This window comes from Rhizobium beringeri, assembly GCF_004306515.1.
Lineage (GTDB): Bacteria > Pseudomonadota > Alphaproteobacteria > Rhizobiales > Rhizobiaceae > Rhizobium > Rhizobium beringeri.
In genome coordinates, this window is sequence record NZ_SILG01000001.1 from 110,256 (window position 1) to 222,365 (window position 112,110).

The window sequence follows — 112,110 nt, forward strand, 5'->3', positions numbered from 1 at the left end:
GGCAAATCGACCATGGCCGACAATCTGGCGGAAGCGCTGAAAGCCAGGGGCGAAAGTGCCGAAGTCCTGCCGATGGATGGCTTCCACATGGACAACGCCATCCTGATCGAACGCGGCCTGCTGGCGCGCAAGGGCATCCCCGAGACCTTCGATGTCCGCGGTTTCCTCGATATCATCCGTGCCGTTAGGCTGGCCGATCAGGAGGTTCTGGTGCCGGTCTTCGACCGCTCGCGTGAACTCGCCATCGCGTCGGCCCGTCCCGTTTCCCCCGATCATCGCTTCATCATCGTCGAGGGCAATTATCTGCTCTTTTCGCTGGGGAAATGGGCCGAGCTCGAAGGCGTCTTCGACTTTTCGATCATGCTGGCGCCGCCGATCGAGGTACTCGAGGAGCGGCTCTGGGCGCGCTGGCGCGGCTATAACCTCACCGAAGAGGCCGCCAACGCCAAGGTCTACGGCAACGACCTGCCGAACGGCCGGCTGATCCTCGATAACCGCCGCCCGGCCGATGTGACGCTGGAGATCGCGCTGGCGTAATGCCCTGGTTCCGGGATAACGACATGCATGAAAAAAGAGCTAAAGCGGGTCGCATGAATCAATTTCTATGCGGCCGGCTTTAGTGTTATCGAGACGGCAGACGCATCGCTTCGGAGGCCTGCCATGCAATCGATCACCATCCGCCGTCCTGATGACTGGCACCTGCATCTGCGCGACGGCGCCATGCTGGAGGGCGTGATCGCCGATACGAGCCGCACCTTCGCCCGCGCCATCATCATGCCCAATCTCGTGCCGCCGGTCGTCACCACCGCCGACGCCAAGGCCTATCGCGAGCGTATCCTCAAGGTCTTGCCGGACGGCCATCGCTTCCAGCCGCTGATGACGCTTTATCTGACCGAACATACCAGCCCCGATGACGTGGAGGAGGGTAAGTACAGCGGTCTCATCACCGCCGTGAAGCTTTATCCCGCCGGCGCCACGACCAATTCGCATGGCGGCGTGCGCGACATGGAAAAGGCGATGCCGGTGTTGGAGCGTATGGCAAAGATCGGCCTGCCGCTCTGCGTCCATGGCGAGGTGACGACGCCGGAGGTCGATATCTTCGATCGCGAGGCGGTCTTCATCGAGACCGTGCTCGATCCGCTGCGGCGGCGCCTGCCGGAGCTGAAGGTGACGATGGAGCACGTGACGACATCGGATGGCGTCGATTACATCAAGGCGGCCAAAGGCAATCTCGCCGGCTCGATCACCACCCACCATCTGATCATCAACCGCAACGCCATCCTCGTCGGCGGCATCCGCCCGCATTATTACTGCCTGCCGGTCGCCAAGCGTGAAAACCACCGGCTGGCCTTGCGCGCAGCTGCCGTCAGCGGTGACGCCCGCTTCTTCCTCGGCACGGATTCCGCCCCGCATGTCGATCCGCTGAAGGAATGCGGCTGCGGCTGCGCCGGCATCTATACCTCGGTCAATACGATGAGCTGCCTCGCCCATGTCTTCGAACAGGAAAGCGCCCTGGAGCGGCTCGAAGCCTTCGTGTCGCTGAACGGGCCGGCCTGGTACGGGCTGCAGCCGAACGAGGAGCGCATCACCCTGTCAAGGCAGGCCGAGCCGGTCGTCTTTCCCGCGAGGATTGAAACCGGCGCCGGTCCGGTGACGGTGTTCGATCCGATGTTTCCCCTGCATTGGCAGGTGGTGCAGCAGGCGTAAGCTTTCAGAATTCAATTTTAAATAGAATATTCATCTTAAAGTTCGGCGCGACGTTAAACGCGTAACATTTGCATTGTGCAGTGCATCATTTGTTAACGGATGCATAAGACATTCCTCGTCGCGGAGCCCATAAGCTACCAACATCATCCGGCGCGATACTAGCTGCGGAGACTGAAAAGCATGACGCTTGACTACAACTCCCTCTTGTTGGCGCTCGGCGTCTCCGCGGCATGCTTGGCCGTCACGCTGATGGGCGGTTGGATTGTCCGCCGGGCGGAAACAGTGCTGCTCACCGCCACCGTCGGCCTGGTCCTCGTCGTCAGCGGCATTTTCGTCTACAGCGCCTATGTGAACAGGCCGGAGACATGGCTGGGCGTCGCCAATTTCGTGCTGTTTCATGCCGGTTTTGCCACCATCTGGGGCGCCGGCAAACAATTCCTCACCGGCCGCCTGTCCATCCCGGCCATCGCGATCCGGGCGCTTGCCGCGATGGTCTTCTCCATCGTGCCGATGCTATCGGGATATGACGGCCTGGCCTTCATCGCCGACAACCTCGCCATCGCCCTTTTGCTCTTTGCCACCGCCCGGCAATATTGGCTCGCCCGCGCCGAAGCACCCGCGCCGCTCCTCGGCATTACCGCGCTCTATACGCTGACGGCGATCTCCTTCGTCCTCTGCGCCGCCGTGCTGATCTCCGACGGCAAGCTGGTGCTCGGCAAGGCGCCCAGCAACTGGGCGGAAGATCTCAGCCTCGCCGTCTGCATCGCCGGCATGACCGGGATCGGTGCGCTGTCGCTGGCGCTGCATCAATGGCGGCTCGCTGCCCGCCACCGTCTCGATGCGATCACCGATCCGCTGACCGGCCTGCTCAACCGCCGCGCCCTGTTCGACGCGTACGGCATGCGCCCGATGGGCACGACCACCGCCGTCATCGTCTTCGACATCGACCATTTCAAATCCGTCAACGACCGCTTCGGCCATGCCGCCGGCGACCGCGTGCTCAAGGTCTTCGCCGGCGAACTCGCGGCCAGCTGCCGCACCGGCGACACCGCCGCCCGGCTCGGCGGCGAGGAATTTGCGCTGGTGCTGAAGGAGATCATGCCCGGCCGGGCGGAACTCACGGCCGAGCGCATCCGCCGGGCTTTCGAGGCGCGCGAGATCCATATCGATGACGAGGTGCTGACATGCACGGTCAGCGTCGGCGTCGCGCCCGGCCGCTCGAAGCCGCAGGATTTCGACGCCATGCTGAGCGCCGCCGACAAGGCGCTTTATGTCGCCAAGCGCGCCGGCCGCAACCGGGTCGAGCTTGCCGGCCACCTGCAGGCCGTTCCCGTCGAGGCAGCGCGCACCGCGTCTTGATCGCCGAGCGATCCTCTCATACTATCGCCGTCGGCCGGATGCGGCCAGCCGCCCCGCGACGCTCGAGTTTGATGTTCTGGCGTTATGGTGAATGCATCCAGACAACATCCTTCACATCCTTGCCGTTTGGCGATCGATGGCGAACGGGTCAGCAGACGCGGGCACTGATCTTCCTGTTTGCCGTCAACGGAAGGATGACATCATGCGCGATTTTCGCGATGCCAAGCTCATGGCAAAGACATTGCGGCAGGCCCTGGCCGACCGCGACATTTCGCTCACCCACAGCGAAACGCTCGAAATCGTAGCCCGGCAGTTCGGGCTCGATCAATGGAATATCCTCTCGGCCAAGATTGAGGAGGCCGCCGCCTCCCGCTCGGTCGTCGGCATCGAGCCGCCGATGCCGATCTTCCGCATCTTCTCGGTCGAAAAGGCCATGGAATTCTATTGCGGCTTTCTGGGCTTCCATCTCGATTGGGAGCACCGCTTCGGCGAAAATTTTCCGCTCTATTGCCAGGTCTCTCGTGACGGCATGGCGCTGCACCTGAGCGAACATTCCGGCGACGCCAGCCCCGGCGCCAAGGCCTTCGTTCGCGTCGCCAATGTCCGGGCCTATCACGCCGAACTTGCCGGCAAGGATTACCGATACATGAAGCCCGGAGTCGAGGAAGCGCCGTGGGGGCTGGAGATGACCGTCACCGACCCCTTCAGCAACCGCATCGCCTTTTGCGAGCAGGCATAGTCTACAGTACCGCGCCGGCATCGGAATGCGGGTCGATGCTATAGGGATAGACCGGATAATCGGCCCCGATGGCATCTCGAACGCGCTCAGACCAGGCGACGAAGGCGGGATAGGCTGCGAGAGAAAACCCGCAATCCTCGACCCGGTGGCTATAGGCGTAAACGGCGATATCCGCGATCGTCAGCTGCTGGCCGACAAGAAACAGGTTGTCGCTGAGGCCGCGATCGATGGCGGCAAGCGCGCGGGCTGCGGCTTCGCGCTTGCCCGCGACCATGCTCTGGTTACGCTCCAGCCGTCCCGTCAACGTCCAGAAGCGCAGCGAGCCGATGACCGGCTCGACATGATATTGTTCGAAAAACAGCCATTGCATGACCTTGGCGCGCCGATAGTGATCTGACGGCAGGAAGCGCGTGCCCTCGGAGAGGAAAGTGAGGATCGCATTGGATTCGGCGATCGCACGCCCGTCGTCGAGTTCGAGAACCGGGATGGCGCCCACCGGATTGAGTTTCAGAAACGCCTCGGCGCGGCTCTCGCCCTCGAAGATCGAGACGATACGGCTGCGATAGGGCATGTCGAGCAGGCCGAGCAAAACCCTGACCTTCCAGCCATTTTGCGACGGCAGATAATCGTGAAGTGTGAACATGACGGTCCTTTCGCTGCAATCGGCTCAACGTCGCATGCCGCCTCGAAACCAACCACCCGATTCCTGCCTGTGACGAGCACAGGAATGAGGGTGGGTGAGCGCCTATCTGATGGAGCACCCCACGCGCCATCTGCTGCACCGGCGACGAATTTGGCTGGCGAGATTTCCTCGTTATAGGATGCGACCTTTCCGCAGAGTTTTGCTCGCGGCAATGTCTGCAGGGAGGAACAAAATGAAATACGTTTCAGTCTTGATTTTAACGCTTCTGTCGATTTTTTTCGGATGGTTATTCTATGAAAGGTACTGGAAATTTCGAGATTGCATATCTCAAGCATTATCCAGTTGCCTCACTCCTGACGGTGACAATCTCACGCAAGGCGGCTCTCTGTGGGCTGGTCTGGCAGGGTTGCTCTTGTTGCTTGCTCTGATCTCAGCTTGGCGCGTTTTCCGAAGCCGGGATGCTGGCAAATAGCTGGGATAGGCTGCTCCTCCGCTTGCTTCTCAGACGATCATCAGCGCCCGCACGAAGGCGACCGAGGTCAGCAGCGAGGCGATCGTCCTCACATGGTTCCACCATGTCCAGTCCCTGACATAGCTGGTCCAGAGCTGAACCGCTTCCGGCCCGTTGCCGGCGACCTTCGCCAGCGCATCGTTCATCGGCACGTTGAAGACGATGGTCGAGACGAAGGAGGCGAAGACGTAGAGGGCTGCCCCGGCCAGCATCAGAAAAGATGCCCCGCCGCGCCAGTCGATCAGGGCAAGCACGGCGATGACGATGCAGAGGATCGCTGTCGGCACGAAGAGGCCCATGAAGGGCGAGCGGACGATTGTCACGTTGATCGAGTTCATCGCCGCGATGCCTTGCTCTGCCGGAATCCGCGAGAAGGCGGTCATGATGAAAGTCGAGAAGGCGAAGAAGATGCCGGCGACAAGGCCGCTGCCGATCGCCGCAGCGACGAGGGAAAGGATGAGAATGATCTGCATGGTCAGGCGCTCCATATTCCGGTTGCCGCGGTCCGGCGGGCATATTCGCTGAAATCGGTGGCGGGGCGGCCAAGAATTTCGGCGACACCGCCCATCACGTTGGAATTTCGCCCATCGAGTACCTGGCCGAAGAGCTCCTCCAGAAGATCGATCAGACCCTGCGGCAGGCCGGCATCCGCAAGCCCGCGGGTGAAATCCGCCATCGACACCTGCTGATATTCGATCGGCCGCCCAGCGGCCGCGGCGATTTCGCCGACCGCCTGGCGGAAGGTCAGCGCCCGAGGGCCGGTCAACTCGTAGGTCTGGTTGCGGTGGCGCGGATCGGTCAGGGCGGCGGCGGCGACATCGGCGATGTCGTCGGCATCGATGAAAGGTTCGCCGATCTCGCCCGCCGGCAATTGCAGCCTGCCGCCAATGATCTGCTCGACAAAGGCGCCCTCGCTGAAGTTCTGGCAGAACCAGGAGGCGCGCAGGATGGTGGTGTCAATGCCGGACGTCGTCAGCGCTGCCTCGCTGCGCTGCGCGCTCTCTTCGCCGCGGCCGGAGAGCAGCACGATATGCTCAAGGCCGCAGTCCACCGCGACCTTGGCGAGTGCTTCGATCGCCTCTGCCGCCCAGGCGACGGCAAGGTCCGGCTGGAAGGCGACATAGGCGCTCGATGCGCCCTCAAGCGCGGCGCGCCAGGTCGACCTGTCCTCCCAGTCGAAGGGACGTGCGCTGGAGCGCGATGCCGCGCGAACGGTGAGGCCGCGCGCTTCCAGACGCTTGATGATGCGGCCGCCGGTCTTTCCCGATCCGCCGACGAGGACGATTTCGGAATCCTGCATGTCAAAACTCCTTCCAAATTTTGCAAACAAGAGAAACTCTCTCATTTGCAAAATGAGATAATCTCTCTTATTTTGTTTGTCAACGTGGAAAAGGAGAGAGCATGTCGGAACAGCCGGTCGCAACGCGCAGGCGCCAGCAGGAATCTACCGGCCAGCTGCGCCGCATCCCCAGCCAGCAGCGCGGCCGCGACCGCTTCGAAAAGATCCTCGTGGTTGCCTCGCAACTGATCGAAAGCCATGGCAGCGACGGCTTGAAGATGAGCGAGATCGTCGAAAAGGCCGGTCTTTCCTTCGGCGCCCTCTACCAATATTTCCCCGACAAGACCTCGATCATCCGCACATTGGCCGAGCGCTTCAACGAAGAGGGCAGGCGGTGCGTCGAAGAGGAATTGGCGAAGGTGACCGACGCTGCGGCCCTGCAGGGCGCGCTCGCCAATATCGCCGATGAATATTACGCCTTCTTCCGCCGCGAGCCTGTCATGCGCGACATCTGGCATGCGACCCATACCGACAAGCTGCTGCAGCAGGTCGATGCCGAGGACATGGAATTTCATGCCCAGGCATTTCTCACCGTGCTTGTCCGTCTATGGCCGGATCGCGACCGCAAGGAGCTGCTGGCGATCGCGCGGCTGACAATGCAGCTGCTTGCCGCTGGCGTGCGTTATGCCGTTTCGCTCGATGCGGAGGAGGGCGCCCAGGCGATCGCCCTGTTCAAGAAGATGCAGATCGCCGATATCGGCCGTCTGCTGCGATAATGAGCGCGCCTTTCGTCTGGAAACGTCGGGCTCTTGCTGCTATTCCCGCAAGGATCCAAGCCGAAGGAGAGCCGCATGATCCAGACCACATTTCCCGATCGCGCCGTGATGGCCGAATTGCTGGCCAAGATGCTCTGGGAGATCAAGGCGGTGCATTTTAATGCCGCCCAGCCCTATAAACTCTCCTCCGGCATGGCGAGCCCGGTCTATATCGATTGCCGCAAGCTGCTCTCCTTCCCGCGCATCCGCTCGACGGTGATGGATTTCGCCGCCAGCACCCTGCTGCGCGATGCCGGTTTCGAGCAGTTCGATTGCATCGCCGGCGGCGAGACCGCCGGCATTCCCTTCGCCGCCCTGCTGGCCGACCGCCTCGGCCTGCCGATGATCTATGTCCGCAAGCAGCCGAAGGGCCATGGCCGCAATGCCCAGATCGAAGGCAACATGCCGGAAGGGTCGCGCGTGCTCGTCATCGAAGACCTGACGACAGCAGGCGGCAGCATGTTCAAGTTCATCGATGCGGTCCGTACCGCCGGCGGTATCGTCGATCACGGCATCGCGCTGTTTTTCTACGGCATCTTCGGCGAACAGCGCTTTGCTGACGGCAAGGTCAGGCTGCATCACATCGCGACCTGGCGTAATGTTCTCGCCGTCGCCAAGGAGCAGAAGCTCTTTGACGACAAGACGCTGTCGGAAGTCGAGGCCTTCCTCGATGCGCCGCTGGCCTGGTCGGGAAGGAATGGTGGGGTTAGTGAGCTTTCGCTCTAGCTATTGACAAAAGCTCGCTTAATCGGTTGATGAACATATCAGTGCTGTTGGGAGGAATACGATGATTTTGTGCTGCGGCGAAGCCTTGATCGACATGCTGCCGAGGGACACGACCCTCGGGGAAAAGGGCTTTGCGCCCTATGCCGGCGGCGCGATCTTCAACACCGCAATCGCGCTCGGCCGCCTCGGCATCCCCACCGCCTTCTTCACCGGCATTGCCGATGACATGATGGGCGAAATCCTGCTCGAGACGCTGAAGGCCAGCAATGTCGATTACAGCCCGTGCGCCATCACGCCACGTCCGTCGACCATTGCCTTCGTCAAGCTGGTCAACGGCCAGGCGACCTATGCCTTCTACGACGAGGGTACGGCCGGCCGGATGATCACCACGGCCGACCTGCCGGATCTCGGCGACGATTGCGAGGCCTTGCATTTCGGCGCAATCAGCCTGATCCCCAGCCCCTGCGGCGAAACCTATGAAGCCCTGCTCGACCGCGAAGCCGCTCGCCGCGTCATCTCGCTCGATCCGAATATTCGTCCGGGTTTCATCAAGGACAAGCCGTCGCATATGGCCCGCATCAAGCGCATGGCCGGCAAGTCCGACATCGTCAAATTCTCCGACGAAGACCTCGAATGGTTCGGCTTGCAGGGAGACCATGATGCGCTCGCCGCCCATTGGCTGAACCACGGCGCCAAACTCGTCGTCATCACCAAGGGCGCGGAAGGTGCTTCCGGTTATACCAGGGAGCGCAAAGTCACGGTCCCGAGCCAACGCGTCACCGTCGTCGACACGGTCGGCGCCGGCGACACTTTCGATGCCGGCATCCTGGCTTCCTTGAAGATGGACAATCTGCTGACCAAGCCTCAGGTCGCCTCGCTCGACGAAAAGGCACTCCACAACGCCCTGACCCTCGGCGCCAAAGCCGCCTCCGTCACCGTCTCCCGCGCCGGCGCCAATCCGCCCTGGGCACGTGAGATTGGGCTTTAAGGCTTAAGCCGCAACCTCTCGATTCCCTCTTCTCCCCAGCGGGGAGAAGGTGCCCGTAGGGCGGATGAGGGGGCCGGCGAAGCCAGTCTTCTGCGGCGTTTGCCGTTGGTTTGGCAGCATAGGATATGAGGTGAAGGGTGTGCCGTGAGGCCCCCTCATCCGCCTGCCGGCACCTTCTCCCCGAGGGGAGAAGAGGACATGCCGCGCTCTCTCCATTCCTCACTCACCTCTCGTGGGGCTCGTCCCCTCGCCCCGTTTAAGGGGGTCCATAGGACGGGTCGAGACGAGTGGCTCGACCCCGGTGGGGTTAGGGTGAGGGGCAACCCAATCCTGGGCAGACCCTTCAATACTTACTTCGCAAGCTTCGCCAGCGCAGCAACCAGGCCCTGCGTCGATGAATCATGCGATGCCGCACTCTCTTTGCCTTCGACGACCGGCAGCAGGCCCGTCGCCAGTTCCTTGCCGAGCTCGACGCCCCACTGGTCGAAGGAGTTGATGCGGAAGAGCACGCCTTCGACGAAGACGCGGTGTTCGTAGAGCGCGATCAGGCGGCCGAGCGCGTAAGGCGTCAGCTTGTCGTAGACGAAGGTGATCGACGGCCGGTTGCCGGTGAAGACGCGGTGCGGCGCGATGAAATCGGCCTTTTTGTCGTCCATGCCTTTGTCGGTCAGCTGCTTCTTGGCTTCTTCGAAGGTGCGTCCCTTCATCAGCGCTTCCGACTGGGCAAGCACGTTGGAGATCAGCAGCTGGTGCTGGTGGCGCAGCTCCGGCTCGAAGGCGTTGGCGGCGATCATGAATTCGGCCGGGATGATGCTCGTGCCCTGATGGATGAGCTGATAGAAGGCGTGCTGGCCGTTGGTACCGGGCTCGCCCCAGACGACAGGGCCGGAATTGCCCTCGACCGGCGTGCCGTCGATGGTGACACCCTTGCCGTTCGATTCCATGTCGAGCTGCTGCAGGTAGGCCGGGAAGCGCGACAGGCGCTGGTCGTAAGGCAGGATGGCGCGTGTGGGGTAACCGAGCACATTGCGGTGGTAGAAGCCGATCAGGCCGAGCAGCATCGGCAGGTTTTCGGTAATCGGCGCCTTACGGAAATGATTGTCGACGGCATGGGCGCCGTCGAGAAATTTGCCGAAATTCTCCGGCCCGACGGCGATCATCAGCGGCAGGCCGATCGCCGACCAGATCGAGTAACGGCCGCCGACCCAGTCCCAGAAGCCGAAGACGCGGGCACTGTCGATGCCGAAGGCGGCGACCTTGTCGAGCGCTGTCGAGACGGCGGCGAAATGGTGCTGCACGGCCGCTTCGCCGAGCGCCTTGGCGATGAAATTACGCGCCGTCTGGGCATTGGTCATCGTCTCGACGGTGGTGAAGGTCTTCGAGGCGACGATGAACAGCGTCGTTTCCGGCTGCACCAGCTTCAGGATGTCGGCGATATGGGCGCCGTCGATATTGGAGACGAAATGCGCGCGCGGGCCGTCATGGAAGGGGGCAAGCGCCAGCGTCGCCATGACAGGGCCGAGATCCGAGCCGCCGATGCCGATATTGACGACATCGGTGATCGCCTTGCCGGTCGCACCCTTCAGCGTGCCGGAGCGGACGTCGTCGGCAAACTTGCCCATGGCGGCAAGCACGGAATTGACGTCGGGCATGACGTCCTTGCCGTCGACCAGAACCGGCGTGTTGGAGCGGTTGCGCAGCGCGGTGTGCAGAACGGCGCGGTCCTCGGTGAAATTGATCGCCTTGCCGGAGAACATTTCCTCGCGCTTCTTCTCGACGCCGCCGTCTTCGGCGAGCTTCACCAAGAGCTTGAGGATGTCGTCATTCACTGCCGTCTTGGAAAAATCCATCAGCAGGTCGTCAAGCGAGACGGAAAAGCGCGAAAAGCGCTGCGAATCGGCGGCGAAGGCGGCACGGATATCGGTCGCCTTGGTGGCATCAGCGGTGCTTTTCAGCTGTTCGACGATGGCGTTCATGGGAGGCTCCTTTGGAGGCGGAAAGGTTGCGGAAACTATTCGCTTTATCACTCGCAAATCAAGTTCAGCCACCTGCCGAAATAGAAAAAAGCCACCCGCGGCAAGCGGATGGCCCTTAGAGCCTTCCTGGTCAGCTTCAATCTGACCAGGAAGGCTCTAATTCATCAGATCGTCAAATTCAGCCGCGCAGGTCCTTGCGCAGGATCTTGCCGACCGGCGACTTCGGCAGCTCGGTGCGGAACTCGATGAAGCGCGGCCGCTTGTAGTTGGTGAGGTTGGCGATGCAGTGGGCTTTTACCTCCGCTTCCGTCAGGTTCGGATCCTTCCTGACGACGAAGAGTTTTACCGCCTCGCCAGAATGCCCGTCCGGCACGCCGATGGCTGCGGCCTCGAGGATGCCGGCATGCATGGCGGCGACTTCCTCGATCTCGTTCGGATAGACGTTGAAGCCCGAGACGAGGATCATGTCCTTCTTGCGGTCGACGATCTTGGTGTAGCCGCGGTCGTCCATGAAGCCCATGTCGCCCGAGCGGAAGTAGCCGTCATCGGTCATCACTCGCGCCGTCTCCTCCGGCTTCTGCCAGTAGCCCGCCATCACCTGCGGCCCGCGGATGCAGATCTCGCCGACGTCGCCGAGCGGCAGCGAATTGCCCGCCTCGTCGCGGATGTCGAGTTCGGTGGAGGGAAGCGGCAGACCGATCGTGCCGGTGAACTCAGCCGAATCGAAGCGGTTGGCGGTGGCAACGGGCGATGTCTCGGAAAGGCCATAGCCCTCCGTCACGGCTGTGCCTGTCATCTTCAGCCAGCGATCAGCGACCGGGCGCTGCACAGCCATACCGCCGCCGAGCGACATGATCAGCGAGGAGAAGTCGAGCTTGGCGAAATCGGCATTGTTCATCAGCGCATTGAACAGCGTGTTGAGGCCGGGGAAGATATGGACCTTCGACTTTTCGAATTCCTTGACGAGACCGGGAATGTCGCGCGGATTGGCGATCAGGATATTGTGGGCGCCGAGCGACATGCCCATCAGCGAATTCACCGTCAGCGCGAAGATGTGGTAGAGCGGCAGGGCGCAGAGGAAATTCAGCACCTCCGGCTCTTTCTTGCGCTCGAAGGCCGATCGAAGCCAGAGCGACAGCTGCACCTTGTTGGCGAGCAGGTTCTGATGCGTTAGCACCGCGCCCTTGGCAACGCCCGTCGTGCCGCCGGTATATTGCAGGAAGGCGATGTCGCTGCCCGCCAGCGTGACCGGCTGGAGCTTTTTTCCCGCACCTTCGCGGAGCACCTGGCCGAAGCTCTTGTGCTGAGGGATCGACCAGGAGGGAACGAGCTTCTTCACCTTGCGCACGACGAAATTGACGATCAGCCCCTTCGGCCCGAGCATTTCCCCGAGCGAGGTGACGACGACATGGCGAAGGTCCGTCTTGTTGAGAACCTGCTCCACCGTGCGGGCGAAATTCTCCAGCACGAAGATCGCCTTGGCGCCGGAATCCTTCAACTGGTGTTCGAGTTCGCGCGGTGTATAGAGCGGGTTGACGTTCACCACCACCAGGCCGGCGCGCAGGATGGCATAGGTGGCAATCGGGTTCTGCAGCACGTTCGGCATCATCACGGCGACGCGGTCGCCCTTCTGAAGGCCGGTGCTCTGCAGCCAGGCGGCGACCTTGCGCGTCTGGCTTTCCAGTTCGCGGTAGCGCATCCCCCTGCCTATGCTGGAAAAGGCGATTCGGTCGGCGTAACGGGCGCAGGATTTTTCCAGCAGTTCGGCAAGTGAGGCATATTCCAGCGGCGGAATCTCTGCCGGAACGATATCGGGATAGGCGGCAAGCCAGGGCTTGTCCGGCCTGGCGCCATTTGGATGGACGGAAATGCTGTTCATCTGTCTCTCTCCCCTGCGGCCGCCGCGCCGACATCATTCGGCAGATAACCGGAAAGATCCTCCATCTTCCAGTCCGGCAGCTTATGCCATTGCCTGAATGGTTCAAGCCGAATGAAGCTATACTAACCTTGACGTAAACGTCAACATTCCGCCAGCGCGCGATCATGGAAAGGATGGGGAACTTTGAGTCCGCCATGACGTTGATCTTGCATACTCACCATGAGGAAACACCAAAAGGAGGTGCACAATGTTGAACCAGGATACTGACGCCACCCGCCGTGACCCGAATGTCAAGAGCACGCACTCGCTGATCGCCAGCGACCGCGTCGAAGGCACCCGTGTCTACGGGGCCGATGGCAGGCATATCGGCTCGATCGAACGCCTGATCATCGGAAAGCTCGACGGCCGTGTTGCCTATGCCGTGCTGAGCTTCGGTGGCTTCCTGGGCATCGGTCACGACCACTATCCGCTTCCCTGGGAAAAGCTGAACTACGACACCCAGCTGGATGGCTATCGCATCGACCTGACCAAGGAGCAGATCGAAGGCGCCCCGAGCTATTCGGACGATGACGACACCTGGTACAACGACAATGGCCGCCGGGTCTATGATTACTACGGCGTGCCGCCCTACTGGATGTAACGTCGTCCGATAGGCCGAGCTGGAAGGGCCCCGCGGCATGCGGGGCCTTTTTAGTGTTTGACAACAAGATCGTTGGCCGATCGCAGCACGGTGCCGACGACAATATCGTCTGCCACGATCGCCTTTGCCGTCTTGACCGCAAACACATGGCCCTCGCCGGGCAGCAGCGTCACCAGCATCGAATCGACAACGGCATCCGGATCCAGCCGATCGGCCATCAGGCAAAGATTCTTGAGGAAGTTTTGCGCCGTCACCTTGACCTCATATCCACCGTCGATCCCGACGACATCGACCGTCAGCTGCGGCGCCGGCAGAGCAAGCTCGATATCCTCGACGAAATAGTGGAAGGCGCGCCGGTCGAGCATCTCCACGACGATGAGCTCGTTCTTCGGTAAGTCGGGAGTGACGATATCCTTGGGCAGCGGAAACTCCTTTGCCTCGAAACGGTCGCAGAGCAGCCGCCAGAATTCGAATTCGGCAAGCACGGTGCCGTTGAGCGTCACGCGTTTGCCGCTGATCTTCGCCCGCCAGAACAGCGTCCGTTCATTGACGGCCACCGCCGCAAGCCCGCCGCCGCGCGGCTGGATCGTCAGCAGGCGCGGATCATAGGCTGCCTTCAGCGCATACCAGAGCGGCTTGCGGCGCCCGGCCGAATCAAGCGCTGCCCATGAGGTCACCGGCCAGCAATCGTTGAACTGCCAGACCACCGCACCCTTACAGACATTCCGATGCGAGCGCATGTGTTCGACGCCGAAGCGGATGGCGCGCGCCTGGTTGAGCTGGGTGGCGAAGTGCCAGTCGTCCATTGTCCGCGGCTCCGGCAGATGGCCGGACAGGCCGCGGATCAGCTTGTCATTGCCCTGCGTTGCCTTCTGATGGTGGAAGACGCCGTTCGATTGCGGCGTCAGCGGCGCGTCGTGCACGCTTTCTTCGATCGTTGCCCAGGCCGGCGGCGCCTGCCAGCCGAATTCGGAGCAGAAGCGCGGGATATAATTGCGATAGACCTCGTAGCCGACATCGTTCCACACGTCCCAGATATGTTTGCAGCCATGTGCGTCGGCATTGGGTTCGATTTCCATCGAGCCGGAATAGGGACTGCCGGGATAATAGGGCCGGTCCGGATCGAGCTCGACGCAGAGTTTCGGCAGCAGGTCGAGATAATAACCGAGGCCCCAGCTTTCTCCCGCCTTGATGATCGGCCGCCAGCCCCATTCGTCGAAACCCCAGATGTTCTCGTTATTGCCGTTCCAGAGTACCAGCGAGGCATGCGGCATCAGCCGCACGACATTGTCGCGCACCTCCGCCTCGACCTCGCTTCTGAGCGGCTCCTCCTCCGGATAGGCGGCGCAGGCAAAGAGGAAATCCTGCCAGACCAGCATGCCGGCGCGGTCGCAGGCCTCATAGAATTCGTCGGCTTCGAAGATGCCGCCGCCCCAGACGCGCAACATGTGGATATTGGCGGCCTTTGCCTCTTCGATCCGAGCGGCGTAGCGCTCGGCCGTCACCCGCGGGGGAAAACAATCGTCCGGAATCCAGTTCGCCCCGCAGATGAAGAGCGGTACGTCGTTGATGACGAAAGTAAAGGCCGAGCCATGTTCGTCGGCCGAGGTGTCGAGCCGCAGCGAGCGGAACCCGAGTTCCCGCTCATGAGCGTCGAGCAGATCGACGCTCCCATCGCCGATCAGCCGGAGCGTCATCGGATAGAGCGGCTGCGCGCCGAGATGGTGCGGCCACCAGAGCTGCGGCGAGGGGAGAGCAAGCTCGAAGGAAACCTCGTCTTCGCCGTCGGCGATCGCCACCGTCTTGGTCACGCCGCCGATTGCGGCGATGAGCCTCAACGGCGTCGTGCCGCCATGCCGCGCCAGCCTGGCACGCACTTTTACCAGCCCGTCGCCGCCGGCAAGTGTCGCCGACACCCGCGTTTCGGCAAGCCGCGCCCGATCCCAGCTTTCCAGCCGGACGGGCTTCCAGACGCCCGCCGTCACCAGCGTCGGCCCCCAGTCCCAGCCGAAATTGCAGGCCATCTTGCGCATCAGATTGCCCGGCCCCGGATAGTTGTTGGGACGGTAGCCGTAATGCTTTTCCATCTCCGCACCATAGGCGTAAGCCGAGCGGAAGGTGACGGTGAGTTCGTTCTGGCCAGCCTTCAGCAGCCGGGAAACATCGAAACGATAGGTGCGGTGCATGTTGAAGGTGCGGCCGATCTCTTCCCCGTTGAGGGATATCACCGCGATCGTATCGAGCCCGTCGAAGACCAGTTCCTGCACCCTGCCATCATCAGGCATCGCCTCGAAGCTGCAGCGATAGGTCCAGTCTGTTTTGCCGATCCAGTCACTGCTGATCTCGTTGACGTCGATATAGGGATCGGGGATCAGCCGGTTGGCGATCAGGTCGAGATGCACGCAGCCCGGCACCGTTGCGGGGATGGCGGCAGGCAGGCCGGGCCTTGCTGTATCGTTACAGGAGAGCGTCCAGCCGGAATTGAGCTCGGTCTTCTCGATCATGGGCGGGCTCCTAGTTCATGCCGCTCGAAGCTGTGGGATTATCGGGAGATTGGATGTGTGCCGCCGCAATCCGGCTCGGCACAATGCGTCAGAGAAACCGGCCGTGGCGCTGCAGCACCTCGATCTTGTAGCCATCGGGATCGCTGATGAAGAAGAACAGGCCGAAGAGCTTGCCGTCGCGGTTGAGCTCTATCAGTTCACCCGGATTGAGCCCGAGCTTCGACAGCCGCTCTCGCTCGACCGCCACCTCCTCGACCGAGGCGGCAAGATGGCCATAGGCATTGCCGAGGTCATAGGGCGCGGTCCGGCCCTTGTTGACGGTCAGTTCCAGCTCGAAGCCGGTCTCGGCATTGCTCATATAGATCAGCGTGAAGGTTTCGAAATCGACGCGGTCGGCGACCGAAAGGCCGAAGGCCCTCTCGTAGAATTCGACGGAGCGCGCCTCATCGAGAACGCGGATCATGGAGTGGATCATCTTCGCCAATTCTGCCTCCCTTTCTCATCCATCACGGCAGTCTTGGTACCCGTCCTCCTACGCCGCGCGCAAGCCGATTCTTCGGGTGATCGCCGCTTCGACGAGGCCCATGGCGTCATAGATCAGCACCGCCATCAGGCCGACGATCAGGCCGCCCTGCAGGATGAAGGCGGTATTGTCGGAGATCAGCCCGGCGATAATGACCTCGCCGAGGCCCTTTGCCGCAACCGTCGAGCCGATCGTCGCCGTGCCGATATTGATCACGGTCGCAACCTTCAGCCCTTCGAGGATCAGCGGCAGGGCAAGCGGCAGCTCGACCCGCAGCAGCCGCTGCGTGCCGTTCATGCCCATGCCGTCGGCGGCATCGAGCACCTGCGGCGAAACCTGCTTCAAGCCGGCGACGGTGTTTTCGAAGATCGGCAGCAGCCCGTAGAGAAAGAGCGCGATCAGCGTCGGCATGGCGCCGAAGCCGGTTGCGGGAACGGCCAGCGCCAGCACCGCGACCGGCGGAAAGGTCTGCCCGGCATTGGCGATGGCGCGCGACAGCGGCAGGAAGTCAGCCCCGCTTTCCCGCGTCACGAAGATGCCGCCGACAACGGCAAGCACGGCGCTGCAGACAATCGAGCCGATCACTAGCTGCAGGTGCCCGGCAGCCAGCGAGGCAAGACTGTTCTGCGTATAGACGGCAGGCGCATTGTTGTTGGTCAGCGGCGTGAGCAGGAAGGAGAGCCACTCCGTCCTGAACAGCAGGATCAGGAGCAGGGCGAGCGCCGCCAGGCGGAAGAGATTGGCGACGAAGAGCTTCATGCCTTGCGGCCCAGTTCGAGAAGCCGCGTCATCGAGATCGATCCCACAGGCGCCTTTTCGCCGTCCTGCACGGCCGCCTCGTCGACCCCCTGCCAGATCATCTCGGCCAGCGCATCACGCAGGCTGAGCGACTGCGGCAGGGCATAGGCGAGGCCATTCTTGGCCGGCTCCATGCTCTCCTTCAGCGGCAGCAGCGACATCAGCTTCAAGGCCCGGTCGGACGTCCCGGTCAATTGCTGGACGAAGGGATCGGCGGGTTCGGTGAGGATCTTTTCCGGCGTCGAGCATTGCAGCAACCTGCCCTGGCTCATCACCGCGATCTGGTTGCCGAGATGGAAGGCCTCGTCCATGTCGTGTGTGACGAGGATGACAGTCGTGCCGAACTGCTTCTGGATCGCCAACAGGTCGTCCTGCGCCTTGCCGCGGATGACGGGATCAAGCGCGCCGAAGGGTTCGTCCATCAACAGCAGCTCCGGCTCGGCGGCCAGCGCCCGGGCGACACCGACGCGCTGCTGCTGGCCGCCGGAGAGCTGGTGCGGATATTTGTCGGCAAAGGTTGCCGGATCGAGGTTGAAGAGCCCGAGCAGTTCCTCGACGCGTTTGGCGATACGGGCGGAATCCCAATCGAGGAGCTGCGGCACCGTGGCGATATTCTGCGCCACGGTCCGGTGCGGAAACAGGCCGTGTCCCTGGATGGCATAGCCGATCTTGCGGCGAAGCTCCGTCACTGGAACGTCCATCACATTCTGTCCGCCGACGAAGATCTCGCCTTCGGTGATCGGCACCAGCCGGTTGATCATCCGCATCAGCGTCGATTTGCCCGAGCCCGACGTGCCGACGATGACGGTGATCTCACCCTTCTCGACGCTCATCGAGACGTTGTCGACGACGGTGGCCGTGCCATAGCGCTTGGTGACGTTCCTGATCTCGATCATGGTCATGCGGCGGATCCCCGGATGCTGTCGATGACCGCATCGAGGATGACGGCCGATGAGAAGGCGAAGAAGACGGTCGGCACGGCGCCGAGCAGGACGAGGTCCATGGCCGTCTGGCCGAGCCCCTGGAAGATGAAAATGCCGAAGCCGCCGCCGCCGATCAGCGCGGCGATCGTCACCATGCCGATCGCTTGCACCAGCACGATGCGGATACCGGTGAGGATAACCGGGAAGGCGAGCGGCATGTCGATGCCGGTCAGAATCTGTAAGCGCGTCAGCCCCATGCCGGCCGCAGCATCGCGCACCGAGGGGTCGACGCCCTGAAGGCCGACGACGGTGTTGGCGACGATCGGCAGCAGCGAATAGAGCACCAGCGCAATCAAGGCAGGCGCCGTGCCGATGCCGCGGATGCCGATAGCGGCGGCGAGCGGCACATGGGTGGCGAGATAGCCGAGCGGCAGCATCAACAGGCCGAAGAGTGCCAAGCTCGGGATCGTCTGGATGAGGCTGAGCCCCTGCAGCACGATGGCGCGCAGCTTCGGCACCCAGAAGCAGAGGATGCCGAGCGGCAGGCCGAGAACAATGGCGATGGCAAGCGAGCCGAACGCCAGCAGCAGATGCGAGATCGCTTCGGTCTCGAACTGCGGGGCCCGCGTCGAGAATTCCTTCATGATCGAAAGGCTGTCGAGCAGGCCGGAGGAGAGCGAGATGAAGAGCAGCGCCGTATAGGCTGCAAGGGCTGCGACCCGCATCCAGGGCGCCAGCCGGATCTTCACCAGCGCATCTGATATCACCAGCCCGATCACGGCAAACAGCACCCAGAAGCCGCCGCCGGGCGTCATGCGCGCCACCGTGCTGCCGGGGGGCGTTGCCGCCGTCGAGACGAGGCCGATCGCAACGATCAGCGCCGCAAGGCAGAGTGTGGCGATGACAAGCCGCGCTATCGCATTGGTGAGGAACAGCGTGGCGAAGGCGGTGAGAAGGAGAAGCACGGTCAGGATGACGACGGAAGGCTGGGGAAGAAGCTGCATCAGCAGCATCGGCTTGCCGGCGGCGATGCGGTTCGCCTTCACGTAGATGAAGGGCATCAGTGCAGTCGCCGCGATGCCGCCGGCCACCAGCACCACGCCGAGCCGGTCCAGCCTGCGGACCGCTAAGGTTTCTTCCATTAAATCAACCCTGTCTGGCCAACATCAGCCCAACCCTATCAGCAAAGGGGGCTCCGCCCGCAATCGGGCGGAGCGAGCGATGACTACTTCAGGAAGCCTTTTTCCTTGAGATAGGCTTCGGCGACGGATTTTGCCGGCTCGCCGTCGACCTGGATCTTGGCGTTGAGCTTGCGCAACTCGTCGGCGGTCAGGCTCTTGAAGATCGGCGAGAGCACTTCCTCGATCTTCGGATTGGCCTTCAACACCTCTTCGCGGATGATCGGCGTCGGGGCATAGACCTGCTGGACGTTCTTGTCGTCTTCGAGAACGGTGAGTTCAGCCGCTTCGATGGCGCCGTCGGTGCCGTAGACCATGGCGGTGTTGACGCCGTTCGTCTGGTCGGCGGCCGCCTTGATCGTCGCCGCCGTGTCGCCGCCGGAGAGAACGACCATCTGGTCGGGCTTCAGCTGGAAGCCGTAGGTCGTCTGGAAGGCGGGAAGTGCACCGGCCGAATTGACGAATTCGGCGGAGGCTGCAAGCTTGGCGGCACCGCCGCCGGCAACCCATTTGCCGAAGTCCGTGAGGCTCTTCAGCTTGTTCGGGCCGGCAACATCGCTGCGCACGGCGAGGGCCCAGGTGTTATTAGCAGGCGACGGCGTCAGCCAGACGATCTTGTTGGCGTCGTAATCGAGCTTCTTTGCTAGCTCATAGCCTTGTTCGATGTTCTTCCAGGCGGCGTCATCGGCCTTGTTGAAGAAGAAGCCGGCATTGCCGGTATATTCGGGATAGATGTCGATTTCGCCGGCGGTGATCGCCTTGCGCACGACGGGTGTTGCGCCAAGCGCGATGCGGTCCTGCGTCTTGATGCCGTTGGCTTCGAGAGCGAGCGCAATGACGTTGCCGAGCAGCGTGCCTTCCGTGTCGATCTTCGACGAGACGACGACGTCGGCGGCATGGGCCGCGCCCGCCGCGAAGGCAGAGAGCGAAACGGCAAGTGCGAGTTTCTTCAGCATGGAATATCCCCTTGTTAAACACCGTTGACCTACAGCGCCGCACTTTCAGACGTGCAAGGACGCTGTAGCACTTTGAATTGCTGCATAATTTATCCCGAAATCGGTTCCGATTTCAGGAATTATGCAGTTGCCCAAGCCCTTGGCGGGAGGCTTGCGCGCAGGAAAATCCGCCGGCGAGGGCGACGAGGCCGCCATCATGCCGGAATTGCGTGCGTCATGGAAATAGCGTTCATGCCCGAAAAATCGATGCAAGCCCCCTCCAGTATTTGCGGTCGCGGCACGATTATGGCGGCGAATGCACCTCCGCGCGCGGAAACGCATTCCCTTTTCCAGGGCCGGCGCGATTTGTTTTTGTCCCCTTGCGTGTTTCCACGATGCTCCGGTGCTCTGTTGCGGATTCCCGCCGCCCGGATTTTTTCTGTGATCGAACGATAGCCCGCCTCTCCGGAGGCAGGGATATCTTTTTTCATGAACACATCATATCGTCCGGTTTTTCCAGCGCTTTCCGGAGGTGGCCGTTTGCATCTTGGTGCCCTGTTCATCGCAAGCCATGTCCTGACCTCCGGTTCGGTCCGCGAGACCGCGCGGCGCTTCCAGCTGTCGCCCTCCACCGTCTCGACGGCAATCCATAATCTCGAGATCGAACTGGCGATGAAGCTGACGGAACGCGCTTCCGGCGAGCTCGCGACGCTGATTGCGAGCGGCAGGGTGCTGGAAGGCCTGGAGCCGATCATGGCTGCGATCGCTGAGCTCGGCCAATGGGCCAGTCATGACGGCGCCGCCGCCGAGATCGAGGCCTGGGGATCCCGCATTCCCGTCAAGATCGTCACTATGGAGCGTTTTCTCGAAGTTGCCGACCAGGGCAGCATCAACCGGGCCGCCCGCCGCCTTCGCCTCGGTCAGCCGCAGCTTTCGCTTCAGCTTGCCAATCTTGAGAAATTTCTGAGGCACCGCCTGTTCGAGCGCCAGGCGCAGGGCTCGGTGCTGACGGAGGAGGGCAGGCGCGCCTACCAGATCTTCATGGCGATCAGCCAGGCGTGGAACGATCTCAAATCATCGGCCGACGAGCGTTATCGGCGCACCGCCCGGTCGCTGCGCATCGGCTCGATCATCCCGACCGGATCGGAAAGCTGGGTGGCGCGCTGCCTGGGATCGCTGGTCTCGGAATGGAATGTACGCCGCAACAACAATGCGATCTCGCTGGTCTCGATGACCGCCGACGATCTGCGCGAGGCGCTGAAGAGCGGCCGCATCGATGTCGCGATCCTGGACTCGGTGTTCGGGCTGGAAAACTTCCGGCATCGCGAATTGCTGCAGACCGACATGGTGGTGATCGCGCCGCCTGATAGCACCGAGACCAGCGTCGCCGATCTCGTCGCCGGCCACCCGATCTGCATGCCGAGCCCGCGCACCGGCCTCGGCCATGCGGCGATGGCCTTCAGCTACGAACGGGCACCCAACCGGCGCCTGCGTGGCCAGGATATCACCGCGGCGGATTCGCTGCCCGTCATCGTCGACCTCGTCGCCAATCACGGCTACGTCTCCTTCCTCGGCCGCGTCAGCGCCATGCCGATTGCCGACAAGGTGCGCATCGTCGATCTCGACGAGCATCTGCCGATGTCCTATCACGTCGCCTTCAACCATCGAAAAGCCGCCGCCGATGCCTGCACTGTCATCATCGAGGTGGCGGCGAGAATTACGTCGGAAACCGTCGCGCGCACCATAAGGCCGACGGACGCCGGAGCCAGGGAGACTGCAGCGTGACGATCTTGCTCGAAGTATGCGTGGACAGCGCCGAAGGCCTCGCCGCCGCGATCGAAGGCGGCGCTGGCCGTATCGAGCTCTGCTCGGCGCTGGAGCTTGGCGGCCTGACGCCGCTGCCGAGCCTCATGAGGATCGCCGCCCGAGCGCCCATTCCAGTCTACGCGATGATCCGTCCTCACGCCGGCCCCTTCATCTTCGACGGGGCAGACGAGGAAGCGATGATGATCGATATCGATGCTGTGCGCGCCGCGGGCCTTGCCGGTGTCGTCATCGGCGCCAACCGGCCGGACGGTACGCTCGACATGCCGTTGATCCACCGGTTGAAGGCGCATGCCGCGGGCCTCGGCTCGACGCTGCATCGCGCTTTCGATCTGGTGCCGGATGCCGATCAGGCGCTGGAGCAGGCGGTCGAGCTCGGCTGTGAACGCATCTTGACCTCCGGCTGCGCACTGAAGGCCGCCGACGGCCTCGAAACGCTGAAGCGCATTTCGGCAAAGGCGGCCGGCCGCATCGCGATCATGCCCGGCAGCGGCATCCGCCCGGCAAATGTCGGCGAGATATTGAAGGCGACCGGCGCCCGCGAGGTCCACGGTTCCTGCAGCTCGCCGGTCGAAAGCGCCGATCCGCGTGCTGTTGCCTTCGGTTTCGAGGCGAAGAGTACGAACAAGACGGATGTCGCCGCTGTGAGGCAGATGCGCAGGGCGATTGAGGCGGTGGGTTAGAATTTGTAGTCGGTCGAGCCACAGGTCTCGCCCCGTCCTTCGGGGCGAAAGAACATGCCGCGACCTCTCCGTTCCCCGCTCGCTCTCGCAAGGCACGTTCCCTCGACCCTGGCAGTTTGGGGGGAGAGGCAGCCATCGGCGCGAACCAGACACCCGGCTCTTGAACAAAGCCCAAGACGGCCCATCACTCGCGATCATGGACGACGCCCATGATATCACCCCTGCGGGAGACACTCACCAGGAGATCGTCCCCGTCTCGCCATGCTCGGATCAGATATCGTTCACCGACGTCCTTCACATCTCTGACACGATAACCACGCCGTTCGAGGAGCCGAACCGCATCGTCCGGCCCGAAATTGTCCCGACCCGAGCGCCATCCGCTTCGCTGGTCGTGGTGGCGATTCCAGCGCTGGAGAAAATCCGTTTCCGTCTGGTTATCGTCAGGATCAACATAGAACTCCGATCCCTGGCCTTCTTGGATGACCACTTGCGCACGGGCAGGCACCACAAGCGGCATTGTCAGCGCAATAGCCATTGCCAAGGAAGCAATACGCATTTTCATCGCCCGACCCTTTCCATCACTCAATTGATGAACATCTGCCGAGTATCCGGCGGGTCCCACTTATGGACACTTCCGTCTTCTTCTGTGTGCTTTTTGATTGAGAAATGTTGCGCGAAATCGAGGGCGCCGGTTCGAGCCGGAACCGCGTTGTTTCCGGGCGCACCCATCAGAACGTCTTGTGGAAGACCAAGGGTCAATGGCTCCCGGCAGGATTTGCCGGAAGCGTTCAAGGCAATCGCTATGCGACTTCGTACCTTGGGATTGCCTAGAGCAGTTCAGCTTTTAACGGAAGCGCAGAACCGGTCTATCCTTTTGTTTTTACGCAATTCCGCGCGGAAAACCGCTTCACACTTTTCCTGGAATTGCTCTAGCCACCAATGCGGATCACCGCCTTGATCAACCCATTCTTCTCATGCGCCCAGCGCGCGAGATCGCGCGGCGCATCGGCAAGCGTCGTGCGGTGGGTGATGAGTTTGTCCACCGGCACCAGCCCTTTGGCGATCGAATCCGCGACATGCTCGAAATCGACGCGGGTGGCGTTGCGGCTGCCGATCACCATCATCTCACGCTTGTGGAATTCGGGGTCGGAGAAGCGGATATCGTCCTTGACGACGCTGACCAGCACCAGCGCGCCGCCATGGGCGACGAAGGAGAAGGCCTTTTCCATCGAAGGGCCGTAACCCGTCGCATCGAAGACCACGTCGAAACCGTCGCCGTTGGTTTTGTCACGAACGGCGTCGGCCGTTTGCTCGTTGGCAACGATGCCGGAGGTGAAGCCGAAACGCTCCGAGGCCATCTGCAGCCGCTCGGTGCTGGTATCGAGCAGCGTCACCTCATGTCCTGCAATGCGCGAGAAGATCGCCGCCCCAAGCCCGATCGGCCCGGCGCCGATGACGAGCGCCCGGGCTCCGGCGCCGGTCATCGAACGGCGCACCGCATGGGCGCCGATCGCCAGGAACTCGGTCGTCGCCGCCGCTTCGAGGCTTACACCCTTGGCGGCGTAGAGGTTCTCGGCCGGAACCGAAATCTCCTCGCAGAAGGCGCCATCCGTATGGACGCCGAGCACCTTGATATTGGTGCAGCAATTCGGCTTGTCCTGACGGCAGGCGATACATTGCCCGCAGGAGAGATAGGGATTGACGATGACGGGCGTGCCGACTGCCATGGCGACCCCGTCGCCCGCTTCCAGCACCGTTGCCGAGATCTCATGCCCCATCACCCTGGGATATTCGAGGAAGGGATGTTTGCCCTCGAAGATGTGGTAGTCGGTGCCGCAGATGCCGACATGGCTGACGGCAAGCCGCACCCAGCCGGCGGCGGGAGCCGCTGGCGAAGGACGCTCGACGATATCGAGCACGCCGGGCTCCCGGCAAAGAACTGCTTTCATGACGGGTCTCGCATTCCTGAAATGGAGGAAGCCGGCTTGTTCGGGCCGGCTGTCTCTTATCGCTCAATTGCTCCGGCGGCGGCGCAGCTGGTCGAAGAACACGATCACGATGATCAGCAGACCGGTGATGATGCGCTGCCAGAAGGAGTTGACGTTCAGAAGGTTCGCGCCGTTGTTGATGGTGGCGAGAATGAAGGCGCCGATCAGCGGGCCATGCACCGAGCCGACGGCGCCGAACAGGCTGGTGCCGCCGATGACGGATGAGGCGATCGCCTGCAATTCCCAGCCGTCGGCCTGTGTCGCATTGCCGATGGCGATGCGCGAGGCGAGCAGCACGCCGACGAAGGCGGCGAAGGAGGCCGAGAGGATATAGGCAAGATAGATCATACCCTTGACGTTGACGCCGGAAAGGCGCGCCGCCTCGGCGTTCGAACCGACCGCGAAGAGGTAGCGGCCCCAACGGCTCAGATGCAGGAAGATGAAGGAGGGGACCGCCACCAGGATGACCATCCAGAACAGGCTCGGAATACTGAGCAGATCGGCGCGGGCGAAATTGCTGAAGCCCTCATTGGTGATGTTGATCGTCGAGCCGTTAGTGATCAGCAGGCCGATGCCGCGCAGCGATGTCAGGGTTGCCAGCGTGATGATGAACGGCGGCAGGCCCATATGCACGATGCCGAAGCCATGGAAGGCGCCGATCGCCACACCCATGAGCAGCGTCAGCGCGATCGCACCCCAGACCGGCACGCCCGCCTGCAGCAGCCAGGCGATGATCACCGTGCAGAAGCCGACGATGGCGCCGACCGAAAGGTCAATGCCGGCGGTGATGATGACGAAGGTCTGGCCGAGCGCCAGGATCGCCGTCATCGCACCCTGACGCAGCAGGTTGGAGATATTGAGCGGCGTCCAGAAGCTCGGGGTGACGACGCCAAGCACGATCCAGAGGAAGATCAGCAGGCCGATCAGCGTCAGGCCGAACAGGATGTTCATTTTCCGGCGCGGCGGCGGCGCGACGATTTCGGTGGGGGTGGCAGTCATGAATTTTCTCCCTCTTATTCTTTTGGCTCAGACGCCGATCGCTTCGCTGAGCACTTCTTCATGCGTCGCCGCGTGGTAATCATGGCTCGCGACGATTTTGCCGGCGCGGAAGACGTGCAGCCGGTCGGCCAGTTCGTAGACCTCGGGCAGGTAGGAGGAGATCAGGATGATGCCCGCGCCGTCCTTCAGAAGCTTGGCGAACAGCCGGTAGATTTCCGCCTTGGTGCCGACGTCGACGCCGACGGTCGGCTCGTCGAAGATGAAAAGCCGAGCGCCATGGCTCAGCCACTTGCCGATGACGATCTTCTGCTGGTTGCCGCCCGACATGCTGGAGGCCGGAACGCGCCGGCTCGGCGTCTTGATGCTGAGATTGCGGATCTGCTGGTCGGCATTGGCCGATTCGCGTGCGTGATTGATCACCGGCCCGTGGCTCAGCCGCCCGAACACTGGCAGGTTGATGTTGAGGCCGATCGGCAGGTTGAGGCAAAGCCCCTGGTCGCGCCGGCTTTCCGGCGCCAGCGCAATGCCGAGCTCCATCGCGGTGCGTTCGTTGCGGATGTCGACAGGCTTGCCCATCCATTGGACATCGCCTGATGTCGTCGGCTGGCGTCCGTAGAGCCCGAGCGCGAATTCGCTGCGCCCGGCGCCGATCAGGCCATAGAGCCCGACGATCTGTCCTGATTTGACGCTCAACGACACGTCTTCGAAACCCGGACCGGAGAGGCCGTTGACCGTGAGGATCGTCTCGCCGATCGCAATCTCTTCCTTGTGGTAGATCTGTTCGATCGAGCGGTTGATCATCAGCGCGATCAGCTCGGCATCGTTGGTCTCGCCGATCAGGCGCGTCCCGACATGCGTGCCGTCGCGCAGCACCGAGACACGGTCGGCAAGCTCGAAGACTTCCTCCATGCGGTGGCTGATATAGACGATGGTGACGCCTTCGCCCTGCAGGCGGCGGATCAGCTTGAAGAGCTGCGCCGATTCCTGGCGTGTGAGATAGGCTGTGGGTTCGTCGAAGATCAGGAACTGCGTGCCGCGCATCGCCGCGCGCGCCGTCGCCACCAGCTGCTGCTGGCCGATGGTCAGCGAGCTCAACAGCGCACCGGCCGGCAGGCCGAAGCCGAGATCGTCGAGCACGGCCTGCGCCATCTTCTCCATCTGCTTCTTGCGCATCAGGCCGAAGCGGTTGACCTCGTCGCCGAGAAAGAGATTGGCGGCGACCGTCAGGTGCCGGCAGAGCACGACTTCCTGGTGGACGGCATTGATGCCGCGCGCAATCGTCTCGTTCGGCGTCGCCAGCGCCACCGGCTGGCCGCACCACAGCACCTCGCCGGCCGTGCGGGTGATGACGCCTGTCAGCAATTTGATGAGGGTAGATTTGCCGGCGCCGTTTTCCCCGACGATGGCGTGGATTTCACCGGCGAGAAAGGTCAGCGTCGCTGGCTTCAGCGCCTGCACATGACCGTAATTCTTCTGCAGGCCCTTGAGTTCGAGGATAGGCGATCCGGCGGGAATTCGATTGGCTTCTTTCAGCGTCGCGCTGTCATCATGGCGATGACTGACCTCTTCCAGTCCGATCATGGACCTCTCCTCCTTGTGTCGCCTCTGCTCTCCACCCCTGGTGACCATACCATGGATAGAAAAGGCCGCGCCGGTTTTTGAAGCCGGCGCGGCCTGTCTGTCGTTGTTACTTGATCTTCGGGTTCAGCAGCGCGTCGATCTTCGGATCGGCCATATTCGCCTTGGTGACGAGGTTTGCGCCGGTGTCGACATTTTCCTCGACCTTCTCGCCCTTGGAGACCGCAAGCGCGGTCTTCACGCCGTCATAGCCCATGCGGTAGGGGTCCTGAACGACGAGGCCGGCGATCGCACCATCCTTGAGGAAGCCGACCGTCTTGTCGTCGCTGTCGAAGCCAATGACCTTGATCTTGTCGCCGAGCTTGTTTTCGGCGATCGCCTGGCCAACACCCTGCGCCATGATCAGGTTCGAGGCGAAGATGCCGACGAGGTTCGGGTTTGCCGTGATCAGGTCGGTCATCATGTTGAGGCCGGTCGTTGCCTGGCCGTCGCCATACTTGTCGGCAATGACCTTCAGGCCGGGATACTTGGTCTTCACCTGATCCAGGAAGCCTTCGCGGCGCTGTTCCAGCGAGCCGACGCCCGGAAGGTTGGTGAGGATGACGACTTCGCCCTCTTCCTTGCCGGTGGCGCCCTTGATAGCGGCGGCCAGACCGTCAGCGGCAATGCGGCCGCCCTGAACGTTGTCGGTCGTCAGGAACGACTTGAACGCCTTGGAGTCGGCGCCAGAGTCGATGCCGATGATCGGAACCGACTTGGCCGCTTCATCGATCGGCTTGCCGAGCGCCTTGAATTCGGTCGGCGAAATGACGACAGCGGCCGGCTTGCCGGCAACGGCGTTCTCCAGAATGCTGATCTGGCCGTTGACGTCGGATTCGGCCTGTGCGCCGAGTTCCGGCACGTTGACGCCGAGATCCTTGCCGGCCTTGCGGGCGCCAGCCAGAACGATCTGCCAATAGAAGGACGTCGTGTCCTTGACGATGATCGGGATCGTCACGTCGGCGGCAAACGACGTTGCCGGCATCGCCGTGGCGATGACTGCGGCACCTGCAAGCGCGGTAAAGGCGCGGCGGGACAGAAGGGATTTCACGATACTCATAAGGGTTCTCCTCTCAGGGTGCGTTCTCCTCCAAATAAATCGGCCGCTGAACGCAGGCGGACGATTTTTATCGATAAAAAACATTTGCCGGGTGAAGCTAGCCGAGGCGCAATCAAATTGCAAGAGCGCCAAACCGGCTTTTTTTCTTTGGTAAACTCCTGCCAAGCAACTGATTTTATTCCAATACAACGGCACCCTAAAATAGGGATCAGGCCGTGTTGACCTCGTGCGGATGGACGACGCCCTTTTTCAAAATCAGGTTGCCGTACAGCCGGAATTCCGTCGTCGCGACGATGTAGGTGGCCTTGCGGGCCATCGCATAAAACGCAAAACGCTCCACCGGCACGATGCGGAAATCGCCGGCGCACTTGGCAACGATCTGCTGGAACTCGGTGCAGACCTCGGGCATGGCATCGGGATCGCCAACCACTTCCATCCGCCACGCCGCTTCCGGCACGAAAGTGTCGAGCGGCATATGGGTCAGGATGGCCTCGGCCATGTCAGTGGCGCTGACGCCGTCGGCGCGTATGACCGGCGGACCCATCGAGCCCGAGGGAAAATTGGCATCTGATATGACGATGTCGTCGCCATGCCCCATGGTCTTCAGCGCATGAAGCAGGTCGGGGCCAAGCAGCGGATGAATACCCTTGAGCATAGTCTCTCCTCAGACTCGGACGGCTTCGGCGCCGAGCGGCGGCGCGACCAGCGTATAGGCTTGGAATTCGGCATAGATCTCGTCGGCAAGCCGCGGCTCGACGATCTCCATGTTGCGCGTCAGGCTCGAAGGCTTGGCCGTGCCGATCAGCACCGACGCGACGATCGCCTCGCGCAGCGGAAACTGCAGGGCGGGCGCTGCCAGCGGTACTCCGTGGCGTTTGGCGATCGCCTCCATGGCGCCGACCTTGGCAAGCACGTCGTCATCAGCCGGCATATAGTCGAAATGCGAACCCGGCACCGGGCCGGTGGCGAGGATGCCGGAGTTGAAGACGCCGCCGACGACAAGCGAGGTGCCCTTCTGCCGGCAGAGCGGCAGCAGTTCGGCGACGGCCGAGCGGTCGAGCAGCGTGTAGCGGCCGGCGAGCAGAATGCAGTCGAGATCGGAATGACGCATGACGTCGAGGCAGACGGGCACCTCGTTGACGCCGAGGCCGAAGGCGGAGATCGCGCCAGACGACTTGAGTTCCTCCAGCGCCTTCACGCCGGAATCGAGAAACTGCTTCTGGTGGACCGCGTTTTTCGCCGCACCATGTGTGTAGACGCCGAGATCGTGCACATAGAGAATATCGATGCGGTTGAGGCCGAGGCGCGCATAGCTGAAGTCGACCGAGCGCATGATGCCGTCATAGGAATAGTCGTAGTCGGCGTCGAAGGAGAGCGGGTCGACATAGCTGTAATCGGGCACGGTGCCGGTCGGCACTGGCCGAAGCAGCCGGCCGACCTTGGTGGAAAGCGCGTAACTGCCATCCGGCTGGTCGCGCAGGAAATCGCCGACCCGCCGCTCGGCAAGGCCGAGCCCGTACCAGGGCGCCACGTCGAAATAGCGGATGCCGCTGTCCCAGGCCGCCTGCAGCGTGTCCATCGCCTGCTCGCGCGGGCATGCGCGGTAGAGACCGCCGAGAGCGGCGGCACCGAAACTGATTTCGGTCACCTCCAGCTTGGTCTTGCCGATCCGTCTCGTCTTCATCATGCCTCCTCGCGAAGAACTTGAACTTGGTCTACTTCAAATCAATCCCAGGAAAAGTGTGAAGCGGTTTTCCCAGGAATTGCGTGAAACAAAAGGTCAGAGCGTCGCACCCAAATGCCACGGCACGAATTCATTGTCGCCGTAGCCGAAGAGCTCGCTCTTGGTCTTCTTGCCTGAGGCCGTATCGACGATGAGGTCGAAGATCTCGCGGCCCTTGCCGCTGATCGTCGCATCGCCGGTGGCGATCGTGCCGCAATCGATGTCCATGTCCTCTTCCATCGAGGCATAGAGCGCCGAATTGCTGGAAAGCTTCAGCGACGGCGCCGGCCTGCAACCGAAGCAGCTGCCGCGGCCTGTGGTAAAGGCGATCATGTTCGCCCCGCCCGCCACCTGGCCGGTCGCCGAGACCGGGTCGTAGCCGGGCGTGTCCATGAAGACGAGGCCGGGGGCCGTGACCCGTTCGGCATACCCATAGACCGCCGTCAGTGGCGAGCGCCCACCCTTGGCGACCGCGCCGAGCGACTTTTCAAGGATGGTCGTCAGCCCGCCGCGCTTGTTGCCGGGCGACGGGTTGTTGTCGAGCGAGGCGCCGTGCAGAGCGACGTAATCTTCCCACCAGGCAATCTTGTCGTCGAGCTTCTTTGCCACCTCGTCGCTGACGGCGCGGCTGCGTAGCAGATGTTCGGCACCGTAGATTTCCGAAGTCTCCGACAGGATCGCCGTACCGCCGGCCGCCGCCAGCAGGTCGGCCGCGACACCCAACGCCGGATTGGCGGTGATGCCGGAAAAGCCGTCGGAGCCGCCGCATTGCAGGCCGATGATGATCTCACCGATCGACATCGGCACGCGCTTTTCCTTGCCGACATCGGCGGCAATTTCGCGCAGCATGCCCATGGCGCGCTCGACTGCGCGGCGCGAACCGCCAGCATCCTGGATGTTGAAATGCCGCTTCGAGGCGCCGGCGCCGCTCTGGCCGTACAGCGTCAGCTGGTTGACCTCGCAGCCGAGGCCGATCATCAGCACGCCGCCGAAATTCACATGTCTGGTGTAGCCGGCCAGCGTCCGGTGCAGCACGTTCATGCCGTCGCCGGTCGAGCTCATGCCGCAGCCCTGGTCGTGCACGATCGGCACGAAACCGTCGATGCCCTTGTAATGCGGCAGGATCGTCCGGTTCGCCTCGTCGGCGATCGCCCGGCAGACCGTGGTGGAACAGTTCACGCTGGCGATGATGCCGATATAATTGCGCGTCGCCGCCCGCCCGTCGGCACGGCGATAGCCCATGAAGGTGCGCGCCACGTCGTCGGCCGTCGCCGCTTCCGGCGCTGAATTGGCGGTCGCCGCCAGCCGGTCGTTTTCGAAATGCAGGTTGTGGCTGTGCACATGGTCGCCGGCCTTGACCTCGGCCGTCGTGCGGCCGATCGCCTGTCCGTACTTCACCACGGGTTCCCCGAGCGGAATATCCGCTATCGCCACCTTGTGGCCGGGGTCGATCTTCTCACGGGTCTGAATGCCGGCAACCGTCGAACCCGGCGCGATTGCCGCCGTTGCGACCGCGACATTATCGCCGGCCGAAAGGATGATCCAAGGCAATTTATCCAATGTCGTCTCCCTGGGAAACGCTCGCTGCATCGGCGAAAGCGCATTGATTTTGTTTTTTATCTACAATAAACATTTTCAAGTCAACGGGAATATTGATCCTGTGGACGAGGGAGGCAATGAGCCGCAGGCGACCGGAAATAAGCTAAAGGTCGTTTGAACAAGCCCCGATTTTTCTGCCCTGCTGGAGAGTGGGCGGTGGATACGAGGGCGGAAAGCGGGGTCTGGTGGCAAGGCAGAATACGGTCTTCAAGGAAGCGTACAACAGGTATGCCGTAGCCTTGCGCACGGATACGGCGTTGCCGTCGGAACCGGAGATCGCCGCCCAGCTCGGCGTCAGCCGCTCGACGGCGCGCGCCATCCTGACGCGGCTCAGCGAAGAAGGCATCATCCGCTGGAACAAGCGCCAGAAGATCGTGCTGCGCCAGCCGACTGACCACGACCTCTTTCCCTCCGAAGAAACCGATTCCCTGCACGATATCATCGAGCGCAGCTTCATGCAGCGCATCCTTGCCGACGATGCCGCGCCCGGCATGCAGATCAACGAGCTGGAGCTTGCCCGCGAGATCGGCACCGGCACGACCAGCGTGCGCGAGTTCCTGATCCGCTTCTCCCGCTTCGGCCTCATCGAAAAACGACCGAACAGCCATTGGACGCTTAAAGGGTTCACCCGAGAATTCGCCCTCGAGCTTGCCGATGTGCGCGAGATGTTCGAGCTGCATTCCGCCGCCGAATTCGGCCGGCTTTCCAGGGATAATCAGAGCTGGGCCGATCTTGCCGCCATCCGTGACGAACATCACGCCATGCTTGATGACATCAACCAGCGCTTCAAGGATTTCTCCGTCCTCGACGAGCGCTTCCACTTGCTGATCCACCGCGCCTCGAAGAACCGCTTCATCGCCGATTTCTACGACGCGATCGCCATCGTCTTCCACTATCACTACCAGTGGAACAAGGCCGCAGCCCGCCAGCGCAACGAGCGCGCTATCTACGAACATCTGGATTATATCGCAGCGCTGGAATCCGGCGACCAGGCGGCAATCGAAACCGCCTGCCGCGCGCATCTGCACTCCGCCCGCCAGACCCTGCTGCAATCCCTGCCGCAGATCGCCACCGAAACCGCCTGAGGTGGCGAGAGCAACTCCAGGAAAGTGTGGGCTTACGGAGCGGATGCCAACCATGGCACGTTTCGGCGCCAAGGGAACATTTATAAATCGGTCACGATATGTCGGCAAAACCTCTGGGCTGATCCGGGTGCCGCGTCAAACCTATTGAAATAACTTCCTCGATGCGCATGGTCGACGCATCCACCGTTTGCGATGAGCGATGATCATGACTGGAGGGCAAGTTTCACCGATGGAAAACACCTCTGTCCCCTCCAGCAATGCCGAATGGATGCTGGCTGATTTCCTCAGCACCTATCGCTATTGGGCTCTGTTTTTTTCCTCGCTTCTTTTGGCAATCGGCGGACAAGGTTTCAGCACGGTCTTTCCCTTGATCTCGCAAATGACCGGCAGCAGCGCTCAGACGATCGGGATCTTCTATTTCGGCTCCACTCTCGGCTGGGTTGCCGGCGCCTTTCTGGCGTTTATCGTCGCGAGCCGCCATGGTCGGTCGGCTTTGATTTCGCCCATTCTCGTCTGTGCCGTTGTCGCCATCGGTTTTCTGCCGGCGCCTGCATTGTGGGGATCGCCGGCGTTTCTGTTTTTGTTTGGTGTGGTATTCGGCACGGTTCGGGCCGTTTTCCCTCTCGCGATCGCGATATTCCTGGTGGGCGGGCGACCGGGTAAAATCGACTTCGGCTGCGCCCTCACTCTCCTGTCGACGACGATCCTGATCTCAGCCTTTGCTCCGATCGGCGCGTCATGGTTATACGGACTCGATCTGGGCGCCGTGCCTGTCGTTTCGGCTTTCCTGGCCTGCCTGCTTCTCGCTGTCATATTACTGGTGCCGGCCGGAAACCTGGCCTTCGATGAAGCTCCGCGTCCGCGACACACGCCGCTTGCGCCGCGCCGGCGATCACCTCTCCTGGTCGCTGTCATCCTGGTCACGCCGCCGATCCTGATTTTTCTGATGGCGTTCGGCGTCCATCTGTTTCAGGCGAATGATGCCGACGTCGCCTCTTCCCCCGTCACGCTGCTTTTAGCACTTCTGGTCTTCGGCATTGCTGTGGCCGCCTTTATCTATCTCGCCTACTGGGTTTATCGCATCCACGGGGAACTGGCGGGTGCCGCACCGTCGCAGCGCCTGCTCACACCGCTTGCTGGCATGCTGATCGCCATCCTCGTGCCGCTCGGATTGCCGGTTCTTGTCATGACTCTTGGCAACCTTCTCAACGATCGCGCACGCGACAGAGGCCATGGAAGGTTGATTTCGATTGCCTGGCTCGGGATCTGGAGCTTCATCTTGCCGCCGGTCGCGATCGCAATGATCCAGAATGCGGCAAATGACAGCTATGGCATGGGCTCAGACGCTGCGTAATAGCGACAGCACGGTCGCGGTCTTCCGGTGATTGCCTGATTTTCTCGACAAGCCCTCCGATGCGATGTTCGACACCCACATCATGAAACATTTCGATGTGTAAGCCGTTATTGCGCTTATGGCCGACGCTAAACTCAAACCGAAATCGGTCGACGGCACCGAACCGCACGGTGCCGGGAACTCGCCCCAGGAGACGGCATCGACTGTCGAGGTCATGCCGCCGCCAGATGCCATCGAAACCGATCCGGAGCTGACCCCTGAAGAGGCCGAGCAGGCGCGCAAGCGGTATTTGCTCAAGCGTTTCTGGATCAGCGCGCGCCGTTACTGGGGCCGCGGTGGCGACAAGTTCGCTTGGCCTTTCTCGATCGGGCTATTGGCCCTGATCGGCATGAATGTCGGCTTCCAGTACGGAATCAATCTGTGGAACCGCGGGATCTTCGACGCCATAGAGCGACACGATGCCGGCACCGTCTATTTCCTGAGCGCGGTATTCGTGCCGCTCGTGCTCGGAACTGTAGCCATTGTCACTATACAAGTCGCCGTTCGCATGATGATCCAACGTCGCTGGCGTTCCTGGCTGACAACAGCCGTCATTGCGCGCTGGCTCGCAAACGGCCGTTACTATCAGTTGAATCTCATCGGCGGCGACCACAAGAACCCCGAAGCGCGCATTTCCGAGGATTTGCGGATTGCCACCGAAGCACCTGTCGATTTCACCGCCGGTGTCATTTCCGCATTTCTGGCGGCCTCGACCTTCATCGTGGTGCTCTGGACGATCGGCGGTGCCCTAACTCTGCCGATCGCAGGTTGGACCATCACCATTCCCGGCTTTCTCGTCATCACTGCGGTCCTCTACGCCGCGATCACCTCTACTTCGATGGCGGTCATCGGCCGCTATTTCGTCCACGTCTCCGAGGCTAAAAATCAGGCAGAAGCCGAGTTTCGCTACACGCTGACACATGTGCGGGAAAACGGCGAGAGCATCGCCTTGCTCGGTGGCGAGGAGGAGGAGCGCAACGACCTCGATAAGACCTTCGCCAATGTGCTCAGGCAATGGGCGCTCCTTGCGCGCCAGCACATGCGCACGACGCTTGTGTCGCATGGATCGATGCTGATTGCGCCTGTCGTGCCGGTCCTGCTTTGCGCACCGAAATTTCTCGAAGGCAGCATGACCCTTGGACAGGTCATGCAGGCCGCCTCTGCTTTTGCCATCGTTCAGGGCGCGTTTGGCTGGCTGGTCGACAACTATCCCCGTCTTGCCGATTGGAATGCCTGTGCGCGGCGCATCGCCTCGCTGATGATGTCGCTCGACGGGCTGGAGCGCGCCGAACAGAGCGACTCGCTCGGGCGCATCAAGCATGGTGAAACCGAAGGCGAGGCGATGCTCAGCCTCAACGATCTCTCCGTGTCGCTTGACGATGGCACCGCCGTGGTCACGGAAACCCGGGTCGAGATCGAACCCGGCGAACGGGTGCTCGTGTCAGGCGAATCCGGGTCCGGCAAGAGCACGCTGGTGCGGGCCATCTCAGGTCTCTGGCCGTGGGGTAGCGGTAGCGTCAATTTCCACGCCGACAGGCGATTGTTCATGTTGCCGCAGCGGCCTTACATCCCGTCCGGCACGCTTCGTCGTGCCGTCGCCTATCCCGGCGCCGCCGATAGCTGGACGCTGGATAAGATCAAGGCGGCGCTCGACAAGGTGGGGCTCGATTATCTGAACGAAAAGATCGAGGAAGATGCGCCTTGGGACCAGACCTTGTCGGGCGGCGAAAAGCAGCGGCTCGCCTTTGCGCGTCTGCTGCTGCACTATCCCGATATCATCGTGCTGGATGAAGCAACATCAGCACTCGATGAGAAGAGCCAGGATAAGATGATGCAGATGGTGATCGATGAATTGCCTGAAGTCACCATCGTCAGCGTCGCGCATCGCGCTGAGCTGGAAGCCTTCCATAGCCGCAAGATCACGCTGGAGCGACGCAAGGGCGGCGCAAAGCTTGTCAGCGATATCGATCTTGTCCCGCGCAAGAGAAAACGGAACTTGCTGTCACGCGTTTTGAGGAACCCCTCCCTACCGAAAGGCAGCACGACCTCGAGCAAAGACAGCACAGTCCCAGAATAGAAACTGAAGGGCGCTCGCGGATGAGCAACAGTTACCTATTGCTCATTCTGGGGTAGGTTGTCGGTGATGTCGTAGTAGTCGCCTTTGTCAGCGACAAAGATATGCATTTTCAGTTTGGTTTCGGCCGGGCTATCAAATGCACCCATCGCCACAGCAATCCAGTCGTGATGGGGTGGATCCCAAAACAGCGATGATCCGCATACCGCGCAAAATCCACGCCTGACCTTTTCTGAGGATTGATACCAGGTAACACTTTCGCTTCCCTGGATCGTGATCTGACGCCTTGGCACGTCGGTTGAAGCGAAAAAGTGGCCGGATTGTTTTCGACATTTGGAGCAATGGCACGCGTCGGGCGCTCGCAGATCGCCTTCGATTTCAAAAGTTACCACGCCGCAGAGGCAGGATCCCTTATGCATAAACGTTCCTCTCATAAGTCCGATCGTGCCTCCAAGCTGCGCCGAGGATTCCGCTGGTTGGGCCGCGGAGTTCTTGGATGGTCTGCATCAATCGCGTGACGAAGACTCTGCGCTTGCAATCTGATCCAGATTTTCGATCAGCCGCTTGAGCAGATCGACAAGTTGTCCCGCTTCCGCATCCGTGAAACCGGTCAATGCCTCACGATTCCCTTGGAACAAGGCCGTAATGGCCTCAGGCATGCCTTCCCGTGCAGCCTTCGTCAACGCGACGTGGCTGCTGCGGCCGTCAGCCGGGTCGCGCGTCCGCTCGATCAAGCCATCCCTCTCCATGCGTGCGAGCATCTGCGCCATCGGCGGTTGCTCGACCCTGGCAAAGCGGGCGAGGTCGCGCTGTGTACTGGCCTTGCCATTTTGCAGCGCGACCAGCACCGGCAACTGGCCGACACCGAAGCCGAGCGGTTTCAGGCGTGACTCGCTGAGGCGGGCAAACCCCCGCGCCGCAAGACTGATGAGATGCCCCGGCGTAGAAAGCACGTCTTCGTCCATTCCGCTTGACCCCGAGATGCATATGTACGTATGTATCTTGATACGCGGCATGAGGCAATGCCGTTTCGATGCCGCCCAGCAAATGTTTCAATCTCCATTGAGGAAACGATATGTCTCAAAATGACCTCGAAATGATCAAGCGCATCTATGCCAGCTTCAATGCCAGAGACATCGACGCTGTCCTTGCCGTGCTTTCCGATGATGTCGCCTGGGCCAACGGCATGGATGGCGGCCACATCAATGGTCGTGAGGCCGTGCGCGACTATTGGACACGTCAGTGGGCTGTGATCAGTCCACACGTCGAGCCGGTCGCATTTGAAGAAACCGAAGAGGGCGCCGTCGCTGTCGAGGTGATCCAGTCGGTCTTTGACCTCGATGGCCGGCCGCTGGAGGGGCAGGCCCATGGACTGAAGGACAAGACAGTAACGCACATCTTCCGCATGGACGGCGACAAGATCGTCCGCTTCGATATCCAGGATGCGCTGTAGGCTGGTACTCCCTATGCGGGGATGACCGCTCCCGTTGCGACGCGCCATTGTCAGGCCTGCCTTTCGGCCGTCGGGGGCCTGACTTGTGGGTTCAATTCGCGCTTAGGCGGCGATATCGGTTCAGAGCCTGCGCGCTTCCAGACGCCGCTTGTCGCGCTCGACATAGTCGGAGCCCAGCTCTGTCAGACGGAATTGCCGTTTTTGAAATTCCCCGCGGATCAAGATGAAGCCTTGCTCTTCGGCTTCGCTCAATGTCTTCAGGCTGGTGCCTTTGGGGGGAGACTGCCAAGCCAGGCCATCGGCGCTGTGCAGCAAGACCATGATCTTTAGAATTTTGTTTCTCCATGGCTGATGCATACAGCCGGGCTGCATCGCTTCAGCAATCCGCTTGTTCCGCATTCTTGATTTGGCACCATCCAGGAGAAGCCCATTGATTTAAAAGGATTATTTTTGGCTAATCCGGAGTTTCGCAAAAGCTATCGTATAAAAGCTCCAATAGTCTTGGTCAATTCAATCACTCCGACCCAACAGGTTTGGTCATGCCTGGCGATTGGTCCGATGGCGCTTATTTCCATTGAATCCCGACATTAGCGGCGCATAGTGTCGACGTTCCCGGCTTTGCCGGTTGAACGTTTGGGGGAGCCGGGGCATGTCAGCAAATCTCGACGATATCCGTAACCAGCAACGTGAGACCTGGGACAAGTTTTCGGCCGGCTGGAAGAAATGGGACAGCCTGGTTCTCGGTTGGCTCGCGCCGTTTGGCGATGCCATGCTCCGGCACGCCAATCTCTCCAACGGCTCTAGCGTGCTCGACATAGCCGCCGGCACTGGCGAACCCGGCCTGACGGCGGCGGCGGCAATTCCCGACGGTCAGGTTGTCGTCACCGATCTCTCGGAAAATATGCTGGTTGCTGCCGCCGAAAATGCGGCCAGGCGTGGCCTGAAAAACTTCAAAACTCAATTATGCGATGCGGGCGCGTTGCCTTTTGCCGATGCCAGTTTCGACGCCGTCCTATGCCGGTTCGGGTTCATGTTCTTCCCGGATATCGCTGCCGCCGCCCAGGAGATGGCACGCGTGGCAAAGCCCGGTGCGCGCGTCTGCGCCGCAGTCTGGAGCGTGCCTGCCAAAAATCCATGGGCGACCACGGTCATGGGCACGATCGCCCGCCACGTGGAAATGCCCCCGCCGCCGCCCGGTTCTCCGGGCCTGTTCCGCTGCGCGGCGGAAGGCATGATGGCCAAGACCTTCAAAGAGGCGGGACTTCTCGATGTCGCCGAGGAAGAAGTGTCGGCGATGATGGTGCACGATGCCCCGGCGCGCTACTGGGACTTCATGACCGAGATCGCCGCGCCGGTTGTTGCCGGACTATCCAGGGCCGATGCGGCAACACGGGAAAAAATCCGCGGCGAGGTCCTGGAGCTAGCTCTCCAATCCGTCAGCGACGGCAAGGTTCACCTTCGCTCAACGGCAATGATCATCACAGGCACGCGATAGCCTCAGAATCTCGTCGACGACGACGGCGAGCGGCGCGGTGGCGTCGATGACGACCCCACACGTCGGAATATCCTCTTTCGTTGCATGCAATCGCACAATCAGCTCCCGTTCGGCAGGCCTTCCACCAAACTCGTCTTCCGGTCTGCCGGCAAGCCGCCGGTTCAACGTGTCGAGATCAATGTCGAGAACGAAAACCCCGTCGAACACATCGATAAAGCGGGAGAGATTCGAGAGCCGCCGCAGAAGAAGGAGATCGCGTTGCGGTGATCAGCAAACACGGATTTGACTTTGTCGACATCCCAAATGTGGTGCTCGTGCACCCATGTGACGCTGTCGGTCAGGCTCTCATGGGCAAGCGCGTCCAGCGGTTCACCAGTCTCGGGATCGCCGACATAAGACAACTCCCGGTCACCGTGGATGACGTGGTAGCCGCGCCGCTGCAGTTCTTCAGCCACCGCGGTTTTGCCGCTGCCGGAAACGCCTTCGATCAGATAGTTTTTGACGCCCATTTCCGCTCTCGTTGACCCGTCTTCCCGCCCGAGGCCTGTCCCCTCTGTCTAGGCGCTGCATGTCACAACATGATCCCGTATTGCCGCAGCACTTTCTAAAGGCGACGTGAACGTCACATCTAAGGTCAGCGCATGCTGGTGTGGGATATCAAGAACCACGGCCTGTTGGCTTCGGTTCCTCGAAGTCTCGACGTCGGTCGTTTTCAAATGGTCGCGCCGCGCGGGGGACGAAACGCGACGCGCCAATTCTTCTTCGGCACAAAGCAATCTCACTGGAACGAAGACCGCGGCGCGCTGTCTGGCGGCGTCAACGAACTGTTGGTACGTCCGTGTGCTCCGCTCATCGCCTTCGACACCGGCATGCGTGAAGATGAAATGCGCCGACGGGCCGCTATAGGCGGTGATTGCATCCAGGACGGCCTGCCGGACCCTGCCAGTGTACTCCCAGACACCCTTAGGCAGCGGAGCGGTCTGATCCTGGTCGAGAAGGCGCAAGATCGGGTTGTTGAATCAGTGATTATCAATGATCTTTGCTGATATAAGCGAGCCGAGTTCTTTGGCGATTGTCAGCTTCCCGACGCCCGGAAACCCCAAGAGCAAAACGAAAACACCCATCGTTCGACAACTCTCCCAACACAATCCGCCGCTGCGAAAACGCGTGCAGAACAGCATTTTCTGGAATCTACCAGAATTTCCACCATGGACGCTTTGGATCGGGAGACATCGGACGCTCGGACGCGAGTATGACATCCGTCGGCGTCACGATCATCTCGCCATCATGGTCATAATATTCTCCCTCTTCTCCCTGGACTTTGGCTTCGAGAGATTGGGCGATAAGCCACATTTTCCGACGGATTTCTTGATCGGGATTTTTGACAACGATGTTGCCTCCGCTCCACCAAAGCCATGCGGCGTTTTCTCGATTTTCGCCGCGGGAGTATCCTTTCCACACGCATATGCCCGCCTGTTCCACCCGTAAAACACCCCCGTCGGCGGCGAGAGTTTCGGCAAAACCGTCATGCTGAATTTCGGGATCATTGGCAACGTACTCGAGCCATTCGTCGAGAGCGATCGATGGAGACGCATCGAACCAATTTGCCTTGCGAGTGATGTGAAGATCGTAACCCATCAGAGCCCTATTACCTAAGTCGCACCGAACGGTTGAACCGCTTAATGCGAGGCCGCCTCGCTTGCGACCGCCGCCGCCTCGCGCTTCTGGCCATGACCGACCGGGATCAGCCAGGTGGTGAAGAAGGTGAGCACCGCAACAACGACCACACCCCAGAAGCTCCAGTGCAGGGCCGCATTGAAGATCGAGCGGATCGCCGGATCGGCGGCGAGCGCCGAAAGCCCGGTCGGCTGGTTCAGCGCCTCATGCAGGCCGGCCGCCGCCTCGCCGCTCGCATAGTGGTTGATGCCGGCATTGAGGATGGCGCCGAGTACGGTGGCGCCGAGCGTATTGCCGAGGCTGCGGGAAAAGATGATCGAGGCGGTAGCGCTGCCGCGCATCGACCATTCGACGCTGTCCTGCACCAGCACGATGCTGGTGAGGCTGATGAGACCCATGCCGAAGCCCATGAAGAAGGAGCCGGCGCCGGCAACGACCGGCGAACTCTCTGGTGTCAGGAACAGAAGGAAAGAGGCGCCGAAGGGAAACATCAGGCTGCCGACGCGCAAAGTGCGGCGGATGCCGAAGGCCTTGTAGAAGCGGCCGGAAAGGATCACCGCCAACGGCCAGCCGACGACGAGCATGGTGAGCGTGAAGCCGGCGACAACAGGCGAACGGCCGAGCACGCCCTGCACATAGATCGGCAGGATTGTCGAAAGCCCGATCAACGCCATGCCGGCAAGCAGCGTTGCCGCATTGCTGGTCGCAATCAGCCTTCGGCTCCAGAGCGGGATCGAAATGATCGGCTCTGGCGCCCGCCTCTCCTGGGCGAGGAAGAGGATGCCCGCGACCACGAAGACGGCAAAAAGCGACAGCAGGATCCAGGCGCTGGCATCGGTTTCCGTCAGCATGACGAGAAGTGCCACGATCGAGATCGAAAACAGCACCGAGCCGAGGTAATCGATCTTCGCCTGCTTGTGCGCCACGTCCTCCTTCAGGAAGATCATGAAGGCGATGATCGAGATGATGCCGATCGGCAGGTTGATCCAGAAGATCCAGGCCCAGGAGATGTTGTCGACGATGATGCCGCCGGCAAGCGGCCCGACGACGGCCGAGGTCGCCCAGACGGTCGCCATGAAGCCCTGTACGCGGCCGCGTTCCTCGAGCTTGAAGAGATCACCGATGATCGTCGTCGTCACCGGCTGGATGGCGCCGGCGCCCAGCCCCTGCAGCAGCCGGAACAGCACCAGCGACATCATCGACCAGGCAAGCCCACAGAGCAGCGAGCCGACCAGGAAGATCAGGATGCCGCCGATCAGCACCGGCTTGCGCCCAAAGATGTCGGAAAGCTTGCCGTAGATAACAGTGGTCGTCGACTGCGCCAGCAGAAAAGCCGAAAACACCCAGCTGTAATAGGAAAAGCCGCCGAGCTGCCCGACGATGCGTGGCATTGCGGTCGCCACGATCGTTGCCTCGATCGCCACCATGAAGGTCGCGAGCATGATGGTGGCGACGATAAGCACGCGGTTCGAGCGTTGCGCTGCATTCGACATGACGATCCTCTTCGGGTGCTCCGCAGATGCCGGAAATATCGGCAGGCTGGCTTTGGTGTGGGGCGATGCGCCGCTTGCGGAGTGATAGCGTCCTTTTACGTCCTCGGGGCCGGCCGGTAAAGCAGGCCGCGACTGGTTTCTCATGAGGGCATTTGTTTTCGGGTCATTTGAAGGAAGGTCGGTCGAAAACGAAGGCCCGGCGCCATTCCGCCCGGACCTTCGTTTGATCAGGAGGGAAGGCGAATAATCGCCTCATCCTCATTGCGGGCATGCCTCGCCAAGCGAGCCGGTGTCCGCGCTTCCCCCGGTGCAACCCGGTGTCTGTTGCAGGTTGGGATTGACCCCGCCGGGATTGATCGTGCTTCGGCCGCTGTTGAGATCGACGCCGCCATTGCCGGTCGTGCTGCCGGTGGTGCCGGGATCGGTTCCGACAGACCCGGTACCCGTTGCACCGCCGCCGACAGACCCAGTGCCAGCCGACCCGGTGCCGGCCGAACCGGCGCCCGAACTCCCCGATCCGCCAATGATCGGCGCCACCGAAAGCCGCCCATTGGCATCCGCACCCCCGGCCGTCTGCGCCAGCGCCGGGCCGGCGAGACCGATCGAAAGCAATGATATCGCGATGAACTTGCAGGACATGATCTTCTCCATGCTGGTTGTCTCAGGGAGAAAACTTGATCCGCGGGAGCATTGTTCCGGGATGGGTTGGGCTGGTTGGCACTATTGCGCCGGAGGCGGTGACCGCGGCCTAGCCTCTTCAGCCCTGACGATCACTGTGGGCGGGTACCGTTGTTCCCCTGGTTACCGCGAAAATCGCTCCAAACATTCCGCCAACGACGATCCCTGCAGAGCCGCCCGCCAACGCCGCAATGAGGCAGTAGGCGATCCAGGAGCCAACACTGGATGCATCGGCCAGGACGAATGTGAAAACGACGCCGATTGCTCCGCCAAGGATGCCCAAGACAATGGCAACCGCCGTCACAGCCTCCGATGGATCAATGGTACGGATGCGTGACGCTTGGGCGGTATCATGTTCAACCGGCGGAGACTGGCTATCCGTGTCTTCCATTCGACCCTCCTTCAAAGCATTTACAATCGATCCTTCAGCCGCCGAGAGGCTTGTCGTCCTTTTCGGACAATATCCTTTCTGCCGCGCCATCCAGATCTTCGTACTGACCGTTGCGCAGGGACCAAAGGAAGGCGCCAAGCCCGGCCATGCCCAGGAACAGAGCTATGGGTATCAGAAACGACAATGCGCTCATTTATCCCACTCCCGCCAGCTTATTTATCCTCTGCATTTCCCGCTCTGGTGGCGTGCCGTCGATCTCAAGCCTCATCGCATTCGCGACGACCAATATCGACGACGTCGACATCGCTATCGCGGCGATGAGCGGGTTGGCATAACCCAACAGCGCGAGAGGAATGCTGCACGCATTGTAGACGATAGCCAAAGCGAAATTTTGGCGGATCAGCACGGCCGCACGACCTGCCGTCGTCAGTGCGACCTTTATTCCGTCCATGTTTCCATTGAGCAGGATGAAATCGGCGGCGCTGCGACCGATGTCGCTTCCTGACGCCGGAGCCATGGAAACATGCGCCGTCTTGAGCGCGACAGCGTCGTTTATTCCGTCACCAATCATCATCACCTTGCGTCCGAGATTGCGCAACGCGTTGATCGCCTCGGCCTTGTGCTTGGGGAGGGCGGCTGCTTTTACCGAGTCGATTCCGACTTCCCGTGCCACTGCAAGCGCCGCTTCGGGGACATCGCCTGTCAGCATTACGACGGCGATGCCGCGGCTCTTCAAGAACTGCACCGCCATCGCCGACCCGGCTCGAACCTTCTCTCCAAACACGAAAGAGGCGAGGATTTCTCCTTGTCGCGTCAGGACGACAGTAGAAGCTGCGGCAGTCCGGTCATCTGCATCGCCGCTCGCCGCCCATGCCGCTCGCCCAAGTCGATAAACTTCCCCTCGGAAAGTCGCCTCGAGACCGTTGCCGGGTATTTCCCGGACGTCATCGAGCGCGAGGGCCTCCCACTCGCGTCGTGAGGCGTAATCCGCGATCGCTCTCGACATCGGATGGCTCGAAAACCGCGACAGCGACGCAGCCAGTGAAAATTCCAGTGGTCCGGTCCAGTTCCCGGTCAACAGCGTCGGCTCGTATTGCGTCAGCGTACCGGTCTTGTCGAAAACGACGGTGTCGATTTCCGCCAAACGTTCCAATGCCGAGCCGTCCCGTGCCACGATGCCCTGTGTGAACAATCTGCGTGCTGCAACGACCTGAACCATCGGAACCGCCAGCCCCAGCGCACAAGGGCAGGCAATGATCAAGACCGAAATCGAAATCGTCAGGGCGAGGTGGATGTCCTGCGTCACCGCAAACCACGAAAGGAATGTCAGCACCGACAGTCCGTGGATAACGGGAGCATAAAGACGCGCGGCCCTGTCGGCGAGTATCCGGTATTGGGACCGGCCGTCCTCGACGGCTTCCAGCATCCTATGCAGCTCGGCGAGTGTCGAATCTCCCGGTGCGGCGGTGGCTTCGACAGTCAGGGGATGGCCGACATTCAAATCTCCCGCGCGAACCTGTCCGCCTGGTCCAACCGTCTCCCAACGGCTCTCTCCCGTCAGCAATGAACGGTCAAGGTCCGACAGGCCGGAGAGAATCGTCCCGTCGGCCGGAATTCTATCGCCGGCGGCAATCAGGGTGCGGGTGCCGGAAACGATGTCGCTCAGCGGAACATATTCGATCCGTCCGTCCGCGCGTATCACATTCGCGCCTTTCGGCATCATGTCGGCCAGAGACGCCGCCGCCGATCGCGCCCGCCGTCGCATCAGATGGTCCAGCGTGCGTCCGACGAGCAAAATGAAGATCAACGAGGTACTGGCCTCGAAGTAGGCTTGCCGTCCTTCGGCGAACGTGTCGTATACGCTGAGACCGAACGAGAGCAGGACGCCGATGCTGACCGGCACATCCATGTTTGCCCGACCGTGCGCGAGCGCCCGCCACGCCGACCGGTAGAATGTCGCCCCGGAGTAGATAACGGCCGGTAGTGCGAGCGCGGCCGACATCAGGTGGAGCGTCTGACGTGTTGCCGGGTCTGCGCCCGCCCAGACCGATACGGACAACACCATGATGTTCATCGAGCAAAAGCCGGCGACTGCCAGCGCGCGCAACAGGCCTGGTATCTCACCGTCCGGTTGATCGCGGCCTTCCGCTGGCAAGACGGCCGTGTAACCGATCGTTCCGATAAGGGCGGCAAAATCGGGCGGCGAACCATTTTCTGCGTGCCAATGGATGGTCAAACGCTTCGCCGTCAGATTGGCGCGCGCCATGTAAACGTCGGGGTGCTTGCCAAGGGTCGATTCCAGAAGCGCCATGCATGCGCCGCATCGCATGTCCGGGACGGACAGGGTGATCTGCCTGAGACCATTGCCCAAATCCCTGCTTGCCAACGCAACCTCGTCCACACCCGGCCTTCTTGGTCCGGGCTCGTGGAGCGACGACGCAATTGACGCGCAGCAGGTCATTGTCCGTTCCCCGCTACCTCATTGCCTTGTAGGCATGCCATGTGGCGTGGCCGAGCAAAGGAAAAACGACGATCAGTCCGACAAGTCCCGTCAGCAGGCTGGCGAGGAAGAGGGCGAGTACGATCGCGCCCCAGACCATTGACGGTCCCATGTTGTTCCAGACCATGACAACGCTGACGCCCATCGCTGTGAAGGCGTCAATGCGCTCATCCAGAAGCATCGGGATTGAGAAGACCCCGATTGCAAAAGCAAATCCAGCGAACAATGCGCCGACACACAAGCCGACGATCAGCATGCCCCAGCCCGAGGGGGTGGTGACCAATAGCCTTGCTACGCCATCAAGGCCGGGGAACGGATTAACGCCGAAAAAGAGCGCGTAGATAATGACCGCCGCCCTCATCCAGAGCAGCATCACCATGCACAGCAGCATTCCCGTGAAAAACACCTGCCCCCCAGCTCTCGGCCGGACGAATAACATCTCACGAAGCGTGATGCGCTCCCCGTTCGCCAAACTCCTGCTCTTGACATAGAGCCCGGCGGCAAAGAGCGGCGCGACGATCAATAAACCCGCCAATGCGGGAAAGAGAAGATAGTCGCGCTCGAGCCGAAACAGCATCACGGTGGCCGCCAACGCGAGTAAGAACACCACGAACCCGTAGGCCAGACTTGGCCAGGGTTGTCGGATCAAGTCCTGCCAGCCTTGGCCAAGCCAACCGAGAGGTGCACCGAGGGGCAGATGCCGCTGCCACTTGGGATTCATCGTCTCCTGTATTCCTGATACCTCGCTCCGATATCGGCCGGAAGTGTCGTCCTGCGGCATCTGATCCTCCTCGCGCGTTCAGCAAGCTGAAGCGGCGGCCCTGAATTGGTTGGGTTGCTGGCCTTTTTCTTTGATATGCTCGATGCAGGCGGGCTGGGTGGCGATCGCCATGTAAACAAAATGGGCGTTAGCGCCGACAAAGATCGCGCCGGTCAGTCCGATCAGCAGCCACTTGAAAACGCGTGGTATAGGTCTCTTCGCTTCGGACATCACTGCTGACCTCCACCCAACTTGTTCACATAAAGCGCGAGTATCTTTATCTCAGCTGGACTTAGGCGTTCGTCCCACGTGGGCATATGTCCCTGCCGTCCGCCATGGATCGACTGGACGATCCGTTCGATACCTCCGCCGTAAATCCAGCGGCCATCGGTCAGGTTCGGCGCACCGACATCCTGTTTACCTTTGGCATCTTCGCCGTGGCATGCCACGCAGCTAGCCATGAACACCTCGCGGCCAGCAGCTATCTGGCTGGCGTCTACGGATTCGATGGACGTATTGCTCAACGAATAGACATAGGCGGCGACGTCGCTCACCTGTTTTCGGTTGAGCATTTCGTCTGTTCCGAACGCAGGCATCTGCGACACGCGGCTTTGCGAGTGCGTCGTATTGACTCCCACCGTCATGGTCTGGACGATCTTTTCTGGTCCCCCACCCCAAAGCCAGTCGTCATCGGTAAGATCGGGGAAGTCTCGTCCGCCCTTGCCGTCCCGTCCATGACAGGCGGCGCAGTTGTCTCCGAACAACTGGTGGCCGCTGGAGGCCACCTTCTCCATCAGCTTTTCGTCGGCACGGATTTCATCAAAGGAACTGGTCTCGATCTTCTCGATCCAGGGCGCGCGCGAAGCATCGGCTTCTATGATCTTTCGCTCTACCGCCTGCTTTTGACCCGTACCGATCAGGCCCCGCGTATACGTGCTTCCAAGCGGCCAGGTCGGATACAGTATCCACCAGAGAGCGGCGAACAGGTGCGTGATGATCAGGAAAAGCAGAACCCCGCGCGGTACAGGAGTATCGAGCTCCTTGATGCCATTCCAAATGTGTCCCGTCGTCTTCCGGCCTGTTACGGGATCGACTTCCTCTATCGCCATGGGGTGTCGTCCTTGTCGAATATGTCCGTTTCCGCCCGATCGAAACGCGCCTTGTTGGAAGGCCAGAAGGTGTAGATGATCACCCCGATCGAAAACAGAATGAGATAGAACAGGCCCCAAACCTTGGACAGTTCCAACATGGTTTCGTGGGTAAGATCCATTTCAAATCCCCTGAGCAATCAATTGTTGGGGTTCGGCATCTGCTCCGGTGCCGCAGTGTTCTGGTAGGCAGCCTTTGTGAGCCGGCCTAGCACCTGCAGATACGCGACCATGGCGTCCATTTCAGTCACGCTGGTTTTTACGCCGTCAAACGCGGAGACCTGCGTGTCTTGCCCATAGCGTTCCGTGACGCCAGAGGACTGTTCGCTGTCTGGATTGGCTTGGCCGAAGGCATCGGCAGATGCGTTTGCGACCATGTCATCCGTATAAGGCACTCCCACGGTTCTCAGGGCCGCCAGTTGGTCACGCAGATCGCCCAGATCGAGCGGGGTTGTCGCCAACCATTGATAGGACGGCATGTTGGATTCCGGGACGACCTCGCGAGGGTTGATCAAATGGGCCACGTGCCAGAGATCTGAATACTTCCCACCGATGCGCGCCAGATCGGGACCCGTGCGCTTTGATCCCCACAACATGGGATGGTCATACTTGGATTCGACCGCAAGAGAATAAGGACCGTACCGCTCGACCTCGTCCCGCAGCGTTCTGATCATCTGGCTGTGGCAGGCGTAGCAGCCTTCTCGCACATAGATGTTCCGGCCCGCCGCCTCGAGGGGTGTGTACACTCTCATGTCGGGGGCGTCCTCGACCGTCTCGTGGATCGTGAACAGCGGGGCGATCTCGACAAGCCCGCCGACGCTTCCCGCCACAACGATAGCCAGCATGAACCCGACGGCCGTCCGTTCCAGTCTTCCATGCAGACGTTCGCTCATCTCTCACTCCGCCGGTGCGTTTTCGAGAATGCCTGAAGTCAGGGGCGCATCGTGAACTGCTCCCGCGGCGGGAGCCGTTCGGACGGTCATCCAGATATTAAAGCTCGCCACGATCGCCCCAAGGAGGAAAAGCAGCCCTCCGAAAGCGCGTGCGATGTAGTAGGGATACATCGCCAGCAGACTGTCGACGAATGAATAGACCAAGGTGTTGTCGGCTGAATATGTGCGCCACATCAATCCCTGGATAATGCCGGAATTCCACATGGCGAAGACGTAGATGAGTGTGCCTGCAAGCGCCAACCAGAAATGGACTTCGACCAGGGCTGCAGAATACATCCTTTCGCGTTTCCAGATCGATGGAACGAGTGTGTAGAACGCGCCGAACGTTATCATGGCAACCCAGCCCAGCGCACCGGCATGAACGTGTCCGACTGTCCAATCGGTATAATGAGACAGTGAGTTGACGGGTCTGATTGCCATAAAAGACCCTTCGAATGTCGACAGCCCATAGAAGAACGCCGCCATCATGATGAAGCGAAGAGTGGCGTCGTCACGCACGCGATGCCAAGCCCCGTTCAACGTGAGCAACGCGTTCCCGGCCGACGCCCACGACGGAACGAGCAGCATGACCGAGAACGTCATTCCAAGGTTTTGCACCCAGATAGGCAGCGCGGTGTAATGGAGATGGTGGGACCCCGCCCACATGTAGAAGAAGGTAATCCCCCAGAAGCTGAGAATGGACAATCGATAGGAAAAAATCGGCCGCTCAGCGCGGATCGGCAGATAATAGTAGAGCATCCCTAGGAAGCCCGACGTCAGAAAAAACGCCACGGCGTTGTGACCGTACCACCACTGGACCATCGCATCCTGTACACCGGGCCAGACCGTGTAGCTTTTGGCGTGTCCGAACGATACCGGCACTGCCAGGTTGTTGACGATATGGAGGATCGCCACCACGATGATGAAGGCGAGATAATACCAGTTGGCCACGTAGATGTGGGGTTCCTTGCGCCGCGCCAAGGTGCGTACGAAGAGCGCGAAATAGGCGATCCAAACGATCACGAGCCAGAGATCGGCATACCATTCCGCTTCCGCGTATTCCTTGGACTGGGTAACGCCCATGAAATACCCGCTGACCGCGATCAGACAGAAGAGGTTGAAGCCGAAGATCACGAACCACGGCGAGAGTTGATCGGCCAACCTTGCGCGCGATGTTCGCTGAACGACATGGAATGATGTCGCGATCAACGCGTTTCCGCCGAAGCCGAAGATCACCCCTGTCGTATGGGCGGGCCGTATACGGCCGAAGCTCGACCACGCCGTATCGAAATTCAGGCTCGGCCAGGCAAGCTGTGCAGCTGCCCAAACGCCGATGAACATGCCAAAGATCGCCCACGCCAATGTGAAGGCCACGCCGACCTTGATCGGATCGTCATAGTAGCTGGAAAAGCGCGAAGCATCCGGTTCTTCGTCGAAAGCCGAAGTCAGGATGTAGCAGAACAACGCGCCGCAATACACAAGGACGATGGCGCCGTGAATGCCGATGGGATCAAAGCGGCCAGCGGCCGCCATCGCGACACCAACTACCATCAAAGCGATAAGTATAGCTGCCGCGAACCCCCGCTCCGCACTCGTGAGCTGTCCCATTGTTCCATCCCCCGGCTGTGCCGATGATGGTGCTCCACAAAGCGTTGAAAGGCAATCAGTTCTGCGAGCGTGCACACGCGAAGATAGACATAGATCGTCCATCACAATCGCCGTTGGACCGATTTGTGCCTGAAGCAGAAGACCGTGTTATTCGCTCATGGAGCGAACGTTCCCGTTACCATTTGACGCGGGATGAGCTTTGCCACTGTCCAAGGCTGATGACCGGGTATGCGAAGATCAGCTGCCGGTCTTCCGCTTTCATAGGAATTGCCCGTTCAGCGGCGAGTGCGTGCCGGCGCTGCTTGCGCGCTTCTCGCCAACCGAAGACGACCCCGGCCTTGAGGCCGAGCCGACGGCGGTCCTTCGAATCCGCGTCGACCGTTATCATGGTGACCGTCGCAAGCTCGCTCTCGGTCCTACAGCCGGACAGGCCGTCAAGCTCTGCCGGGACATTTCCCTCGGCGGCGTCGGCATCGCGGAAGGCGTCGAAAAGGGCCTTGCGCTGATCGCAGCCGGTTGGCGTCCGGTGTGGGCGACCTGCGGTACGGCGACCAGGGGCAGGGTTGGTGAACAATGGGTGCCGCAGAACGTCAGCGCCGCCATCGGCACCGGCGAAAAGCCGGCCGCCGCGTGCTCCAAATTGAGATCGACGAGGTCGAACTCGCCGCCGCGCTGGAGAGGTTGCATTTTCTAAGCCCGCGCGACGCCGACGATGACGAAGCATTGCGGCGTGGGCTCAATAGGATAATCCAGGTCCTCTGCCGCCCGGATGCTGACGCATAACGCCTCGGGTGCCGGAGTTTTGCTATGCTTGGCAAATGAGCGAAAGGAATTTGAGCGAAGTTGCAGTCCATGAGGCCGCCCATTGCGTCGCCGCCGTCCGGCATAGAATTCGTGTCCGCCAAGCATCAGCCGACGGTGCGGTTACTCTCGATCCGCCCGGCGACTGCCTCGAACAGGGCAGTCATCACGCAGCCGTCGCCGTAGCATACGCGGTCGTGGCGCTACCCGGCCAAGCTGCGGCGCCAAACACCGGAATGTCGACATCGGATCAACTGCTGCTGGAGCATTCGGTCTTTTTAGGCTCATGGGCGGACGACCCCGAGGAGATGCGCAGCGCGCTTTCTGTGCTCGCCGACCGTTTCGTTCTCGAACACCGTGAAGAGATAGAAAAACTAGCGCTGGTCCTTGATGATCGCCGCAGCATGTCGGGCGCCGAGGTCGAAGAAGTTGTCGGAGTGTGGGGCCGTGACTGATAAGGACGAGGACCAGGAACTCGCCATGATCGCAGCGCGTGCCGCCGAGATCAAAGCCGGTCTGAATGCTGCGTACTCACCGGAGGAACTTCGAAGGCCCTTGAGTACCAGGTGTGTTCATGCGCTCATCGCCGCCACGACCGCCGCTACAGGGGCAAAACTGACGGCACTCTCTGCCCGCGTCGCCGAACTCGAAGCTGGCGGCGTCCGTTATGCCGGCTGCTACCAGCGGGCGATGGGATACCGAAAGGGCAGCGTGATTACCTTTGCTGGGGCGATGTGGACAGCGCTTGATGACGTGCCCGCGGGCATTCAACCCGGCTCAAACACCGCCCTTTGGCAGCTTTCTCAAAAGGGCGAACCCCGCGCGCGTAAAAAGGTGGAAGGACGCCAACAATGACCCTCGACGACCTAATAGCACGGACCGCCGCGTCGCTCGAACGACAGATCGAGAAGGCGATCTCGCATGACGAATTGCTCCTGGCCGACAAGGGCGCATCGGAGGACGAGATTGCCGCTCACGTCGCAATCCGCCGGGAGGAAGGAGCAAGTTGGAAGTCCAAATGCCTGAGCGAGATTCGCCGGGGCCTCACCCAACTCGATGCACCCTCGGCGCGGCTTCAATAACGTAGCGCCCCTGGGCCGATATCAGTGCTTGATGAAAGGCGGTTGTCGATCGGCTTGGATAGAGAGAGGCGGTCTCCGACCCTTATCGCCAGTGGATCGGCTACTAGGGATATTTGTAAGATACGTGAGTTTTGATCCAGGCTAATTTGCCGTCCTCCGCTCTTTCCCAAGCTATCTTGGCATTCATCGGATATGGGCAACCTTCTTGATGAAAATGAGCTTGACGCACTCGCGGAGCGCGCTTGCCGCAAGGGGAGGAAATCTGGAATCCCTCCGCCTGCAAATATCGCTCCATAGCCATCGCATCACTCCCTGGCGGAAACCGCGATCGCATTCGTCCCGAAAGCTCCGGCGAATCCGCTTCCTTCGAAGGTTGACGGCGGAAGTCTTCGGGAGGTGGGCACCCCTGGCTCCACCAGCCTTCCGTAGCGCGTAAATCGCGCAGCAGTGCAGGCATCGGAGAATCACATTCCAACTGCCAGCATCCCGGAAGGAAACCACAGACGACGATTAGCATTGAGGGTATAGTTCGTTGGATGACCTTCATGGCATCAAAATATCCGCACAGGTTGTCCACTTCCATTCCGCCATCTGGCGTAGGTTCCGTACCCCAACGGCGTAGGGGGGCGGGTCGAAGCTTAAAAGGCAAAGCGCCAGAAGACCCGCGTGCACCCTCATCCGGAGATTTTTTGAAGCTGACGAAACATCAGGCCAGGTACATTTCGCAGATTATAGCACCGCCACCAAATCAGTCATTTATTGTGCTGCAACGGCGACGTAACTTGCATTTGGGATGCCCGTTGCATCTTGGCCTCATGCCGATTCCAGATCGCCAGAAACGCTGTTGTCACGACAAAGAAGGCCAGCGCGGCCAAATGGATTTTGCCGATGCGGCGCGCAAAATAGGACTAGGCCTTGGCCTCGAGGGCCTGAGTCGCGTCCCTAAGCTGCCTGTCGTTTTCGAGCAGATACCGGGTCATGCGTCCACGTGAACGATCCTGCACGCGGGACAGGTCATCTTCCTTTGGCTCTGCACTCAACGCCTGACGCACGGCGCTAAAGATCAGGATCACCAGCAACACCCAGAGTATTATGAAGGACAGGCCAAAAAGGCGTCCGCTGGGGGTGGTCATATCCATTGAGGTCTCCGGGCCATAGAGCAATGATCGCCCCTGCCATCAAAGTGGAACTGACGCATGATTTCAACCCCGGGGCGCAACCGATCAGCCAGTCACCACTTCAGTGGCAGTTGCCAACCCACATGCGTATATTTCCCGTCTATGGATGAAGCACCCGAAAAACACCCTGGTAGACCCCCGCATCACCCGACGGACATGCAACGTCGTCTGGTGCTAATTCTCACGGCCGAGGGCGTTCCACAGGCGCAAATCTGCCGCATTCTCGCAATCAGCCAAAAGACGGCCAGGAAGCACTACAGGCGCGAGCTGGACATCGGCGCCGCGAAACTTGAAGCCGCTCTTATTGGCCAGCTCCTCCGCATCGCCGGGGGCCAGGGCGCCGTCGCCTTCAAGGCGATCCGGTTCACGTTGCAGGCGCGGTTTGGATGGTCGCAGTATGTGCCTCCGCCGCGCCCCTAACGCTTTTGGATAGCTTTCCACCAATGTGCCCGCCCGTTTACGATCTTGGCGCGCAAGGGGGAGCGGGGCATGGACAATCCGCAAAAGAGGTGGGTGCCTTTCACGGCACCTGGACTGTTTATTGGAGCGCTCGCGGTGGGCTCTGCGGGCGGCATGACCATTTACGACCGCCCTGCTGAGGTTCTTGCACTAATCGAGACGCCTTTCTTTCCGGTCCTAATCGTGGTCCTGTTTGTAGGCGTCTTCATGGGGATGGCCGTCGAACAGTTCCGGTCCAAGATGCGAAGGCAGGCATGGCGGGAAAAGAACCGCCCCCGCTGGGAGAAAAAAAGTGGGGCGAGCATCGCCACTGGGCCTTGGCCTCCGATACCTATACCGGAGCCTTCAAAAAAAACCGATGCTGCTGACCAGTTGCGGATCGTTATGGGCGCGACCTTCGCAATTCAGCCGCTTCTCAACAAGAGCGAAGCGCGCGTATTCAAGGAACTTGACCGCATCGTCATTGGCTGCAACCCGGCATGGCAGGTGATGGCACAAGTATCGTTGGGCGAGGTCATCCGCAGCAAGGATGCGGCCGCGCACAGTTGCATCAACTCGAAACGGGTCGACTTGCTGCTGGTGGACGGCGATTGCCAGCCGCGACACGCCATCGAATATCAGGGCGGCGCGCATCATCAGGGGGCAGCAGCCGCGCGTGATGCGGTCAAGAAAGAAGCGCTACGACGTGCTGGGATCGGCTACTACGAGGTAGTGGCCGGCCATACCACTCCGGCGGAGCTTAGGCGACTGGTCGAGAAGTTGGTAGACAGGCCGGGCACGCCCGAATAGCGCCGTCGACCATCGGGCACAGGCCGACGCGGCGGGGAACCGCCGTTCGACGGGAAGGTCAACCCCGCCTTCTAGGCGAGTTGACAGCTACAGCAACCAAGCATTGCAGCAGGACAGTGATCGTTTGAGCAAACTCGCAAAGTACAAACACGGACGCAAGCGACGCGCATTTGAGCTTCAGGCCGGGCAATGCGGTATTTGCGGAGAGGCCATGGTACTTCCCGGATTGCATAACAAGGATCGAAAACGCGGAAAGTTTCAGAGGATCGACAACTTGGCCACATGGGATCACATCAAGCCCGCAAGCCAAGGCGGAAATGGTCGCCTCGAAAACCTTCATCTTGTCTGTTTTGCCTGCAACCAGAAGCGCCGGAATAAAAAGGCCATGAGGACGTGGCTATCCATCAAGGCTCGATTGAAACGAGCAACCGCCGCCGATCCGCTACCGCAAGGATGAGGGCGGCTTTACCGGATGACTTCCCCGGCGCTTGCCGTAGATCCCGCAACGGGCGGCCTACCCGCCAACCTCACCACTGAAGGCGTTCCTACGCGGCCATTTCCGCGCCGCTATCTCTTTCCCCGCCCATGCCCGCGAACCGCGCTGTCGGGCTCCGCAGGCGGCAACGCGAGGCATCAGCGGCGCGTTGCCAGCCGCCAGAGCTCAGCGAGAGGGGTCAAACGTCTGGACCGCCGCCTTCCTGCTCATCCACGCCGCCCGAAAGGGAACCCTTCGGCGCCTTCTTCTCATTTATGTCGTCTGCGGGGACACGACCACGATCATTGACTTCGTCTTCCACTCCGTTTTGCGGACCGCCCAACCAGTCACCGGACCCGCCCGTTAGTGAACCTTTCGGCGCCTTCTTCTCCATTCCGTTTTGCGGTCCGCCCAACCAGTCACCACTCACGTCGCCGGTGCCTTCGCTGGGCCTCACGGCTTGCTGCCCGTTCTGTTGATAGCCGGCTTGGTCCTTCTTGGCGGAAGGAGTCTTAGAGTTATCGGTCATAACGATCTCCACTGTTGCGCCTTGTTGGATTGGTAAGGCGGACACGAAAACTATCAGATCGATCACTTTAAGACTACCCTTAGGATTATACGGTGATTTTTACCGTCCTAGGTTGTATAAAGGTGGACCTAAGTTTCGAACGCCTAAACGGCGTCGATGCGCCCGGCCTTTACAAAAATCGCGTCGCTGGCCGCCCTCTTCATAAGTTCCTGAGCAACCAACATGGCTTCCGCGCGCGCTTCGTCCAAAGACGCGAAATCTGCTTTCGCAAAATCATTCACTCCGCCGACCGGTGTTTGCAGCGGCTTTCTAACCTTCGCAGTTTGCTGATGCTCGCATCGCCCCAGTTCCTCCGAACGGCTTTCCGGTTCGAGATTTCGCTAAATAGCCGTTCTGCGGCGGGCAGCGCGCTGATAGCGCAGGTTTGCCTGCTCGATTAGGGAAATGACCCGTCCGACCGACATGTTGAGCTTGATGGACGATGGTCCTTCTTTGAATGCGACGCATTCCAGGACGCATTGATTGGGGCCGGCCGAACTGGCCTGCCTGACGGCGACGATGTGGTCGGAGTTGACCCACATCTGACTATCGCCTTCGGCCGAAATCACGCTGATAAACATGCTTGTCCCTCCCTAGAGCCGCTCTTTCACTGTTTGGGTAGGCGATCCTGTCGTATGCCTCCCGACCAACCGGCAGCGGCGTCGCGCCTCGGCACCTGCCCTATTCCGGATGTCTCACTCGATTTGATAAACCGCCGGATTATCAGCAGCGTCCCGCAGCCCCTTATATGACGCATGCCGCAGCTTCGCGTCATGCGTCCAGCCTCCGTATTGGATCTCGGCAACAAGCTCCGGCCGGACGAAGACCGCATTCCGCTTCCTCCCGGTGTCGACGGAGGGCTTGGCGATGATCAGCTTGTCCATCTGCTCACGGAGTTCGGCGGCGGATCGGTCGTTGAAGCCGGTTCCAACGCCCCCGACATAGACGAGAGCGCTTCCCTTGCCAGCGAACCGAAAACAAATACTACGAGCGGTGCAAACTTACCTATCACCACAGCCCGGAAGAATGGGCGCGGCGGCGCGGGTACGTGAATCCCGAGGAAGCGCGGAACGGTGATCGCGCTCTTGGCGATCTGGCCGAGTGGGAGGGGCTGGTGGCCTTTTGCAGGAGCGCAGATTGCAAGCGGAAACAGTCACTTGACCGCTGGGCGCTTCAGAAGCGGCTCGGCAAGGATACGATGATTTCGGCAATAGGTCCGCGACTGAAATGTAAATGCGGTCACCGCGGCGCCAACATCGTCATCGGCTATGTCTCGCGGTGACCTCGGATCCGTGCTGGCATCTTTAGCTGGAGAGACTCGCAGATTTGCGAGTCGACCGACTTTCGCCGACGTGCTGTCTTCTGCGCACAAAGGAGGCAGCTATGAGATCATTTCATTTCGCAGTGCAGACCGAAAGTGCGCTTTGGGTCGTCACCTTCGTAAGCGAGTATTTCCTCGAAACCAGAATCCTGACCAGCGCCGAGTTCATCGAAATGATATCGGCGGAATCCGAGCTAGGTCCCTGGCCATAGCTGGAGACAGCCGCTATGGCGGATTCTTGATCAGCAACAAGGGGAAATAAATGATTGCTGGACTCATCATCTGCGCATCGCTGACCGTCGTCGACGGCGACACAGTGAAATGCGACGGGCAGAACATGCGACTGCTGGGAGAAGGTGTTCCGTTCGTCTCGGGCATCGATACACCGGAGATCGGATCGCACGCTAAGTGCATCAAGGAACGGAAGCTGGCGCTGATCGCCAAGGGCAGGCTGAAAGAGCTGCTGGCTGAAAAGGGATTGCGGATCGTATTGAGCGGCGCTGTCGACAAGACGCCGTCGCACCGGCCGCTCGTCAACATCTATCGAACGACCGGTGAAGAGATCGGGAAGAAGCTGCTTCGGGAGGGCTTCGCGCGCACCTGGAGCCCGAGGCATCGGAATGACTGGTGCGACGGATAGCTCCAAGGACTACCATCAACTTCCAAAACCATCGGGCATCAACCGCCGGCACTGTCTTTCGCACTTGGTTCGTCAGCATTTGGGAGGCCAGCTGTCCTAAACAGCATCCAAATTCCTAAAATCAGTGCAGCCAGTGCAGGAACGCCCAAGACAACTCCAAAATAAATTTCCAGTGGAAGGTCATGAATTCCAAAAAATAGTTCCTGCCCAGCACACTTATCAGCCATATACCCGCTGAAATGTTTACACTTTCCGGCGTCAGGGAATAAGAAGAAAAGCCCGTCAAGGACAATCAGGAAGCTTAGGCAGATGCCCATGCCGCGAAAGAGTTTGACGTCGGGACGCCCGAGAGATGGTTCCGGTTTCGTTTTTTGAATGGACCACAGTAGCTTGACGAGCAGGAAGCAAGCACCGGTTCCGAGAAATTGGGCTATCACCAGGGAAAGTGTTTGGTTGATAACGGGCTTTACGACTTGGGCAGTTAGTGCTGCCATGAATGCCACCAGCCCCAGTACCGAAATCATTGACGCCCCCGTAACCCCGTCGCGTGTTACAACTGCACGGTAAAGACCATAAGAGGCCCAGGCAGTCATGACTATGGGAATGGGGCCGATGGGCCAAGGAAACGAGAGATCAAGCATGCCCTGACTATGCCTGATCACGTCCGTTACTCAACCGAAATGTGGAAACAAACCCGTCCTCCTCATGCGCTGTTTTTCGCCAGTGACGCGATGATGGCGTCGAGCTGTCGGGTCGTTTCCTTCGACCGCGCTCTGAAGATCGATCCGACAACCCTGAGGCGACGCTTTCGCAGCGAGCGGGACATCGGCGCCGCGAAACTGGAAGCTACTCTTTGTCGGCCATCTGGTCCGCCTCGCCGGCGGTAGCAATGATCTGGCGCTACGGGCGATCATCTTCCTTCTTCGATGCCGATTTGGCTGGTCGCGGTATGCGCCACCGCCAAGGTCACCCTCAATTTAGCGTTGACGATATAAGGTGGTCATGCGGCATTGGCCTACTTTGAGGGGAAAAAGCAAATGGTTGAACTATCGTCTCGACATGAGGGCGACAGAATAGTGATCGAGCTTTATCCGGGTGATCCGATAGAGCTTGGCGACTTGTCCAGCAGTTTTGCCGCGCTGGCTCGGATGTATGAGCGTCATTATCGCCAGGACGGCGAGACAGCCCCCAAGCTATACGTAACGAAGCTCGAAACCGGCTCCGTTCTTATGGAGATCGCTCCTTACGCGATGATAATGGGAACCCTCTCCTTCATGGATGGCGCCGTTATTGTCGCTGATTTCACGAGCCGACTGTGGCGGGGCGTAACAGCGTTTTCAGGTGCGCCGCCGCCGGCGGAGTCCATTTGGATTGAGCCGCCTTCGCCAGAAGACGCTAGAGATATCAAGGAATTTACGAAACCGCTTCTGGGCAAGAATGGCTCTGCATTGGGCATTAAACATGCTCGGTATGAGAGGACCGAAGGCGAAAGAACGGTGGTCGTTGAATACAAATTCACTGAATCCGAACTGAACCGGGCGGCAATAAACATCGACAAAGCGCTTGAGTCCCCCTTCTTGGACGAGTCCGAAAATGTGCCTCGCGAACAGATTAAGCGGGAGGTGATGCTCTTTATCGATCAGGCAAATCGAGGGCCTGGGAAAGAGCGTGGCCGCACAGGAGACAGAGGGATCATACCTGATATCTACGACAAGCCATTGCCCGTCTATTTCAGGAAAAGCTTTCAAAACTTGAAAAGCCAAATCACGCGAGAGGTCAATCCGCTGACAAGCGCGTTTGTCGTAGATGTGCATGTTCAATATATTCGCGATGAGCCCAGGGGCTACGTCGTGACCGACATCCATGAAGTTATTCCTGCTGGCGGGACTGAATGAAAGCGCCGAGCTTGCGATCCTCTTTTGCGAGTTCGATGCCGGCTTCGGCAAGCGTGGGTTTTTCGTCAACCCGCGCTCCCTTTACCTGAACAGCTCCTGGGCGCCGGCAACGGGCGATGTTCGGTACGGAGCATAATCCCCCGGCCGGATCGACGGCGCGCGCTGGCGGCCCCGTGGGAGGCAAGGCGGAGCATCAGCGCCGGGTGGACAGGTTCCAGAATTCACAGAGCAGATCGAGGAGTTCGCGGAGGTCGCGGGCGGCTTTGAGCTTGCTCCGCTTGCTGGCGCCTGGACCGACGACTTCACCGAGGGAATAGCCCTCGCCGCATATTCGGGACACCAGCCAGTAGCCCTTCTCGCCGAGCAGAGGTCGAATCCGACGAAGCTCCTGCGCCGAGTGCATCTGCCGGTGACCGATCGGGTCCGCACGACCGGCGCCATCTACCGGCTCGCGACTGTAGTCGATGGCCCGCGTGCTCCGGCACATCGCTTCCCACAAGGCGCGGAACCTCGTCGCAGCGGCGAGTTGGGCGGCGTCGATCCGGCCGCGTGAGGCCAGCATCGTGACGGCGCTTTCCCGGATGTTGATGATCGCCGGAACGGTTCGGGGATTACCCGCCTCACCGTCATACGCCGGGGAGTAGTACGGATTCGCGATCGTCACCGCCCGCAGGGAGCGATGCGGATCGGATGACGGCGTTCTTTTCGATGGCGCGGGCATGTTGGAGAATGCCACAGAGGCGGGGAAAACGGAAAACCAATTTTCCCCCAGATTTTCCCCCTAGGCAGCACGCGAAGCGAAACGTTCCGTACCTGAAACGATATCTTATTAATTTTGTTGAGGTTTTTGGTGCCGCTTACAGGACTCGAACCTGTGACCCCATCATTACGAATGATGTGCTCTACCACCTGAGCTAAAGCGGCCTCTCACGGCCGAAGCATGCGGCCTGCGATTTGCATGGCGCTGATACAGCCATTGTTGGAAGATTTCAAGCGCCCTGTCATGCCTTTGGCAAAAAAGAGGGGAGGCGCGGGAAGGGCGCCTCAGAGCGTTAGCCGGGCACGCGCCGCCTTGTATTCGGCCTCCAGCCGGTCGACGAGTTTTGCCACCGGCTCGACAGCCTTGATGGCGCTGATGCCCTGGCCGCTGCCCCATATGTCCTTCCAGGCCTTGGCGCCGCCGACAGCCTGCTCGAAATCCATCTTCGAGACATCGGCTAAGGGCAGGTTGTCAGGGTCCATGCCGGCAGCCACGATCGAGGGCTTGAGGTAGTTGCCGTGCACGCCGGTGAAATAGTTGGAGTAGACGATATCGCCAGCAGCGCCTGCGACGATCGCCTGCTTGTAGGCGTCGGCGGCGCGCGCCTCTTCAGTGGCGATGAAGGGCGAGCCGATATAGGCCATGTCGGCGCCCATTGCTTCTGCGGCAAGGATGGCACCGCCGGTGGCGATGGCGCCGGCCAGTAGCAGCGGCCCTTCGAACCATTCGCGGATTTCCTGGACGAGCGCGAAGGGCGACAGCGTGCCGGCATGGCCGCCGGCGCCGGCCGCCACTGCGATCAGCCCGTCGGCACCCTTGCGGATCGCCGAATGGGCGTGGCGGTTGTTGATAATGTCATGCAGCACGATGCCGCCATAGGAATGCACGGCGGCGTTGACCTCGGGCACGGCGCCGAGCGAGGAGATGACGATCGGCACCTTGTATTTGACGCAGAGCGAGAGGTCGTGCTCCAGCCGCTTGTTCGACATATGGACGATCTGGTTGACGGCAAAGGGGGCGGCCGGCCTCTCGGGATGGGCGGCGTCGTGGCGGGCAAGCTCCTCGGTAATCTCAGCCAGCCATTCGTCGAGCTGGCTTTCCGGCCGGGCGTTTAGAGCCGGAAACGCCCCCACGATGCCCGCCTTGCATTGCGCCAGCGTCAGCGCCGGATGCGAGATGATGAACAGCGGCGAGCCGATGACCGGCAGTCTCAATCTGTCCTTGAGGATCGGGGGCAGGGCCATGGTTCGTCGCTTCCATTGACGTTTACGAAAACGTCAATCTCATAGCAGAGATGAAAAGGCGATAAAAGAGCGGCTGCCATGCCTTCGTCGATTTCAGCCCGAATATATACGTCCGAGAAAGCTAATAGAATAAGGCCCGCAAGCGGTGAAACCTGCCGATTATCCCCGCCGATCAACGGCGGCCCGGCCTCGCAAGGCTTGCGGTTTGCCGCACTTGACGCTACCGAATTTTGATGGAGAACGGCGGGGATTGCAGTCCGATGCCGAATTCAAGGTGAAGGACTGAATGTGAGCGGATTAGAAACGGCCATCAGAACTGCGCTCGAGAATTCCGATCGCGATAATCCGGAGGTTCGAGCGAGGATCTATCAGTCGGCCCGCCAGGCGCTGGAAGCCGGGCTGCGCAAGCAGGATATCACCGACACCGAGGTCGTCGCCCATCACCGCCACCGCCTGGAAAGCACCATCCACGCCATCGAGGGCGAGGAGCGCGACCGCCTTCACCCCCGCCAGAGGCCGCCCGAAGTGCCCGTGCCGCCGGTGGTGGAAATGCCGCCGCCGCCGGTTCACCAAGCCAGTGTCGATGAGTTTGACGGTCCCATGGTCTCAGGCGAGACCCGTGCGCCCGACGTGGCCCCGAACCGCGGCGACGAGTCCAGTCTTGACGATGTGCATGCCGGGAGCGCCGATCATCTGGCTGCCGCCCCTGTCGGCGAGGAACGCCTTGCCCGCGGTCAGCGCGCCACCAATATGGATTTCCGCCCGGAGCGGGCGGCAGGCCGCCGCAAGCCGCGCAAGTTTTTTTCGAGACTGCTCGTCTGGTGCGTCCTGCTGGCCTTCATCGGCATCGGCGCCTGGTGGGCGCATACCTCGGGCCTGCTGATGACGGCGGCCGAGCGCGACACCAGCGTTGCCAATCCGCCGGCAAGCACCCAGCCCGAGGATTTTACCGGCAATGATGACAGCGCCGGGAATGCCGCTTCCCATACCGATCAGCCGGTGACCATCGACCCGCAGAACAGTTTCTCGGCCGATTGGATCCCGCTGTTCAAGCCTGAGGACGCCGACAAGATCACCAGCGGCCCGCGGGCGCGCACCGAAAAGATCGCCGAGAATGACGGCCCCGCCGTCCGGTTGATTTCCGAGAGCGGTACAGCCGATGGCAATATCTCGATCAGCGTTCCGCCTTCGGTGCTGCAGCAGCTTGCCGGCAAATCCTCGACGATCGCGCTGACGCTGCAATCCACCACCGACGAGCCGACCCAGATCACCGTCGAGTGCAATTTCCAGACGCTCGGCAATTGCGCCCGCCATCGCTTCAACGTCACCCGCGAAAAGTCGGATGCGCTGCTGCAGGTGAAGTTCGACCGCTCGCTGGCGCCGAATTCGCCGGGCACGCTGACGATCAACAGCGATCTCGACGGCAAGGCGCGCGGCATCAACCTCTTCGCCATCCGCATCCTGCCGGGGCAGTGATCTCGGTCCCGGCAGAGCCGGTGATCTCGGTCCCGGCGGAGCTGGTGACCCCGGTCCCGATGCAATCGGTGGCCCTATTTCAGAAAACCTGGCCCTGAGCCGATGATCTCGGCGTCGACCGAGCCGAGCGCCTTTTTGTCCTTGCCGTCATAATCCATCTTGTTCAGCATGTGGCGGATCAGTTCGAGCCGCGCCCGCCGCTTGTCATTGGCGTGGATCACCGTCCAGGGGGCGAAATCCGTATGGGTTTCCTTCAGCATCCGGTTGCGCTTGTCGCTGTAGTCGCCCCATTTGGTCAGCGCCGCGATGTCCATCGACGACAGTTTCCAGACTTTCAGCGGATCATGCCTGCGGTCGTGGAAGCGCTTGAGCTGCATCTCGCGGCCGATATCGAGATAGAATTTGAAGAAGAAGATGCCCTCATGGGCGATGATCTTTTCGAGCTGTGGCGTCTGCTTGAGAAAATCCTCATATTGCTGCGGCGTGCAGAAACCCATGACCGGCTCGACGCCGGCGCGGTTGTACCAGGAGCGGTCGAACAGCACGAATTCGCCAGCCGTCGGAAACTGCGCGACATAGCGCTGGAAATACCATTGCCCCTGTTCGCGCTCGGTGGGCTTGGTCAGCGCCACGACGCGGGCAAGGCGTGGATTCATATGCGCCGAAGAGGCCGAGATCGCGCCACCCTTGCCGGCAGCGTCGCGCCCCTCAAACAGCGCCATCACCCGCTTGCCGGTCGCCTGCAGCCAGAACTGCACCTTGACCAGTTCGATCTGCAGCTTTTCCAGCTCCTCCAGATAGTCCTCTTCCTTGAGCTTCTTCTTGTAGGGGAAGTCGCCGGATTCCAGCGCGTGCTCGTCCACCCAGTCCGGCAGAATGGGATCGTCGACATCGAAGGTGCGTTTCTTTCCGCGGATCTCCAGCTCCACGGCCCTGTTTTCGACGTCCTCGTCCATATGGTCCTCCTCAGCCTGATTGTTCTCTTCCCGCAGGCGAACATAGTTACCGTTGAAAATCAAATCTTTCGCAGTCGGGCGGTAATTTTTCGCGGGTTTCGGCTGCGGCCTTTCGCTTGAGACGGGCCGCCCGAAAACTTCTGTCATGAATTGCCGCTATCAGGCAGAGTTCAATATAAAGAAAAACGAATCGACGCCGCGAGGGCACTTGCCAGACGAAACTCCATGGAGAAAAAGCCTGTTGGCGCGCATAAGGCGCGAACGGCCGGTGCTGCTTGCGGCGATCCTCAGCGCGCTCGCCGCGCTTGCCGCCGGCATGAACAAGTGGGTTGTGCTTGTCCTCCTGCTTGTGATGATCCTCACCGCGCTTTTCAATGAGGCGCCCGTCATCGAGGCCGAACCCGCCCCGCCGGTGGAGATCAAGCCGGAGGCGCCGCCAAGCCGCCTGCCGGAGGTTTCCGCCACGCTCTCCGGCCTCGATTTCCCCGTCATGCTGCTGTCGGACGACGCCTCGGTGCTCTTCCAGAACCGCGCTGCCGAAAAGGCCTTCGGAGAGGTGGCGCTCGGCGCCCATATTTCGGCCCGTATGCGCTCGCCCGGCGTGCTCGACATGGTGCGCGAAACCATCGCCACCAACGCGCCGAACCAGATCGAGCATTCCGAGCGGCTACCCTCCGAGCGCGTCTATATCGTGCGCAGCGCGCCCATTGAATTCGCGGCCGATGATGGCCCGCATGAGCGCTATTTCATCCTCTCTTTCCGCGATATTTCAGAAGTCCGCCGCATCGACCGCATGCGGTCGGATTTCGTCGCCAATGCCAGCCATGAGCTGCGCACGCCGCTTGCCTCGCTGCGCGGCTTCATCGAGACCATCCAGGGGCCGGCGAAGAACGATCTGAAGGCGCAGGCGCGTTTCCTCAATATCATGCTCGACCAGGCGACTCGCATGAGCAGGCTGGTCGACGACCTGCTGTCGCTCTCCCGCCTGGAGCTGAAATCGCACATCGCCCCGGATGAGAAGATCGACCTGGTGCCGCTGCTCGGCCATGTCAGAGATGCGCTGGTGCCGCTGGCAAGGGATGTCGGCGTCGACATCAACCTGCATCTGCCCGACGGCAAGGTCGAGGTGTTGGGGGACCGCGACGAGCTTGTCCAGGTCTTCGAAAACCTGATGGAAAATGCTTGCAAATACGGCCAGGAGGGCGAGATCGTCGATGTCTGGCTGAAGAACGGCACCGGCCAGCCGGTCGAGGTCAGCATCGTCGACAAGGGTCCGGGCATTCCGGCCGAGCATGTGCCGCGCCTGACCGAGCGCTTCTACCGCGTCAGCATCGAGGACAGCCGCTCGAAGAAGGGCACCGGCCTCGGCCTTGCCATAGTCAAACACATCCTCACCCGCCACCGGGCACGGCTGATCGTCAAGTCGGAAGTCGGCAAGGGTACGGACTTTACGGTCCGTTTCTGACGTATGTGTCCCCTATGAGAGGCGCGCGAGGAATCGAGAGGTTGCCGCGAATCTCTTCTCCCCTCGGGGAGAAGGTGCCGGCAGGCGGATGAGGGGGCCGCACGGCACACCTCTCACGTAAAAACCTATTCCGCGACACCTGCCCAAGGGCCTTGACGATGGTCGAGACGACGCCTGCACGGGTTATAGGAAAGACCGGCTTCGCTGGCCCCCTCATCCGCCCTACGGGCACCTTCTCCCCGAGGGGAGAAGAGGGAGCCGAGACGCTGCGGCATGTCCTTTACCCCGTTTAGGAGGGTCCGAAGGACGGTGACGGCAGCCGGATGCAAATCACGCGGAACAGACGTTAATGAAAAGACGGAAGCGGAAAGCCGCCACTTCACTACCCGTCGCCGAATGCAGACGATTTTTACAACGCAAGGTGGATTGCCGGCCAGAATTTGCCGTTCGCCGACACGATTGATTGGTCGATATAAAATATATGATTATAAATCAATGCCTTAACCTGTCACAAATGTTTCACGCCTTTGACATAAAAGGACGGTGCTTAAAGCGCTAAGAGAGTCTCGCCGATGAAAAAAGGCAATGCGAGGGCCTCTCTAAGGCCGCACTCACACAAGCCCAAATGCCGGGAGATTTACATGAACACCTTCAAGCTCACCGTTGCCGCGTTCGCTGCAACTGCTGCTTTCGCTGGCGCTGCCGTCGCCCGCGACCAGATTCAGGTTGCTGGTTCGTCCACCGTCCTGCCTTACGCAAAGATCGTTGCCGAATCCTTCGGCGAAACCTTCACCAACTTCAAGACGCCGGTCGTTGAATCCGGCGGCACGGGCGCTGGTCTGAAGGAATTCTGCAAGGGCGTTGGCGAAGACACCATCGACATTGCGAACGCCTCGCGTCCGATCAACAAGAACGAAGCCGAAGCCTGCAAGGCTGCCGGCGTAACCGACATCCAGGAAGTCAAGATCGGCTACGACGGCATCGTCTTCGCAACCGACGCTTCCAACCCTGACGTCGCCTACGTTCCTGCCGACATCTACAAGGCCCTCGCAGCCCAGGTCGTCGTCGACGGCAAGCTCGTCGCCAACCCCTACAAGAAGTGGTCGGAAGTCAACCCGAAGCTTCCGGCTGTTGATATCGCTGCCTACATCCCGGGCGAAAAGCACGGCACCCGCGAAGTCTTCGAACAGAACGTTCTCGCCGCCGGCTGCAAGGCCTCTGGCGCAACCGACGTCATCGCCAAGGAAATCGCCGACAAGGCTGCCCAGGGCAAGGCCTGCGTCGCAGTCCGCAAGGACGGCGTTGCCGTTGACATCGACGGCGACTATCCGGAAACCCTCGCACGCATCGCCGCCAACAAGACCGGCGTCGGCGTATTCGGCCTTTCCTTCTACGAAAACAACGCCGACAAGCTCAAGGTTGCGAGCATGAGCGGTATCGTTCCGTCCACGGAAACGATCGCTAACGGCACCTACCCGGTTTCCCGCCCGCTGTTCTTCTACGTCAAGAAGGCACATCTCGGCGCCGTTCCGGGCCTGAAGGAATACGTCAACTTCTTCGTATCCGACCAGATGATCGGCCCCGACAGCCCGCTCGTCGAATACGGCCTCGTTGCCGCTCCGGATGCCGAACGCGACGCGATCCGCAAGGACGTCGAAGCAGGCAAGTCCATGTAATCACTTTGCCGGCGCGGTGCCTTTCAGCCCGCGCCGGCATTGCCTTATGTCCCTGCGCGCCGGCGGTTCTGGAGCTGCAGGGTTGGAATTCCTTCTCCATGAGTGGAAGCTGAAGGCAGGCTGATGAAGCTGCCGGGCTTTTTGGGGCTACGGGCCTGGGGACGTAACGAATGAGCACATCCATCATACTTTTGTGCATTGTGGTGATCGGAGCCGCCGCCTATCTGGTCGCGCGCAACCGTGCCACGGCGCTTGCCGGAGGCCGATCCTCCGCATTGCATTCACGGCCGGCCTATTACGGCGCCTATGCGGCGATCTGGGCGGTTCTTCCCGCCCTCATCGTCCTTTGCCTCTGGCTCTCCATCAGCCCCGGCATCATCCAGTCCTCGGTTCGCAGCGCTGTCCCTGCCGACATCAAGGCTCAAGCCTCGGTCGAGCAGGATCTTGGTTATTCGATGGTGGCGACGGTCGCCCGCGGCCTGACGATGCTGACCGCGGATGAAGCTGCGGCGGTCTCCAGCGATCCTGCAGCCCTGCAGGCCAAGCTCCTCGAAAAGGGTGTGCCGCTTGCCGGCCAGCCGCTGCCTTACATGCTCGACGCCGCCAAAAAGCTCAACACCATGAGCATGACGAGCCGCATCGCCATGACGGCTGTTGTCTTCGCTCTCGCCATTGCCGGCGCGTTTTATGCCCTGCGTTCCATCGCTCCGCGCTTCCGCGCCCGCAACCGGGTCGAGCGCGTCATGCTCTGGGGCCTGCTGCTCGCCTCCTCGATCGCCATTCTGACGACGATCGGCATCGTGCTCTCCATGCTGTCGGAAGCCGCCCGCTTCTTTGCGGCCGTTCCCGCCATGGACTTCTTCTTCGGCACCGTCTGGGATCCGCGCTTTGCCGGCGCCGGCAGCTCGTCCTTCGGTCAGTTCGGCCTCATCCCGCTGCTGCTCGGCACGATCTATATCGGCCTGGTCGCGATGCTGGTCGCCGTGCCGGTCGGCCTCTTTGCCGCCATCTACATGGCCGAATACGCCTCGATGAGGGTGCGCTCGATCGCCAAGCCGCTCCTCGAAGTGCTCGCCGGCATTCCGACGATCGTCTACGGCTTCTTCGCGCTCGTCACCGTCGGTCCGTTCCTGCGCGATTTCTCCGCCCAGATCAGCGGCCTTCTGTCCGGCAATTACAGCAATTTCATCCAGGCGCAGAGCGTTCTGACGGCCGGCATCGTCATGGGCATCATGCTGATCCCCTACGTGTCCTCGCTGTCGGACGACATCATCACCGCTGTGCCCCGCGCCCTGCGTGACGGTTCGCTCGGTCTTGGGGCCACACGCTCCGAAACCATCAAGAAAGTGGTTTTGCCGGCCGCTCTTCCCGGCATCGTCGGCGCGCTGCTGATGACGGCCTCGCGCGCCATCGGCGAAACCATGATCGTCGTGCTGGCCGCCGGTGTCGCCGCCCGCATCCAGATCAACCCCTTCGAGCCGATGACGACGGTGACCGTCAAGATTGTCAACCAGCTGACTGGCGACCTTGAGTTCACCTCGCCGCAGACGCTGGTTGCCTTTGCCCTTGGCATCACGCTGTTCTGCATCACGCTTTGCCTCAATATCTATGCGCTCTACATCGTGCGCAAATACCGGGAGCAGTACGAATGACGGATATTGTTTCTCCCACATCAGGCGTCACCGTTTCCAAGGCGCCAGTGCGCCGCGATATCGGCATCAAGCGCCGCTACGCCGCCGAGCGCCGGTTCCAGGCCTATGGCATCGCCGCCATCACCTTCGGTCTCGTCTTCCTCTTCATCCTGTTGTGGACGGTGATCGGCAAAGGCTATACCGCCTTCCAGCAGACGGCGATCACCCTGCCGATCGAATTTTCCGAGAAGACGATCGACCCGAACAATAAGCGTGCGACCGACCCTTCGGTGCTGATCGCCGCCAACTACCCGGTTCTCCTGCGCGACGCGATCGTCAAGCAGCTGAACGTCAATGCCTCGAGCCGTCCCGATGTGCGCGATGCATCCGCCATGCTCTCCAAGGGTGCGCCGGTCCAGCTCCGCGACATGGTCGTCGCCGATCCGTCGCTCATCGGCAAGACGGTCAATGTCACGGTGCTCGCCGACGCCAATGTCGATAGCGCCAGCAAGGGCCAGATCGACCTGTCGGTCGATGAGAAGAACCGCAAGGTCAACGATAAGCAGGTTGCCTGGATGAACGAGCTTAAGGCGAGCGGCGCTCTCCACAAGCAGTTCAACACCGGCCTCTTCGTCAACGGCAATTCCAGCCGTCCGGAGGCCGCAGGCCTTGGCGTCGCCCTGATCGGCTCGCTCTATCTGATGCTGATCGTGCTCGTGCTCGCTCTGCCGATCGGTGTGGCCGCCTCGATCTATCTCGAGGAGTTCGCGCCGAAGAACAAGCTGACGGACCTGATCGAGGTCAATATCAACAACCTCGCCGCGGTTCCCTCCATCGTCTACGGTCTGCTCGGTCTTTCCGTCTTCATCAACTTCATCGGCCTGCCGCGCTCGGCCTCGCTGGTCGGCGGCCTGGTGCTGACGCTGATGACCCTGCCGACGATCATCATCGCCACGCGTGCGGCACTGCGCGCCGTGCCGCCGTCGATCCGCGCCGCAGCCCTCGGCCTCGGTGCGTCGAAGATGCAGATGGTGTTCCACCATGTTCTGCCGCTCGCCATGCCCGGCATCCTCACCGGCACGATCATCGGCCTGGCGCATGCGCTCGGCGAAACCGCGCCGCTGCTCTTGATCGGCATGGTCGCCTTCGTCGCCAACGCGCCGACGACACCGCTCGATCCCTCGACGGCTCTGCCCGTACAGGTCTATATGTGGGCCAACGAGGCCGAACGTGCCTTCGTTGAGCGTACTTCGGGTGCCATCATCGTCCTGCTCCTGTTCCTGATCGTCATGAACATGGGCGCCATCCTCTTGCGTCGTCGCTTCGAGCGCCGCTGGTAAACGGAGTTACACATCATGAACATGTTGACGGAAGCTGCAGTTGAAAAGGCGCTGGATCACAAGATGAGCAACGTCCCGTATAAGATGATCGGAAAGGATGTCTCGGTTTACTACGGCGAGAAGCGCGCGCTTTTCGATGTGAACCTGAACGTCCGCGAAAACACCGTAACCGCCCTGATCGGCCCGTCCGGCTGCGGCAAGTCGACCTTCCTGCGGAGCCTCAACCGCATGAACGACACGATCGACGGCTGCCGCGTCACCGGCAAGATCACCCTCGACACCGACGATATCTATGATCCCGATATCGACGTCGTCGAACTTCGCGCCCGCGTCGGCATGGTCTTCCAGAAGCCGAACCCGTTCCCGAAGACGATCTACGAAAACGTCTCCTACGGCCCGCGCATCCATGGCCTTGCCAAGTCGAAGGCCGATCTCGACCAGATCGTCGAGACCAGCCTGCAGCGCGCCGGCCTCTGGAACGAGGTCAAGGATCGCGTGCACGAGTCCGGCACCGGCCTGTCGGGCGGTCAGCAGCAGCGCCTCTGCATTGCGCGTGCCGTTGCCGTCAGCCCTGAAGTCATCCTGATGGACGAGCCCTGCTCGGCGCTCGACCCGATCGCTACCGCCAAGGTCGAGGAGCTGATCCACGAGCTGCGCGAGAACTACACGATCGTCATCGTCACCCACTCCATGCAGCAGGCCGCGCGCGTCTCGCAGCGCACCGCCATGTTCCACCTCGGCAACCTCGTCGAGGAGAACGACACCGACAAGATGTTCACCAATCCCGACGATCCGCGCACCCAGGATTACATCATGGGTCGCTTCGGCTGATTTTGGCGACATCAAGCCTTCCCGTTATTCGAGGATAAAGCCCCATGGCATCGACACATATTTTTTCTGCCTATGATGATGATTTGAAGTTCCTGTCCAGGCGGATTTCCGAAATGGGCGGCCTGGCCGAGCAGATGGTCAGTGAATCCGTACGCGCCCTCGTCAACGGCGATACCGCGCTGGCGCAGAAGGTCATTTCGGACGACGTGATCCTCGATCACGCCGAACGCGAAATCGGCGACAAGGCGATCGTCACCATCGCCCGCCGTCAGCCGATGGCTTCGGACCTGCGCGAAATCATGGGTTCGATCCGCATCGCCGCCGATCTCGAACGCGTTGGCGACCTCGGCAAGAACACCGCCAAGCGCGTCATCGCCGTCCAAAGCACCGGCGTTCCCCGCAAGCTCGCCCGCGGCCTCGAGCATCTGTCCGAGCTGGCGCTCGTCCAGCTCAAGGAAGTGCTCGATGTCTACACCAATCGTTCCGCCGACAAGGCGAATGCGATCCGCGAACGCGACAACGAGATCGACGCGATGTACACCTCGCTGTTTCGCGAGCTCCTGACTTACATGATGGAAGATCCGCGCAACATCACCAGCTGCACGCATCTTCTCTTCTGCGCCAAGAACATCGAGCGCATCGGCGACCACGCCACCAACATCGCCGAGACGATCTTTTACATGACGACAGGCGCGCAGCCGGAAGGCGACCGTCCGAAGGACGACAGCGCCAACACCGTCGGCGCGGTCACCGAATAACCGCCCACACCCGCCGCTTGCGTGCGCGCCCATCCGGGCGCGCAAGAGGTCGCAGCCAATTCTGATTTTGCGCAGGATGCAGTGCTTAAATCACTCCCGATTTAAGGATCATGCGCGAGGAGACCGACACGCATGATCCCGAGAGTTGCAGTTGTTGAAGACGAGGAAGCCCTCAGCGTGCTTCTTCGCTACAATCTCGAAGCGGAAGGCTTCGAGGTCGATACCATCCTTCGTGGCGACGAAGCCGAAATGCGGCTTCAGGAGCGCACGCCCGATCTTCTCATCCTCGATTGGATGTTGCCCGGCGTCTCCGGCATCGAGCTCTGCCGGCGCCTGCGCATGCGGCCGGAAACCGAGCGCCTGCCGATCATCATGCTGACGGCGCGCGGCGAAGAGAGCGAGCGTGTTCGCGGATTGTCGACGGGCGCCGACGATTATGTCGTCAAGCCCTTCTCGACCCCGGAACTCGTTGCCCGCGTCAAAGCGATGCTGCGGCGCGCCCGTCCCGAGGTGCTGTCCACGGTCCTGAAATGTGGTGACATCGAGCTCGACCGCGAGACCCATCGCGTCCATCGCAAAACCCGCGAAGTCCGCCTCGGCCCCACCGAATTCCGCCTGCTGGAATTCCTGATGTCGTCGCCGGGCCGGGTCTTCTCCCGCTCACAGCTTCTCGACGGCGTCTGGGGCCACGACATCTATGTCGACGAGCGCACCGTCGACGTCCATGTCGGCCGCCTGCGTAAGGCGCTAAATTTTTCCAACATGCAGGACGTCATCCGCACCGTCCGCGGCGCCGGTTATTCGATGGAAGCCTGAGGGCTGCCGCTCGGCCGACGGCTCTTTCGTCATGCTCGGGACAAGTCCACTGCCATTCCGTTCACTCTAGTGGCGGCCCCTCACCCTAACCCTCTCCCCGTAAAAACGGGGAGAGGGGCCGTGCCCTATGAGAGGTGAGTGGGAATGGAGAGGTCGCGGCATATCCCCTTCGCCCCGGTTAAGGGGGCCGAAGGACGGGTCGAGACCCGTGGCTCGACCCCGGTGGTAGCGGCAGCCGGATGAGGGGCAGCCACCGGTACGAACCAAAATCGCATAAAAAAACGGGCCGCTCGGCCCGTTTTCTGCATTCTAACGATGGTCACGCCGCTCAGCTGGCCCGCGCTGCTGCCCGGCGGCGTTCGTTGACCGGCTGGTAGGCGAGCTTCTGGTGGTAGCTGCAATAGGGCGAATTGTCGGGGGATTCGCAGCCGCAGAAATGGAAGTCGTCCTTCAGGGGATCGCCGACCGGCCACTTGCAGGTGCGTTCGGTCAGTTCCGTCAGGCCGAGGCGTCGGGAAATCGGCACGACCACGTTGCCTCTCGGCACGTATTCCATTTCCTCGATCGTTTCGATCTCGATCTCTTCCTTCAGCATGGTCGCGCCCTGCTGGCGGGTAACGGTGCGAGTGGCGACCCGTGAGGTGTAGTTCGGCGCGCGCGGCGCCGATGTATTGCGCTTCGGCGTTCGTGCCGCGGTGTTGGTGCCGCCGGCCTTGGCGCGGCCCGGCAGGCTCAGCCGGTGCACTTTACCGATGACCGCGTTTCTGCTGACTCCGCCAAGCTGCGCAGCGATCTGGCTGGCGCTCAGTCCTTCGGCCCAAAGTTTCTTGAGTTTCTCGACCCGCTCGTCTGTCCAGTTCATGCCCTGTCTCCACCTTTTGCGTTGGTGATGGCAGAATCCCTCACCGTTGTCCCGGGAGCTCCGAAACAAGAAACGCTTGATCAATTTTGGTGACTAGTTCCGCCGCATGCAGTCTAGTAATTGATCTTTAACCTAGTGTGAGGCTGACTCCGTGACAAGAGTCGCATGAATCCGGATGAATCGATTTCGTAGTTTTCCCCAACTTGCTGCCCCTGCGTGGCATTTCTGCAATAATGCCTGTTGAAGACTGAAATTGCCGCTGTACACCCTTGCTGCATACGCTAAGGGCGCAGTTTTGTTGACATTGCAGCGCGAAAAGGAAATAGTGCCCCTCGCCGCCGCAAGGCGGCATTTTTGATTTTTCGGGCCTGGTTTCCTTAGCCGGAGTCATTGCCCGGCAACTTTGATGGAGATCGCGCCATGGCTGAAGCCGCGCCGCTTTATGACACCTATTCTCGTGCCCCGCTGCGGTTCGAGCGAGGCGAGGGCGTGTGGCTGATCACCGAAAGCGGCGAGCGATATCTCGATTTCGGCGCCGGCGTTGCCGTCACCTCCGTCGGCCATAGCAATCCGCATGTTGTGGGCGCGCTGAAGGAACAGGCCGATAAGGTCTGGCACCTGTCGAACATCTATGAGATCCCCGGCCAGGAGCGTCTGGCAAAACGGCTGACGGACGCCACCTTCGCCGACAAGGTGTTCTTCACCAATTCGGGTGCCGAGGCGCTCGAATGCGCGATCAAGACGGCGCGCCGCTATCAGTTTTCCAAGGGTCATCCAGAGCGCTTCCATATCATCACCTTCGAAGGCGCCTTCCACGGACGGACGCTGGCGACCATCGCCGCCGGCGGCCAGGAGAAATATCTCGAAGGCTTCGGCCCCAAGGCGCCAGGTTTCGATCAGGTGCCTTTCGGCGACATCGAAGCGGTCCGCGCCGCAATCACCGATGTCACGGCTGGAATTCTCATCGAGCCGGTGCAGGGCGAGGGCGGCGTCCGTCCTGCCACCACCGAATTCATGAAGGCGCTCCGCCAGCTCTGCGACGACAACGACCTGCTGCTGATCCTCGACGAGGTTCAGACCGGCGTCGGCCGCACCGGCAAGCTCTTCGCCCATGAATGGTCGGGCGTGACCCCCGACATCATGGCTGTCGCCAAGGGCATCGGCGGCGGTTTCCCGCTCGGCGCTTGCCTTGCCACCGCCGAAGCCGCCTCCGGCATGAAGGCCGGCACGCATGGCTCGACCTATGGCGGCAATCCGCTCGCCATGGCCGTCGGCAGCGCCGTGCTCGACATCATCCTTGCCGATGACTTCCTCCAGCATGTGCGCGATGTAGCACTGGTCTTCCGCCAGGGCCTCGCCTCACTGAAGGATCGCTACCCCGATGTGATCGAAGATATCAGAGGCGAGGGGCTGTTGCTCGGCATCAAGGCTGCCGTTCCCTCGGCCGAGCTGCTGCAGGCGATCCGCGCCGCGCATCTGCTCGGCGTGCCCGCCGGCGACAATGTCATCCGCCTTCTTCCGCCCCTCGTGGTCACCGCCGAGGAAGCCCGCGAGGGCCTTGCCCGCATCGAGCGCGCCGCCGAGAGCATTCGCGCCTCCAAGGTCAAGAAGACGGCTTGAAGAGATTGCCGCCTTCGGGCGCAGCACAGGTAAGAAGACTATGGCTCCTAAACATTTTCTCGATCTTTCGGCGGTCACATCAGCCGATCTCAGAACCATCATGAACGATGCGCTCGCCCGCAAGCAGGCCTTCAAGGCCGGCACGGGCGACAAGCCGCTCGCCGGCAAGATGCTGGCGATGATCTTCGAGAAGCCCTCGACGCGCACCCGCGTCTCCTTCGACGTCGGCATGCGCCAACTCGGCGGCGAAACGCTGTTCCTGTCCGGCACCGAGATGCAGCTCGGCCGCGCCGAGACGATCGGCGACACCGCCAAGGTGCTGTCGCGTTATGTCGATGCGATCATGATCCGCACCACCGAACATTCGCGGCTGGTCGAGCTTGCCGAGCATGCGACCGTGCCTGTCATCAATGCGCTGACGGATGACACCCATCCCTGCCAGATCATGGCCGACATCATGACCTTCGAAGAGCACCGCGGCCCGATCAAGGGCAAGACCATCGCCTGGACCGGCGACGGCAACAATGTGCTGCATTCGCTGGTCGAGGGTGCCGCGCGTTTCGGCTACCGCATGAACATGGCCGTACCCCTTGGCTCCGAGCCCAAGGATCACTATCTGAACTGGGCCCGCAATGAGGGCGCCGAAATCATGCTCTGCCATGATGCCGACCGTGCGGTCGCCGGCGTCGATTGCGTGGTGACCGATACCTGGGTCTCCATGAATCAGGAACATCGGGCCCGGGGTCACAATGTCTTCCAGCCTTATCAGGTCAATGCGGCCTTGATGGCGAAAGCCGGCAATGATGCATTGTTCATGCACTGCCTGCCCGCCCATCGCGGTGAGGAAGTGACGGACGAAGTGATCGACGGTCCGCAATCCGTGGTCTTCGATGAGGCGGAAAACCGTCTTCATGCGCAGAAGTCGATTCTTGCTTGGTGCCTGGGCGCGATCTGAACCATAATCGGACGTCGCGAGTCACAAACTCGCGACCGCGTGAGCGAAGGGCACGCTGGCCCATCGCTCTGAAAACTAGGAGTGAAAGCCATGGCAGAAGCTGCAGCCGCCCTCGGCCAGTTTGATTTCGCCGGCGATGACCATGTCGTCCCCTTCCAGGTGGAGGGGCTGGATGTGCGCGGCCGCGCCGTCCAGCTCGGCCCGATGCTCGATGCGATCCTCGAGCGCCATCATTATCCCGCACCCGTTGCCCGGCTGCTTGCCGAAGTCGTCGTGCTGACGGTGCTGCTCGGCACCTCGCTGAAGTTCGACGGCAAGTTCACGGTGCAGACCAAGGGCGATGGCCCGGTCGATCTTCTCGTCGCCGATTTCTCGACGCCGGAAAACGTCCGCGCCTATGCCCGTTTCGATCAGGCGCTGCTCAACAAGGCGATCGAGTCTGGTGAAACCGAGCCGGAGCAACTGCTCGGCAAGGGCGTGCTCGCCTTCACCATCGACCAGGGCAAGTTCAGCCAGCCTTACCAGGGCATCGTCGCGCTCGACGGCACCACGCTGGAAGAAATTGCCGGCGTCTATTTCCGCCAGTCGGAGCAGATCCCGACGCGCGTGCGCCTCGCCGCGGCCGAACTCTTCGATCGCGACGATGCGGGCAAGCCGCGCCATCGCTGGCGGGCCGGCGGCCTCGTCGCCCAGTTCCTGCCGGAAGCGCCGGAGCGCATGCGCCAGCCGGATCTCCACGGCGGCGACGGCGACACCGGCAGCCGCCCGCATGGCGAGGACGATGCCTGGGTCGAAGCCCGTTCCCTGGTCGAGACCATCGACGCCGATGAACTGACCGATCCGCTTGTCGGCACCGAACGGCTGCTGTTTCGCCTGTTCCACGAGCGCGGCGTCCGCGTCTACGAACCGCGCGCCGTCTTCGATCGCTGCAGCTGCTCGCGCGACAAGATCAAGGGCGTGCTGAAGGGTTTTTCGGCCGAAGAGATCGAGGCCAGCCAAGAAAACGGCGAAATCGCCGTCACCTGCGAATTCTGCTCGACCACCTACCGCTTCGAGCCGGCCGAGCTTCAGCCGGCTGAATAGTTGACACCACTGCTGTCCGGTTGGCGCGAATGGCTGCCCCTCACCCTAACCCTCTCCCCGTAAAAACGGGGCGAGGGGACGTGCCCTGCGAAAGGTTGGTGGGGAACGGAGAGGTCGCGACACGTCCCCTTCGCCCCGAAAGAGCGGGGACAAAGGTGCCCGTAGGGCGGATGAGGGGCAGGCCTCGGCAATCCCCCAGGAGCCGGGCGTCGAAGACGTCTCAGGAACGTGGCGCTGACGGAATATGACGTCTCAATTGATGCGCCTCAGTTAAGCACGCGCAGCAGCCCCGGTGAATCCAGCGAGAAGGCTGGGATGTCGACATCGAACATCTCGCCTTCATCCGTTTCCATCTGGTAATGGCCGAACATCAGCCCTGAGGGCGTGTCGAGTGGGCAGCCGGAGGAATATTCATAGGTGTCGCCGGGGCTGAGCCGCGGCTGCTCGCCGACGACGCCGGGACCGGTGACCTCGTCTACCTGTCCGTTCTGATCGGTGATGTTCCAGTAACGGTTGACCAGGCGAACGGCTATGCCGGAATTGTTGCTGATAACAATCCGGTAACCCCAGACATAGCGATCGTCATCCGGATCGGATTGCTCCTCCAGATAGAACGGTTCGACTACAACTTCGATGTCTCTTGTGAGGGCGCGATACATGCCTTGCACCTTAGTCAAGATATGTTACCCGTATCTTATAAGAGGCCCTGTCCGTCAAGAAACGGAACAATTATCATCGCTAAAACGGCCGTGATCCGAAGGGTTTTCGATCGTTAAGCCTAATTGTCAGTGTTAATTCCGTTTCGGAACGCCGCGGCGGGCAAACTTGTTCCGCGGTTCCGCGGGCTGATCCGACCGAACCCTAAGCATGTCGCGCAAAAGTTTGCAGCGGTTTTGCGATAACGACATGCGTAAAAACAAAAACTAAAGCGCGAGGAGCGAATTGCGACGCGCTTTAGTGAGGTCCGGCACGGCCGAACCCCAGATGAGGTCCGGCCGCCTTTATCCTAGATCAGGCCGAAACCTTGGCAAGCGCCCGCGCGAAATCCTCGATCAGGTCATCGGTATCCTCGATGCCGGCCGAAAGGCGGACCGTGCCAGGCGAGATGCCGAGTTCGGCGCGTGCCTCTTCCGTCAGGTTCTTGTGCGTCGTCGTCGCCGGATGGGTGATCAGGCTCTTGCTGTCGCCGAGATTGTTGGAGATCTTGACGATCTCCAACGCGTTCTGCAGCGCAAAGGCCGCATCCTTGCCGCCCTTCAGCTCGAAGGCGACCAGCGTCGAGCCGCCGGTCATCTGCTTGGCGATGATATCGGCCTGCGGATGGTCCTTGCGGCCGGGATAGATCACCTTGGCGACCTTGCCTTGCTCAGCCAGGAAATCAGCGATCTTCGCCGCATTCTCGGTCTGCTGGCGCACGCGCAGCGGCAGCGTCTCGATGCCCTTCAGCAAAGTCCAGGCATTGAACGGCGACATCGCCGGACCGGTATGGCGGAAATAGTCGTGCAGGTTCTCGTCGATCCATTCCTTGTCGGAAAGCACGACGCCGCCGAGGCAGCGGCCCTGGCCGTCAATATGCTTGGTGGCGGAATAAACGACGATATGGGCGCCGAGCTCCAACGGCTTCTGGAAGAGCGGTGTCGCAAAGACGTTGTCGACGACGACCTTGGCGCCGATCTGGTTGGCGAGCTTGGCGACACCGGCGATATCGATCACTTCGAGCGTCGGGTTGGTCGGGCTTTCCAGGAAGAACACCTTGGTCTTCGGCGTGATCGCCTTTTCCCAGTTTGCGAGATCCCGGCCGTCGATCAGCGTGCATTCGATGCCGTACTTCGGCGCCAGCGTCTCGACGACCCAGCGGCAGGAGCCGAACAGGGCGCGCGCCGCGACGATATGATCGCCTGATTTCAGCTGGCAGAGGATCGCCGCGGTGACGGCGGCCATGCCGGAAGCGGTGGCGCGGGCGTCTTCGGCGCCTTCGAGCATGCACATACGCTTTTCGAACATGTCGTTGGTGGGGCTGCCGTAGCGGGCGTAGATGAAGCCCTCCGTCTCGCCCTTGAAGCGGGCTTCGGCCGCCTCCGACGTCTCGTAGACGAAACCTTGCGTGAGATAGATTGCCTCGGACGTCTCGCCATATTGCGAACGCAGCGTGCCACCGTGGACGAGTTGGGTTGCCGGGCGCCAGGTCTTGCTCATGCCATCACCTTCACATAACAAAAAAACCGGTCGCAAAAGCAGACCGGTTTCAACCCGGTCTTTTTAGCCACTTGTTTAACGTGGCTGCAAGCCGACCGGCCAAATCACCACGGGATAATTCTGCAATACTGCTGTTAGCTGCTTGCGTCAATTCCCCGAGTTTGGTTTTGTCGGCGGCAAATGATGGATGAGGCATGATGGCTCGCGAAACGGGAATTCTGGCGGATCGCGCGATCTCCGCGCTGTTCGAAACGGGGCGTCTGATCTCCGAGAGGGAGCTGGACCGCGACCAGATCCAGCCGGCAAGCCTCGACCTGCGCTTGGGCGGCAAGGCTTTTCGCGTGCGCGCCAGCTTCATGCCGGGCCCCTCGCATCTGGTTTCCGACAAGCTCGACCGGCTGAGCCTGCACGTGATCGACCTGTCCGAAGGCGCGGTGCTCGAAACCGGCTGCGTCTACATAGTGCCGCTGATGGAGAGCTTAGCGCTGCCGGTCGACATGTCGGCCTCGGCCAATCCGAAGAGCTCGACCGGGCGCCTTGATATCTTCACCCGCGTCATCACCGATTACGCCCAGGAATTCGACAAGATCCCGGCAGGCTATGCCGGCCCGCTCTATCTCGAAATCAGCCCGCGCACCTTCCCGATCGTCGTGCGCCGCGGCTCACGCCTGTCGCAGATTCGTTTCCGCGTTGGCCAGGCGCTGCTCGGCGAGCCGGAACTTTTGAAGCTGCACGAGAGCGAGACGCTGGTCGCCAGCAAGCTGCCGAACGTATCAGGCGGCGGCATCGCCCTGTCGATCGACCTTGCCGGAGACAAGGACGGCCTGATCGGTTATCGCGGCAAACATCACACTGCCGTCGTCGACGTCGACAAGAAGGCCGAGCACGACCTCTTCGATTTCTGGGAACCGCTCCACAGCCGCGGCCGTAACGAGCTGATCCTCGATCCCGATGAGTTCTATATCCTCGTCTCGCGCGAGGCGGTGCACGTGCCGCCGGATTACGCAGCCGAGATGACCCCCTTCGATCCGCTGGTCGGCGAATTCCGCGTCCATTATGCCGGCTTCTTCGATCCGGGCTTCGGCCATGCGCCTGCCGGCGGGCGCGGCAGCCGTGCCGTGCTCGAAGTGCGCAGCCACGAAGTGCCGTTCATCCTCGAAGACGGCCAGATCGTCGGCCGCCTCGTCTACGAACACATGCAGGAAAAGCCCGCCAGCCTCTACGGCTCCGGCCTCGGCTCCAACTACCAGGCCCAGGGCCTTAAACTGTCGAAGCACTTCCGCATCTGAGGCGTCGCATCCAGCGCGACTTGACAGCGGCCCCCATCTGTTGGAAATCTCGCTTCATCGCGGGTGTAGCTCAATGGTAGAGCAGCAGCTTCCCAAGCTGAATACGAGGGTTCGATTCCCTTCACCCGCTCCACTCACCCTCAGGCCTTTCGCCGCCTTTTGAAGGCGCTTCGTGATCTTTTATGAAAAGGGTTGCGCGCAGGCATCGGCTCCTACAAGGACACAGATGGCGCCTCGGCCGCGCGCAACCCCTAGCTTCGCCTTTATTTGGTCTTACTGACGCTCGTCTCAATTCTCCCCAATTGAGAACTCACGTAGTCGCCGTGGCGAAGCTTAGCGAATTCGTCGGTGGCTTGTGCCGGTGCCCTCTTGAAAACGTACCATTGACCGTCCGGTTCGCGTTTCTGATAGATCAGGCCGCCCTTCTTGCGGTGGCTGAAGCAGGTGATTGCCGTCGCCGTTCCGGTCTTGGCGTGCCAGTCGGCGTTGAAGCAGAGTTTACCCGACTCCGTGATGAACCAGCGGCCCTTGCCGAAGGACGGCGAGCCATTTTCCCGCGACCAGGCGGTAAAGCGACGCGCCTTTGTGGAGAAGTAGCCGGCGCCGGCTTTCCACATCCAGGAATTCTGGTTGTAGAGCCGATAGATTTCCGCGCTGCTCATCGGCTTTGCGGTCTCGATCCCCGCAGGCTCATTGGTTCCGGCAGCGGACGCCGCCGTGGCGATACCGCTGGTCAGGGCCACGGCCAGGAGCATTTTTTGAAACATGGACATGTTCAGGTTCCTTCTTGTTCAATTGATGCTTTCGCGGACGACCCGCCAGTCGGGGCGGCCATAGCCGTCCGGCCACGGATAGACTTCACGGTCGTTGAAGTAGATAACGGCGCTCAGGGCCGGGAACTGGGGATAGCGTTTCGTTACGCTCTCAGCCCAGTTTCGCACGAAGGAATCGTCGCCTTCGTAGCCGAGTTCGGCAACCATGATGGGCTTGCCGTAACCAGCGACACGGGCGTATCCGGGCGCAAGGTGCTCGGCAAACGTCTGGTCACGGCCAGTCTTGTCCCTGTCGTATTGCTCCAGGCCAAAGACCGAGAGCCCGATGAGATCGACGACATCATTGCCGGGATAAAAGGCTTGAAGCCCCTCATTGCCCTTCGGTGACCACATGTATTTGGCCGTCTTCAGGTGGACCTTGCAGACTTCCACCATCCGGCGATAGGCCTTGGCATAATCGGCGCCCTGCCAATGCGACCAGGAGAACTGGCTGTCGGTTTCGTCCATTTCCTGTCCCCAGCGAATGATGACCGGACTTTTCAGCTTGGCAGCACTCGAGCAGACGGCGGCCATGTTCGCATCGCGCGAACCGTCCAGGATGCTGTGCAGCAGTTCCTGCGAGGTTTGGCGCCAATCGGATGACCAGGTCCAGGGCTCGACCGAGATCAGCAGGGTGCGGCCACGCGCTTGCGCATAATCGTCGGCGAGGGCGAGCGTGCGCAGATCGACATCTTCCCAGGGGAGGAAGAGGTGTTCGATCTTCGAATCGGACGAGGCGGCTAAATCTCCGTGCGGATCATAGGCGCCGAACGTGATCGACTCCTTCGTGACGACCGGCATTTTGGTCGGCGGCGCAATGGACGATGTCGTCATTGCAAGCGGCTGCCCCTCGGCAAAGCTGCCCAGAGCGGTCGGCAGGACCGCGACTCCCGACAGCAACAGGCCGGTTAACGACAACAGGGCTATTTTGGATGGGCTATGCATTGTGTATTTCCTCCACGCTCGGCCGCAGATCCGGGTGAGCGGCATCCGTTCTCAATTGGATCTCCTCCGGATCGGAAATCCATCGTGGTTTGAAGAAGATCGTGCGCAGGGTGGTCCCGCCCCGGCCTGCGCCGGAGACGGCATAGCGCTCTTCGAACAGCTGAAGGCGGCCGCTGCCCCAGGCGAGTGCCTCGGTCGCATCCTTTCCGCGCATGATGGTGGCAACCCCCGGCAGCGCGACAAGCGCAACAAGCGCGGTCGCCATCGCCGGACGGTAGAAACGCGGGGCCGCCGCAACCGTATTTTCCTTCGAATGGCGCCCGACGATGACCAACAGCAGCGCGCAGTAGATTGCCGCGTTCAGGACGGTAAAGAAGTAACCCCCCTTGGAGGCGCCGGCATCGTCGATTGCCAGGGCGGGCAATACCGCCATGAGCGCCAGCACAGCGTAGGGCGCCAGGACACGCACCGGCAGCAGATCGACTTCGGACCGCCCTTTCGGCGTGACGCGGAAATCGACGAAAGAGCCTGTCACAAAATCGTGCACCGCAGCCAGCGTGCCGGCGAGCGCCCAGGGCCAGCGCGCGAAGAGAAAGAGCATGCATTCCCAGCTCAGGATCTTGGCGTCGTAGGGGCGGAACGAGCTGCTGGCGCGCCAGCGATAAGCCATCACCACGAGGGCGATAGAAAGCGGTGCGAAATGCGCCAGGAAATCGGGGTAGGTCACCGTCACGAAGTTCTGGCCGCGCACGAGCGCGATGATCGGCAACGCAAACATCAGCAACATAAAGAACGCAAAAAGCGGATACCAGAGTTGCGAAAAGAGGAACTGGAACTTGAGCCGGGGCGGCAGCCGGCCGACGAGGCTCGGCGAGTACCGCAACAGCACCATGACCAGGCTGCGCGACCACTGGAATTCCTGCGTCACGAGATCGCTGAAGGTTCTGGGGCCGTCACCATGGGCGATGGCGTCCAGCGCATGCACACCCCGCCAGCCGCCGGCATTCATCATCAATGTCGTCGAATGGTCTTCAGCCAACTCCGGACCGAGGCCGCCGATCTGTTTGAGGGCGACGGTACGTACCGCGTAATGCGACCCTATGCACAGCGGCGCCATGCCGCCATTGTAACCGGCTTGGAGCGAGCCATGCATGCTGGCCTCGGCATAGAGCCTTCCACGTGCCGACCAGCTTTCGGAAGCGTTCTTGTCGCAAATGCTGGGGGCCGAGACATAGCCGACCTTTGGATCGGCGAACGGACGCATCATGTGAAAGAGATAGTCGGGGGCGGGAACATGATCCGCATCGAGTTGCGCCACGAAATCGTAGCGGCTGTAGCCGTAGTGGTCGTAGAAGAAGGCGAGGTTGCCTTCCTTGCACCGCGTGCGTCGGGGCCACGACGTCCGATGATAATCGGATCGCCCCTTGCGGGTCGAGACGAGGACCCCGTGACGGGAGCACCAGTCGAGAGTCTCGGGGGAAGGGTCTTCGTCGGCAAGCCAGGTGTCGTGTTCCACCTCCTGGGCAAGCATTGCCAGCAGGGTTTCACTGACGACCGAGAAGGGTTCCGCCGGCGCCTTGGTCACGACCATGGCCACTCGACTGCCCGTCGGCAGGCGCAAGGGACCGTTCGGTCTTGCCGCCCGATAGAAGACCACGATGAAATAGGCCGGCAGAGCGGTAACCCAGGCAAGAACGAGGCTCACCGTAATTGTGCCGAAAGCATCGACGTGATGGCGCGGCTCCAGCCACCAGATCCAGAAATAGGCGAAGGCGCAGGCCCATACGGCCGCCGAGAACAGATATTCGGCCCGCCGATGTCCGGTCAGAACCGGGACAAGAAGCGGCTCGTGGGAGGGTTCCGGAGCATGCGTCGCTTGGGTAATCGCAAGTTCGGTCACGCGCGCGCCTCCAGTCCGAAGAACGGGGCCGCCGTCCGCACGATGGTTTCGAGGTCGGAATATCGAGGCTGGAAGCAGAGCGTCTCGCGGGCCAGGCTGGCGTCGGCGTAGAGGCTGGCCGGATCGCCAGGCCGGCGTGGATGGATGACGATCGGAACTTCGCACCCGGTCGTTTCCTGGATCACGCGCAGGACTTCCCTGATGGAAAAACCCCGCCCGGTGCCGAGGTTGACAGCGAGGTTTGCGCCGCCTTTGGCGAGATGGGTGAAGGCCTGAACATGGGCGCGCGCGAGATCTGCGACGTGAATATAGTCCCTTATGCAGGTCCCGTCAGGGGTATCGTAATCATCGCCGAATATTTCCAGGTGCGGAATCCGGCCGGCCGCGGCCAGCAGCGCCCGCGGAATGAGATGGGTTTCCGGAACGTGCCATTCGCCAAGCTCGCCGTCCGGATCGGCTCCACAGGCATTGAAGTAACGCAGGGCAACATACCGCAGGCCGTAGGCCGCCGCATAATCGGCGAGTATATGCTCGCCGATCAGCTTGGTCTCGCCGTAGGGATTGATTGGAGCCTTCGGCAACGTCTCATCGATCGGCAGCACAGAGGGGACGCCGTAGACGGCGCAACTCGATGAGAAGATGACGTTCTGGAGCCCCGTCTGCCGGCAGGCATCGATAAGCGACAATGCACCACAGACATTGTTGTTGTAATATTTCGCTGGGTTTTGCACGGACTCGCCGACATAGGCTGAGGCGGCAAAATGGATGACGGCATCGGGAGCATATTTCTCGATGACCTCGATCAGGCATGACGTGTCGAGGACATCTCCTTCGACGAAAGGGCCCCAGCGCACGGACGAACGGTTTCCGGTCGTGAGATTGTCGTAGACGACAGGCTCAATCCCCTCCGAGCGGAGGAGCTTGGCGGTGTGGCTGCCGATATAGCCGGCACCGCCCGTGACAAGGACCCGGGGCGCATCCATCAGACCGTCTCCAGTTCGCGTGCCGGACGGGTGAGAAGGCCATCGAAATAGTCGATCGTCTGACGCAGGCCGCTCGACAAATCGATCTTCGGCCGCCAGTCGAGTTCCTGCATGGCAAGCGAAATATCGGGGCGACGCTGACGGGGATCGTCAACCGGCAGAGCGCGATGGATGATTTGCGACCGGGAGCCGGTCAATTCGATCACCTGCTCGGCCAGCTCCCGGATCGTGAATTCGCCCGGATTGCCGAGATTGACTGGCCCCGTCAGCGACGACGGTGAGGCCATCATGCGGACCATGCCGCCGATGAGATCATCGACGAAACAGAACGAGCGGGTCTGGGAACCGTCGCCATATATCGTGATGTCTTGCCCCGTCAGGGCCTGAACGATGAAATTCGAGACGACGCGGCCGTCGTCCGGACGCATCCGCGGGCCGTAGGTGTTGAAGATGCGGATGATCTTGATCTCGACGCCGTGCGTGTTGTGGAAGTCGAAGAACAGCGTCTCGGCGCACCGCTTGCCCTCGTCATAGCAGGAGCGCGGCCCGAACGAATTGACGTTGCCCCAGTAGCTTTCGACTTGCGGGTGGACGTTCGGGTCGCCGTAGACTTCGGAGGTGGATGCCTGAAGGATGCGTGCGCCGGTGCGCGCGGCCAGCTCCAGAAGGTTGAGGGAGCCCAGCACGCAGGTCTTTGTCGTATGGATCGGATCGGCCTGATAATGCGGGGGCGATGCCGGGCAGGCGAGGTTATAGATCTCGTCGACTTCCAGATCGAGCGGGTGGATGATATCGTGGGCGATGACATTGAAGCGATCGACTCGCTTCAGATGGACGATATTGCGCTGCATGCCGGTGGAAAAGTTGTCGAGGCAGATCACCTGGTGTCCGGCGGCCAAAAGCGTCTCGCACAGATGTGATCCGAGGAAACCTGCACCGCCGGTGACAAGAACTCTCTTGGGAGCGCGAGATATTCCGGATGAATAATTTGCATCACGAGCCGAATTTTGCACAGAGCGCGCACGAATCCTGCCAAGATAGTTCACGACTACCTCCCGTGTTTTCAGATTTTGCTATGGGATCTTCGATCTTTACTTCGCCATACCGCGAAACTAAGTCGTTCGATCATGCGAATATTTTATTCGTCCGGTTTTTCTTTTGGAAAGTACCGATGTTTATTTAGATACAGCTAAGGGAGGCAATTGTCGTTATCCTCACGTCCTGGAAATTATCGCTCCGTACATTTCTGAACAAAAAGGAATATGATAAACAACTTATGGAGGTGACTCTTCGAGCACTTCCGCTTTTTCAGACGGAGTTCTGCGGAGATTTCAGCCGCAAAAACAATTGCTTTTCTCAATTTCCATGGCTCGGGTCGGGTTATGCGCTGGAGGAATTGGATGGCTACAGGGTCTGAATCCGACGATGATCCTGCCTCGGAACAGGAACGGCCGGCGCATATGGAGCGGCGGCGCTGGGCGCGTGAACCGGCCATGCGCAAGGAACGACCACCCCATGCCTCCTCTGCACTCGTGCCGCTGCGATTCTCGACGCAGGACCTGCCACCGGCAGAACAATTCCAGGCCTGGCGGGCACATATGGCGCCGCTCGTGGATGTTCATCTGCCGGAGGGAAAATCACCGGAAGACGGGTTCCTCGCGGAGCAGATCGGCTGGCATCTCGGCGATATCCTCATTGTCCAGCAGCGCGCGCATGCCCACAGATATGTTCGCGATCAGGCCATGCTTCGATCGAGCCCCATCGACCATTGGAACGTCGGCCTGCAGCGCAGCGGCCAAGCCTGGACAGAGGTCAACCGTCGTGTCACCGAGACCGGTGCCGGCGAGATACTTTTCATGTCTCTCGGCAGCCCCTATCGCGGACGGATGACCGATACCGAAGCTTTGCTCGTGTTTCTGCCGTATGAGCTACTGGCTCGCGATGCGAGCCTTCTCCAGAGCGCCGGCAACACGGTTCTTTCGGGCAGCCACGCCGAGTTGCTCACGGGCTATCTCACGGGCCTCGAAACGAACCTCGTCAATCTGACGATAGAGGAAGTGCCCCGGATCATCCAAACCATCAGCGATATGGTCGTTGCGGCCGCCGCATCGTCCACAAGGACTGATACCGGTCAAAACCAGACCAACATGGGACTGATGGAGCGGGCGCACCGCTACATTCACGTCAATCTCCACTCGGAAAACTTGACACCGGACATGATGTGCCGCGCGTTGGGGATTTCGCGTACGCGGCTTTACCAGCTGTTTGAGGCGAACGGAGGCGTGCTCAATTATATTCGCAAACGGCGATTGCTGCAGGCCTATGCGGATCTCAGCAATTCGGCCGACCACAGGCCGATTTCAGAAATCGCAGAAGCCGCCGGTTTCGAGGTCGCCGCCAATTTTACGCGCGCCTTCATCCACGAATTCAGGCTGAGCCCGCGTGAAATCCGAAGGACGGTGGCAACCCAACAGCGGCCGGCTCCGGCTATCCGCTCCACGCGGCGTTACGGAAAAACAATCGGTGATTGGCTGACCCTGACGGGTTGATCTAACAAGTTTCAGGCGGATCGTCATCCAGGTGCTGTCGGGGTTGACTGCCTACGGTTATTACGCTGGCTCCCTGACTGGCGTCATCGACGAGGACACGCGTGCGGCGCTGAGCCAGATGCAAAAGGACAACAACCTCAAGATCACCGGCACGGTAGTGGCAAGCTGTTCCACTTGGGGCACAGCACCCGTGGTGCCCCTTACCCGCTCCATCTCCCGCAAACCACGCCGACCATGCCTAATCCCCGAAAAAGCGGATCGGCTTATATTGCCGATGCGCGATGATCAGGCTCCGGTCGGGCTGGATGATGTAGGTTTCCTCCACCTGCCGGCCGTATTGGTCGATGAAATCATGCGGGAAGGCGGAGCCGACCGGGGATTTGGTGAGTTTGGTGCGCGGCTGGCCGCTATAGATGATGCTGCCGGGGATGGGTTCGAGGCCCGGTCCGCCGTAGCTGACGGTGTTGCATCCCGCCAGAACGAGCGTGCCGACGAGGCCGATGATTGCAGGTTTCATGTCCATCCCTCCCAATGCCGTGAATAGTGTCACTCTACGCCTTGCCGGAGAGAGTTCACGACACGAATGCCCATGCCGCTCTTCAATCCTTTGGGAAGCATCCCCCGGGACGTCGTGATCGACCGGCCGGACGCGACATCCACCTAATGATATTAGGGTGAGAGTCCCGTTCCTCCAGACGCGCCGACGCATCCATTGCCGAAATCGATGCCATCTGCTAGATCGGCATCGTCGAAAAAGGCAGGATCGGTTGAGGTAAGCCCGATCCCTTCCGCTGGAGCGTCAAGCGCTCTGGCGAAGCTCTGCTCCGTGCCATGGCACGAGAACCCGCGACGTGATCCGCATCAAGATGCGGGATCCCGGCGGCGTGCGGAGACGGCAAAAAGCAGTCCCGGGATTTTTTCGAACGGAGACTGTCATGCGCTTGAACCATCTCGATTTCCACGTTCCCGACATCGCTGCCACGGCGGATTTCTTCATCTGCCATTTCGGTCTGAAGCTTAAGGATATGCGCGGTCAGAACGGCCTCGCGATCCTGGAAGACGATACCGGCCTCGAAATCGTCCTCAGCCACGCAATCGCAAAATTCGGCACCGCCGATCAGGTGGAGATGGGACGCCAGACCTATCACATCGGCTTCATCCTGCCCGAGAGGGCGGATGTCGATGCGGTCCATGCCGGGCTTGCGGCCGCCGGTGCTGATCTGTCCGGTCCGCCGGCCGCCATGCGCGGCGGCTGGCTGTTTTATTGCACGGCGCCAGGAAACATCCTCGTCGAGATCGGCTGTCGGCCGGGTTAGATCCCCAAATAGAAAGGGCGGCCGCAGCCGCCCTTGCCAATGCCTGTTTTGACCGGCTCAGAATTCCGTCCAGTCGGGATCCTGGCTCGGCGACGTGCTGCTGCCGGCGCCGAAGGCGTTGGCGATCTTCTGGCCGAGCGCGCGGGCGGGTGAGGCGGCCGGGCGGGCGGTCCCTTCCTTGGCGACGCGGATCGGGGCTGCCCTGGCTGCCGGGCGGGCGGCAGCGCGTGGTGCTGCTGTGGCGATTGGCGCACTCGTGGTGAAGCCGCCGGTGCCGGTCAGCCTGAACTGGCTGAGCAGATTGTTGAGCGCTGCCGCTTCCGTCGCCAGGTTATGGCTGGCGGCAGTGGATTCCTCGACCATCGCCGCATTCTGCTGCGTGCCCTGGTCCATGGAATTGACCGCGGTGTTGATCTCCTGCAGCCCGATCGACTGTTCGCGGGAGGCCTCGGCGATCGCGTGGACGTGCTGGTTGATCTCCTGCACCTCGGCGACGATCGCATCGAGCGCCTTGCCGGTTTCGCCGACCAGCGAGACGCCGGTCTGCACATGCGTGCCGGAGGTGCTGATCAGCGCCTTGATCTCCTTGGCCGCCTTGGCCGAGCGCTGGGCGAGCTCGCGCACTTCCTGGGCGACGACGGCAAAACCCTTGCCGGCTTCGCCGGCGCGGGCGGCTTCGACGCCGGCGTTCAGAGCCAAAAGGTTGGTCTGGAAGGCGATGTCGTCGATGACGCCAATGATGTTGGAGATTTCGCCCGAGGACTTCTCGATCTGCTGCATGGCGGAGACGGCCTTGCGGACGATCTCGCCCGATTTCTCGGCACCCAGGCGGGTACGGGCGACGAGCTGGCTCGCCTCCTCGGTACGCTTGGCGGCGTCGCGCACCGTCGTTGTGATCTCCTCCAGCGCCGCTGCCGTCTCTTCGACGGAGGCCGATTGCTGTTCCGTCCGCTGGGAAAGCTGGTCTGCAGAAGAGCGGATTTCATTGGCGCCGGCGCCGATCGCCCGGGCATTGGCGCCGACCGTATGCAGGGTTTCGTTGAGCTTCTCGACCGAGTTGTTGAAATCCTCACGCAGCGCATCGAGATGCGCAACGAAGGGCTCGTCGATATGCGAGGCAAGATCGCCGGCGGCAAGGCGGCGCAGGCCGTCGCCGAGCGCGGTAACGGCGCGTTCCAGTTCGGATGCTTCGCGGACCTTCTGCGCCTCGCGTTCGCGGCGCTCGCTGTCGCTGACGTTGCGGTCGGCTTCGGCGCGCGCTTCGATTTGACCACGCTCGATCGCATTGTCGCGGAAGACCAAAACCGCCTTTGCCATCTGGCCGACTTCGTCGCCGCGGTCGAGGCCGCTGACATCGCTCGTTGTATCGCCCTCGGCAAGCCGCGTCATGCGCTGGCGCAGCTGCGTCATCGGGCCGGCGATACCCTTCTGGGCGACGATCACGCTGAAACCGACGGCGGCAAGAACGGCGATGCCGATCAGCACGAAACAGAAGACGATCCGCCCGTTGACGGAAGCCGAGAGTGCGTCGCCACCGTCGTTGAGCATCGCCATCATCGCATCATTGTTGGCGATCATCTTCGGCGTCAGCGCATCGAGCTTGGCATTGATCAGGGCAACATTCGAAAGCGCGCCGGCGCTGTCCTTGGCCTTGCTCTGTTCGATGATCTTGTTGGACAGGGTTTCGATCTCATCGATGCCCGCCTGGATTTCATCGATCGCCGGCTTGCGGCTCGGCACCAGCGCCAGCGCCTGCTTCATGCGGTCACGCGCCTGCGGCAGCTTGCTCGGTGTGGCGAGCGCCGTCTGGAATGCCGGCGTATCGGGCTTCATGTCGGCAAGCAGGGTGACCTGCAGCACCGAGGCCACCGCCGATGCGCTGGCGCGCGCGCTCAGCATCGAGGCCTGCGCTTCATGATCGATGAAGGCGCTGTAGGCCGCATCCGCACGGCGGAACTCGGAGATGACATAGATCAGCCCGGTCATGGTGATCAGCCCGAGCAGCGCCACGACCGATATGATTTTTGTGCGGATTTTCAGATGTTTCAGCATGGAAATGTCACCCGATTGACGGGGCGTGTCGCGCGCCCGGTGCTTTTGAAATCAATTGTTGCAGAAAAAACGCTGCTTCAATATCGCGGTTTAGGGATTACGTTTGGGCTGACGCTTGCATCATGCGATCGGCTGGCGGGGTCCGATGTCGTCGCGACAAATAAAAGGCGATATTCTTTAATTCCGCGCTAACACCGGGCGGCGGATGACTGTGATTTTTAAGGGCTGAATTGTCGTCTCGGGTGCGTTGCCACGGCTGTCGGGTCCGCGCCGATGGCTGCCCCTCACCCTAACCCTCTCCCCAAATGGGGCGAGGGGACGTGCCCTCAGCACGATCCGGCTCACCTCCACGCATATTCCCCACCACGCATGACTCTGATACATCTCGCCGACGCCGCAATGCTTCGCGCTTAATCCAGAGACCAAGATCACGATGATGCAATCCAAGCTGGCATCCCTGACTCTGAAGGGTTTTCTCGCGTTCGGCCTGTTTCTGGGCGTGCTTCTTTCGAGTTTGGCCGCATCCGCCCAGCAGGCGTCCCCCTCGCTGCCGCTGCTCTTCGATGCACGTGAACGTCTTGCGAGACCCGATCTCTCCTCGCTGGTCCGCCTGCGCTTCCTGACCTCGGTCGATTTCCCGCCCTTCAATTTCACCGATCAGAACGGCAAGCTCTCCGGTTTCAATGTCGACCTCGCCCGCGAAATCTGCAGCGAGCTGGAAATTTCAGACAAGTGCCAGATCCAGGCACTCCCCTTCGCCGACCTCAGGGATGCGCTCGCCGCCTCGCAGGGTGATGCCGTCATCGCCGGTTTTGCCGTGACCCCGGAGCTGCGCCGGCAATTCGTCTTCTCCAGACCCTATCTGATGCTGCCGGCGCGCTTCGTGCGCAATCTCGGCGTGTCGCTCGACGGAAAGACGGCTTCCGCCCTTTCCAGCCACCCGGTCGGTGTTGTCAGGGGGACCGTGCACGAGGCGATGCTGGCCGCCTTCTTCCCGGCGATCAAGGCGCAAGCCTTCGACACAAAGGATGCCCTGCTTGCGGCGCTCAAGGACCGTAAGGTCGATGCCGCCTTTGCCGATGCGCTGCAGCTTTCCTTCTGGGTCTCTTCGCCGGCCTCGGCAAAATGCTGCGCGCTGTTCGACGGTCCCTATCTCTCCGAGCAATTTCTCGGCGAGGGCATGACGATCATGCTGCGGCAGAAGGACAGCGTGCTGACATCCGCCATCGACCACGCGCTCGCCACGCTGTCGCGCAACGGCCGCCTCCAGGAAATCTATCTGCGCTACTTTCCCTACGGGCTCTATTGAAGCCGCTAAAAGACGCGGGACGCGCTTTAGCCTTTGCGGAACCGGGCAATCGCGCTGCGCTCGATCGCCGCGCAGGTGAGCTTGTCGAGACCGAGCCGGTCGCGCAGCAGGCTGAGCAGCCGCAATTCCTCCGCCTTGACCGAGAGATCGGCAGATGCCACCTCGACGGCCAGCGCATAGGCCGTGTCGTAAAGTTTTGCAGGCAGGGTGTCGCGCACGGTTTCGAGAACGACGTCGAGGCCTTCCGGCCCGGCAAGCAGCGCGGCGCAGTCGCGCGCCACCGCAATCAGCTTGTCGTCATCAAAATCCCGGAAAACGGGCAGGAATCCGATCAGTTGGCCGATCCTCTCCAGTTCCCTGTCGTTCATCGTGCTGTCGACGGCGGATGCCATCACCATCACGTAGATCAGTGCATCATGGGCGGAAAGCGGCTTATTCATCTCTGATTCCTTTTTGATCAGCCCAGATTAGGAATTGGCGACAGCCATTACAAGGGATCGGCCCGATCCGGCTGTCCGATCGCTTGCCAAGGCTGCCGGTTATTTGCGGCGCGGATCGTCGCCGTAAATGCCTTTTCTTGCCTGCCTGGCAGTCTCGGCGATCTCCGCAAGCGGCGAACCCGCCGCTGCTTCCGCCCAGCCGTTTTCGGCAAGCCATGAGCCGAGATCCTGTGTGCCGAGCCGGCAGGCAGTCGTCGCTGTTTCCTTCCATTCCGCGGTGTCGAGGTCGCAGGTGACGCTGCGGTTGCGCAACAGCAGGCGCAGCGCCGTCTTCGCCATCATGCCGCAGGGCCATTGCCGGCCCGCCGGCCCGCAAACCCTGTCGACCGGCGTCGGCACAATGCCGGCAATCTGAAGCCGGCGCTCGCCAAAGGAAAGGATGCCGGCATTGTCGACCGCCGGCCGCGCCAGCTCCATCACCTTTTTCGTCGCCGGACTTACCGTTTTCCCGGCTGCCGTCTCCGCTTGTTGCGGCAGATCGGCCGGTTTGGATGTCATCCCGTCGCCTGGGTCTGGAGCTGGTGGTGCCGCCGGTTCGACCGAGCGAGCAATCATTTCGGCACGGTCGTCCGACATCGTCGCGGGTTTGCCGGCGTCGGGGGCCGCATCCGCTGGTGCTGTCGCCGTCTCCTCTGCGGACGCCGTCTCTTCGCCTGTAGTGCCGCCGCCAAGCCTTGCTTCGCCCGCCATCAGCAGGCCGGCCACCACTACCATCCCGGTGATACCTGTGATGAAGGCGGCAGGGCGCATGGAATATCTTCCTATTGGCTGGCCCAGATGATGCGGGCGATCCAGGCGACGTCGGAAAGCTCGAGGATACGGTTGGGATGTTCGGGATTGAGCGACATCAGCTCGATAGAACGCGGGCTCTGGCGCAGCAGCACCTTGGCCATCACCTCGCCCTCGTTTGTGCGCACGACGACGCGGTCGTTGCGGCGCACCTGCGCGCCCGGCTCGACGATCAACACATCGCCGTCGCGGTAGAGCGGCATCATGCTTTCGCCCTGCACCTCCAGCGCATAGACGCCTGATTTCTGTGCCGGGGCCGCCGGAAATTCCACCACGTCCCAACCCTGGCCGGCCGGAAAACCACCATCGTCGAAGAAGCCGCCGGCGCCCGCCTGCGCGAAGCCGAGCAGCGGAATGGAGCCGCCTCGCTGGGGAAATGCGCCTTCCTGCGGTCCGGAAGAGCCGGCATCCGGCCGCATGAAGGCCATAAACTGCTCCATGCTCGCCCCTGTGGCGTCGAGCACCTTGGCGATCGATTCCGTCGAGGGCCAGCGCAGCCGCCCATCGGCGGAAAGCCGTTTCGATTTGTTGAAGGAGGTCGGGTCGAGGCCGGCGCGGCGCGCAAGTCCGGATGGCGTCAGCTCGTGCCGTTCGGCAAGCCTGTCGAGCGCTTCCCAGATCTGGTGGTGTGACAGCATGCGCGATTCCGTCGCGGCTCATTCAACGCCGCGCTCCAACCCGGCGGAATATTAACCGACCGCGCCGCCTGAGTAAAGATAGAAGAGGAATAAAATCCTGTTATCGAATGCTGCGCTCAGGCGACCATCGCCATGTTGATCTTGCCGAGCTGGATCACCGCCTGCGTCCGGCTGTCGACATCGAGTTTCAACAGGATCGCCGAGACATGCGCCTTGATCGTCGCCTCGGACACGCCGAGTTCGTAGGCGATCTGCTTGTTCAGCAGCCCCTCGCCAAGCATGGTCAGCACCCGGCTCTGCTGCGGCGTCAGCGTATGCAGGCGGTGGATCAGGTCGGCGACATCGGGATCCTGCTCCTGCCCGTCGCGATAGCTCTCGGGCGTGGCGATGTCGCCGGCAAGCACCGTCTGGATGCTGCGGCGGATGTCCTCGATGCCGGAGGATTTCGAAATGAAGCCGGAAGCACCGAGTTCCAGCGCCCGGCGGATGGTCGTCGCGTCGTCGGTTGCCGAGACGATGACGATCGGCAGGCTGGCGAATTCGGAGCGCAGCGCCATCAGGCCGGAAAAGCCGCTGACGCCGGGCATGGCGAGATCGAGCAGCATCAGGTCGGCATCCGCATGGGCGCCGGCCGCCTGGCGCGCGGCAGCAAAATCGCCGGCCTCGACAATCGATTGCCGGCCTTCCATGCCGATCACTGCCTGGCGCAGCGCATCGCGGAAAAGCGGATGATCGTCCGCAATGATGATGGTCTGTTCCTGCATCGAAAACTCCCTCCCAAGAGCCCGATCATGCCTTGCGTGCGACGCCGTCCCTCCGCGTTGCATGCCGGCTTATCGATAAGACTATATCAGATCAGGTCTTCTGCGGAAGGGGATTGGTGTTTTCCTCGGCCTGGAACTCCTTCACCATCCCCATGAAACTCTTCATCATCCGCTCCATGATGCTGATCGAACGGTCGACCTCGGCATCGCTCGGCAGCGCGCGCTGGGCGGCATTACCCTGTTCGAGTGCCGTCACCCGCTTTGCCAGCCGGTCGAGTTCGTCCTCATAGGCCGCCCGCTCGTCGGCTGCCATCCGGCAGACGAGGGCGCCGTCCTTGTCCTGGCAGATCGACATTGCCCCGGTCTGCCGGTCGAGCCGGACGAAATGGTCGCCGCTCTTCTCCAGCTGGAAGCGGCCCGCATCGGCTTCCGCCGCCGCGGCCGCCAACGGCATGAGAAAAACGCCAAGCGTGATAACCAATGCCTTCATCGTCTCATCCTCCGGAATTTACCTGTGGGTGGCCCGTTTTTCGCGCCGGGGCGTGGACATCGCCGCCTCTTTCCGGCAAAGCCCTCGTGACCGAGGAACAGCCCATCGTGAGGCCATGATGACCCTGACACCGACCCTTTACAAGATCGTGACGGAAACGCTCTGGCAGCAAGCCAGACAAACCGGCACTTTTCATGGCGCCGGCATCGATCTCAAGGATGGCTTCATCCATTTCTCGACGGCGGACCAGGTGAAGCAGACCGCTGCCCTGCATTTTGCCGGCCAGTCCGGCCTGCTGCTGGTTGCCGTCGATGGCAGCCGTTTCGCCGACAAGCTGGTCTTCGAACCCTCGCGCGGCGGCGATCTCTTCCCGCATCTCTACGCCGATCTACCGCTTGCGGCCGTGCTCTGGGAGGCGCCGCTGCCGCTCGACGAAGCAGGCGCCCATATTTTCCCGGAGCTGCAGCCATGATCGATCCATTCAAGCGTCTCGCCCGCAAGGGTCTCTTCCTGTTCGATCCGGAAACGGCGCACGGCATGTCGATCGCTGCCTTGAAATCCGGCCTCGTGCCCGCCTGCCAGCTGACGCCCGATCCGCGCCTGCGCCAGACCGTTGCCGGCCTTACCTTCGAAAATCCGCTCGGCATGGCCGCAGGCTACGACAAGAATGCCGAGGTGCCGGAGGCGCTGCTGAAGCTCGGCTTCGGCTTCACCGAGATCGGCACGGTGACGCCGAAGCCGCAAACCGGCAATCCGCGCCCGCGCATCTTCCGCCTGGTGGAGGATGAAGCCGTCATCAACTGTCTCGGCTTCAACAATGAAGGCCATGATGCCGCCTTCGGGCGCCTCGCCGGACTAAGAGGCGGTGGCATGATCGGCGTCAATATCGGCGCCAACAAGGACAGCGAGGACCGCATCGCCGATTATGTCGCCGGCATCCGCCGCTTTTATTCCGTCGCGCGCTATTTCACCGCCAACATCTCCTCGCCGAACACGCCGGGCCTGCGCGACCTGCAGGGGCGCGAAAGCCTTGCGGTACTGCTGTCATCAGTGCTTGCGGCGCGCGACGAGATGACGGCGACAACAGGCCGGAAGATCCCGGTCTTTCTGAAGATCGCGCCTGATCTGACTGAGGAAGGCATGGACGATATCGCCGCCGAAGCGCTCTCGCATGCGCTGGATGGTCTGATCGTCTCCAACACCACGCTGTCGCGTGACGGCCTTAAGGATCAGCGCCAGGCGAAGGAGGCGGGCGGCCTTTCCGGCGTGCCGCTGTTCGAAAAGTCGACGGCCGTGCTCGCCAGGATGCGCAAGCGCGTCGGTCCTGATCTGCCGATCATTGGCGTCGGCGGCGTCTCCTCGGCCGAAACCGCGCTGGAGAAGATCAGGGCGGGTGCCGATCTCGTCCAGCTCTATTCCTGCATGGTCTATGAAGGCCCCGGCTTGGCCGGCGATATCGTCCGCGGCCTCTCGAAACTCCTGGACCGCGAAAAGGCCGCCTCGATCCGCGACTTGCGCGATACCAGGCTGGATTATTGGGCGGCGCGGAAGGTCTGATCGGCCCGCGACCGCACCAGCATCGCCAGCAAGAAGCCGCGGAAGAGCAGGAAGGCGTTCATCGCCAGCCACAGGCCGTGATTGCCGAAGAGTGGCACGAAGACCGCGAGCATCAGGAGATAGCCGGCAAAAGATATCAGCATCCGGTTGCGCATGTCGGCCGACCATGTGGCGCCGATGAAGACCCCGTCCATCAGGAAGGCAAGCGCGCCGGTCAGTCCCGTCACCGCCGCCCAGGGCAGATAGGTTTCGGCCGCCTGCCGCACCTCCGGCGAGGTCGTCAGCACCGAGATCAGCCAGGGACCGGCGAGAAAGAAGAAGGCGGAGCCGAGCGCCGCCAGTCCGAAGGACCACAAGGTCGTCAGCTTCAGCCCGCGGTCGAAGGCCGGCCGGTAATGCGCGCCGATTGCCCGGCCGATGATCTGTTCGGCGGCATTGGCAAGCCCATCGAGATAATAGCCGGACAGCAGGAAGAAATTCATCACCACGGCATTGGCGGCAAGCGTCACCGCGCCGAAGCTGGTGCCGATCCGCGTCATGATGGTGAAGGCGCCGATCAGCACGAAGGTGCGGATCAGGATGTCGCGGTTGAGCGCGAAAAGCTCGGCCAGCCGATGCCGGGAAAAGACTTCGGACCATGCCGGCCGCGCTGCCTTGCCGAAGCCGCGCAGCACGATGAAAAGCCCGGCGAGCGCGCCGACGGTTTCGCCGGCCATTGTTCCCCAGGCGACCCCTGCCACGCCCCAATCGAGCGTCAGGCCGAGATAGATGGAAAGCAGGATGTTGATGCCGTTGATGATCGCCTGCAGCAGCAGTCCGATATTGCCCTGTCCGCGCCCGAGCACGAAGCCGAGGATGGCATAATTCGCCAGCGCTGCGGGTGCTGCCAGCATGCGGATCGAGAAATAGGTGCCGGTTGCCTCGGCAATCGCTCCTTCTGCGCCCATCAGCCTCAACCCCGCCGCCATCAGCAGCGGCGAAAGACAGAGCAGCGCCAATCCGCAGCCGAGCGCCGAAATCATCGCCCTGGAGAAGACCGCCTGCTGCTCGTGCTGGTCGCGACGGCCATAGGCCTGCGCTGTCAGCCCTGTGGTCGAGGCGCGCAGGAAGTTGAAGCTGCCGAGGATCAGATCGAAGAGCATCGCGCCGATCGCCAGCCCGGCCAGCGCTTCCGCATTGCCCATACGGCCGACCACGGCGGTGTTCGTCAGCCCGAGCAGCGGCGTCGTCATGAAGCCGAGCGTCATCGGAATGGCGATCGACAGCACCAGCCGGTGTGTCACGTCAAAAGCAAGCGCATTGTGATTGCTGCCTGTATCCATGCCGGCCTCGTCGCGGCAGCGCCACGCGTCGTTTCAGACGCGCAAAAGACGCTGCATCACTTGAACTGCTGCAGGCGGAATCACCTCAGCTGGAAAGCACCATGGCCCAATAGGGCAGGTTCCTGGAAGATGTATTATGGGCGACCGCGACGCCGAGGCCGCCATAACGTCCGAGCATGTTTTCCAGGTGATGCGGCGAGTTGATCCAGGCCGTCACCACGGCATCGACGCTCTGCTGGCCCGACGCGATGTTTTCCGCCGCCGGCAGCCGCACACCGCTCGCCTTGACGCGCGCGCCGAAACTGTCGGTCATCCCCATCAGATGCGCCATCTTGCCGGCGCTCGCCATGCGTTTCGCCTGGAACAGGGCGGCAGTACTCGCCGCCGGGTCGACGGCAAGCGGCGGCAGACCGTTTTTGGCCCGCAATTGGTTGACCAGCGGCAGCACGCTCGCTGTCTCGTCCTCGCCGTCGGAAGGCGTCCCGGCCATCCGCGGGGTCGTGGTGCAGCCGGCGATGCCGGCGGCGAGCGCAAGTCCGGAGAGGCGCAACAGGCCGCGCCTGGAAAGATCGATGGATGTCATGTTACCGGCGGTAGCTGAAAAGACGAAGGATGACGAAGAGCGGGATGACGATCGTCGCGCCGAGGATCAGATAGTCGCCGACGCGCCCGAGGGCCGAGAAGCCCCGATGCCAGATTTCCAGGACGAAGTCGCGGACGCCATCGATGATGCTCCAGGGCGTCAGGCCGAAGACGGTCATGACGAAACCGACGACTAGCGACACCACGATAAGCTTTATCAATGTGCGGCCGATTGAATCGCCGAGAAACCTGTTCGCCTGATCGGACATAAGCCATCTCCTTTTTGCCCTTGGAATAAGGTCGCGACGCGGCGCCCGCAAGCCCTTTCCGGAATTGGCCGCTTCGCCTCTGAAATAGGACTTGAGTTTTTTTGTGGCCGCCGCCAAATGCGGACCGATGCATGTCGCCCGGAAGTGTGCAGCGGTTCCGGGAAAACGACATGCATAAAACAAAGAGCTACAGCATCCTTTGCGTCTCTGAAAAGACGCGCAAAGGATGCTGTAGCCAATAAGGTCCATTGATGCAGTCCCACCAGCTTTCCTCTGGCGATGTTATCGCCGACCGCCGCGCCGATTATGCTCGGATGCTCGAAGAAGGCGGCGAGCCGGAAGCGGCTGCCGAGCTGATGGAACAGGCCCTCGAGCTGGTGCCTGCCTGGGCCGCCGGCTGGTATCGCCTGGCCACCTATCTGGAAAAGGCGGGCAGGGGTGAAGCCGCGATTGAGGCCTATCGCAGGACGCTTGCCCTCGATCCCGAAGACATGTTCGGCGCAGCCCTCAAGCTCGCCCTTCTCGGCGATGCGGCCACGCCTGACCTGCCGCCGAGCCGCTATGTCGAGCGCCTCTTCGACGACTATGCCGACCGTTTCGAATCAGCACTTGTCGAAAAGCTCGACTACAGCGTCCCGCAGAAACTTGCAGCGCTCGTCGCCTCCACCGGCAGGCGCTACGAGCTCGCCGTCGATCTCGGCTGCGGCACCGGCCTGCTCGGCCCGGAAATCCGCCCCAACGTCGCTCGCCTCGAAGGCTTCGACCTCTCGCAGAACATGCTGGCCAAGGCCGCCGAGAAACAGGTCTATGACAGCCTCGCCCAGGCCGATCTCTCGCTCGCGCCCGAGCTCTCTGGCGTCTTTGCGGATGCCGCGCGCCATCGCGCCGACCTGGTGACGGCAGCCGATGTGCTGATGTATCTCGGCAATCTCGAGAGCGTCTTTGCCATCGCAGGAGAACTCGCTGCATCAGGCGCCGATATCGCCTTTTCCGTCGAGGATGCAGGGGACGGCGAGGGCTTTCATCTCGCCCCGTCGCTGCGTTACGCCCATTCGGAAAGCTATGTCAGCATGCTTCTTTCCCGTCACGGGCTGGAAATCCTGAAGATCGTCAAGTCAGTCATTCGCAAAGATGGCGGAAAACCGGTTTCCGGCATTCTGTTCCTTACGCGCAAGCCCGCGTGAGCGAACATTTCTTGCGATTTTTTAATAGGTCAGCATTGCTTACCTATTTCGCTTGATCGGACGACCGAAAAACCCGATACTGCACTGCATCGGCAGAGAGCCCGGCAATTAACGCCGAGGCGCTCCGGCTTCTTTCATTATGCAAAATTCCGTCGCGCCCGGGTCTTCCCAAGCGCGTTCTTGAACTCGTCTGCCGTGGAGACTGGCGACATGACACAGCTCATCAATGCCCTTGGTTTTTGGAATACGACTGCGACGCGCCACACGCCGATCGAAGACGTGCAAGGCATATTCTCCGGCAGCCTGGTTGCCGCTCTCGGCCTCTATGTGCTCGCCAGCGCCGGCCTTCTTACCGGCAGCACGGCCGGCGTGGCCTTCCTCCTGCATTATGCCTTCGGCGTCAATTTCGGTCTCGCCTTCTTCCTGCTTAACCTGCCGTTCTTCTATCTCTCCTGGAAGCGCCTCGGCATGGCCTTCACCATCAAGACCTTCATCGCCATCGGCCTGACCTCGGTGATTGCCGATGTGCAGTCGCGCTTCCTGTCCATTTCGAGCATCCATCCGGCCTGGGCGGCCCTTCTCGGCGGCCTGCTGCTCGGCTTCGGTCTGCTGGCGCTCTATCGCCACCGTGCCAGCCTCGGCGGTGTCGGCATTCTCGGCATCTACCTGCAGGAGCGGTTCGGCATCCGCGCCGGCCTCGTCCAGCTCGCCATCGACATGTGCGTGCTCGCCGCCGCCTTCTTCGTCACCACGCCACCCGTCGTCTTCTATTCGGTGCTCGGCGCCGTCGTCCTCAACCTCTTCGTCACCATCAATCACCGCGCTGATCGCTACATCGCGCTCTAACATTACCAATCGGTAAGCCATTCTAAATAAAACGTAACTTGCCTGTGATCGGTCTCGGCGCGAAACTCATCTCGCGCCGGATTTGATGAGGTGAACTATGTCAGATTTGGAAAAACTTGTCAGACGCCGTATGCAGGAAGAATACGCCAAGGGCGCTTCCGCAGAAGAAATTGCGAAAGTCGTCCGAGACCTATTCAACAGCATCGACCTCTCGGGCAATCGGTTTGACGCCGTTGCCGTACGGGCTACTCGGGATCACGAGTGATCCGATATTCGACCGACCCGAGATTTTCGGGTCGGTTGCAAGGATGATTTCCCTTTCAGCAGATATCTCAGGCTGCTTTCGTTGCCGCATCGAGCGGATGCTGCGAGCGGAAGCCGACGGCAAGCCGGTTCCAGATGTTGATGGCGCCGATCGCCACCGTGATCTTCGTCATTTCTTCTTCGGAAAAATGCGCCTTCAGCGTCTCGTAGTCGGCATCAGGCGCGCCTGTTTTGGCGATATGGGTCACCGAATCCACCCAGCCAAGCAGCGCCCGTTCGCGGGCGTCATAGACCGGCGATTCCCGCCAAACACACATCAGGTTGATCCATTGTTCGGAGAGCCCATCATGGCGGGCTTCCTTCACATGCATGTCGACGCAATAGGCGCAGCCATTGATCTGCGAGGCGCGCAGCTTGATCAGGTGGATGAAGCGGCGCTCCAGCCCGGAGGACTGGACATATTGCTCGAGCGCGGCGACCGCCTTGTAGGCATCAGGGGCGGCTTTGGCGAAGTTGAAACGTGGTTGCATGGTCCTTCTCCTTTGTTGGTGGCTCAACGAGCCGTCTTGCGTTCATGGATTTCAAGGAAGGCGCAGCCTCTAGCTGCGATCGATCCGTCGTCGACGGCGGTGAGTTCGATGCCGATATCGGCCAGGCTCGTCTTGGCGAGTTCGGCGCGATAGACCCGTTCGGCTTTCAGCATCGCCGCGTTGATGGTGCAGGGCTGGGCGAACAAGCGATCGGAGACCGGGTTCGGTCCGCGCTGGCGGATTTCGGCGCAGCGGAACGCCGGCGCAGACCCCTCGACCGCGAGCACGATGTCGAGGAGCGAAATCTCCTTCGGCGCTTTTGCCAGCCGATATCCGCCCTTCGGTCCCGGCACGGTATCGAGGATGCCGGCGCCCGACAGCGCCTGCAGATGCTTCAGCAGATAGCTTGTCGAAACGCCGTGGAATTCCGCCAGCGCGGCCGCCGAAAGCACGCCGCCTTCGGAAAGGCCGGAAAGCATCGCAACGCTGTGAATGGCCTGCTCGACCCCATCGCCCATCTTCATGCATCGGACCTCCACAATTCGTGGATAAAAAATATCCACGATTATGCCGACTGTCAAGAGCTGTCCTCATTGCTTGCCACTTGCCTTTATTCTGACCCCGGATAGAAGACGGAAAAGCCGACAGGGGAACAACATGGCATCCAACGCTTTCGCAGGCCTTCTGAATTCCAGCGCCGATCGTCACTCGCTGCTGGACGACGCCCAGGGCATCGTCGCCGGCAGCATGCTCGCCGTGCTCGGCGTATCGCTTCTCTCCGGCGCGGGACTGCTTGCCGGCGGCACGGCGGGCCTTGCCTTCCTCGCGCATTATGCGACCGGCCTGAGCTTCGGCCTCTGCTTCTTCGTCGTGAACTTCCCCTTCTATTATCTCGCCTTCCGCCGCTTAGGCCTCGCCTTCACCATCAAGACCTTCGCCGCCATCGCGCTCACCTCGGTCCTGTCGGAATTCATCTCGGGCTTCATCAGCATGGCGCATGTCGATCCTATCGCCGGTGCGCTCTTTGGTGGCCTCGTCATCGGCGCCGGCATGCTGGCGCTCTTCCGCCACCGCGCCAGCCTCGGCGGCATCGGCATTCTCGCCCTCTATATCCAGGATCGCCTCGGCTGGCGTGCCGGCTTCGTCCAGCTCGGTTTCGACGGCATCATCCTGGCGCTCTCCTTCTTCGTCGCAAGCCCCTTCATCATCGCCTGCTCCGTGCTCGGTGCGATCGTTCTCAACCTCACGATTGCCATCAACCACCGCAAGGACCGCTATATCGCCATGTGAAAAGCCGCCGCTCTTCTTTTTCCCCGACGTTTCACTACTTTCAGGGCGTGGACCAGATCGATTCCGAAGCCCGTACCCTGCTTCCTGCCGCCTTTACCCGCTGGTTTGCGGAAAAGGGCTGGCGGCCGCGCGCCCATCAGCTGGAGCTGCTTTCCCGCGCCGAGGCCGGCGAAAGCACGCTGCTGATTGCGCCGACCGGTGCCGGCAAGACGCTCGCCGGTTTCCTGCCCTCGCTCACCGATCTCACCCGTCGAGGCCGGGTCCCGCCCGGCTCCGCCTTCACCGGCATCCATACGCTCTATGTCTCCCCGCTGAAGGCGCTTGCCATCGATATCGAGCGCAATCTGATGAAGCCGGTCGAGGAGATGGGCCTGCCGGTCACCGTCGAAAACCGCACCGGCGACACGCCGAACGCCAAGCGCCAGCGCCAGAAGCTCAATCCGCCGGATATTCTGCTGACGACGCCCGAACAGGTCGCCCTGCTTCTGGCCAACCGGGAGGCCGATCGCTTCTTCAAGGACCTGAAATATATCGTCCTCGACGAGCTGCATTCGCTGGTCACCTCCAAGCGCGGCCATATGCTTTCGCTCGGCCTTGCCCGCCTGCGCCGCCTTGCCCCCGGCCTCAAGACAATCGGTCTCTCGGCGACCGTCGCGGAGCCCATGGACCTGCAGAAATGGCTGGTCGGCCAGGAAGAGGGTAGCGAACATCATGCCGGGCTCGTTGTCGTCAAAGGCGGCGCCAAACCCGATATCTCGATCCTGTCGACCGAAGAGCATATTCCCTGGGCCGGCCATTCCGCCCGGTATGCCATTCCCGATGTCTACAACAAGCTCCTCGAACACAAGACGACGCTGCTCTTCGTCAACACCCGCAGCCAGGCCGAAATGCTTTTCCAGGCGCTCTGGACGATCAATGACGACAACCTGCCGATCGCACTCCACCACGGCTCCCTCGACGTCGCCCAGCGCCGCAAGGTCGAGGCGGCGATGGCTGAAAACCGGCTGCGCGCCGTCGTTGCCACCTCCACCCTCGATCTCGGCATCGACTGGGGCGATGTCGATCTCGTCATTCATGTCGGCGCGCCGAAGGGCGCTTCGCGTCTTGCCCAGCGCATCGGTCGTGCCAACCACCGCATGGACGAGCCCTCGAAGGCGATCCTCGTGCCTGCCAACCGCTTCGAGGTCATGGAGTGTCAGGCAGCCCTCGACGCCAATTATATCGGCGCGCAGGATACCCCGCCGGTCGGCCGCGGCGCGCTCGACGTGCTTGCCCAGCATGTGCTCGGCATGGCCTGCGCCGAACCTTTCGACATGCTGGAACTCTACGATGAGGTCACCAACGCCTCGCCCTATGCCGATCTGAGCTGGGAGACCTTCGAGCGCATCGTCGATTTCGTCGCGACCGGCGGTTATGCGCTGCGGACCTACGAGCGTTACGCCCGCATCCGCAAGACCAAGGAGGGCCGTTGGCGCGTCTCAAATCCTGCAGTCGCCCAGCAATACCGCCTCAACCTCGGCACCATCGTCGAAAGCCCGATGCTGAATATCCGCATGGTCAAGCGCGGCGAGGGCGGCAGGATCGGCCGCGGCGGCGCTACGTTGGGGAAGGTCGAGGAATATTTCCTCGAGCAATTGTCGCCGGGTGATACCTTCGTCTTCTCTGGCAAGGTGCTGCGCTTCGAGGGTATTCGCGAAAATGAGTGCCTCGCGTCGCAGGCCTTTTCGCTCGATCCGAAGATCCCCTCCTATAATGGCGGCAAGTTTCCGCTATCGACTTATCTCGCCGAGCAGGTGCGGGCGATGATCGCCGATCCCGATCGCTGGCGCCACCTGCCGGATCAGGTACGCGACTGGCTGTCGCTGCAGAACGACAAGTCGATGCTGCCGAAGCGCGACGAGTTCCTGATCGAAACCTTCCCGCGCGGCAGCCGCGGCTACATGGTCGCCTATCCCTTCGAGGGCCGTCTCGCCCACCAGACGCTTGGCATGCTGCTGACCCGCCGGCTGGAGCGGATAGGCGCCAAGCCGCTCGGTTTCGTCGCCACCGATTATTCGCTTGCCATCTGGGGCCTCGAGGATATGGGGCTGATGATCCGCAACGGCCGGCTCAGCCTCTCCGACCTCTTCGACGAAGACATGCTCGGCGACGATCTCGAAGCCTGGCTGGACGAATCCTTCCTGTTGAAGCGCACCTTCCGCAATTGCGCGGTGATTGCCGGCTTGATCGAGCGCCGTCATCCGGGCAAGGAAAAGAGCGGCCGCCAGATCACCGTCTCCGCCGATCTGATCTACGACGTGCTGCGCAGCCACGAGCCGGATCACATCCTCTTGCAGGCGACGCGGCAGGATGCAGCGACGGGGCTTTTGGATATTGGCCGTCTTGGCGATATGCTGAGACGAATCAGGGGCCACATCACCCACCGCGCTCTCGATCATATTTCCCCGCTCGCCGTGCCGGTGATGCTGGAAATCGGACGCGAGGCGGTGCCGGGCGAGGCCCATGAGGCGCTCCTGGCCGAAGCGGCGGACGATCTGATTGCCGAAGCGCTCGCTTGACGAGAATCGGGCCTGATGAGAATTAGGGCCCGACGATTTAGGCCTGACGACGATTTAGGAATGACGACCGTGATGAACCGCCTGGCGCTGGCGCGCGACATATCAGGACTGGCCGTGATGCCGGGCATCGAGACATCGGTCCATGGCATTGCCGCCGTCTGCGATCCGCTCGGCGCCCTCTATCTGCCCGATGCCGGCCTGCTCGTCGTTTCCGACCTGCATCTGGAAAAGGGCGCAGCCTTCGCCCGTCGCGGCATGATGCTGCCGCCTTACGATACGCTGGCAACGCTGACCGTCCTTGCCGCCGTCATCTCGCGTTATGATCCGAAGCTCGTCATCTCGCTCGGCGACAATTTCCACGACCGCATCGGTTCGAAGCATCTGCCGGAGAATTTCCGCGCGCTGATCGTCAATATGGCCCGCGGCCGCGAATGGATCTGGATCAATGGCAACCATGATCCGGATGGCATCGTCGATCTGCCGGGTGCTTCCGCCGACGAGATGCATTATGCCGGACTGACCTTCCGGCACGAGCCGAAGAACGGCTTGCAAAGCGGCGAAATCGCCGGCCACCTGCATCCGTCGGCGACCGTCCGCCGTCGTGAAAAATCCGTCCGCCGTCCCTGCTTTGCCACCGACGGCGCCCGCCTATTGATGCCGGCCTTCGGCGTCATGAGCGGCGGTCTCGACCTTCGCCACAAGGCGATGCACGGTCTTTTCGACAGGGCGTCGCTGGTCGCGCATCTGCTCGGCAGAGACCGGATCTACTCGGTGCGGTATGGGAATTTGTGGGGATAGCGCCTGTTATTCCAGGTCGGCGGGCTTTGCGGCCCTACCCAAAACCCACCTGGCACCAAGCTCAATCGCACTCCTGCAACTGCCGCTGATACGTCCCGGCCATCCGCGCAAACTTCTGCGCCGTCTGCTGCAACTGCCCGTTCGAGCGCCAGTCGCCGCGTTTGTATCCCGTCGGCCCGGAATAATAGGCGAGATAGAGATTATAGGCATCGTTCAGCGGAATGCCGGTCTCCACGCTGTTCTGATAGTGATACCAGCCGATGAAATCGATCGCGTCGGCGAAGTTCGCCCGCCGCGCGGTCCAGTTGCCGGTCTGCGACTGATAGTGATCCCAGGTCCCGTCGAGCGCCTGCGAATAACCGTAGGCCGTCGAAGGCCGGGTCCAGGGAATGAAGCCGAACAGCTTGGTGCGCGGCGGCCGCGCATAGGGCTGGAAGCCGGATTCGGTATACATCGTCGCCATCAGGATCGGCACGGGCACGCCGTATTTCTTCTCCGTCCGCTCGGCGGCACTCTGCCAGCTGGAGAAGAGCCCGTCGCGCTCGTCGAAGACGGCACAGATGTTCCTCGTCTGCTTCGGCGCCGTCGCGCAGCCGGCAAGCAGCGCGAGACCCACGGCCGTCAGAACGATACGAGTACGCATAACAAAACCTCTCGTTTCCGAGAGATTACTAACTCGTAAATGTTAAAAACCGGTTTTTAGTCGAATGCGAACTTCCCAGGCTGCTCTCCTGTGCGGCCAGGGATGGATACCCTGGCCTGACCACCGGGACGGCATCGCATCAAAATCCTTAAGCCTTGACGGGCTCGTAGCGCAGGATCACCGCGCCGCCCTCCGTCGTCGAGGACTCGATGAGCTTCAGCGGCACCTGGCCCTCCGCCTGTTTGAAAAGCGGATTGCCGCCGCCGAGGATCACCGGCACCAGGCAAACCCTGATTTCGTCGATAAGCCCCGCTTTCAGCAGGCTGTCGGCAAGCTCGGCGCTGCCGAAGATGAAGATCGTCTTGCCGTCCTCCTGCTTCAGCCTCGTCAGTTCGGGGATCGGATCGCTGACGACACGGGCATTGTTCCAGCCGGGCTCGGTCATCGTCCGCGACACGGCGATCTTGGCGATACCGTTCATATAGGCTTTGATCTCACCTTCGCCCTCGGCTGTCGGCCAGTAGGAGGCCATGCCCTCATAGGTCTTGCGGCCGAATACCAGCAGATCGCTTTCCCTGCCGAACTGTTCGGCATAGCGCTGCAATTCAGGCCCCCAGGCGAGATTGTGGAAGTCGATATCCCACGGCTTCGTGCCTTCGAAGTAACCATCGAGCGTCATCAGGTTCCAGACAACAAGCTTTCTCATTTCCATCCTCCTTCTGAATTGCCAACCACAAAAAACCGATTGCGTATAGCAACTGGTTGAAAGCTAGATCGACTGATAGCAATATGCAAGTGGTTTTTTTGGGAAGCATGGATGAGCTGCCGCCAAAACATCCGGGCAAGCCGCTGCCGCCTGGCAGGCTCTTCGTGTCCGGGCGTCTTGCCGAGCCTATTTTCAGGAAGAAATCCGCTTGAGCGCCTTGCGGCGGATCAGTCCTTGCGGAAGATCAGGCTGGCACCCCAGCCGGTGATCACGGCGAGCAGCACGGCAGCACAGCCGTAGAGGATCGGCTGATCATGCGCCGCATCGGTGATCGTCTGCTCGATGCCGGTCTTGATGACCCGCAGCGGCAGCGATTTTTCGGTCACGAAAATGCCGCTCTTGAACAAATAGGCGCGCACGCTGTGCACCCCGTTCGGAATGTTTGCTGGCAGGCGCAGGCTCGCCTTGAAGAGGTTGGAGGAAACGAACCGCACGCCGCTCGGGTTGCGGTCATAGAGCCCCCCGCCCTGCTGCAGCCGCCGGAAGGCCTCGCGGAACTCGCCGAGATTGCTGCCGTCGCCGACGAAGCCGACCGGCGTCAGCGGAATGTGGTCGATGCCGATCCCCTGATCGGTCAGGTCAAGCGGCGTCACGATGTCGTCGATCATGCGCGAACTCGACATCGAATAGGAGTGCGGCACCGCTTCGAAGGTCATCGAGCGGGTGTTCACCCAGATGCCGAAGACGCGTTCCTTCTTGCGCACCGTCGCATCCTCGCGCGGGCCTTCCAGCACCACGACCACGTCATATTGGCCAACGGCGAGCAGCAGCTGGTCGGTATTCGAGAGCGCCCCGAAGATGGTCAGATCCGCGCCGTGGAAATCCGAGGTGATGGCGATTTCGCTGGTCGACGTGCCGATTTCCAACCCTTCACGCACCGCCTCCGTTGCCTGCCCCGGCAGCCACTGGGCTCCGGCGGAGGCCGGCAGCAGGCAAAGCAACGCGATGGCGAAAACGAGCAGGCGCATCAGTTGCCCGCTCCCATCACCACCGAATAGACGTCGGCCGGCGCCACCACCAGCGCGATTGCAAGACGCAGGCCGACGGCGAGCACCAGCAGGCCGAGCAGGGCGCGCAGCTGCTCGCCGCGCAGCTTCTGGCCGACGCGCACGCCGTATTGCGCGCCGATGACACCCGCCACCATCAGGATGAAGGCGAGCACGATGTCGACGGAGAAGTTCGTCGCCGCCTGCACGATCGTCGTATAGGCGGTCACGAAGATGATCTGGAACAGCGAGGTGCCGACGACGACATTGGTCGGGATGCGCAGCAGATAGATCATCGCCGGCACCATGATGAAGCCGCCGCCGACACCCATGATCGAGGTGAGGATGCCGATCGCAAAGCCGAGTGCGACGATTGGAATGACGCTGAGATAGATCTTCGATTTCTTGAAACGCACCTTGAGCGGCAGCTTGTGCACCCAATGCTGGTGGCCGGGCTTGCGCGGGGCGGGCGGCTCATTGCGCGCTGCTCGCCGCATGGCATTGATGCTTTCGAGCAGCATCAGTCCGCCGACGGTGCCGAGGAAGACGACATACATCAGCGAGATGATCAGATCGAGCTGGCCGATGGCGCGCAGCAGCGAGAAGATCCAGATGCCGACCGTCGCACCCGTAAGACCGCCGACCAGCAGCACCGTGCCGAGCTTGACGTCGAGCGAGCCGCGCCGGAAATGCGTAATCGCGCCCGATATCGACGACGCCACAACCTGGTTGGCGCCAGTCGCGACCGCGACGACCGGGGGAATGTTGTAGAAGATCAACAGCGGGGTGATGAGAAAGCCGCCGCCGACGCCGAACATTCCAGACAGGAATCCGACGGCTGCCCCCATGCCGAGAATGATGAAAATGTTCACCGACAATTCTGCGATGGGCAGATAGATTGTCACAGCCGACCCCGAATGATGACCGCTCCTGCCGGGCGGTTTCTTGTCACGTCCCCGTTCGAATGCGCACCATACTGTGAAATCGTTGCCAGAGGCTTTCGATCGGCCCCGTGGTTAGCCATGAGATTGGCGGAGAGATCGATGGCAGAGGATTCGCCGGATGCGCGGATCGATATGTCCGGGCATAATCCGGCTTTTTTCAGGTTTTGTGACAGGCGAAGGCAAAATTGGAAAAAGCCTTGCGGCATAGTGCCGCCGGGCGTTTTTCATCGCCCGAACAGAGAGTCCAGACGATCCCGCGTCGACGGGCCTCAGATTGCGTTGCCGCCCTGCTTGTTGCGTTCGAGCAGCGCCTTCACGGTCGCGTCGGTCACCTTGCCGTCCGGCTCCTGGCCGACGGACTTCTGGAAGTTTTTGATCGCGGTCACGGTTTTCGCGCCCATTTCGCCGTCCGGCACCCCGGCGTCGAAGCCGTTATTGTTGAGGATCGCCTGGATGTTGCGGACCGCCTTCTTCATGTCGACGCTTGCCGTCTTCGCGCCGGTGCCGGCCCATTCGTCGGGGATGTCGATGGCGTTCGTGCGGTGGTCGACCGGTTCCGCCTTCCAGAGATCGGCCTTGGCGCGCGCCCGTTCGAGCTGGTCGGGCTTCATGGCCTTGGCCACTTCGTCGCGCTTCTGCGCCGCATCCTTGTCGCCGCCCTTGGCGGCAATCGCAAACCATTTGTAGGACTCTTCGAGATCCGCCGGAACCCCGTTGCCCCTAGCGCAGAGGATCGCCAGGTTGAACTGGCTGTCGGTGATGCCGAGGTTCGCAGCCTTGGTGAACCACGAGGCGGCCGTTGCATAATCCTGCTGGCCGAGAGCGCCGGAGGCGTAGAGCACGGCGAGATTGTGCATGGCGCTGGCATTGCCCTGATTGGCCGCCTGTTCGTAGAAGCCCTTCGCTTTGGCGATGTCGCGTTCGACGCCGTTGCCCTTCTCGTACATGCTGCCGAGCCGGTACTGCGCAGGCGCAAAGCCTTTGTCGGCCGCAAGCTGGTACCAGCTCGCCGCCTGCTTCTGATCGACCGTGATGCCGTTGCGGCCGTCGGAATAACGCGCGCCGATTTCGAACAGCGCCAGCGCATCGCCGCCGCTCGCCGCATCGGCAAGCGATTTCGGCTGAACGGTGTCGGGAATGGTGATGGCCGCCTGCGGTGCGGGTGCGGGAACGAAGCCCGATGTTTCCTGTGTCGCGCCGGACGGACCGGGAGCGGCAAAGGTCGCAGCCCCTTCGCCGTCAAGCGGTGTCATATCGGTCAGATGGTCGCCGCCGACCGGTGGGGTTGCTCCCGGCTGCGCCTGTTCGGCAGCGGGCGGTACAGCTTCCGCTGCCGGAGCGGTCGTTCCGAGAGCGGCGGCATCCGGCTGGGCAGGTGTCGCTTCAGGCAAGGCCGGCGCCGGGTTTTCCGCAGCACCGGTCAGTGCCGAGACTTCCGCTGGCGGCTGCGGCGCGCGCTCGCCGCTCGTCAGCGTTCGGGCGAGCGGAAAGGCCATGATGGCGAGCAGTACGGCGCCGACCGCCAGCAGGATCGGCCGCCGGTAGCGCGAAAAGGCGCTGGTCTTGCCCGTCTTGTCAGAAGCCTTGCCGGCCTTGTCGGCATTCGCGCCCTTCTTCTCGGGTTTGACGGCTGCCTGCTTCGGATTGGCATCCACCTCCATCGCGGCCGCCTGCGCCGCACGGCGCGCTGCAGCGATGTAATCGGCGCGATCGGTTTCGCCGGCAGGTTTGCCGCGTGCCGCACTCTGGCTGGCGCGAACCCGTTCAAGGATCTTCTTCACGTCAGGTGCGCCCGAGCCCGGCTCGAGCAGTTCGTTTGCGGCATCGGTCGGCACCACGTCGGTGGGATCGATCGACGGCGCGGGGTCGATCATCGGACGTTCGGTCGCCCGGCTCTCGGCTTTCTTGCCGGGCAGCAGCCGCTTGCCAAGGCTGGCGAGCAGGCTGGCCTTCGCCGGGGCCTGTGCCCGTGCCGCTGTCGCAGCTTCCGTCCTGGTCGCGGCTTCGATGGCGATCGCGCTTGTTCCGCTCATGGCGGTGGCTTGCGCCGGGGCG

The 112,110-nt window shown here is 61.3% G+C and carries 114 protein-coding genes, 2 tRNA genes, 4 pseudogenes and 1 riboswitch (2 of these 121 running past the window's edge); of the genes and pseudogenes, 49 read left to right on the forward strand and 71 right to left on the reverse strand.

Annotated features, from left to right (window positions below):
- From ELH03_RS00590 to ELH03_RS00605, 4 genes are all read left to right on the forward strand, one after another.
- Positions 1-537, forward strand: the 3' portion of a protein-coding gene (locus ELH03_RS00590; protein WP_128400853.1) for a nucleoside triphosphate hydrolase. Its footprint begins 96 nt before the window's first position; only the last 537 of its 633 coding nucleotides appear in the window; the start codon falls outside the window, past its left edge; it ends in the stop codon at positions 535-537.
- A gap of 123 nt (positions 538-660) precedes the next feature.
- Positions 661-1,707, forward strand: a complete 1,047-nt coding sequence (gene pyrC / locus ELH03_RS00595) for a dihydroorotase (protein WP_128411962.1) — start codon at positions 661-663, stop codon at positions 1,705-1,707.
- Between the two features lie 180 nt (positions 1,708-1,887).
- Complete coding sequence (locus ELH03_RS00600; RefSeq protein WP_130765853.1) at positions 1,888-3,066, forward strand: GGDEF domain-containing protein; 1,179 nt, start codon at positions 1,888-1,890, stop codon at positions 3,064-3,066.
- A 202-nt stretch (positions 3,067-3,268) separates the two neighbouring features.
- The gene (locus ELH03_RS00605) at positions 3,269-3,805 is read left to right on the forward strand and encodes a glyoxalase superfamily protein (RefSeq protein WP_128400856.1); all 537 of its coding nucleotides are present in this window, start codon (positions 3,269-3,271) and stop codon (positions 3,803-3,805) included.
- Between the two features lies 1 nt (position 3,806).
- Here the strand turns inward: ELH03_RS00605 and ELH03_RS00610 are convergent, their stop codons facing one another.
- The 3 genes from ELH03_RS00610 to ELH03_RS00625 form a co-directional block, all read right to left on the reverse strand.
- Positions 3,807-4,448 carry a glutathione S-transferase family protein gene (locus tag ELH03_RS00610; RefSeq protein ID WP_128400857.1) on the reverse strand — a complete coding sequence of 214 codons (642 nt, stop codon included), beginning with the start codon at positions 4,446-4,448 and terminating at the stop codon, positions 3,807-3,809.
- Positions 4,449-4,949: 501 nt separating this feature from the next.
- Complete coding sequence (locus tag ELH03_RS00620) at positions 4,950-5,447, reverse strand: anthrone oxygenase family protein (protein WP_197727691.1); 498 nt, start codon at positions 5,445-5,447, stop codon at positions 4,950-4,952.
- A complete protein-coding gene (locus tag ELH03_RS00625; protein ID WP_130765854.1) occupies positions 5,435-6,259 on the reverse strand; it encodes an NmrA family NAD(P)-binding protein in 825 nt (274 codons plus the stop codon). Before ELH03_RS00625 ends, ELH03_RS00620 begins: the two co-directional genes overlap by 13 nt.
- Positions 6,260-6,360: 101 nt before the next feature.
- Between ELH03_RS00625 and ELH03_RS00630 the strand changes: the two genes are divergently transcribed.
- The 3 genes from ELH03_RS00630 to ELH03_RS00640 all read left to right on the forward strand — a co-directional run bounded on the left by ELH03_RS00630 (position 6,361) and on the right by ELH03_RS00640 (position 8,767).
- Entirely contained in the window at positions 6,361-7,014 is a 654-nt protein-coding gene (locus ELH03_RS00630; protein ID WP_128411966.1) for a TetR/AcrR family transcriptional regulator, read from the forward strand.
- A 75-nt stretch (positions 7,015-7,089) separates the two neighbouring features.
- Positions 7,090-7,779, forward strand: a complete 690-nt coding sequence (locus ELH03_RS00635) for an orotate phosphoribosyltransferase (protein ID WP_128400861.1) — start codon at positions 7,090-7,092, stop codon at positions 7,777-7,779.
- Positions 7,780-7,840: 61 nt separating this feature from the next.
- Positions 7,841-8,767: a carbohydrate kinase family protein gene (locus ELH03_RS00640; RefSeq protein WP_128411967.1), complete on the forward strand. Its 927-nt coding sequence runs from the start codon at positions 7,841-7,843 to the stop codon at positions 8,765-8,767.
- A gap of 350 nt (positions 8,768-9,117) precedes the next feature.
- Here the strand turns inward: ELH03_RS00640 and pgi are convergent, their stop codons facing one another.
- Together pgi and ELH03_RS00650 are read right to left on the reverse strand one after the other, a co-directional pair.
- Positions 9,118-10,743: a glucose-6-phosphate isomerase gene (gene pgi, locus ELH03_RS00645; RefSeq protein ID WP_128400863.1), complete on the reverse strand. Its 1,626-nt coding sequence runs from the start codon at positions 10,741-10,743 to the stop codon at positions 9,118-9,120.
- Positions 10,744-10,921: 178 nt separating this feature from the next.
- Positions 10,922-12,622, reverse strand: coding sequence for a long-chain fatty acid--CoA ligase (locus ELH03_RS00650; protein WP_128400864.1), 1,701 nt, complete (start codon positions 12,620-12,622; stop codon positions 10,922-10,924).
- Positions 12,623-12,869: 247 nt separating this feature from the next.
- Here ELH03_RS00650 and ELH03_RS00655 point away from each other — a divergent pair, with 247 nt between their 5' ends.
- Positions 12,870-13,262 (forward strand): PRC-barrel domain-containing protein, encoded by a 393-nt coding sequence (locus ELH03_RS00655; RefSeq protein WP_018072361.1) that lies wholly within the window; start codon positions 12,870-12,872, stop codon positions 13,260-13,262.
- Positions 13,263-13,312: 50 nt separating this feature from the next.
- Here the strand turns inward: ELH03_RS00655 and ELH03_RS00660 are convergent, their stop codons facing one another.
- The 7 genes from ELH03_RS00660 to ELH03_RS00690 all read right to left on the reverse strand — a co-directional run bounded on the left by ELH03_RS00660 (position 13,313) and on the right by ELH03_RS00690 (position 20,614).
- Complete coding sequence (locus ELH03_RS00660) at positions 13,313-15,766, reverse strand: glycoside hydrolase family 2 protein (protein ID WP_128411968.1); 2,454 nt, start codon at positions 15,764-15,766, stop codon at positions 13,313-13,315.
- A gap of 88 nt (positions 15,767-15,854) precedes the next feature.
- Entirely contained in the window at positions 15,855-16,250 is a 396-nt protein-coding gene (locus ELH03_RS00665) for a VOC family protein (RefSeq protein ID WP_075226108.1), read from the reverse strand.
- A gap of 48 nt (positions 16,251-16,298) precedes the next feature.
- The gene (locus ELH03_RS00670; protein WP_128400866.1) at positions 16,299-17,048 is read right to left on the reverse strand and encodes an ABC transporter permease; all 750 of its coding nucleotides are present in this window, start codon (positions 17,046-17,048) and stop codon (positions 16,299-16,301) included.
- Positions 17,045-17,989: an ABC transporter ATP-binding protein gene (locus ELH03_RS00675; protein ID WP_047617122.1), complete on the reverse strand. Its 945-nt coding sequence runs from the start codon at positions 17,987-17,989 to the stop codon at positions 17,045-17,047. Before ELH03_RS00675 ends, ELH03_RS00670 begins: the two co-directional genes overlap by 4 nt.
- Positions 17,986-19,152 (reverse strand): ABC transporter permease, encoded by a 1,167-nt coding sequence (locus ELH03_RS00680; RefSeq protein WP_128400867.1) that lies wholly within the window; start codon positions 19,150-19,152, stop codon positions 17,986-17,988. The genes ELH03_RS00675 and ELH03_RS00680 overlap by 4 nt, the downstream gene beginning before the upstream one ends.
- Before the next feature lie 83 nt (positions 19,153-19,235).
- Positions 19,236-20,144, reverse strand: a complete 909-nt coding sequence (gene osmF / locus ELH03_RS00685) for a glycine betaine ABC transporter substrate-binding protein OsmF (protein WP_130765855.1) — start codon at positions 20,142-20,144, stop codon at positions 19,236-19,238.
- 194 nt (positions 20,145-20,338) lie between these two features.
- Positions 20,339-20,614 (reverse strand): hypothetical protein, encoded by a 276-nt coding sequence (locus ELH03_RS00690; protein WP_130765856.1) that lies wholly within the window; start codon positions 20,612-20,614, stop codon positions 20,339-20,341.
- A 49-nt stretch (positions 20,615-20,663) separates the two neighbouring features.
- Between ELH03_RS00690 and ELH03_RS00695 the strand changes: the two genes are divergently transcribed.
- Complete coding sequence (locus ELH03_RS00695) at positions 20,664-21,908, forward strand: LysR family transcriptional regulator (RefSeq protein WP_130766695.1); 1,245 nt, start codon at positions 20,664-20,666, stop codon at positions 21,906-21,908.
- Positions 21,905-22,630 carry a copper homeostasis protein CutC gene (locus ELH03_RS00700; RefSeq protein ID WP_128400869.1) on the forward strand — a complete coding sequence of 242 codons (726 nt, stop codon included), beginning with the start codon at positions 21,905-21,907 and terminating at the stop codon, positions 22,628-22,630. Before ELH03_RS00695 ends, ELH03_RS00700 begins: the two co-directional genes overlap by 4 nt.
- 184 nt (positions 22,631-22,814) lie before the next feature.
- On the opposite strand, the gene ELH03_RS00705 is transcribed toward ELH03_RS00700, so the two are convergent.
- From ELH03_RS00705 to ELH03_RS00740, 8 genes are all read right to left on the reverse strand, one after another.
- On the reverse strand, positions 22,815-23,192 hold the full coding sequence (locus ELH03_RS00705) for a hypothetical protein (RefSeq protein ID WP_128400870.1): 378 nt from the start codon (positions 23,190-23,192) through the stop codon (positions 22,815-22,817).
- 367 nt (positions 23,193-23,559) lie between these two features.
- Positions 23,560-24,579 (reverse strand): zinc-binding alcohol dehydrogenase family protein, encoded by a 1,020-nt coding sequence (locus tag ELH03_RS00710; RefSeq protein WP_128400871.1) that lies wholly within the window; start codon positions 24,577-24,579, stop codon positions 23,560-23,562.
- Between the two features lie 63 nt (positions 24,580-24,642).
- The gene (locus ELH03_RS00715; RefSeq protein WP_003545129.1) at positions 24,643-25,617 is read right to left on the reverse strand and encodes an ABC transporter permease; all 975 of its coding nucleotides are present in this window, start codon (positions 25,615-25,617) and stop codon (positions 24,643-24,645) included.
- 27 nt (positions 25,618-25,644) lie between these two features.
- Positions 25,645-27,198, reverse strand: a complete 1,554-nt coding sequence (locus ELH03_RS00720; RefSeq protein WP_128400872.1) for a sugar ABC transporter ATP-binding protein — start codon at positions 27,196-27,198, stop codon at positions 25,645-25,647.
- A gap of 106 nt (positions 27,199-27,304) precedes the next feature.
- Positions 27,305-28,294: an ABC transporter substrate-binding protein gene (locus ELH03_RS00725; protein ID WP_128411969.1), complete on the reverse strand. Its 990-nt coding sequence runs from the start codon at positions 28,292-28,294 to the stop codon at positions 27,305-27,307.
- 208 nt (positions 28,295-28,502) lie between these two features.
- Positions 28,503-28,949 carry an RbsD/FucU family protein gene (locus ELH03_RS00730; RefSeq protein ID WP_128400874.1) on the reverse strand — a complete coding sequence of 149 codons (447 nt, stop codon included), beginning with the start codon at positions 28,947-28,949 and terminating at the stop codon, positions 28,503-28,505.
- 9 nt (positions 28,950-28,958) lie between these two features.
- The gene (locus ELH03_RS00735) at positions 28,959-29,978 is read right to left on the reverse strand and encodes an aldo/keto reductase (protein WP_128400875.1); all 1,020 of its coding nucleotides are present in this window, start codon (positions 29,976-29,978) and stop codon (positions 28,959-28,961) included.
- 96 nt (positions 29,979-30,074) lie between these two features.
- Positions 30,075-31,577, reverse strand: coding sequence for a UxaA family hydrolase (locus ELH03_RS00740; protein ID WP_128400876.1), 1,503 nt, complete (start codon positions 31,575-31,577; stop codon positions 30,075-30,077).
- Between the two features lie 224 nt (positions 31,578-31,801).
- Here ELH03_RS00740 and ELH03_RS00750 point away from each other — a divergent pair, with 224 nt between their 5' ends.
- From ELH03_RS00750 to ELH03_RS00760, 3 genes are all read left to right on the forward strand, one after another.
- On the forward strand, positions 31,802-32,701 hold the full coding sequence (locus tag ELH03_RS00750) for a GntR family transcriptional regulator (protein WP_128400878.1): 900 nt from the start codon (positions 31,802-31,804) through the stop codon (positions 32,699-32,701).
- A 229-nt stretch (positions 32,702-32,930) separates the two neighbouring features.
- Positions 32,931-34,055, forward strand: a complete 1,125-nt coding sequence (locus tag ELH03_RS00755) for an MFS transporter (RefSeq protein ID WP_128411970.1) — start codon at positions 32,931-32,933, stop codon at positions 34,053-34,055.
- Positions 34,056-34,173: 118 nt separating this feature from the next.
- Positions 34,174-36,171, forward strand: a complete 1,998-nt coding sequence (locus ELH03_RS00760; protein ID WP_128400880.1) for an ABC transporter ATP-binding protein/permease — start codon at positions 34,174-34,176, stop codon at positions 36,169-36,171.
- A 35-nt stretch (positions 36,172-36,206) separates the two neighbouring features.
- Here the strand turns inward: ELH03_RS00760 and ELH03_RS00765 are convergent, their stop codons facing one another.
- The gene (locus tag ELH03_RS00765) at positions 36,207-36,587 is read right to left on the reverse strand and encodes a GFA family protein (protein WP_128400881.1); all 381 of its coding nucleotides are present in this window, start codon (positions 36,585-36,587) and stop codon (positions 36,207-36,209) included.
- 87 nt (positions 36,588-36,674) lie between these two features.
- The gene (locus ELH03_RS00770) at positions 36,675-37,133 is read right to left on the reverse strand and encodes a MarR family winged helix-turn-helix transcriptional regulator (protein ID WP_128400882.1); all 459 of its coding nucleotides are present in this window, start codon (positions 37,131-37,133) and stop codon (positions 36,675-36,677) included.
- A 110-nt stretch (positions 37,134-37,243) separates the two neighbouring features.
- On the opposite strand from ELH03_RS00770, the gene ELH03_RS00775 reads away from it, so the two are divergent.
- Positions 37,244-37,621, forward strand: a complete 378-nt coding sequence (locus ELH03_RS00775) for a nuclear transport factor 2 family protein (RefSeq protein ID WP_128400883.1) — start codon at positions 37,244-37,246, stop codon at positions 37,619-37,621.
- Positions 37,622-37,741: 120 nt separating this feature from the next.
- Here ELH03_RS00775 and ELH03_RS00780 read toward each other — a convergent pair whose 3' ends face one another.
- Entirely contained in the window at positions 37,742-37,993 is a 252-nt protein-coding gene (locus ELH03_RS00780; RefSeq protein WP_197729779.1) for a hypothetical protein, read from the reverse strand.
- Between the two features lie 277 nt (positions 37,994-38,270).
- Here ELH03_RS00780 and ELH03_RS00785 point away from each other — a divergent pair, with 277 nt between their 5' ends.
- Positions 38,271-39,116, forward strand: coding sequence for a class I SAM-dependent methyltransferase (locus ELH03_RS00785; protein ID WP_130658313.1), 846 nt, complete (start codon positions 38,271-38,273; stop codon positions 39,114-39,116).
- Here ELH03_RS00785 and ELH03_RS00790 read toward each other — a convergent pair.
- The 14 genes and pseudogenes from ELH03_RS00790 to ccoN form a co-directional block, all read right to left on the reverse strand.
- Positions 39,084-39,625, reverse strand: a pseudogene (locus ELH03_RS00790) (AAA family ATPase). The gene ELH03_RS00785 and the pseudogene ELH03_RS00790 overlap by 33 nt on opposite strands.
- Before the next feature lie 48 nt (positions 39,626-39,673).
- Positions 39,674-40,240: pseudogene (locus tag ELH03_RS37810) on the reverse strand (DEAD/DEAH box helicase family protein).
- Positions 40,241-40,307: 67 nt separating this feature from the next.
- On the reverse strand, positions 40,308-40,754 hold the full coding sequence (locus ELH03_RS00800) for a hypothetical protein (protein ID WP_128400885.1): 447 nt from the start codon (positions 40,752-40,754) through the stop codon (positions 40,308-40,310).
- Between the two features lie 41 nt (positions 40,755-40,795).
- The gene (locus ELH03_RS00805) at positions 40,796-42,286 is read right to left on the reverse strand and encodes an MDR family MFS transporter (protein ID WP_128400886.1); all 1,491 of its coding nucleotides are present in this window, start codon (positions 42,284-42,286) and stop codon (positions 40,796-40,798) included.
- Between the two features lie 258 nt (positions 42,287-42,544).
- Positions 42,545-42,925, reverse strand: a complete 381-nt coding sequence (locus ELH03_RS00810) for a hypothetical protein (protein WP_128400887.1) — start codon at positions 42,923-42,925, stop codon at positions 42,545-42,547.
- 118 nt (positions 42,926-43,043) lie between these two features.
- Positions 43,044-43,355: a hypothetical protein gene (locus ELH03_RS00815; protein ID WP_130806637.1), complete on the reverse strand. Its 312-nt coding sequence runs from the start codon at positions 43,353-43,355 to the stop codon at positions 43,044-43,046.
- 34 nt (positions 43,356-43,389) lie between these two features.
- Positions 43,390-43,548 carry a cbb3-type cytochrome oxidase assembly protein CcoS gene (gene ccoS, locus ELH03_RS00820; protein ID WP_128400889.1) on the reverse strand — a complete coding sequence of 53 codons (159 nt, stop codon included), beginning with the start codon at positions 43,546-43,548 and terminating at the stop codon, positions 43,390-43,392.
- Positions 43,549-45,816 carry a heavy metal translocating P-type ATPase gene (locus tag ELH03_RS00825; RefSeq protein ID WP_130765857.1) on the reverse strand — a complete coding sequence of 756 codons (2,268 nt, stop codon included), beginning with the start codon at positions 45,814-45,816 and terminating at the stop codon, positions 43,549-43,551.
- A 13-nt stretch (positions 45,817-45,829) separates the two neighbouring features.
- On the reverse strand, positions 45,830-46,636 hold the full coding sequence (locus tag ELH03_RS00830; RefSeq protein ID WP_128400891.1) for a DUF2189 domain-containing protein: 807 nt from the start codon (positions 46,634-46,636) through the stop codon (positions 45,830-45,832).
- Between the two features lie 18 nt (positions 46,637-46,654).
- Complete coding sequence (locus tag ELH03_RS00835; protein ID WP_128400892.1) at positions 46,655-46,846, reverse strand: hypothetical protein; 192 nt, start codon at positions 46,844-46,846, stop codon at positions 46,655-46,657.
- Positions 46,846-47,724, reverse strand: a complete 879-nt coding sequence (gene ccoP, locus ELH03_RS00840; RefSeq protein WP_128400893.1) for a cytochrome-c oxidase, cbb3-type subunit III — start codon at positions 47,722-47,724, stop codon at positions 46,846-46,848. Before ccoP ends, ELH03_RS00835 begins: the two co-directional genes overlap by 1 nt.
- On the reverse strand, positions 47,715-47,885 hold the full coding sequence (locus ELH03_RS00845) for a CcoQ/FixQ family Cbb3-type cytochrome c oxidase assembly chaperone (protein WP_003546168.1): 171 nt from the start codon (positions 47,883-47,885) through the stop codon (positions 47,715-47,717). The genes ccoP and ELH03_RS00845 overlap by 10 nt, the downstream gene beginning before the upstream one ends.
- Positions 47,886-47,903: 18 nt before the next feature.
- Positions 47,904-48,656 carry a cytochrome-c oxidase, cbb3-type subunit II gene (gene ccoO / locus ELH03_RS00850; RefSeq protein WP_011650325.1) on the reverse strand — a complete coding sequence of 251 codons (753 nt, stop codon included), beginning with the start codon at positions 48,654-48,656 and terminating at the stop codon, positions 47,904-47,906.
- A 3-nt stretch (positions 48,657-48,659) separates the two neighbouring features.
- The gene (ccoN, locus tag ELH03_RS00855; RefSeq protein ID WP_130765858.1) at positions 48,660-50,303 is read right to left on the reverse strand and encodes a cytochrome-c oxidase, cbb3-type subunit I; all 1,644 of its coding nucleotides are present in this window, start codon (positions 50,301-50,303) and stop codon (positions 48,660-48,662) included.
- A 289-nt stretch (positions 50,304-50,592) separates the two neighbouring features.
- Here ccoN and ELH03_RS00860 point away from each other — a divergent pair, with 289 nt between their 5' ends.
- From ELH03_RS00860 to ELH03_RS00875, 4 genes are all read left to right on the forward strand, one after another.
- Complete coding sequence (locus ELH03_RS00860; protein ID WP_245511811.1) at positions 50,593-50,997, forward strand: hypothetical protein; 405 nt, start codon at positions 50,593-50,595, stop codon at positions 50,995-50,997.
- 139 nt (positions 50,998-51,136) lie between these two features.
- On the forward strand, positions 51,137-51,559 hold the full coding sequence (locus ELH03_RS00865) for a hypothetical protein (RefSeq protein WP_245504868.1): 423 nt from the start codon (positions 51,137-51,139) through the stop codon (positions 51,557-51,559).
- Positions 51,552-51,959 carry a transposase gene (locus ELH03_RS00870; RefSeq protein WP_130765860.1) on the forward strand — a complete coding sequence of 136 codons (408 nt, stop codon included), beginning with the start codon at positions 51,552-51,554 and terminating at the stop codon, positions 51,957-51,959. Before ELH03_RS00865 ends, ELH03_RS00870 begins: the two co-directional genes overlap by 8 nt.
- Entirely contained in the window at positions 51,956-52,186 is a 231-nt protein-coding gene (locus ELH03_RS00875) for a hypothetical protein (RefSeq protein WP_130765861.1), read from the forward strand. The genes ELH03_RS00870 and ELH03_RS00875 overlap by 4 nt, the downstream gene beginning before the upstream one ends.
- 908 nt (positions 52,187-53,094) lie before the next feature.
- Here the strand turns inward: ELH03_RS00875 and ELH03_RS00880 are convergent.
- Entirely contained in the window at positions 53,095-53,325 is a 231-nt protein-coding gene (locus ELH03_RS00880) for a hypothetical protein (RefSeq protein WP_130765862.1), read from the reverse strand.
- Between the two features lie 195 nt (positions 53,326-53,520).
- Between ELH03_RS00880 and ELH03_RS00885 the strand changes: the two genes are divergently transcribed.
- From ELH03_RS00885 to ELH03_RS00895, 3 genes are all read left to right on the forward strand, one after another.
- Complete coding sequence (locus ELH03_RS00885; protein ID WP_130765863.1) at positions 53,521-53,784, forward strand: hypothetical protein; 264 nt, start codon at positions 53,521-53,523, stop codon at positions 53,782-53,784.
- 69 nt (positions 53,785-53,853) lie between these two features.
- Positions 53,854-54,612 (forward strand): DUF2726 domain-containing protein, encoded by a 759-nt coding sequence (locus tag ELH03_RS00890; protein ID WP_130765864.1) that lies wholly within the window; start codon positions 53,854-53,856, stop codon positions 54,610-54,612.
- A gap of 124 nt (positions 54,613-54,736) precedes the next feature.
- Complete coding sequence (locus ELH03_RS00895) at positions 54,737-55,069, forward strand: HNH endonuclease (protein WP_130765865.1); 333 nt, start codon at positions 54,737-54,739, stop codon at positions 55,067-55,069.
- Positions 55,070-55,286: 217 nt separating this feature from the next.
- Here the strand turns inward: ELH03_RS00895 and ELH03_RS00900 are convergent, their stop codons facing one another.
- The 3 genes and pseudogenes from ELH03_RS00900 to ELH03_RS00910 form a co-directional block, all read right to left on the reverse strand.
- Positions 55,287-55,616 carry a hypothetical protein gene (locus ELH03_RS00900; RefSeq protein ID WP_130765866.1) on the reverse strand — a complete coding sequence of 110 codons (330 nt, stop codon included), beginning with the start codon at positions 55,614-55,616 and terminating at the stop codon, positions 55,287-55,289.
- Between the two features lie 380 nt (positions 55,617-55,996).
- Positions 55,997-56,236 carry a hypothetical protein gene (locus tag ELH03_RS00905; protein ID WP_130765867.1) on the reverse strand — a complete coding sequence of 80 codons (240 nt, stop codon included), beginning with the start codon at positions 56,234-56,236 and terminating at the stop codon, positions 55,997-55,999.
- 114 nt (positions 56,237-56,350) lie between these two features.
- Positions 56,351-56,623 (reverse strand): annotated as a pseudogene (locus tag ELH03_RS00910) (ATP dependent DNA ligase); the annotation flags it as partial.
- 415 nt (positions 56,624-57,038) lie between these two features.
- On the opposite strand from ELH03_RS00910, the gene ELH03_RS37215 reads away from it, so the two are divergent.
- Positions 57,039-57,188: a hypothetical protein gene (locus ELH03_RS37215; protein WP_165420512.1), complete on the forward strand. Its 150-nt coding sequence runs from the start codon at positions 57,039-57,041 to the stop codon at positions 57,186-57,188.
- Between the two features lie 50 nt (positions 57,189-57,238).
- Complete coding sequence (locus tag ELH03_RS00920; protein ID WP_130765869.1) at positions 57,239-57,616, forward strand: thermonuclease family protein; 378 nt, start codon at positions 57,239-57,241, stop codon at positions 57,614-57,616.
- A 38-nt stretch (positions 57,617-57,654) separates the two neighbouring features.
- On the opposite strand, the gene ELH03_RS00925 is transcribed toward ELH03_RS00920, so the two are convergent.
- Positions 57,655-58,140, reverse strand: coding sequence for a hypothetical protein (locus ELH03_RS00925; protein WP_245504869.1), 486 nt, complete (start codon positions 58,138-58,140; stop codon positions 57,655-57,657).
- Between the two features lie 513 nt (positions 58,141-58,653).
- Here ELH03_RS00925 and ELH03_RS00935 point away from each other — a divergent pair.
- On the forward strand, positions 58,654-59,511 hold the full coding sequence (locus tag ELH03_RS00935) for a hypothetical protein (RefSeq protein WP_130765871.1): 858 nt from the start codon (positions 58,654-58,656) through the stop codon (positions 59,509-59,511).
- 193 nt (positions 59,512-59,704) lie between these two features.
- Here ELH03_RS00935 and ELH03_RS00940 read toward each other — a convergent pair whose 3' ends face one another.
- From ELH03_RS00940 to ELH03_RS00950, 3 genes are all read right to left on the reverse strand, one after another.
- Positions 59,705-60,232: a hypothetical protein gene (locus tag ELH03_RS00940; RefSeq protein ID WP_130765872.1), complete on the reverse strand. Its 528-nt coding sequence runs from the start codon at positions 60,230-60,232 to the stop codon at positions 59,705-59,707.
- Between the two features lie 127 nt (positions 60,233-60,359).
- Positions 60,360-60,435, reverse strand: a tRNA-Thr gene (locus ELH03_RS00945).
- A 120-nt stretch (positions 60,436-60,555) separates the two neighbouring features.
- Positions 60,556-61,515 (reverse strand): NAD(P)H-dependent flavin oxidoreductase, encoded by a 960-nt coding sequence (locus ELH03_RS00950; RefSeq protein ID WP_128400895.1) that lies wholly within the window; start codon positions 61,513-61,515, stop codon positions 60,556-60,558.
- A 288-nt stretch (positions 61,516-61,803) separates the two neighbouring features.
- Between ELH03_RS00950 and ELH03_RS00955 the strand changes: the two genes are divergently transcribed.
- Positions 61,804-62,991: a regulator gene (locus tag ELH03_RS00955; protein WP_130765873.1), complete on the forward strand. Its 1,188-nt coding sequence runs from the start codon at positions 61,804-61,806 to the stop codon at positions 62,989-62,991.
- 74 nt (positions 62,992-63,065) lie between these two features.
- On the opposite strand, the gene ppk2 is transcribed toward ELH03_RS00955, so the two are convergent.
- Entirely contained in the window at positions 63,066-63,947 is an 882-nt protein-coding gene (ppk2, locus tag ELH03_RS00960) for a polyphosphate kinase 2 (protein ID WP_130765874.1), read from the reverse strand.
- Between the two features lie 241 nt (positions 63,948-64,188).
- Here ppk2 and phoR point away from each other — a divergent pair, with 241 nt between their 5' ends.
- The 7 genes from phoR to phoB all read left to right on the forward strand — a co-directional run bounded on the left by phoR (position 64,189) and on the right by phoB (position 72,464).
- Positions 64,189-65,412 (forward strand): phosphate regulon sensor histidine kinase PhoR, encoded by a 1,224-nt coding sequence (gene phoR, locus ELH03_RS00965; RefSeq protein WP_130765875.1) that lies wholly within the window; start codon positions 64,189-64,191, stop codon positions 65,410-65,412.
- 641 nt (positions 65,413-66,053) lie between these two features.
- Positions 66,054-67,088 (forward strand): substrate-binding domain-containing protein, encoded by a 1,035-nt coding sequence (locus ELH03_RS00970; protein WP_130765876.1) that lies wholly within the window; start codon positions 66,054-66,056, stop codon positions 67,086-67,088.
- A 170-nt stretch (positions 67,089-67,258) separates the two neighbouring features.
- Positions 67,259-68,740, forward strand: a complete 1,482-nt coding sequence (gene pstC, locus ELH03_RS00975) for a phosphate ABC transporter permease subunit PstC (protein ID WP_130765877.1) — start codon at positions 67,259-67,261, stop codon at positions 68,738-68,740.
- Positions 68,737-70,059 carry a phosphate ABC transporter permease PstA gene (gene pstA, locus ELH03_RS00980; RefSeq protein ID WP_130765878.1) on the forward strand — a complete coding sequence of 441 codons (1,323 nt, stop codon included), beginning with the start codon at positions 68,737-68,739 and terminating at the stop codon, positions 70,057-70,059. The genes pstC and pstA overlap by 4 nt, the downstream gene beginning before the upstream one ends.
- 15 nt (positions 70,060-70,074) lie before the next feature.
- Positions 70,075-70,890, forward strand: coding sequence for a phosphate ABC transporter ATP-binding protein PstB (gene pstB, locus ELH03_RS00985; protein WP_130685866.1), 816 nt, complete (start codon positions 70,075-70,077; stop codon positions 70,888-70,890).
- 44 nt (positions 70,891-70,934) lie between these two features.
- Positions 70,935-71,648 (forward strand): phosphate signaling complex protein PhoU, encoded by a 714-nt coding sequence (phoU, locus tag ELH03_RS00990; RefSeq protein WP_027666264.1) that lies wholly within the window; start codon positions 70,935-70,937, stop codon positions 71,646-71,648.
- Between the two features lie 132 nt (positions 71,649-71,780).
- Entirely contained in the window at positions 71,781-72,464 is a 684-nt protein-coding gene (phoB, locus tag ELH03_RS00995) for a phosphate regulon transcriptional regulator PhoB (RefSeq protein WP_003545181.1), read from the forward strand.
- A gap of 328 nt (positions 72,465-72,792) precedes the next feature.
- Here the strand turns inward: phoB and ELH03_RS01000 are convergent, their stop codons facing one another.
- Positions 72,793-73,326 (reverse strand): GcrA family cell cycle regulator, encoded by a 534-nt coding sequence (locus ELH03_RS01000; protein WP_018244646.1) that lies wholly within the window; start codon positions 73,324-73,326, stop codon positions 72,793-72,795.
- Between the two features lie 420 nt (positions 73,327-73,746).
- Between ELH03_RS01000 and ELH03_RS01005 the strand changes: the two genes are divergently transcribed.
- The 3 genes from ELH03_RS01005 (at position 73,747) to ELH03_RS01015 (ending at position 76,984) form a co-directional block, all read left to right on the forward strand.
- Positions 73,747-74,946: an aspartate aminotransferase family protein gene (locus tag ELH03_RS01005; RefSeq protein ID WP_130806639.1), complete on the forward strand. Its 1,200-nt coding sequence runs from the start codon at positions 73,747-73,749 to the stop codon at positions 74,944-74,946.
- A 40-nt stretch (positions 74,947-74,986) separates the two neighbouring features.
- A complete protein-coding gene (gene argF, locus ELH03_RS01010) occupies positions 74,987-75,901 on the forward strand; it encodes an ornithine carbamoyltransferase (RefSeq protein ID WP_128400906.1) in 915 nt (304 codons plus the stop codon).
- A gap of 90 nt (positions 75,902-75,991) precedes the next feature.
- On the forward strand, positions 75,992-76,984 hold the full coding sequence (locus tag ELH03_RS01015) for an Hsp33 family molecular chaperone (protein WP_130765880.1): 993 nt from the start codon (positions 75,992-75,994) through the stop codon (positions 76,982-76,984).
- A gap of 266 nt (positions 76,985-77,250) precedes the next feature.
- Here ELH03_RS01015 and apaG read toward each other — a convergent pair whose 3' ends face one another.
- The gene (gene apaG, locus ELH03_RS01020) at positions 77,251-77,643 is read right to left on the reverse strand and encodes a Co2+/Mg2+ efflux facilitator ApaG/CorD (RefSeq protein ID WP_003556205.1); all 393 of its coding nucleotides are present in this window, start codon (positions 77,641-77,643) and stop codon (positions 77,251-77,253) included.
- Positions 77,644-77,995: 352 nt separating this feature from the next.
- A complete protein-coding gene (locus ELH03_RS01025; protein ID WP_130765881.1) occupies positions 77,996-79,180 on the reverse strand; it encodes an O-succinylhomoserine sulfhydrylase in 1,185 nt (394 codons plus the stop codon).
- A 42-nt stretch (positions 79,181-79,222) separates the two neighbouring features.
- Positions 79,223-79,301, reverse strand: a riboswitch (SAM riboswitch).
- 73 nt (positions 79,302-79,374) lie between these two features.
- On the opposite strand from ELH03_RS01025, the gene ELH03_RS01030 reads away from it, so the two are divergent.
- Both ELH03_RS01030 and ELH03_RS01035 read left to right on the forward strand, forming a co-directional pair.
- Positions 79,375-80,469, forward strand: coding sequence for a 2'-deoxycytidine 5'-triphosphate deaminase (locus ELH03_RS01030; protein WP_003556209.1), 1,095 nt, complete (start codon positions 79,375-79,377; stop codon positions 80,467-80,469).
- Positions 80,470-80,528: 59 nt separating this feature from the next.
- Positions 80,529-80,602: transfer RNA gene (locus ELH03_RS01035), tRNA-Gly, on the forward strand.
- 130 nt (positions 80,603-80,732) lie between these two features.
- Here ELH03_RS01035 and ELH03_RS01040 read toward each other — a convergent pair.
- Genes ELH03_RS01040 through ELH03_RS01060 form a run of 5 tightly spaced genes read right to left on the reverse strand, consistent with a single transcriptional unit; the run spans position 80,733 to position 86,155 of the window.
- Positions 80,733-81,242, reverse strand: coding sequence for a DUF995 domain-containing protein (locus ELH03_RS01040; RefSeq protein WP_130765903.1), 510 nt, complete (start codon positions 81,240-81,242; stop codon positions 80,733-80,735).
- Positions 81,243-81,260: 18 nt separating this feature from the next.
- A complete protein-coding gene (locus ELH03_RS01045) occupies positions 81,261-82,199 on the reverse strand; it encodes a glycoside hydrolase family 26 protein (protein WP_130766697.1) in 939 nt (312 codons plus the stop codon).
- Positions 82,200-82,218: 19 nt separating this feature from the next.
- Positions 82,219-84,126: a glycosyltransferase family 2 protein gene (locus ELH03_RS01050; RefSeq protein ID WP_130765904.1), complete on the reverse strand. Its 1,908-nt coding sequence runs from the start codon at positions 84,124-84,126 to the stop codon at positions 82,219-82,221.
- On the reverse strand, positions 84,123-85,109 hold the full coding sequence (gene galE, locus ELH03_RS01055; protein ID WP_130765905.1) for a UDP-glucose 4-epimerase GalE: 987 nt from the start codon (positions 85,107-85,109) through the stop codon (positions 84,123-84,125). Before galE ends, ELH03_RS01050 begins: the two co-directional genes overlap by 4 nt.
- Positions 85,109-86,155 (reverse strand): UDP-glucuronic acid decarboxylase family protein, encoded by a 1,047-nt coding sequence (locus ELH03_RS01060; RefSeq protein ID WP_130806641.1) that lies wholly within the window; start codon positions 86,153-86,155, stop codon positions 85,109-85,111. The genes galE and ELH03_RS01060 overlap by 1 nt, the downstream gene beginning before the upstream one ends.
- A 354-nt stretch (positions 86,156-86,509) precedes the next feature.
- Between ELH03_RS01060 and ELH03_RS01065 the strand changes: the two genes are divergently transcribed.
- Together ELH03_RS01065 and ELH03_RS38750 are read left to right on the forward strand one after the other, a co-directional pair.
- Positions 86,510-87,658, forward strand: a complete 1,149-nt coding sequence (locus ELH03_RS01065; RefSeq protein WP_130765907.1) for a helix-turn-helix domain-containing protein — start codon at positions 86,510-86,512, stop codon at positions 87,656-87,658.
- Between the two features lie 31 nt (positions 87,659-87,689).
- Positions 87,690-87,800 (forward strand): annotated as a pseudogene (locus tag ELH03_RS38750) (peptidoglycan-binding domain-containing protein); the annotation flags it as partial.
- Positions 87,801-87,896: 96 nt separating this feature from the next.
- Here the strand turns inward: ELH03_RS38750 and ELH03_RS01075 are convergent.
- Complete coding sequence (locus ELH03_RS01075) at positions 87,897-88,175, reverse strand: hypothetical protein (RefSeq protein WP_130765908.1); 279 nt, start codon at positions 88,173-88,175, stop codon at positions 87,897-87,899.
- A 418-nt stretch (positions 88,176-88,593) separates the two neighbouring features.
- Here ELH03_RS01075 and ELH03_RS01080 point away from each other — a divergent pair, with 418 nt between their 5' ends.
- Positions 88,594-88,974, forward strand: coding sequence for a VOC family protein (locus ELH03_RS01080; protein ID WP_130765909.1), 381 nt, complete (start codon positions 88,594-88,596; stop codon positions 88,972-88,974).
- Positions 88,975-89,031: 57 nt separating this feature from the next.
- On the opposite strand, the gene ELH03_RS01085 is transcribed toward ELH03_RS01080, so the two are convergent.
- The gene (locus tag ELH03_RS01085; RefSeq protein ID WP_130765910.1) at positions 89,032-91,026 is read right to left on the reverse strand and encodes a methyl-accepting chemotaxis protein; all 1,995 of its coding nucleotides are present in this window, start codon (positions 91,024-91,026) and stop codon (positions 89,032-89,034) included.
- Positions 91,027-91,459: 433 nt separating this feature from the next.
- Between ELH03_RS01085 and ELH03_RS01090 the strand changes: the two genes are divergently transcribed.
- Entirely contained in the window at positions 91,460-92,335 is an 876-nt protein-coding gene (locus tag ELH03_RS01090) for a transporter substrate-binding domain-containing protein (RefSeq protein ID WP_130765911.1), read from the forward strand.
- A 26-nt stretch (positions 92,336-92,361) separates the two neighbouring features.
- On the opposite strand, the gene ELH03_RS01095 is transcribed toward ELH03_RS01090, so the two are convergent.
- The 5 genes from ELH03_RS01095 to ELH03_RS01115 all read right to left on the reverse strand — a co-directional run bounded on the left by ELH03_RS01095 (position 92,362) and on the right by ELH03_RS01115 (position 95,516).
- Complete coding sequence (locus ELH03_RS01095) at positions 92,362-92,775, reverse strand: tellurite resistance TerB family protein (protein ID WP_017966891.1); 414 nt, start codon at positions 92,773-92,775, stop codon at positions 92,362-92,364.
- 99 nt (positions 92,776-92,874) lie between these two features.
- A complete protein-coding gene (locus ELH03_RS01100) occupies positions 92,875-93,585 on the reverse strand; it encodes a thermonuclease family protein (RefSeq protein WP_130765912.1) in 711 nt (236 codons plus the stop codon).
- 11 nt (positions 93,586-93,596) lie between these two features.
- A complete protein-coding gene (locus ELH03_RS01105) occupies positions 93,597-94,262 on the reverse strand; it encodes a S24 family peptidase (protein WP_128400920.1) in 666 nt (221 codons plus the stop codon).
- 116 nt (positions 94,263-94,378) lie between these two features.
- Positions 94,379-95,026: a response regulator gene (locus tag ELH03_RS01110; protein ID WP_128400921.1), complete on the reverse strand. Its 648-nt coding sequence runs from the start codon at positions 95,024-95,026 to the stop codon at positions 94,379-94,381.
- Positions 95,027-95,117: 91 nt separating this feature from the next.
- Positions 95,118-95,516 carry a hypothetical protein gene (locus tag ELH03_RS01115; protein WP_128400922.1) on the reverse strand — a complete coding sequence of 133 codons (399 nt, stop codon included), beginning with the start codon at positions 95,514-95,516 and terminating at the stop codon, positions 95,118-95,120.
- A 118-nt stretch (positions 95,517-95,634) separates the two neighbouring features.
- Between ELH03_RS01115 and ELH03_RS01120 the strand changes: the two genes are divergently transcribed.
- A complete protein-coding gene (locus ELH03_RS01120) occupies positions 95,635-95,988 on the forward strand; it encodes a DUF952 domain-containing protein (RefSeq protein ID WP_128400923.1) in 354 nt (117 codons plus the stop codon).
- On the forward strand, positions 95,985-97,073 hold the full coding sequence (locus ELH03_RS01125; protein WP_128412182.1) for a quinone-dependent dihydroorotate dehydrogenase: 1,089 nt from the start codon (positions 95,985-95,987) through the stop codon (positions 97,071-97,073). Before ELH03_RS01120 ends, ELH03_RS01125 begins: the two co-directional genes overlap by 4 nt.
- On the opposite strand, the gene ELH03_RS01130 is transcribed toward ELH03_RS01125, so the two are convergent.
- From ELH03_RS01130 to ELH03_RS01140, 3 genes are all read right to left on the reverse strand, one after another.
- On the reverse strand, positions 97,049-98,395 hold the full coding sequence (locus ELH03_RS01130) for an MATE family efflux transporter (protein WP_128400925.1): 1,347 nt from the start codon (positions 98,393-98,395) through the stop codon (positions 97,049-97,051). The two genes, ELH03_RS01125 and ELH03_RS01130, sit on opposite strands and share 25 nt — an antisense overlap.
- Positions 98,396-98,480: 85 nt before the next feature.
- Positions 98,481-98,978, reverse strand: coding sequence for a CAP domain-containing protein (locus tag ELH03_RS01135; RefSeq protein WP_128400926.1), 498 nt, complete (start codon positions 98,976-98,978; stop codon positions 98,481-98,483).
- 1 nt (position 98,979) lies between these two features.
- Complete coding sequence (locus ELH03_RS01140) at positions 98,980-99,246, reverse strand: DUF6460 domain-containing protein (protein WP_128400927.1); 267 nt, start codon at positions 99,244-99,246, stop codon at positions 98,980-98,982.
- Between the two features lie 251 nt (positions 99,247-99,497).
- On the opposite strand from ELH03_RS01140, the gene ELH03_RS01145 reads away from it, so the two are divergent.
- Together ELH03_RS01145 and ELH03_RS01150 are read left to right on the forward strand one after the other, a co-directional pair.
- Positions 99,498-100,430, forward strand: a complete 933-nt coding sequence (locus ELH03_RS01145; RefSeq protein ID WP_128400928.1) for a class I SAM-dependent DNA methyltransferase — start codon at positions 99,498-99,500, stop codon at positions 100,428-100,430.
- A 210-nt stretch (positions 100,431-100,640) separates the two neighbouring features.
- The gene (locus ELH03_RS01150; protein WP_128412184.1) at positions 100,641-101,276 is read left to right on the forward strand and encodes a YitT family protein; all 636 of its coding nucleotides are present in this window, start codon (positions 100,641-100,643) and stop codon (positions 101,274-101,276) included.
- A 332-nt stretch (positions 101,277-101,608) separates the two neighbouring features.
- Here the strand turns inward: ELH03_RS01150 and ELH03_RS01155 are convergent, their stop codons facing one another.
- Both ELH03_RS01155 and ELH03_RS01160 read right to left on the reverse strand, forming a co-directional pair.
- Positions 101,609-102,070, reverse strand: a complete 462-nt coding sequence (locus ELH03_RS01155; protein WP_128412185.1) for a carboxymuconolactone decarboxylase family protein — start codon at positions 102,068-102,070, stop codon at positions 101,609-101,611.
- A gap of 23 nt (positions 102,071-102,093) precedes the next feature.
- Positions 102,094-102,594 carry an RrF2 family transcriptional regulator gene (locus ELH03_RS01160; protein ID WP_018244670.1) on the reverse strand — a complete coding sequence of 167 codons (501 nt, stop codon included), beginning with the start codon at positions 102,592-102,594 and terminating at the stop codon, positions 102,094-102,096.
- Positions 102,595-102,727: 133 nt separating this feature from the next.
- Between ELH03_RS01160 and ELH03_RS01165 the strand changes: the two genes are divergently transcribed.
- The 3 genes from ELH03_RS01165 (at position 102,728) to pdeM (ending at position 106,716) form a co-directional block, all read left to right on the forward strand.
- Complete coding sequence (locus tag ELH03_RS01165; RefSeq protein WP_128401947.1) at positions 102,728-103,360, forward strand: YitT family protein; 633 nt, start codon at positions 102,728-102,730, stop codon at positions 103,358-103,360.
- A 47-nt stretch (positions 103,361-103,407) separates the two neighbouring features.
- Positions 103,408-105,918, forward strand: coding sequence for a ligase-associated DNA damage response DEXH box helicase (locus tag ELH03_RS01170; protein ID WP_130765913.1), 2,511 nt, complete (start codon positions 103,408-103,410; stop codon positions 105,916-105,918).
- A 72-nt stretch (positions 105,919-105,990) separates the two neighbouring features.
- Positions 105,991-106,716 carry a ligase-associated DNA damage response endonuclease PdeM gene (gene pdeM, locus ELH03_RS01175; RefSeq protein WP_128401953.1) on the forward strand — a complete coding sequence of 242 codons (726 nt, stop codon included), beginning with the start codon at positions 105,991-105,993 and terminating at the stop codon, positions 106,714-106,716.
- A gap of 61 nt (positions 106,717-106,777) precedes the next feature.
- Here pdeM and ELH03_RS01180 read toward each other — a convergent pair whose 3' ends face one another.
- From ELH03_RS01180 to ELH03_RS01205, 5 genes are all read right to left on the reverse strand, one after another.
- Positions 106,778-107,359 carry a transglycosylase SLT domain-containing protein gene (locus ELH03_RS01180; RefSeq protein ID WP_003545252.1) on the reverse strand — a complete coding sequence of 194 codons (582 nt, stop codon included), beginning with the start codon at positions 107,357-107,359 and terminating at the stop codon, positions 106,778-106,780.
- Positions 107,360-107,507: 148 nt separating this feature from the next.
- Positions 107,508-108,065, reverse strand: coding sequence for a dihydrofolate reductase family protein (locus tag ELH03_RS01185; protein ID WP_128401945.1), 558 nt, complete (start codon positions 108,063-108,065; stop codon positions 107,508-107,510).
- Between the two features lie 227 nt (positions 108,066-108,292).
- Positions 108,293-109,093 carry a TIGR02186 family protein gene (locus tag ELH03_RS01190; protein WP_128412187.1) on the reverse strand — a complete coding sequence of 267 codons (801 nt, stop codon included), beginning with the start codon at positions 109,091-109,093 and terminating at the stop codon, positions 108,293-108,295.
- Entirely contained in the window at positions 109,093-110,016 is a 924-nt protein-coding gene (locus ELH03_RS01195) for a sulfite exporter TauE/SafE family protein (protein ID WP_017966911.1), read from the reverse strand. The genes ELH03_RS01190 and ELH03_RS01195 overlap by 1 nt, the downstream gene beginning before the upstream one ends.
- Before the next feature lie 308 nt (positions 110,017-110,324).
- On the reverse strand, positions 110,325-112,110 hold the end of the coding sequence (locus tag ELH03_RS01205; protein ID WP_128412189.1) for a peptidoglycan-binding protein. 1,991 nt of this gene lie beyond the right edge of the window; the window shows 1,786 of its 3,777 coding nt (coding positions 1,992-3,777); its start codon lies off the right edge, out of view; it ends in the stop codon at positions 110,325-110,327.

Coding starts and splice junctions, on each gene's coding strand:
- apaG (WP_003556205.1), bottom strand. CDS start 77,643: ATGTATCGCGCCCTCACAAGAGACATCGAAGTTGTAGTCGAACCGTTC.
- pyrC (WP_128411962.1), top strand. CDS start 661: ATGCAATCGATCACCATCCGCCGTCCTGATGACTGGCACCTGCATCTG.
- ELH03_RS00755 (WP_128411970.1), top strand. CDS start 32,931: ATGGAAAACACCTCTGTCCCCTCCAGCAATGCCGAATGGATGCTGGCT.
- ELH03_RS01040 (WP_130765903.1), bottom strand. CDS start 81,242: ATGTCCATGTTTCAAAAAATGCTCCTGGCCGTGGCCCTGACCAGCGGT.
- ELH03_RS01100 (WP_130765912.1), bottom strand. CDS start 93,585: ATGCGCCCTGCCGCCTTCATCACAGGTATCACCGGGATGGTAGTGGTG.
- ELH03_RS01025 (WP_130765881.1), bottom strand. CDS start 79,180: ATGAGCAAGACCTGGCGCCCGGCAACCCAACTCGTCCACGGTGGCACG.
- ELH03_RS00670 (WP_128400866.1), bottom strand. CDS start 17,048: ATGAAGCTCTTCGTCGCCAATCTCTTCCGCCTGGCGGCGCTCGCCCTG.
- ELH03_RS00610 (WP_128400857.1), bottom strand. CDS start 4,448: ATGTTCACACTTCACGATTATCTGCCGTCGCAAAATGGCTGGAAGGTC.
- ELH03_RS00885 (WP_130765863.1), top strand. CDS start 53,521: ATGCAACGTCGTCTGGTGCTAATTCTCACGGCCGAGGGCGTTCCACAG.
- ELH03_RS00940 (WP_130765872.1), bottom strand. CDS start 60,232: ATGCCCGCGCCATCGAAAAGAACGCCGTCATCCGATCCGCATCGCTCC.
- ELH03_RS00935 (WP_130765871.1), top strand. CDS start 58,654: ATGGTTGAACTATCGTCTCGACATGAGGGCGACAGAATAGTGATCGAG.
- ELH03_RS01130 (WP_128400925.1), bottom strand. CDS start 98,395: ATGGATACAGGCAGCAATCACAATGCGCTTGCTTTTGACGTGACACAC.
- ELH03_RS00680 (WP_128400867.1), bottom strand. CDS start 19,152: ATGGAAGAAACCTTAGCGGTCCGCAGGCTGGACCGGCTCGGCGTGGTG.
- ELH03_RS01095 (WP_017966891.1), bottom strand. CDS start 92,775: ATGAATAAGCCGCTTTCCGCCCATGATGCACTGATCTACGTGATGGTG.
- pstB (WP_130685866.1), top strand. CDS start 70,075: ATGAACATGTTGACGGAAGCTGCAGTTGAAAAGGCGCTGGATCACAAG.
- ELH03_RS00970 (WP_130765876.1), top strand. CDS start 66,054: ATGAACACCTTCAAGCTCACCGTTGCCGCGTTCGCTGCAACTGCTGCT.
- ELH03_RS00925 (WP_245504869.1), bottom strand. CDS start 58,140: ATGATTTCGGTACTGGGGCTGGTGGCATTCATGGCAGCACTAACTGCC.
- ELH03_RS00760 (WP_128400880.1), top strand. CDS start 34,174: ATGGCCGACGCTAAACTCAAACCGAAATCGGTCGACGGCACCGAACCG.
- ELH03_RS01065 (WP_130765907.1), top strand. CDS start 86,510: ATGGCTACAGGGTCTGAATCCGACGATGATCCTGCCTCGGAACAGGAA.
- ELH03_RS00920 (WP_130765869.1), top strand. CDS start 57,239: ATGATTGCTGGACTCATCATCTGCGCATCGCTGACCGTCGTCGACGGC.
- ELH03_RS00830 (WP_128400891.1), bottom strand. CDS start 46,636: ATGCCGCAGGACGACACTTCCGGCCGATATCGGAGCGAGGTATCAGGA.
- ELH03_RS01125 (WP_128412182.1), top strand. CDS start 95,985: ATGATCGATCCATTCAAGCGTCTCGCCCGCAAGGGTCTCTTCCTGTTC.
- ELH03_RS00900 (WP_130765866.1), bottom strand. CDS start 55,616: ATGACCGATAACTCTAAGACTCCTTCCGCCAAGAAGGACCAAGCCGGC.
- ELH03_RS01160 (WP_018244670.1), bottom strand. CDS start 102,594: ATGAAGATGGGCGATGGGGTCGAGCAGGCCATTCACAGCGTTGCGATG.
- ELH03_RS00730 (WP_128400874.1), bottom strand. CDS start 28,949: ATGCTCAAGGGTATTCATCCGCTGCTTGGCCCCGACCTGCTTCATGCG.
- ppk2 (WP_130765874.1), bottom strand. CDS start 63,947: ATGGACGAGGACGTCGAAAACAGGGCCGTGGAGCTGGAGATCCGCGGA.
- ELH03_RS00775 (WP_128400883.1), top strand. CDS start 37,244: ATGTCTCAAAATGACCTCGAAATGATCAAGCGCATCTATGCCAGCTTC.
- pgi (WP_128400863.1), bottom strand. CDS start 10,743: ATGAACGCCATCGTCGAACAGCTGAAAAGCACCGCTGATGCCACCAAG.
- ELH03_RS01090 (WP_130765911.1), top strand. CDS start 91,460: ATGATGCAATCCAAGCTGGCATCCCTGACTCTGAAGGGTTTTCTCGCG.
- ELH03_RS01110 (WP_128400921.1), bottom strand. CDS start 95,026: ATGCAGGAACAGACCATCATCATTGCGGACGATCATCCGCTTTTCCGC.
- ELH03_RS01165 (WP_128401947.1), top strand. CDS start 102,728: ATGGCATCCAACGCTTTCGCAGGCCTTCTGAATTCCAGCGCCGATCGT.
- ELH03_RS00600 (WP_130765853.1), top strand. CDS start 1,888: ATGACGCTTGACTACAACTCCCTCTTGTTGGCGCTCGGCGTCTCCGCG.
- ELH03_RS00845 (WP_003546168.1), bottom strand. CDS start 47,885: ATGGATCTTACCCACGAAACCATGTTGGAACTGTCCAAGGTTTGGGGC.
- ELH03_RS00890 (WP_130765864.1), top strand. CDS start 53,854: ATGGACAATCCGCAAAAGAGGTGGGTGCCTTTCACGGCACCTGGACTG.
- ELH03_RS00605 (WP_128400856.1), top strand. CDS start 3,269: ATGCGCGATTTTCGCGATGCCAAGCTCATGGCAAAGACATTGCGGCAG.
- ELH03_RS00765 (WP_128400881.1), bottom strand. CDS start 36,587: ATGCATAAGGGATCCTGCCTCTGCGGCGTGGTAACTTTTGAAATCGAA.
- ELH03_RS01075 (WP_130765908.1), bottom strand. CDS start 88,175: ATGAAACCTGCAATCATCGGCCTCGTCGGCACGCTCGTTCTGGCGGGA.
- ELH03_RS00785 (WP_130658313.1), top strand. CDS start 38,271: ATGTCAGCAAATCTCGACGATATCCGTAACCAGCAACGTGAGACCTGG.
- ELH03_RS00720 (WP_128400872.1), bottom strand. CDS start 27,198: ATGATCGGACTGGAAGAGGTCAGTCATCGCCATGATGACAGCGCGACG.
- ELH03_RS00880 (WP_130765862.1), bottom strand. CDS start 53,325: ATGGATATGACCACCCCCAGCGGACGCCTTTTTGGCCTGTCCTTCATA.
- pstC (WP_130765877.1), top strand. CDS start 67,259: ATGAGCACATCCATCATACTTTTGTGCATTGTGGTGATCGGAGCCGCC.
- ELH03_RS00710 (WP_128400871.1), bottom strand. CDS start 24,579: ATGAAAGCAGTTCTTTGCCGGGAGCCCGGCGTGCTCGATATCGTCGAG.
- ELH03_RS01185 (WP_128401945.1), bottom strand. CDS start 108,065: ATGAGAAAGCTTGTTGTCTGGAACCTGATGACGCTCGATGGTTACTTC.
- ELH03_RS00780 (WP_197729779.1), bottom strand. CDS start 37,993: ATGCAGCCCGGCTGTATGCATCAGCCATGGAGAAACAAAATTCTAAAG.
- ELH03_RS01135 (WP_128400926.1), bottom strand. CDS start 98,978: ATGACATCCATCGATCTTTCCAGGCGCGGCCTGTTGCGCCTCTCCGGA.
- ELH03_RS00815 (WP_130806637.1), bottom strand. CDS start 43,355: ATGGAAGACACGGATAGCCAGTCTCCGCCGGTTGAACATGATACCGCC.
- ELH03_RS01140 (WP_128400927.1), bottom strand. CDS start 99,246: ATGTCCGATCAGGCGAACAGGTTTCTCGGCGATTCAATCGGCCGCACA.
- ELH03_RS00950 (WP_128400895.1), bottom strand. CDS start 61,515: ATGGCCCTGCCCCCGATCCTCAAGGACAGATTGAGACTGCCGGTCATC.
- ELH03_RS01000 (WP_018244646.1), bottom strand. CDS start 73,326: ATGAACTGGACAGACGAGCGGGTCGAGAAACTCAAGAAACTTTGGGCC.
- ccoP (WP_128400893.1), bottom strand. CDS start 47,724: ATGGCGATAGAGGAAGTCGATCCCGTAACAGGCCGGAAGACGACGGGA.
- ELH03_RS00640 (WP_128411967.1), top strand. CDS start 7,841: ATGATTTTGTGCTGCGGCGAAGCCTTGATCGACATGCTGCCGAGGGAC.
- ELH03_RS01150 (WP_128412184.1), top strand. CDS start 100,641: ATGACACAGCTCATCAATGCCCTTGGTTTTTGGAATACGACTGCGACG.
- ELH03_RS00875 (WP_130765861.1), top strand. CDS start 51,956: ATGACCCTCGACGACCTAATAGCACGGACCGCCGCGTCGCTCGAACGA.
- ELH03_RS01155 (WP_128412185.1), bottom strand. CDS start 102,070: ATGCAACCACGTTTCAACTTCGCCAAAGCCGCCCCTGATGCCTACAAG.
- galE (WP_130765905.1), bottom strand. CDS start 85,109: ATGGATGCGCCCCGGGTCCTTGTCACGGGCGGTGCCGGCTATATCGGC.
- ELH03_RS00810 (WP_128400887.1), bottom strand. CDS start 42,925: ATGTCCTGCAAGTTCATCGCGATATCATTGCTTTCGATCGGTCTCGCC.
- ELH03_RS01180 (WP_003545252.1), bottom strand. CDS start 107,359: ATGCGTACTCGTATCGTTCTGACGGCCGTGGGTCTCGCGCTGCTTGCC.
- phoU (WP_027666264.1), top strand. CDS start 70,935: ATGGCATCGACACATATTTTTTCTGCCTATGATGATGATTTGAAGTTC.
- ccoO (WP_011650325.1), bottom strand. CDS start 48,656: ATGAGCGAACGTCTGCATGGAAGACTGGAACGGACGGCCGTCGGGTTC.
- ELH03_RS00835 (WP_128400892.1), bottom strand. CDS start 46,846: ATGTCCGAAGCGAAGAGACCTATACCACGCGTTTTCAAGTGGCTGCTG.
- ELH03_RS00825 (WP_130765857.1), bottom strand. CDS start 45,816: ATGACCTGCTGCGCGTCAATTGCGTCGTCGCTCCACGAGCCCGGACCA.
- ELH03_RS01120 (WP_128400923.1), top strand. CDS start 95,635: ATGACCCTGACACCGACCCTTTACAAGATCGTGACGGAAACGCTCTGG.
- ELH03_RS00655 (WP_018072361.1), top strand. CDS start 12,870: ATGTTGAACCAGGATACTGACGCCACCCGCCGTGACCCGAATGTCAAG.
- ELH03_RS01015 (WP_130765880.1), top strand. CDS start 75,992: ATGGCAGAAGCTGCAGCCGCCCTCGGCCAGTTTGATTTCGCCGGCGAT.
- ELH03_RS00690 (WP_130765856.1), bottom strand. CDS start 20,614: ATGAAAAAAGATATCCCTGCCTCCGGAGAGGCGGGCTATCGTTCGATC.
- ELH03_RS00650 (WP_128400864.1), bottom strand. CDS start 12,622: ATGAACAGCATTTCCGTCCATCCAAATGGCGCCAGGCCGGACAAGCCC.
- ELH03_RS01080 (WP_130765909.1), top strand. CDS start 88,594: ATGCGCTTGAACCATCTCGATTTCCACGTTCCCGACATCGCTGCCACG.
- ELH03_RS00630 (WP_128411966.1), top strand. CDS start 6,361: ATGTCGGAACAGCCGGTCGCAACGCGCAGGCGCCAGCAGGAATCTACC.
- ELH03_RS00715 (WP_003545129.1), bottom strand. CDS start 25,617: ATGACTGCCACCCCCACCGAAATCGTCGCGCCGCCGCCGCGCCGGAAA.
- ccoN (WP_130765858.1), bottom strand. CDS start 50,303: ATGGGACAGCTCACGAGTGCGGAGCGGGGGTTCGCGGCAGCTATACTT.
- ELH03_RS00805 (WP_128400886.1), bottom strand. CDS start 42,286: ATGTCGAATGCAGCGCAACGCTCGAACCGCGTGCTTATCGTCGCCACC.
- ELH03_RS00770 (WP_128400882.1), bottom strand. CDS start 37,133: ATGGACGAAGACGTGCTTTCTACGCCGGGGCATCTCATCAGTCTTGCG.
- phoB (WP_003545181.1), top strand. CDS start 71,781: ATGATCCCGAGAGTTGCAGTTGTTGAAGACGAGGAAGCCCTCAGCGTG.
- ELH03_RS37215 (WP_165420512.1), top strand. CDS start 57,039: ATGAGATCATTTCATTTCGCAGTGCAGACCGAAAGTGCGCTTTGGGTC.
- ELH03_RS00735 (WP_128400875.1), bottom strand. CDS start 29,978: ATGAAGACGAGACGGATCGGCAAGACCAAGCTGGAGGTGACCGAAATC.
- ELH03_RS01115 (WP_128400922.1), bottom strand. CDS start 95,516: ATGAAGGCATTGGTTATCACGCTTGGCGTTTTTCTCATGCCGTTGGCG.
- ELH03_RS00635 (WP_128400861.1), top strand. CDS start 7,090: ATGATCCAGACCACATTTCCCGATCGCGCCGTGATGGCCGAATTGCTG.
- ELH03_RS01030 (WP_003556209.1), top strand. CDS start 79,375: ATGATGGCTCGCGAAACGGGAATTCTGGCGGATCGCGCGATCTCCGCG.
- pdeM (WP_128401953.1), top strand. CDS start 105,991: ATGAACCGCCTGGCGCTGGCGCGCGACATATCAGGACTGGCCGTGATG.
- argF (WP_128400906.1), top strand. CDS start 74,987: ATGGCTCCTAAACATTTTCTCGATCTTTCGGCGGTCACATCAGCCGAT.
- ELH03_RS00660 (WP_128411968.1), bottom strand. CDS start 15,766: ATGATCGAGAAGACCGAGCTCAATTCCGGCTGGACGCTCTCCTGTAAC.
- ELH03_RS00675 (WP_047617122.1), bottom strand. CDS start 17,989: ATGACCATGATCGAGATCAGGAACGTCACCAAGCGCTATGGCACGGCC.
- ELH03_RS00725 (WP_128411969.1), bottom strand. CDS start 28,294: ATGAGTATCGTGAAATCCCTTCTGTCCCGCCGCGCCTTTACCGCGCTT.
- ELH03_RS00705 (WP_128400870.1), bottom strand. CDS start 23,192: ATGAAAATGCGTATTGCTTCCTTGGCAATGGCTATTGCGCTGACAATG.
- ELH03_RS01145 (WP_128400928.1), top strand. CDS start 99,498: ATGCAGTCCCACCAGCTTTCCTCTGGCGATGTTATCGCCGACCGCCGC.
- ELH03_RS00905 (WP_130765867.1), bottom strand. CDS start 56,236: ATGTTTATCAGCGTGATTTCGGCCGAAGGCGATAGTCAGATGTGGGTC.
- ccoS (WP_128400889.1), bottom strand. CDS start 43,548: ATGAGCGCATTGTCGTTTCTGATACCCATAGCTCTGTTCCTGGGCATG.
- ELH03_RS00620 (WP_197727691.1), bottom strand. CDS start 5,447: ATGGAGCGCCTGACCATGCAGATCATTCTCATCCTTTCCCTCGTCGCT.
- ELH03_RS01085 (WP_130765910.1), bottom strand. CDS start 91,026: ATGCTGAAACATCTGAAAATCCGCACAAAAATCATATCGGTCGTGGCG.
- ELH03_RS01190 (WP_128412187.1), bottom strand. CDS start 109,093: ATGCGCCTGCTCGTTTTCGCCATCGCGTTGCTTTGCCTGCTGCCGGCC.
- pstA (WP_130765878.1), top strand. CDS start 68,737: ATGACGGATATTGTTTCTCCCACATCAGGCGTCACCGTTTCCAAGGCG.
- ELH03_RS00800 (WP_128400885.1), bottom strand. CDS start 40,754: ATGGGTTACGATCTTCACATCACTCGCAAGGCAAATTGGTTCGATGCG.
- ELH03_RS00625 (WP_130765854.1), bottom strand. CDS start 6,259: ATGCAGGATTCCGAAATCGTCCTCGTCGGCGGATCGGGAAAGACCGGC.
- osmF (WP_130765855.1), bottom strand. CDS start 20,144: ATGCTGAAGAAACTCGCACTTGCCGTTTCGCTCTCTGCCTTCGCGGCG.
- ELH03_RS01105 (WP_128400920.1), bottom strand. CDS start 94,262: ATGCTGTCACACCACCAGATCTGGGAAGCGCTCGACAGGCTTGCCGAA.
- ELH03_RS01005 (WP_130806639.1), top strand. CDS start 73,747: ATGGCTGAAGCCGCGCCGCTTTATGACACCTATTCTCGTGCCCCGCTG.